The organism is Phytohabitans flavus, from assembly GCF_011764545.1.
Classification (GTDB): Bacteria; Actinomycetota; Actinomycetes; order Mycobacteriales; family Micromonosporaceae; genus Phytohabitans; species Phytohabitans flavus.
Genome location: NZ_AP022870.1, coordinates 7,707,665 through 7,823,007 on the forward strand (window position 1 = coordinate 7,707,665; position 115,343 = coordinate 7,823,007).

The following is a 115,343-nucleotide window of genomic DNA, read 5'->3' on the forward strand; positions in this document are numbered from 1 at the left end:
GTGGACGTTGCCGTGCGCCGATTGCCCGACCGGCTTACGTTTCCGGCGGCCGGTGGCGCGCTGATCCTGTTTGGACTGTCCGCAGTGGTCGACGGTGAGTACGGCCGTCTGACTTCCGCCGTGGCATGCGCGCTGGCGTTGGCGGCTTTCTATCTCGTGCTGGTGCTCATCTCACCCAACGGGATGGGTCTCGGGGATGCCAAGGCCGCGCTCTCCGTGGGCCTGGTCGCCGGCTGGTTCGGCTGGGGAGTGGCGGTTGCGGCGGCGGTGGCTGGCTTCCTGCTCGCCGGCCTGTACGCCACCGCGCTGCTCCTGCTGCGCCGGGCCGGCCGCAAAGACCACCTCGCCCACGGCCCGTTCCTGCTGCTCGGCGCCTTGGCGGCGATCGCCGCACTGGTATAGGGAAGGGCGCCCCGGACCATCCCGGGGCGCCCCAGAAATCACTTACGGGCGGGCGCCCCACCGCGGGTTGGCGGTGACGGCGGCGTACGCGTCCACGACGCCGTACCCGTAGAAGCCGTTGAAGTTCGTGCCGCCCTCGCAGGTGGCGTTGAACTCGGCCGGCCGACCTTCGTTCGTGTACGTCTGTAGGCGCGGCTCCGGGCAAGCGTGCTCGGCGGCCGTACGCAGCAGCTGGTTCTCGACCTTCCACGGCTCCAGCGTGAGGCCGCCGCGGTGGCGGTCCCGGGCGCCGAACTCACTGACGATCAGCGAGGCGACACCAGCCGCGTGCGGGGAGGCCATCGAGGTGCCCTGGAGGTACGTGTAGTAGGCGCACTTGCCGGCCTTGCACTCCTTGAAGACGGCACCCTCGCCGGCCGGCGTGATGTTGCCGGCCTCGTCGACCAGTCCCTCCTCCTGAAGCACGTGCAGCGGGTAGGTGGACAGGATCATGTTCGCGTCGGTCTGGAACGACGGCGTGCCGAACCCGTCGCGGAACCAGCCGCCCGGCGCGGACACCGAGATCTGCTCGGTGCCGTAGTTGGAGAAGTCCGACTTCTTGCCGGACGGCCCCAGCGACGACACGCCGATCACGAACGGACCCTCGGACGGCATGCTCCAGCAGGCGTCGTTGTCGATCTGCCGGGTGTACGCCGGGGCACCGTAGTCGGGGCTGCTCGCATCCGGCAGGGGGTTGCCCAGGTCGGTGTGTTCGTTGCCCAGGGCACCGACGAGCGTGACGCCGCGCAGATGGGCGTACGTCAGGGCGCGCGTCATGGCCCGGAGGATGGCCCGTTGCTCAGCCTTCGCGGCCGCGTTGTCGGCGGAGTTGTCGAGGCAGTTGTACAGCCACGGGTCGACGTAGAACGACATGTTCACCACGTCGATGCCGGCGTCGCCGGCGTACGTGAGAGCGTTGACGACCGGCTCGAGGAAGAAGTAGCCGGAGTCCTGGCCACCCTTGAGCTCGACGAGCGTCACGTTCGGCGCGACACCGGAGACACCGAAGCCGTTCACGGCGGCGCCGATCGTGCCGGCCACGTGGGTGCCGTGGCCACCGTCGTCGGTGCCGACCGGGTCGAGGCAGCTGGCCACCTCGCACGGGCCGTCGATGTCGGTGAGGTCGGGCGCGAAGTTGCGGGAAAGGCGGGTGCTGAAGTTGGGCGCCAGGTCGGGGTGGCTGGCGTCCACGCCGGTGTCCAGGATGCCCACCGTGACACCCTTGTCGCCGGGCTGCTTGCGGCGCGACTCGTCGGAGCGCACCATCTCCAGGCCCCAGAGCTTGTCGTCCAGCGGGTCAAGCCCGGTCCGCGAGTGGCCCTTGCCCTTGGCCTTGCCGGTCGCGTTGACCAGGCGGTTCTCCTGCTCGACCACGTCGACCTTCGGCGCGTGGCCGATCGCGCGTCGCTGTGCCGCGCCGACCAGGGCGGTGTCCGCGGCGGCGCGGCTGGCGAAGTCGGTCCGGGCGGACTTCACCTGGAACACTCCGACGCCGTCGTTGCGCGCGACGACAGTGCCGCCGGCGGCCGTGATGGCGGCGACCGCCGCGTCGGCCGCGACACCGTCCTCGGCTACCACGGTGTACTCCGTGGTGGCCGCGGGTGCCGCGTTCGACGGTCCGGTCGGGGCGATCGCCACGAGGGCCAGCGATGTCGCGGTGGCGACCGCACCGGCCATGAGTCTTCTGCTCACATCCATTCCTCTCGTTGAGGCTTCAGTTGAGCATCCAAGCGAAGTCATGTTTCGATTCGATCAAGGTAGAGCCTTGGTCAAGGCCGCCGGCCGAAGAGTTTGCCCTTTCGGACCGCCGTGTGAGTTAACGTCGGATCATGGATCCGCGGGCCCGGCGCTTGTTCGGCGGCACCGCGATCGCGCCCGGCGATCTCGCGGCTAGTCCGTTCCGGGTCGATCGCGACCGCATCGTCAGCTCGCCGTTCTTCAGCCGGCTAGGCGGCGTCACGCAGGTGATCAGCCCGGGTGGCTCGGGGTTGCTGGTGCACAACCGGCTCACCCACAGCCTCAAGGTCGCGCAGGTGGCGCGGGCTATCGCGGAGCGGCTGATCGCGGACGAGCGGTACACCGGGCTCCTCGACGAACTGGGCGGCTGCGACCCCGACGTGGTGGAGGCGGCCGCACTCGCCCACGACCTCGGTCACCCGCCGTTCGGGCACCTCGGTGAGCAGGTGCTCGACCGGCTCGCCCGCCAGCGGCTCGGGCTGACGGACGGGTTCGAGGGCAACGCACAGTCGTACCGGATCGTGACAAGTACCGAGATCCGCCGCGCGACCACGATCGGGCTCGACCTCACGGCGGCGGTGCGGGCGGCGATGCTGAAGTACCCGTGGACCCGCCACGCGTACCCCCACCCCCACCCCCGCCACCTCGTCCCGGCGCCGCGCGGGGCCAGCCCGCCACCCGGTGACCCGGACAGCGGCTCGGCGAAGTTCGGGTCGTACACGACCGAGGTGGCCGACCTGCGCCAGGCGCGCGAACCGTTCGCCGGGCGGATCGCCGACTGGCAGCAGACGGTCGAGGCGTCGGTAATGGACACGGCTGACGACATCACGTACGCCATCCACGACGTCGAGGACTTCCACCGGGTGGGCGTGCTCCAGCAGGGTTCGGTGGCGACCGAGCTGATCGCGTGGCAGAACGAGCGGCGCGAACTACAGAAGCTCCCCGACGCCGAGCTGGAGGCCGCGCTGCGGCGGCCCGGCCGGTCGGTGGAGCGGCTGCGCCGCCACCTGCACCGCAAGGACGGGTGGATCAGCGACGACGAGGCGTTCGCGGCGGCGGTCGAGCAGGTACGGCACGAGTTGGTCGACGGTCTGCTGTCCGCGCCGTTCGACGGCTCGGTGGAGGCCGAGCAGTACGTGGCCCGCTTCTCCGCCCGATGGACCCGCCGCTTGATCGGCGCGATCACCGTGGTGCCGGATCCACCGGTGCGGTCCGGGCACGTGATGCTGGCACCCGCGCAGTGGCACGAGGTACAAGTGCTGAAGTTCGTCCACCAGGGCTTCGTGCTCGCGCGACCTGACCTCGCGCTGCACCAGCGCGGCCAGGCCAGCCTGCTCACGACGCTAGTGGAGGCGCTGCACGCGTGGCTCCTCGACCCTGACGAGCAGGCCCGCCTCCCAAGGCGGCTGCACGACCTTGTCGAGCTGGCCGACGCCGAGCTGGCGGCCGCCGACGGGAGCACCCCCGGCCCGGAGCGGGCGGTGCAGGCGCGCGGCCGTGCTGTGATCGACTTCGTCGCGGCGCTCACCGACAGCCAGGCGGTCGCCCTGCTTGACGCGCTCTCCGGCCGCTCCCGGCAGCTGTGGACGGACGCGTTCGTCCTGTAATTCCCAAGGCTTGATGCACCTGTACCAGCGCAATACCGCCTGGACTCGCTTGTAGTACATGTACTACAGTCCGGAGGAGTCTTTAGACGAGCCGGGGGATATGTATGACCGTCGTGAGGCAACTGAGAGCACCTGAGGCGGTCACAGAGCCGCCCGACGACCTCGCCGCGATCGAGGTCCGCGACCTCCGTATGCGGTATGGGACCAACGATGTACTCAAGGGCGTCTCCTTCACCGCCAAGCGCGGTGAGGTGCTGGCGCTGCTAGGGCCAAACGGGGCAGGAAAGACCACCACGATCGAGATCCTGGAAGGCTTCCGGATGCGGTCGGCGGGTGACGTGCGGGTGCTCGGCGTCGACCCTGCTCAGGGCGACGAGCGGTGGCGGGCCCGGCTCGGCGTGGTGCTCCAGTCCTGGCGCGACCACGGCAAGTGGCAGGTGCGCGAGCTGCTCGCCCATTTCGGGCTCTACTACACGGCGTACTCCACTCCCCAGATCAGCCGCCCGTGGGATGTCGACGACCTGATCGACGCGGTCGGCCTGACCCCACACGCGGCCAAGCGGGTCGGCCAGCTCTCCGGTGGCCAGCGACGCCGCCTCGACGTGGCGATCGGCATCGTCGGCCGCCCCGAGCTGCTCTTCCTCGACGAGCCGACGGCCGGCTTCGACCCGGAGGCCCGCCGCGAGTTTCACGATCTCGTGCACCGGCTCTCGGACATCGACGACACCACGATCCTGCTGACCACGCACGACCTGGACGAGGCGGAAAAGCTCGCCAGCCGCATCCTCATCCTGGCCGGCGGCGAGATCGTCGCGGACGGCTCGCCTGACCAGCTCTCCCGCCGTGTCGCCGCCGACGCCGAGGTGCGGTGGAGCCGCGACGGCGACAGGTTCGTCCACTCCACCAGCGACGCCACCGCGTTCGTGCGGCAGCTCTTCCAGCAGTACGGCGAGGAAATCGCCGATCTCGAGGTCCGCCGCGCCAGCCTGGAGGACACCTACATGGCCTTCGTCCGGGAGTACGAGTCGGGGCGCGGCGCGTCGGCCCTGCGCGCATTCGAGGAGGTCACGAAATGAGCGTCGTCCCCACGGCCCTCTCGCTCGGCCGGCCGGCGATGCGCGCGGCGCGCGCCGGCCTGGCCCGAGGCCGCATCGAGCTGCGGCAGACGTTCACCAACGCGCAGGACCTGTGGAACTATCTCCTTCCCGCGGTCCTGCTGCTGGTGGTCCTCTTCTTCATGCGCAACGCGACGGTGCCGGGCACGAGCTTCTCGCTCGGCTCGCGCACGATGCCGAGTGCGTTGGGTATGAACATCGCGTTCGGCGGCCTGGTCACGATGGCCATGGCACTGAGCGTCGACCGCGAGGACGGCACGCTGCTGCGCGCCAAGGCGATCCCGAACGGGATGGTCGGCTACCTGATCGGCAAGATCACGCTGGTCGCCGGGATGGGCCTGTTCAGCTTCGCCATGCAGCTCATCCCGGGTCTGCTCCTCCTGGACGGCCTCTCTCTGAGCGGTACGTCAAACTGGCTCACCCTGATCTGGGTGGTGCTCCTCGGCATGGTCGCCACGATGCCGATCGGCGCGATCTTCGGCTCGCTGGTCACCAACCCCCGCAACATGGGCATGGTCATGCTGCCGCTGATGGCCCTGATCGCTACGTCGGGCATCTTCTATCCGATCACAAACTTCCCGGTGTGGCTCCAGTGGATCGCCCAGGTCTTCCCCATCTACTGGCTGGGGCTGGGTATGCGATCCGCGATGTTGCCCGACGACTTGGCCGCCGTCGAGATCGGCGAGTCGTGGCGTCACCTGGAGACCGTCGGTGTGTTGGGCGTCTGGGCCATCATCGGGCTCGTTATAGCGCCGATAGTGTTGCGCCGCATGGCCCGCCGCGAGTCCGGTTCCCGAATGGCGGAGCGCCGGGAGAAGGCAATGCAGCGGATCAACTGAGGGACGACGCGGATGAGTGAGGTTATCTACAACCGCATCGCCATGCTGCGCGTCGAGCGGGGCATCTCCCGCCGTGAGCTGGCGGAGGCGCTGGGCGTGCACTACCAGACGGTCGGCTATCTCGAACGCGGCGAGTTCAGCCCCAGCCTGCATCTGGCGCTGCGCCTGTCCCGCTACTTCGAGGTACCGGTGGAGGTGCTCTTTTCCATCGATCCGTTCCCCCGGATCGGCGCCTCGACCTCGGACGCTCAACGCTCGGCGTAGCCTGCGGGCCTTGAAAGGTTGAGCGCCGGACACGGTGTCGGTCGTGGGACGCGGGCGGAACACCTAGGATCGCTCCGTGACTTCAGATCTGTCCTCGGCGCCTGCGCGGGTCTCGACGACCCAGCGGATCGCCGACGAGCTCGGTGTGCGGGAGCGGCAGGTGGCGGCGGCGGTCGACCTGCTCGACGGTGGGGCGACGGTGCCATTCGTCGCCCGCTACCGCAAGGAGGCCACAGGCGCGCTCGACGACGCGCAGCTCCGCACGCTTGAGGAGCGGCTGCGCTACTTGCGCGAGATGGACGAGCGGCGGGCCGCGATCCTGGAGTCGATCCGCAGCCAGGGCAAGCTGGACGAGGCGCTTGAGGCGCAGATCATGGCCGCCGATTCCAAGGCGCGGCTGGAGGACATCTACCTGCCGTACAAGCCGAAGCGGCGGACGAAGGCGATGATCGCGCGCGAGGCCGGGCTGGAGCCGCTGGCCGAGCTGCTGCTCGGCGACCCGACGCAGGAGCCGCTCGGCGTGGCGGCCGGATACGCCGACCCGGAAAAGGGTGTGGCGGACGCGGCGGCGGCTCTCGAAGGGGCACGCCACATCCTGGTGGAGAAGTTCGCCGAGGACGCCGACCTCATCGGCGGGCTCCGCGAGCAGATGTGGTCGCGTGGCCGGCTGGTCGCCAAGGTGCGAGACGGAAAGCAGGACGACGGAGCGAAGTTCGCCGACTACTTCGACTTCGCCGAGCCGTTCGCGAAGCTGCCGTCGCATCGGATCCTGGCCATGTTCCGCGGTGAGAAGGAGGAGGTCCTCGACCTCACGCCCGAGCCCGAGGACCAGGACGAGCCCAACTCGTACGAGCCGCGGATCGCCGGGCACTTCGGCATCTCCGACAAGGGGCGGCCGGCCGACCGGTGGCTGCTCGACACCGTGCGTTCCGCGTGGCGTACCCGGATCCTGATCCACCTGGATGCCAATATCCGCAGCCGGCTGTGGCAGGCGGCGGAGGAGGAGGCCGTCCGGGTCTTCGCCGCCAACCTGCGTGACCTGCTGCTGGCCGCGCCCGCCGGCACCCGCCCGACGATGGGGCTCGACCCCGGCTTCCGTACCGGTGTGAAGGTCGCCGTGGTGGACGCGACGGGCAAGGTGGTCGCCACCGAGACGATCCACCCGCACGTGCCGGCGCACCGCTGGGACGAGTCGATCGCCACGCTGGCCAAGCTGGCCGCCGCGCACAAGGTCGAGCTTGTCGCGATCGGCAACGGCACGGCGTCGCGGGAGACCGACAAGCTGGCCGGCGATCTGATGACGCGCCACCCCGAGCTGAAGCTGACGAAGGTCATGGTCTCCGAGGCGGGGGCGTCGGTCTACTCCGCGTCCGCGTTCGCGTCGCAGGAGCTGCCCGAACTCAACGTCTCGCTGCGTGGCGCGGTCTCGATCGCCCGGCGACTCCAGGACCCGCTGGCCGAGCTCGTGAAGATCGATCCGAAGTCGATCGGCGTGGGGCAGTACCAGCACGACCTCTCCGAGGTGAAGCTCTCCCGCTCGCTCGACGCGGTGGTGGAAGACTGCGTCAACGCGGTGGGAGTCGATGTCAACACCGCCTCCGCACCGCTGCTGACCAGGGTCTCCGGCATCGGCGAGGGGCTGGCCGCGAGCATCGTGATGCACCGCGACGGCAACGGGCCGTTCCGCAGCCGGAAGGCGCTCAAGGACGTGCCACGGCTCGGGCCGAAGGCCTTCGAGCAGTGCGCCGGCTTCCTGCGCATCCCCGGTGGCGAGGATCCGCTCGACACGTCCAGCGTGCACCCGGAGGCGTACCCGGTGGTCCGGCGCATCCTGTCCGCGACGGGGAGTGACCTGCCTACGCTGATCGGTAACGGCTCGGTGCTCCGCACCCTCAAGCCGGTCGAGTTCGTGGACGACATGTTCGGTCTGCCCACCGTGACCGACATCCTCAAGGAGCTGGAGAAGCCGGGCCGTGACCCGCGGCCGGCGTTCAAGACGGCCTCCTTCGCCGACGGGGTGGAGAAGCTCGCCGACCTCCAGCCGGGGATGGTGCTGGAGGGCGTGGTGACAAACGTGGCGGCGTTCGGGGCGTTCGTCGACGTGGGCGTGCACCAGGACGGGCTGGTACACGTGTCGGCGATGTCCAAGACGTTCGTCAAAGACCCGCGTGACGTGGTGAAGCCGGGCGACATCGTCCGGGTGAAGGTGCTCGACGTCGACGTGCCACGGAAGCGGATCTCACTGACGCTCCGCCTGGACGACGAGGGCGGCTCGGACAAGGGGAAGGCCGCGGGCAATGCCGCCGACAGCGGCCAGGGGCGCCGCGAGCGGCCGGCCAGGCAGGGCGGCAAACGCCCAGCTCAGCCGGCCCGGCAGCCGGAGGGTGCGATGGCCGACGCGCTGCGCCGCGCCGGGCTCGGCAAGGGATTAGGTGGCCCCCGCAAAACCGGCCAGTAGACACGAGATAGTTTCTGTTATCGCAAAGCGCGCACCGCATCTCCTAGACGCAGGGGGCGGGCGTGCCGGCCCGGTCGTGCCGATGACCGTGAGGTGAGGGTTTCAGTGACCGTGTTCGCGTCGGGCGGCCGCGCATGACGTCGGGGCTGACCGCGGGACGTCACCGGGGCGAGGGCAACGAGGACGCCCTGGTCCGCGAGCTGTACGAGGAGCACGCCGCACCCTTGCTGAGGTTCGTCCTCCAGCTTGTCGCGGGAGACCGTCAGCGCGCGGAGGACATCGTGCAGGAGACGCTCCTGCGCGGCTGGCGTAACGCGCACCGGCTCGGTGCCCAGGGGCAGGTCTCCCTGCGCCCATGGCTGGTGACAGTGGCCCGGCGGATCGCGATCGACGAGCACCGCAGCCAGAGCGCGCGGCCCGCCGAGGCGTACGGCGTGGACCTGGAAAACGTCTCCGAGCCGGACGAGAGCGACCAGGTGCTACGCCGGATGACCGTCGCCGATGCGCTGCGTACGCTCAGCCCACCGCACCAGGAGATGCTGCTGGAGACGTACTTCAAGGGGCGCACGGTGGCCGAGGCGGCGGAGGCGCTCGGCCTGCCGCTCGGCACCGCGAAGTCCCGCGTCTACTACGCGCTGCGCGGCCTCCGCAGCGCACTCGAAAAGCGCGGCGTCACCGGGTAGCAGCACCCTCGAAAAGCGCGGCGTGACCGGCTAGCAGGGCCCGAGTGGGGCCAAGTCGATCGATTCGGTTGAGTCGGCGACGTGCAGGCCGGGCTTCGGGCCGCCGGCGAAGGTGTACAGCGTCGTGCCCATCGCGACCACGCCGAGTCCGTGGCGGGGCGTGAGCATCGGCGGGAGCGAGGACCAGGTGCCGGCCTTCACATCGAAGGCTTCCGCCTCCTCGAACGTCGCGTCCGCCTCACCGCCGACCGCGACCACCTGCCCGGAGCAGGTCGCCGCCGCGGCCAGCCCACCCCGCCGGGTGGGCAGGTCGGGCAGCACGGTCCACTGGTTGGTGGTGGGGTCGAAGGACTCGAACGCGGTGAAGTTGCCCTGGCCACCGGCCCGTCCGCCGACTGTGTAGATCTTCCCGCCGAAGCCGGCGCCGCCGAGGTGCTCGCGGGGGTGGGTGGGCCGGGAGCGTTGGTCCAGATGTCGCTCGCCGGGTCGTACACGAGCATCTGGCGGGCCAGGCCACCCGCGTTGAGGCCACCCGCCACGTACACCTTGCCGCTCTGCGCCACGGCCGTGCCCGCCGCCCGCTCCTGGGGCAGTTGCGCGATCGGTCGCCACGCGCCGCCCTCCAGCTTGAACGCGTCCTTGCCCGGGTCGCCGTTCGCCAGGAAGCCGCCGAAGACATACACCTCGTTGTCGACGGTCGCCGCCATCGGGTGGTTGACCGCCACCGGCAGGTCCGGACCCGACTCCCACCTACTGGTCGCCGTATCGAAGATCTCCACGGTCGCGACCGTCCCGCCGTCGGCCCGGAAGCCACCCACCACGTACACCCGGGACCCGGTGGTCGCGGCCGCGACCTCGGTGCGGGCCGAGGGGCCGGCGGCGAGGCGCTGCCAGGTCACGGCCTCGGTCACGCTCGGCGCCGGGGTCCCCGGGCCTGATTCCTCGGTACGCGGCTCGTCCGTCGAACCAGTGCACGACGAGGCCGCGAGGAGGGTGGCGAGGAGCAGACTGGGGTACCGCAGTCGCATCGCCCAAGGGTGTGCGATCGTGCACCTCATGCGCAAGTACGTCGTGATGGGTGTGCAGGGCAGCGGCAAGGGCACCCAGGCCACGCTGCTCTGCAAGGAGTACGACCTCGTGCACATCAACGTCGGCGACATCTTCAGGTGGCATGTGCAAAACCACACCAAGCTCGGTGCCCAGGTCCGGCGCACGATGGCGACCGGGGAGCTGATCGGCGACGACCAGGTCGAGAGCGTGGTGAAGGAGCGCCTTCACCAGCACGACTGGAATTACGGCTTCGTCATCGACGGCTTCCCGCGCAACGGGCGGCAGGCGGAGTTCTTCCTGGAGAGCTTCGACATCGACGGCGTCATCCACCTCGATCTGCCCGACGAGGAGGTACACCGCCGCGTGCTGAACCGGCGGCTCTGCTCCCGCTGCGGCATGGACTACAACCTCATCGCCGACCGGCCCGAGGTTGAGGGCAAGTGCGACGTGTGCGGTGGCGAGCTCGTCACCCGCGCGGACGACACGCCCGAGGCGCTGTCGGCGCGGCTGCGGGAGTACCACACCAAGACCAAGCCGGTGCTCGACATCTTCCGCCGGAAGGAGTACGTGGTGTCGGTCGACGCCCGTCCCGACGTGGACACCGTCCAGCACGACATCCGCCAGAAGCTCGGCCTCTGATGCGCGTCGCGAGGCTGCACGGCGTCGGGGACATCCGCGTATCCGAGGAGCCCACACCGGCGCCCGGTCCGGACGAGAGCCTGGTCCGGGTGACCGCGGTCGGGCTCTGCGGCTCGGACCTGCACTGGTACACCGAGGCCGGCATCGGCGACGCCCGCCTCGACAAGCCACTGGCGGTCGGGCACGAGATGGCCGGCGTGATCGAGGGCGGGCCGCGGCACGGCGAGCGGGTGGCGATCGACCCGGCCATCCCGTGCGAGCGTTGCGACATGTGCCTGCGCGGCCACCCCAACCTCTGCCCCTCGGTGCGCTTTGCCGGCCACGGCGCGCTCGACGGCGGCCTGCGCGAGTACATGGCCTGGCCGACCGCGCGCCTGCACCCGTTGCCGGACGCGCTTTCCGACGCCGACGGCGCGATGCTGGAGCCGCTCGGCGTCGCCCTGCACTCGCTCGACCTCGGCCACCTGCGGCTGGGCATGACCGTCGGGGTCTTCGGCTGCGGGCCGATCGGCCTGCTGCTGGTGCAGCTCGTCCAGCTGATGGGCGCGCGGGCCGTGTACGCCACCGAGCCGCTGGCGCACCGCCAGCGGGCGGCCGAGGCGTATGGCGCGTTGATTGTGGACGATCCGGCTGGGCTCGACGTCGACGTGGCATTCGAGGTGGCCGGCACCGACCCGGCGGTCGAAACGGCAATGGTGGCCGCCGCCCCGGGTGCCCGGGTCGTGCTGGTCGGGATCCCGGACGGCGACAGCACGACGTTTCCCGCCTCGGTGGCGCGCCGCAAGGGACTCACCATCGCGATGGTGCGGCGGATGAAGGACACGTACCCGCGCGCGATCGACCTCGTGCACCGGGGCTTCGTGGATGTCTCCACTGTGGTCAGTGACCGCTATCCGCTGGACGCGGCGGCGGACGCCTTCGAGAGCGCGGTCGCCCGCAAGGGGCTCAAGGTCGTGGTCGAGCCGTGAGCACCTCGCCGGCGCTACAGGCGCTCGACAACTCCGGTGTCGCCTATCGGATCATCGAGCACGGTCCGGTGCGCAGCCTGAGCGAGGCCGCCGAGGCCAGGGGCGTCGAGGTCCCCGACGTGGTGAAGACCATCGTGGTGCGCCGGGCAATGACGACTTCCTCTTCGTACTCGTGCCCGGCGACCGGGTCATCTCCTGGCCCAAGCTGCGCACACTGCTCGGCGTGAGCCGACTGTCCATGCCGGACGCCGCGTCGGCCAAGGCGGCGACCGGGTACGAGCGGGGCACCATCACCCCCTTTGGCTCGACCACGAGCTGGCCGGTCATCGCGGACGAGCGGGTGCGCGGCCGCGAGATCACGCTCGGCGCGGGCGAGCACGGCGTGGCGGTCGCCGTGGACGCGGATGCCGCTCTCGCCGCGCTGGACGGCACGTACGCCGACGTCACCGACCCCGAGGCGCCGTAACGCCGATTCTGTACGCTTGTACATGTACGGGCGTACCAGATGGAGGCGATGATGGCGTTTGTCTTTCTCGGGCTGGCCATCGCGGCCGAGGTCTTGGGGACCAGCCTGATCAAGAGCACCGAAGGATTCACCAAGCTGTGGCCGACCCTGGCGAGCCTGAGCGCCTACGCGGTCTCGTTCCTCACGCTGTCGATGGCTATCCAGCGGGGCTTGCAGGTCGGCGTCGGGTACGCGATCTGGTCCGGCCTCGGTACGACGCTGATCGTCATCATCGGCGCGCTCTTCCTCAGCGAGCCGATCACGCTCGCCAAGGTGGTCGGGGTGGCGCTGGTGGTCGCCGGTGTCGTCGTCCTCAACCTGGGCGGCGTCCATTGACCAAGCGTGACCCCGAAGGCCGGCGGCGAAAGATCGTCGAGGCGGCTGGGCAGCTCATCGCCGAGGTGGGCGTGGCCGGGCTGACCCATCGGCTGGTGGCCGCGCGGGCCGGTGTGCCGCTGGGCGCGACCACGTACTACTTCACCAGCCTCGACGACCTGTCCGCCGCGGCCCTCCGGCACCTGACCGAGCAGACCACGGCGGAGCTGGACGCCTGGGCTGCCGCCCTGGACACCAGCGCCGACGTGCCGGCGACGCTGGCCGGGCTGATGGCGGACTACCTGACCGACCGGGGGCAGGCGCTGCTGGACACCGAGCTGTACGTCGCCGCCGCGCGCCGGCCGGAGCTGCGCCCGCTGGCAAAGGAGTGGGGTGACAGGCTGACGGGCATCATCGCCGCGCGCGCCGACCCGGCTGCCGCGCGAGCCGCGGTCGTCTTTCTCGACGGGGTGCTCGTGCACGCGCTGGCCCGGGACGAGCCGCTCGACCTGCCCGAACTCACCGCTTCGCTCAGCAAGCTGCTGTCAGGCTAGGGCGCGTAGCCGGGGTAGGAGGTCCTCGGCGAACTGGGTCAGGAAGCGTTCCTGGTCGTGTCCGGGGCTGTGGAAGACGAGGTGGTTGAGGCCGGCGTCCACGTACGGCTTGATCTGGGCGAGCGCCTCGTCCGGGTCGGACGCCACGATCCACCGCTTGGCGACCTGCTCGATTGGGAGTTCGTCGGCGAGGCGTTCCATCTCGGCGGCACTGTCCACGGTGTGCTTCTGCTCGGCAGTCAGTGACAGCGGCGCCCAGAAACGGGTGTTTTCCAGCGCGGCCTGGTGGTCACGGTCGTACGACAGCTTGATCTCGATCATCTTGTCGATCCGGCCCGGGTCCCGGCCGGCCGCCGTCGCGCCTTCGGCCAGCGCGGGATGAGCTTTTCCGTGTACAGGTCCATGCCCTTGCCGGACGTGCAGATGAGCCCGTCGCCGGACCGGCCCGCGTACTTCGCGACCTGTGGGCCGCCGGCCGCGATGTAGATCGGTACCGGCTGCTCGGGACGGTCGTAGATCATGGCGTTGACCAGCTTGTAGTACTCGCCGTCGAAGCTGACCTCGTCCCTAGTCCACAGTGCGCGGATCAGCCGCACCGCCTCGCGCAGCCGCCCGTAACGCTCCTTGAACTCCGGCCACGAAAGCCCCGAAACCGCGATCTCGTTGAGCGCCTCGCCGGTACCCACACCGAGCATCACCCGGTTGTCGTACAGCAACGCCATCGTGGCGAAGGCCTGGGCGATCACCGCCGGGTTGTACCGGAACGTGGGCGTGAGCACGCTCGTGCCGATCCGCACCCGCCGCGTCCGCTCACCCACCGCCGCCATCCAGGCCAGCGCGAACGGCGCGTGTCCGCCCTCGTGCCGCCAGGGCAGGAAATGGTCCGACACAAGCACACTGTCCAGACCGACCTCTTCCGCACGCACCGCGTACTCGACAAGCTGCCGGGGCCCGAACTGCTCCGCCGACGCCTTGTAGCCGATCGTCAGGCCCATCGCTGTCCCTTCCATCGCACTCGTGCCTTCTTCACCAAGGTCACCACCCTGAACCGTACGGCGCTGCCGTCGGCAACGCCCACGAAGGGATATACGCCGAGGGTATATACGCGAGGTATACGCTCAGGGTATGGTCCTTCCATGAGCGTCCCGTTGACCCTCCTCGGCCTGCTTGAGCGCGAGCCCAGCCACGGCTACGACCTCAAGCGCGACTACGACACTTACTTCGGTCGCGGCCGCCCGCTGCCGTTCGGCCAGGTGTACGCGACGCTCGGGCGGCTGGCCCGGGACGGCAAGGTGGTGATCAGCGAGGTGCAGCCGGGGGTCGGGCCGGAGCGCAAGCGCTACGTCATCACCGAGGCGGGCGCGACCGAGTTCGACGCGTGGCTGACCGAGCCGATCGAGGCCGAGCCGCACCTCCAGTCGGTGCTGTTCACCAAGGTCGTGCTCGCGCTCATGCTCGGGCGCCCCGCCCAGGAGTACCTGGACATCCAGCGCGGCGCCCACCTCGAGCGGATGCACCAGCTCACCGAGATCCGCCGCCGCGGCAGCCTTGTCGACGGCCTGCTCGCCGACCACGGCCTCTTCCATCTGGAGGCCGACCTCCGGTGGATCGACACCACCGTGGCCCGGCTCGACGCCCTTCGCGCCGAGGTGGTAAAGCCATGACCGACACGATGATCGAGGCGCGCGATGTCGTGCGTTCGTTCGGCCAGACGCCGGCGCTGCGCGGCGCGACCGTCGCGGTCGCGCCGGGCGAGATCCTCGCGATCATGGGCCCGAGCGGGTCGGGCAAGTCGACGCTGCTGCACTGCCTCGCCGGCATCCTCGTGCCCGACTCCGGAGAGATTCACTTCGACGGTCGCCGGGTCGACACGCTGGACGAGGCCCGGCGCAGTGCGCTACGCCGCGACAGCTTCGGCTTCGTCTTCCAGTTCGGCCAGCTCGTGCCCGAGCTCACCGCCGAGGAAAACGTCGCGCTGCCGCTGCTGCTCGGCGGGACCCGGCGCGAGGCGGCGCTGCGCCAGGCCCGTCCGTGGTTCGCCCGGCTGGGGCTCGACGGACTTGAGCGCCGCCGCTCCGGCGAGCTGTCCGGCGGCCAGGCGCAGCGGGTGGCACTCGCCCGTGGCCTCGTCACGAGTCCGAAGGTGCTCTTCGCCGACGAGCCCACCGGCTCGCTCGACTCGCTCACTGGCGAGCAGGTGTTGGACCAGCTGATCGTCGCCGCGCGCGAGCACGGCACGACGGTCGTGCTGGTCACGCACGAGGCGCGGGTCGCGGCGTACGCGGACCGCCACGTCATGGTCCGCGACGGCAAGGTGGCCGCGCTGGCACCTGAGCGGGTGCTGTCATGATCCGGTTCGGTTTGCGCCTCGCGCTGGCCACCGGGCGGGAAGCGATCGTCCGGCTGGTCATCATCTCGGCCGCGATGGCGGTCGGGGTGGGCCTGTTGCTGGCCACCATCGCCGGCATCCACGCGGTCGGCTCGCAAAACCAGCGGTACGCCTGGCTCAACAGCGGGCTCGTGGGAGAGACCGCTGGGCCGAAGGCGGCCGATCCAATGTGGTGGCTGCTCCGCGACGACTACACGCGGGGCGCTCGGATGGCCCGGCTGGACGTCGCCTCGACCGGTCCGGACGCGCCGGTGCCGCCCGGCATCCCACGGCTGCCCGGACCGGGTGAGTTCTACGCCTCGCCGGCACTGAGCGAGCGCTTGCGCACGACGACGGCGGCCGAGCTGGGCGACAGGTTTCCCGGTCGGGAGATCGGCACGATCGGCGGCGCCGCGCTCCCCTCGCCGGACTCCCTAATGATCATCATCGGCCACTCGCCCGACGAGCTGTCCCAGCAGCCCGACGCGGTACAGGTATCGAGCATCCTGACCACCGATCCGGCCGATTGCAGCCGGTGCGTGATCGGCATCGGCGCAAACGGCATCAGCCTCGTGCTGTCCGTGGTGGCCGGCGCCCTGCTCGTCCCCCTGCTCATCCTCATGGGCACGGCCACCCGCCTCGCCGCCGCCCGACGCGAGCAGCGGTTCGCCGCAATGCGCCTGGTGGGCGCGACGCCCCGGCAGATCTCGGTGATCTCCGCGGTGGAGTCGACGGTCAGCGCCGTGGCCGGCACGATCGCCGGCATCGGCGTGTTCTTCGCGCTCCGGCCGGCGCTCGCCGCGATCCCGTTCACCGGTGAGCGCTTCTTCGCCGGCGACCTTTCGCTCGGCCTTGTCGACGTCGTGCTTGTCGTGCTCGGCGTGCCGCTGGGTGCGGCGGTGGTCGCCCGGTTGGCGCTGCGCCGGGTGCAGATCTCCCCGCTGGGCGTGACCCGCCGGGTGACGCCGCGCCCGCCGCGGGCCTGGCGCCTGGTCGTGCTCGCGGCGGGCATCGTCGAGATGGGCTACTTCGTCGGCCACCGTCCGGAGACGACCAACGGCCAGATCATGGCGTACATGTGCGGGTTCGTGTTGATCATGATTGGGCTCGTGGCGGCCGGGCCTTGGCTCACGCTCGTCGGCTCGCGGGTGCTGGCTGGCCGGGCCCGCCATGCCGCGGCGCTCATCGCGGGGCGGCGGCTCGCGGACAACCCGCAGGCCGGGTTTCGCGCGGTCAGCGGCGTGATGCTGGCGCTCTTCGTCACCAGCGTGGCCACGGGCGTGATCACCACGATCGTCGCCGAGCGGGGCAGCCCCCGGAGCGGCTCGGTGATGAGCAGCGCGCTGACGCAGACCTTCTGGTCAGAGGAGGGCGAAGGGCCGCCCGCGTCGGCGATCCCGCCCGGGCTGGCCTCGGTACCGGGCGTCCAAAGTGTGCATCCGATCTACGCCAACCCGAAGCACGAGCCGAGCGACCCCAACTGGTACCCAGGGATGATCGTCTGTGCCGACCTCGTCCGCACGCCGGAGTTCGGTCGGTGCCCAGATGGTGTCGAGGTGGCCGCGACCTGGCCAAACCTGATGGGGCCGCGCCGCGACTCCGACGAGGCGCCGGTCTTGCCGGCCGCACCGATGGCCGCCGCGGCGGCCCGCCAGCAGCCGCTGCTGTCCGTGATCGTGGCGACCGACGGTTCCAGCGCGGCGATCGACCAGGCGCGCACGGTGCTGGAGGCCGCCTTCCCCGACCGGCGATTCCCCGCCACGGTCAGCGAGTTCGAGAGCGACTTCCGGCAGACGCTCGTGCAGTGGCAGCGGCTGGCCGATGTGGTGATCATCGGCAGCCTCGCGATCGCGGGGTGCAGCCTGGCGGTCAGCGTGGCCGGCGGGCTCACCGAGCGGAAGCGGCCGTTCAGCATGTTGCGGCTCACCGGTGTGCCGCTCGGGCTGCTGCGCCGGGTGGTCGCGCTGGAGAGCGCGGTACCGCTGCTCTTCGTGGCGGTGCTCGCGATCGGCATGGGGTTCGTCGCCGCGCAGCTCTTCCTCACGTCGCAGATGGACTACACGCTGCACGCGCCGGGGGCGGCCTACTACGTGGCGGTCGCGGCCGGCCTGATCGCCTCGCTCGCGATCATCGCTTCCACCCTCCCGCTGCTGCGCCGGATCACCGGTCCGGAGACGGCGCGGAACGAGTAGCAGGGGCAGGGGTCGAGGTCTTTCGTCAAACCGCTGGAAAGTTGCAAAGATTAATCTAGATATTGCGCTGCTGTGTCGGGACGATTACGGTCCCGAGTAGCCCGGCACCCACTTTCTACCGCCCCCGACGAAAGTGAGCAGCGCATGCTTCCCCGCCCACGAACGCTCGCCGGCGCCGCCGCCACAGGTGTGCTTGTCGCCGCCGCCGCGAGCGCCATCCTCGCCACTCCCGCAGCGGCCGCCGGCGGTGCCGGTGCGCCCCTGCCATACGTGCACGTCGAGGCCGAGACCTCGGCGACCAACGGCACGGTGATCGGCCCCAACTACACGTACAACACGCTCGAGGCCGAGGCATCCGGCCGCCGCGCGGTCACGCTCGACGGCACCGGTGAGTTCGTCGAGTTCACCGTCCCGTCGACGGCGAACTCGATGGTGGTGCGGGTCAGCATCCCGGACACCGCGACCGGCTCGGTCTACACCGCGCCGCTCTCGCTCTACGTCGACGGTGCGCGCCAGGCCGACATCACGACGACGAACAAGTACAGCCACCTCTACGGCGGCTACCAGTTCTCCAACACGCCTCAGGGCAACCACCACTGGTTCTACGACGAGTACCAGCGGCTGCTGCCGCAGCTGAACCCCGGCGCCAAGGTACGCATCCAGAAGGACGCGAACAGTTCGGCGTCGTCGTACACGGTGGACTTCATGGAGTTCGAGCAGGTCGCGGGGCCGCTGTCGCAGCCGGCCGGCTCGGTCTCGGTGACCAGCCACGGCGCGGACCCGACCGGCGCGGCCAACTCCACCAACGCGTTCAACGCGGCGATCGCGGCTGCCGGACCGGGCGGCACGGTGTGGATCCCGGCCGGCCGCTTCCTCGTCACCGGCCACCTGGTGCTCAACAACATCAACATCCGTGGCGCCGGCATGTGGCACTCCATCGTGGGCGGCGAGGGCATCGGCTTCTACGGCCGGTGGATCGACCAGGGCGGCAGCACGGCCGTCAACCTGTCGAACTTCCAGATCCGCGGTGAGGTCATCGAGCGCTGCGACTCCTGCCAGGTCAACGGCATCGGTGGTGCGATCTCCAACTCCAACATCAACAACATCTGGATCGAGCACACCAAGGTCGGCATGTGGATGGACGGTCCGATGACCAACCTGACCTTCGACCGCATGCGGGTGCGCAACCAGACCGCCGACGGCATGAACTTCCACAAGGGAGTCACCAACTCCGTCGTCTCGAACAGCCACTTCCGCAACACCGGCGACGACGCGATGGCGATGTGGTCCGACCAGGTGGAGAACGCCGGCAACACGTTCCACCACAACACGGTCGAGCAGACCCAGTGGGCGAACGGCATGGTGATCTACGGCGGCCGCAACAACAGCATGACCGACAACGTGGTGATCGACTCCGGCATCTCGCAGGGCGGCGGCATGCACGTGGCCAACCGCTTCGCCTCCACCCCGCTCGCCGGCACCACCAACGTGCTGCGGAACACGATCATCCGGTCCGGCAGCCTCGACCCCAACTGGCAGTTCGGCGTCGGCGCACTCTGGTTCGACGCCCGCGACGGCGCGATGACCGGCGCGGTCGTGGTCGACGACCTGGTGATCCGCAACTCGCCGTACGAGGCCATCCACTTCGTCTCCGGCTCCAGCATCAGCAACGTGAGCATCCGCAATACGTCGATCGACGGCGTCGGCACGTTCGTGCTTCAGGCCCAGGTCGGTGGCTCGGTGTCCTTCACCAACGTCCAGGCGACCCGGATCGGGCAGGCCAACGCCCCGATCTACAACTGCATGGGCGGCGGCTTCCAGATCGTCAACGGCGGCGGCAACGGCTCGTGGATCAACGGACCGACCTACGCCCAGTGTGGCCAGTGGCCGCAGCCGGTCATCTGGCCGGACTCGGCCGGGCTGACGGTGGCGCCGAGCGCGCTCGACTTCGGCTCCCAGGGCACCGGTACCACCAGCGCGGCCCGCGCTGTCTCGGTCAGCAACAACGGCTCGGCCGCGGTATCGCTCAGCGGCGTCTCGGTGACCGGCGACTTCGCGCAGACCAACAATTGCGGTACCTCGCTCGCGGCCGGCGCGTCCTGCACGGTCAACGTGACGTTCCGGCCGACCGCTGCGGGCAACCGTACCGGCACGCTCACGATCGCCAACTCGGCCGCACCGGCCACCGCCAGCCTCTCCGGGGTCGGCGTGGCGCCTGGTCCGGTCCTGAACGCCAACCCGGGCTCGCTCTCGTTCGGCGCGACGACGGTCGGCTCGACCACGGCCGCGCAGAGCGTGACGGTCACCAACAGCGGTACGTCGAGCGCTACCGTCTCGGGCGTCTCGGCCTCCGGTGACTTCGCGCAGACCAACAACTGCGGCACGCTCGCCGTCGGTGCGTCCTGCGCGGTCAACGTGACCTTCAGCCCGACCGCCGAGGGGACGCGCACCGGCTCGGTCACGATCAACAGCAACGCCAACAACAGCCCGACCACGGTCGGTCTCTCCGGCAGCGGCATCGGCTCGAACACCAACATCGCCGCCGGCAAGCCGGCGTCCGCGAGCAGCCAGGCGAACGGGTCGCTGGTACCCGGCAACGTGACGGACGGCAACGCCGCCACGTACTGGGAGAGCACCAACGGCTCGTTCCCGCAGTGGGTGCAGGTGGACCTCGGCGCGGCGACGAACGTCGGGCGGATCGCGCTGAAGCTCCCGCCGGACGCGGCGTGGGCCACCCGTACCCAGACGCTGTCGGTGCAGACCAGCACCAACGGCTCGTCGTTCACCACGGTTGTGCCGTCGGCGGGGTACACGTTCAACCCGGCGACCGCCAACACGGTGAGCATCGGCCTGCCGGCGGGTACCAGCGCCCGGTACGTCCGCGTCAACATCACCGGCAACACCGGCTGGAGCGCGGGCCAGGCCTCGGAGTTCGAGATCTACCCGGGCAGTGGCAGCCCGGGCGGTGCCACGCTCTCGGCGGGTACGTCGTCGCTGAGCTTCGGCTCGGTGCCGGTCGGTGGCGCCAGCGGTGCGCAGGCGGTGACGGTCTCCAACACCGGCAGCGCGGCCGCCACGATCACCGGCGTCTCGGTCACGGGTGACTTCACGCAGACCAACACCTGCGGTAGCTCGCTCGCGGCCGGCGCGTCCTGCACGGTCAACGTGACCTTCCGGCCGACCGCCACGGGCGCCCGCACCGGCACGCTGACGGTCAACAGCAGCGCCACCAACAGCCCGACCACGGTGGCGCTCTCCGGCACGGGTGGCGGCACCACGAGCGTCAACCTGGCGGCGGGCCGGCCGGCGAGCGCGTCGAGCCAGCAGCAGAACTACGGTGCGGGCAACGTCACCGACGCCGACCAGAACACGTACTGGGAGAGCGCCAACAACGCGTTCCCGCAGTGGGTGCAGGTCGACCTCGGTTCGGCGCAGAGCGCCAGCCGCGTGGTGCTCCAGCTCCCCGCCTCGTGGGGCGCCCGTAACCAGACGCTCTCCATCCAGGGCAGCACCAACGGCAGTACGTGGACGACGGTGGCCGCCTCGGCGACGTACAACTTCGCGCCTACGGTCACGATCAACTTCCCGGCGACCACCCAGCGCTACTTCCGGGTGAACATCACCGCGAACACCGGCTGGCCGGCTGGCCAGATCTCGTCGTTCCAGGTCTGGAACACCTGACTGTAAATATTGTGGAGCGATGACGTGGGAGGCAGGCGCGCCGGGAGTGGTGCGCCTGCCTTCCGGTCGTCTCCTCCGCGGCCGTGGGCTGCGCCGCCGGCCGCCGCTCGGACCCGAGCCGGACTTCGGCCTGTACCTGCTCGGCGGCCCGCCGCCACCGATGGAGTGGGCGAGCCGGTGGGTCCGGTGGCCGGACTTCTGGCTGCCCAAAGACCGTGACGACGCCCGTGCCGCCCTGCGCGAGACGTGGGAGCGGGCGGCCGGCGAGCGGGTCGAGATCGCGTGCGTCTTCGGCCGGGGCCGCACCGGTACCGCTCTGGCCTGCCTCGCCGTGCTTGACGGCGTGCCGCCGGGCGAGGCGGTCGGCTGGGTCCGCGCGCGGTACGACAAGCGCGCGGTCGAGACGCCGTGGCAGAAGCGCTACGTACGGCGGGCGTGGACGTGACGGTGGTAGCCCTCCTCAACCCGCCGGTGCGGCTGGGCTGACCCGGAGGCCGGCGCAGACGATCTCCACGATGCGGTCGAGCGCGGCCTCGTCCGTGCTGCCGCCCGGGTGGGCCTGGCAGCCGACCATCAGCGCCTTGACGTCCGCGAACTCCACATCGGACCGGACCGAGCCGGCCTCCTGGGCCATGGCGAGCAGCGTGCGGAGCCGGCCCGAGATGTCGTAGCCCGCCTCGACGCCGGCCGCGTCCAGGTCGTAGCCAGCGCCGGCCAGTGCCTCGGCGAGCCCCCGGTTTGTCGCGCCCTCGTGCACCAGCGTGGCGAAGAGCCGGAAGAACGCCTCGCCCGGCTCCTCGCTGGCGGCGAGCGCGTCGGCCTCGGCGGTGAGCCGCTCCATCCGCTCCAGCAGGATCGCCGCGTACAGCGACTCCTTGGTGGGGAAGTGCCGGCTCACCGTGCCGGTGCCCACGCCTGCCCGGCGGGCGATCTCGTGGATCGGCACCCCGAGCCCTTCGGCGGCGAAGACCTCGGCGGCGACCGCCAGCACCCGGGCGCGGTTACGCCGGGCATCGGCACGGAGCTCTCTGGCCACGCACACTCCTCCATTGCTAAGCGGGACGACCGTCCCGTATGGTGCAGGAGAAGCGGGACGCCCATCCCGGATTTTATCTCAGGAGGTGCGTGATGGCACTGCGCTGGACCGAGGCAGAAGTGTCGGATCAAAGCGGTCGGGTGGCCCCAGTTCGCCGGGCATCCGGCCAAGATCAGCTCATCACCCCAGTCGTGCGAGGTCGCGGCCCAGCGTCGCCTCTGGGAGCTGTCGGAGGGATCGACCGGCGTGAGGATCGATGTGCGCGAACTGTTGACGAACCAGTGACATATCTGAAACCTTAGACATCTGCGTCCGCAAGAATTCGATCCACGGGCGCAAGAAGCTAGCAGAAGTACGCGTTAAACACCACCGCCATGCCGCACGGCTGTCCCGGACCAGCGGCGCTCCACCTCTGTCGTTCACCAGCACTAGGGGACACCATGAGACGGAAACAGCTCAGCTGGCGGCTGATCAGCGGCTTCCTCGCCGCGGGTCTTGTCTTCGCCGGGCTCGCACCCACCCCAGCGACCGCAGCCGGCGGGCCTAACCTGGCCGCCGGCCGCACCGCGTCGGCCAGCGGGTCCACCGGGCCGTACACCGCGGGCAACGTCAACGACGGCAACCCGGCCTCCTACTGGGAGAGCCCCAACAACGCGCTGCCCCAATGGGTGCAGATCGACCTCGGCAGCAGCGTGAGCATCGACCAGGTCGTGCTCAAGCTGCCGGCCAACTGGGAGACCCGTACGCAGACGCTGAGCGTGCAGGGAAGCACCAACGGCACCAACTTCAGCACCCTCTCCGCGTCGGCCGGCCGGGTGTTCAACCCGGCGAGCGGCAACGCGGTCACCATCAACTTCACCGCGGCGAGCGCCCGGTACGTGCGGGTGAACGTCACCGCCAACACCGGCTGGCCGGCCGGGCAGGTCTCCGAGTTCGAGATCTACGGGGCCAGCGGCGGTAGCGGCAACCTCGCCACCGGCAAGGTGCTCACCGCGAGCAGCGCGCAGGGCGGCCAGGGCGCCAACCTCGCGAACGACGGCAACCAGGGCAGCTACTGGGAGAGCGCCAACAACGCGTTCCCGCAGTGGATCCAGGTCGACCTCGGCGCGGCGGCGAACGTGAGCCGGGTCGTGCTGAAGCTGCCGACCGGCTGGGGCGCGCGGACGCAGACGCTGGCCGTACAGGGCAGCACGAACGGGAGCACCTTCAGCACGCTCTCCGCGTCGGCGGGCCGGGCGTTCGACCCGGCGTCGGCCAACACCGTCACGATCGACTTCACCGCCGCGTCCACCCGGTACGTGCGGGTGAACATCACCGCGAACTCCGCCTGGCCGGCCGCGCAGATCAGCGAGTTCGAGGTGTACGGGACGACAAGCGGTGACACCCAGGCGCCCTCCGCGCCCGGCAACCTCACCCTGACCCAGCCGGCCGCCGGGCAGATCCGGCTGGCCTGGACCGCGTCCACCGACAACGTCGGCGTGACCGGCTACATCGTGTACCGCGACACCACGCCGGTCGCGACGCTGGCCGGCAACGTCCTTTCGTACACGGAGAACCAGCCGGACACCGCGACGGTGGAGTACTTCGTGCGGGCCCGGGACGCGGCCGGCAACCAGTCCGCGGACAGCAACCACGTCACCCGGACGGGTACCGGTCCCGGCGACACCCAGCCGCCGAGCGCGCCGGGGAGCCTCGCGTTCACCCAGCCAGCCAGCGGGCAGATCCGCCTGACCTGGAGCGCGTCCACGGACAACGTGGGCGTCACCGGGTACACGATCTTCGCGAACGGCGCGGAGCGGGCGAGCGTGGCGGGCAACGTGCTCACGTACACGGACACCCAGCCGACGACCGCGACGGTGGAGTACTTCGTGCGGGCGCGCGATGCGGCCGGCAACGTCTCGGCCGACAGCAACCACGTCACCCGGGTCGGGGAGAACCCGCCGGGCGGCACCAACGTGGCCGCGGGCAAGCCGATGGAGGAGTCCTCGCACGTCCACTCGTTCGTGGCAGCCAACGCCAACGACGGAAACCTCGCCACCTACTGGGAGTCGGCCGGCTTCCCGGCGACGCTGACCGTGAAGCTCGGCGCCAACGCGGACATCACCTCGGTGACGGTCAAGCTCAACCCCGACTCGGCGTGGGGGCGCGTACCCAGAACATCGAGGTCCTCGGCCGCGACCAGGGCGCGACCGCGTACACCTCGCTGAAGGCCGCCGCGACGTACAGCTTCAGCCCGTCCGGCAACCAGAACTCGGTGACGATCCCGGTCACCGGCCGTACGGCGGACGTGCAGCTGCGCTTCACCGCCAACAGCGGTGCGCCCGGTGGGCAGGTCGCCGAGGTGCAGGTCATCGGCACCATGGCGCCCAACCCCGACCTTGTCGTGAGTGCGGCCAGCTGGACCCCGGCCGCGCCGAACGAGACGAGTGCGATCACCCTCACGGCCACCGTCCGCAACGACGGCTCGGCGGCCTCCGGGCGACCTCGGTCAACTTCAACCTCGGCGGCGCGCTGGTCGGCAGCGCTCCGGTCGCAGGCCTCGCCGCGGGCGCCTCGGCGACCGTCACCTTCAACGCCGGCACCCGGCCGATGGGCAGCTACAGCTACACCGCCACGGTCGACCCGGCCAACCAGATCGTCGAGCAGAACAACGCCAACAACAGCTTCACCGCACCGTCGCCGCTGGTGGTGGCCCAGGCACCCGGTCCGGACCTCCAGGTCACCAACATCACCTCCAACCCGCCGAACCCGGCGGTCGGCGCCTCCGTCACGTTCACCGTGGCGGTCAACAACCGCGGCACCACCGCGAGTGGCGCGACCACGGTGACCCGGGTGGTGGTGGGCGGCACGACGCTCAACACCAACACCGCCTCGATCGCCGCCGGCGCGACGGTCAACGTGGCGATCACCGGCAGCTGGACCGCGACAAGCGGCGGCGCCACCATCACGGCCACCGCCGACGCGACGAACGTGGTCACCGAGACGAACGAGACCAACAACTCGCTCGCCCGGTCGATCGTGGTCGGGCGGGGCGCCGCGGTGCCGTACACCGAGTACGAGGCCGAGGCCGCCGACTACCAGGGCACGCTGCTGGTGGCCGACCCGCTGCGCACGTTCGGGCACACCAACTTCGCGACCGAGTCCTCGGGCGGCAGTCGGTGCGGCTGAACAGCACCGGGCAGTTCGTCGAGTTCACCTCGACGAACCAGGCGAACTCGATCGTGGTCCGCAACTCCATCCCGGACTCGCCGAGTGGCGGCGGCCAGGACGCCACGATCAGCCTCTACGTCAACGGCACCTTCGCCCAGAAGATCACGCTGTCGTCCCGCAACAGCTGGCTCTACGGCACGACGGACGACACCGAGTCGCTCTCGAACTCGCCGCAGGCCAACGCCCGCCGGCTCTTCGACGAGTCGAACCTGCTGCTCGGCCAGAGCTACCCGCCGGGTACCAAGTTCAAGCTCCAGCGGGACGCGAACGACGGCGCGCAGTTCTACATCATCGACCTGATCGACCTGGAGCAGGTGGCGCCGGCGCTGTCCCAGCCCGCTGGCTGCACGTCGATCACGCAGTACGGCGCGGTGGCGAATGACAACGTCGACGACAGCGCGGCGATCCAGCGGGCTGTGACCGACGACGAGAACGGTGTCATCAGCTGCGTGTGGATCCCGGCCGGCCAGTGGCGCCAGGAGCAGAAGATCCTCTCGCCGGACCCGACCCGGGGCCAGTACAACCAGAAGGGCATCCGGAACGCCGTCATCCGCGGCGCGGGCATGTGGCACACCAAGCTCTACACGAACACCGAGCCGCAGAACGTGCAGGGCAACATCAACCACCCGCACGAGGGCAACGTCGGGTTCGACATCGACGACAACACCCAGATCTCGGACCTGGCCATCTTCGGTATGACCACCAACCGGGCCAACCGCGGCCACGGGATCAACGGGCGGCTCGGCAAGAACACGCGGATCAGCAACGTGTGGATCGAGCACGTCAACGTCGGCGCCTGGGTCGGCCGCGACTACTCGGACACCCCCGCGTACTGGAACCCCGGCGACGGCATCGACTTCTCCGGGGTCCGGATCCGCAACACGTACGCCGACGGCGTCAACTTCGCCAACAGCACCCGGAACTCGCGGGTGTTCAACTCCTCGTTCCGCACCACCGGTGACGACTCGCTGGCGGTCTGGTCGAGCACCTATGTCCGCGACCAGGCGACGGACATCGGGCACGACAACCACTTCACCAACAACACGATCCAGCTTCCGTGGCGGGCGAACGGTATCGCCATCTACGGCGGCTACGGCAACACGGCCGAAAACAATCTGATCTACGACACGATGAACTACCCGGGCATCATGCTGGCTACCGACCACAGCCCGCAGCCGTTCTCCGGTACGACGCTGCTCGCCAACAACGGGCTCTACCGGTGCGGCGGCGTCTTCTGGGGCGAGCAGCAGGAGTTCGGCGCCATTACGATCTTCGCTCCGGGTCGGGACATTCCCGGGGTCGTCATCCGCGACAGCGACATCATTGATTCCACGTACGACGGCATCCAGTTCAAGGCGGGTGGCGGCAACGTACCCGGCGTGGTGATCACGAATGTGCGGATCGACAAGTCCAACAACGGCGCCGGCATCCTGGCGATGGGCAGCGCCCGCGGCAGCGCGACGCTGACCAACGTCACCATCACCAACTCGGGGACCGGAAACATCGTCATCGAGCCTGGTTCGCAGTTCCAGATCACCGGCGGCTAGCCGGCACGCGACGGTGGTGGCCCGGTCGGTTGACGGCCGGGCCACCGCTTATTCGTCTTCCTTCGGTTTCTTCTGATTCTTGGGCGCGTCGTCGTCCTCGTCGCCATTGTCGGAATCGCCCCCGCCCGACAGTGCGGGCGAGGGCTGATTGGCGGAAGGACCTGTGTGCGGAGGTGGTGAGGCCGGCCCCTTGCCGGGTGGGTGGAGCCTTGGCGCGCAGTAGGCCGGGATCCGATCCTCGCCGCCAGCCGCCGCGGAGAGCTCGCGCAGGTCCTGGGGCTTCATCGGCTTGTCCTTCCGGCGCCGGTCGTCCCAGGTACGGCAAAGCCTGTCCAACTTCGAGTTGCCCGGCTGCTCGGTCTGGGCACCGCGGGTCGGGTCAGCCGTACGGGTCGAGGTCGGGCCACTCGTGGCGCTGGGCCCCGCCTGAGCTGTCGTGGAGGGCGCCTCGCGGGGCCCAAGGCCCTCCTGCGCCGCTGGCCGCTCGACGCCCGGCAGGTAGCCGACCTCGGCCGCCACGGCCACACCGCCGACGAGTACCACCGCTGTGGCGGCCGCCGCCGCGAGCGGGCGGAGCACCCGCCAGCGCTGCTTCGCCGGTGCGGGTCGCCTGGCCCGGCCGGCCTCCTGGAAGGCGGCGAGGGCCTCCTCCAACCCGGCCAGCTCGTGTGGCCGCGGTGGCGCGGTGGCCGCGGCGAGCAGGCGGTCGAGCTCCGGGCGCGAGGGGTCGCGGCCGGTGGCGAGCAGCTGCTCCGCCTCGTCCGGCCTGATCTGGCGCCTGTGTGTCCCACGCATGGCGTTGGAAAATGCGTCCCAGAGCGGCACGGCGTTACACCCCCTCCGTGCGCGGTGACTGGAAGTCCAGCGACGGCCTCGACTCGGCCCGGCGGGCCTGGACGTCCGCGTTTTCGGCGAGCCGGCGCAGGCCACGCATCGCCGCGATCCGCACCGCGCCGGGACGCTTGCCCAGCACCTGGGCGGTCTGCGCGACGTCGAGCCCGGCCACCACCCGGAGCGTCACGGCCTCGGCCTGGTCCTTGGGCAGTGTGGCGATCACGGTGAGTGCCCAGTCGGTCTCGGACCGGTGGATCACCTCGTTCGCCACGTCCGGGTGGGCGCCGGGCAGCTCGCGCTCGGTCAGGTCGCGGGGCTCCTCCGGCCGGCGCCGGGCGCGTCGCCGCTCGTCGATCGCCCGGTTGCGGGCGATTGTGAAAAGCCACACCCGGAAACCCGCTGGCGTACCGGAGAAGTCACGTAGCGCCCGAGCCGTCTGTAGCCAGGTTTCGGATGCCACATCCTCGGCTGCGTCGCCTACGATCACCCGCAGGTAGCGCAGCAACGCCGGCTGCTGCGCCCGCCACAGGCTGGCGAAGGCCGCGGAGTCTCCCCGCACCGCGTCGGCGAGGGCGCCTGCGAGTTCCTCGTCGTCCAAAGCCTCGATTCCTGTCGCGCCGGTCCGGTCCGTCTTCATACCCCGTCGTCGAACCCCGCCGAGCCAGCACGTTACACCCGTCTTCCAGGGCGGTGAGCACCGTGTAGGAGGCGATCTTGAGTCGGGTACGCGCAAGGTGGCCGCCACGTCGTTACCCAAATCGGAGCCCTCAACGGGAAATGTGTACAGACGTCGGTACTCGCTACCGCTTCGCCCGCCGCCTCGGCCCGTTCGACCGGTCGCGCCGCCTGTACCGGGTCTGTTGGCATCGTCTTTTGGAAGCGCCTGGTGGGCACGTGGGAGGAATCCACAATGGGGGCACATTGGCCGGGGCGGCTATCGGCCGTGGTCGGAGCGGTGGCGCCCGCCCGACCGGCACGACGGCCGGCACCAACCCCGGCAGCGTGCCCACCATGGCGTTCGACCTTGCTCCCCGGCTGTCCGGCCGGGGGCGGTGGCGCGCCCCCCAACGCCCACCGTCTTCGGCTTGCACGCGCCGGGTACGCCCGTTTCGCCCCGCACGCCGGTCTCCGGTATGGCCGGCAGGGGCTAGATGGGCGAGGTCGCTCCTCTCGTGGCCCGCTCGCGGCGGGAGCCCCCTCTTCCGCCGCCGGCTCCTCCTCCCGGGAACAGCGACCAGGGTGACCGGTGGCGGGGCGTGCAGCCACGCCCCGCCACCGGCACCCGTCCGCGTTCAGTGCGGAAAAGTTCGATGAGTTTGTCCGTGCCAGTCGTCATAGTTCTCGGAAGGGTGTACACACCACACGGGGGCTGACGATGAGCGAGGGCACCGCCACGAGCGGGTCGCGATGGCTGCGAGGGCCGCTGCGCCCGTTCCGCCAGGGGCAGTACCGGTTGCTGGCCGGTTGGGTCACGATGTCGCTCTTCGCCGGCGGTATCTGGTTGATCGCACTGGTCTGGCAGGTCATCGCGCTCGGCGGCGGACCCACCGAGCTCTCGCTGGTCTCGGCCGCCGCGGCCGGTGGCATGGTGGCCACCACGCTGCTCGGCGGCGTACTGGCCGACCGGGTGCCGCAGCGCAGCATCCTGCTGGCGGTCGCCGTCGTACGCACGGTCATGGTCGCCGTGGTCGCCACGCTCGCGGTCGGTGACCTGCTCCAGCTCTGGCACCTGGCCGTGGTCGCCGGCGCTGTCGGCCTCGCCAACGGGTTCACCTACCCCGCGTACTCGGCGCTGCTGCCGTCGGTCCTGCCGCCGGAAGACCTGATGGCCGCCAACGGCGTCGAGGGCATGCTGCGGCCGACCATCATGCAGGCCGCCGGGCCGGCGCTGGCCAGCGCGCTGATCGCGGCCTCCTCGCCCGGTGCGGCGATCGTCGCGGTCGCGGTCGTGGAGGCGATCGGCGTGGCCTTCCTGCTGCTCGTCCGCCCGGTGCCGTTGCGTCGCGAAAAGTCGGCCGAGTCGGCCCACCCGGTCCGCGCCGCGGTGGTCGACCTCAAGGACGGCTTCGTGTACATGGTGCGCACCCCGTGGCTGCTGGCCACGCTGCTCTTCGCCTCGGTGCTGATCCTCCTGACCATGGGTCCGGTCGAGGTGCTGATCCCGTTCGTCATCAAGGACCGGGCCGGCGGCGGCCCTGGCGACCACGCGATCGTCATGGCGGCGTACGGCATCGGCGGTGCGATCGGGTCGCTCGGCATGGCGACGTTCAAGATGCCCCGCCGCTACCTCACGGTCATGAACCTCTTCTGGGGCATCGGCTGCCTGCCGCTCGTCCTGATCGGCCTGATCGCCAACGTGTGGGTGATCGCCGCGGCCGTCTTCGTGGTCGGCCTCTGCTTCTCGGCGCCGATGGTCATCTGGGGTACGTTGCTCCAGCGCCGAGTGCCGTCGCACATGCTGGGCCGGGTCTCCAGCCTCGACTTCTTCGTCTCGCTCGTCTTCATGCCGGTGTCGATGGCGGTCGCCGGCCCGGTGAGCGCCGGCATCGGACTGGGCGTGACGTTCGCGGTCGCCGGCTTGGTGCCCACGGCCTTCGCGGTCCTGGCGATCGTGCTGGCCCGGATGCCCAAGGACGAGCTGGCCAACCCGCTCGACGTCCCGCCCGCGGACACCGAGGCCGAGTCGGCCAAGGACCTGGCTGCGGTCGCGCCTTAGCGCCGCCTACTCAGGCGTCCTCGACGACGAGCGCGTCTAGCCGTGCCACCTCGCCGGGCGAGAGCCGCAGCGCGCCGGCCGCGATGTTTTCGACGAGGTGGTCGGGGTCGCCGGTGCCGGGGATGGCCAGCACGTGCGGGCCCTGGTGCAGCGTCCAGGCCAGTCGCACCTGGTGCGGGGTCACGCCGTGGGCGCGGGCGACCTCCCGTACCGCCTCGTCGTGGTCGGTGCCGGCACCGCCCTCGCGCCGCGCGCCGGCGATCGCGAAGTACGGTACGAACGCGATGCCCCGCTCACCGCACGCCTCTAGCAGCGCGTCGTTCGCACGGCCGTTGTCGAGGGCGTAGCTGTTTTGCACGCACGCCACGGGCGCGATCGCCGCCGCCTCGTCGACGTGGTCGAGGCGCACGTTGGACAGGCCCAAGTGGCGGATCAGGCCGGCGTCGCGCAGCTCGGCGAGCGCGCCGAAGCGCTCCGCCACCGAGTCGCTGCCGGGCCGCTTCAGGATCCGCAGGTTGACCACGTCGAGGTGGTCGCGGCCGAGCCGGCGCAGATTCTCCTCGACCTGTGCGCGCAGCGCGGCCGGTGTCTTGGCCTGCAGGAAGGCGCCGGTCACCGGGTCGTAGCCGGGCCCGACCTTCGTCGCGATGACGAGATCATTCGGGTACGGCGACAGCGCCTCCCGGATCAGCTCCGTGGCGTACCTGGTGGGGCCGCTGCCCACGTCGAGTGGGCCGCCGGGAGAGAAATAGAAAGCGGCGGTGTCGATGTGGTTGACGCCGAGCTCGACCGCCCGCCGCAGCACAGTGATGGCGAGGTCGCGGTCAGGGCTGGCGGTGATGTGCATCGATCCGAAGCCCATCCGGTGGATGGTGCGACCGGCGAGCGTCCAGGTCCCGGCAGCGGCGGCGGTTACGGGCGGAGGGGGCACGCGGCGAAGGTACTCCACAGATTGAGCGGTGTCAGGGCCGCGGCGCGACGGCCCTGACACCTCGCCGTCGTGAGGGCTCGGCGGCGGGTGAGGGCGGTTCAGTCGGTGCGGCGTCCGTTGCCTGGTGAGGTCAGCGGCCGCACGGTGCTGTCACGTCCGTGGCTGAGCAGATAGCCTTCCACGAACCCGGCGTTGTGATCGTTGGTACGGTCGTCGATTTCCGACAGCCGGCTTACGAGGAAGTCGGTCAGCGCACTCAGCCGTTCCTGGGTGCGGCAGTGGAATTCGGCCTGTACCGCGACGATGATCGACACCGCCGCCATCGCGAGGGTGAACAGGTTGACGATGGCCGGGACCTGGCCGCCGGTCAGGACTCCGACCAGGATGTTGACGGTTAGGCACTGGGTGATCGCGATGGCCGCCGACACCAGCGCCGCGCGTTTCAGGGTCATAGGCAGGACCCCTCCCTTTGTCCCGCAGGGCCGCGTCCGGCGCCTCGCCGCCGACTACAGGTCCCACGCAGTACGAGAGAGGACGATAACCCAGGAAGTCGCGTCTCCTGTAGAGAGCCATTGACATCAACAGATCATTCTTTCGTCATCTGCAAAAGCGACACTCAACTCAGGAAAGTGTAATGTCGTCGGCATGGTAATTGGCTTGGCCGTACCAACCGTGCAAATAGACGGCAACCGAAGTAGTCGACGGCCCGGTAGTGAACGTCACGGCCAATGGCGAGTAGGCGCCACCCGTGTTCGGCGTCCATGCGCTGACGTCAGAAGTGCCTGTACCAATGGTGCCGAGGTACACATAGGATCCCCGGACGTACGCTTGCAAACGGTATGTCGTGTTCGGCCGTACGGCCACCACCTGCTGGCAGCGGGCGTTGTCGGAGGAGGTGACGGCGCCGGCGAGTGCCCGCGAGCCGGTGCGCACGGGTGCGGTGACGATCGAGCAGCCCGTGCCGGTCCACGGGGCCAGTGAGCCGCTTTCGAAACCGCCGTTTACCAGCCCGCTAGCTGGCGGCACGGTCGTGGGTGGCGCGCTTGTCGGCGGCGTACTTGTCGGAGGCGCGGTCGTGGCCGGAGTGGTCGGGGGAATTGTCGCCCACGGCACCTGAGGCGAGCGGTAGAAATCGATTCCCAATGCGGTCCACCGTGGGCCCTGTGCGCCAAGCCGCAGACGGAAGCTGTCCCAGTTGTGAGTGGACCATGGCGACCAGCCGAGCTCGGCGATCGCCGGCAGCCGCGGGAATGCCATGAACTCGATGTGATCCGCCGTGACGATGGTCTCGGTCCACATTGGCGCCTCCACGCCGAGCACCGCCGACGCGGGTACGCCCGAGAGGTAGGCGCCGGGATCCCAGCCGTACGCGGTCTGTACCTCCACGAAGCCGGCCCAGGAAAGGCCGATCGGCGTCGACGAGTTGTACTTCATGTCGAGGTACGCGCGGTTGGCCGGTGACATGACCACCTTGGCGCCCCGGGATACGGCGGTGTTGACCAAGGCGTCCGAGGTGCTGAGGCCCCAGTACTGCACGATCCGGTTGGCCGAGTGCTGTACCGCGCTCGCACCGATCTGGTGCCACCCCATGACAGCCTTGCCGCGAGACGTGACCATCGGCTGTACCCGGTTGACGAACGTGGCGTACTGGTCGGCCGGCGTCGCGCTCGCCTCGTCGCCGCCGATGTGCAGGAACGGTCCCGGCGTCAGCGCGGCGAGCTCGCCGAGCACCTGGTTCACGAAGGTGTACGTGACCTCCTTGGTCGTGCACAGCGAGCTGAAGCCGACGTTGGTGCCGGTGTAGAGCGGCGGGGCGACGCCGTTGCAGTTCAGCTCCGCGTACGAGGAGAGCGCCGCGTTTGTGTGTCCCGGCATGTCGATCTCCGGCACGACCGTGATGTACCGGCTCGCCGCGTGCGCCACGATCTCCTGGAACTGCGCCTTCGTGTAGTACCCACCGGGCCCGCCGCCCACCTGCGTGCTGCCGCCGTGCGTGGCCAGCCGCGGCCAGCTGTCGATGGCGATCCGCCAGCCCTGGTCGTCGGAGAGGTGTAGATGCAGGTAGTTGATTTTGTAGAGCGCGATCTGGTCGAGGTACTGCTTCACCGTGGCGACCGGGTGGAAGTGGCGGGCCACGTCGAGCATCGCGCCCCGGTATCCGAAGCGGGGGTGGTCGACGATGCGGCCGCCGGGCAGCGTCCACGGGCCGGGCTGCACGGTCGCGCTCTCCACCGATGCCGGCAGGAGCTGGCGCAGCGTCTGTACACCGTGGAAGAGGCCGGCCGCGCTCTGCGCGCGGATCACGACGGCGGCCGCGGTGACGTCGAGCTGGTAGCCCTCCGTGCCCACGGCGGCGTCGGCGCCGGACAGCAGAAGCGAGATGCCGCTGCCCGGCGGGCTTGTACCGGCGGTCGCGACCGGCAGCGCGTACCCGGTGGACCGGCGCAGCAGCGTGGCCAGGTAACCCGCGACGTCGGTGGCGCCGGACGCGGCGTGGATGGTGGCCGAGGAGGGGAGCGTGTACGTCACGCCGGAGGCCGGCTGGACGGTGGCCGGCGCGGGCACGACGTCCGACAGGGTGGCCGCGGCGGCGGGGGTGGCGGAGGTGACGGCGACGACGAGGGCGGCTGAGGCGCCCACGAGCGTCGCGGCGATGGCCGTTGCGAAACGAGATCTCATGCTGGCCTCCGGGGGCGAGGGCCGAATTAGATAACTTTATTAACTGTGGGCACGTTCATCAATAGAGTCGTCCTTAAGTACGGTCCGCCGGTCGGCCCTTGGATCGGTGCGGCCGCGGCCCATGTACCGATGAAGTCGCGCCCGGCGTTCGCCACCATCGATGTCATGAAGGCGATCGTGCAGGACAAGTACGGCTCTCCCGACGACCTCGCGCTGCGTGAGGTGGACAAACCGGCACCCGCTGACGGCGAGGTACTGGTCCGTGTACACGCGGCGTCGATCAACGCGCGCGACTGGCACATCATGCGCGGCGACCCCTACCTCGCCCGGCTGGCGATGCGCTCGGTATTCGGCCCCAGTGGACCCAAGCGACAGATCCGGGGCAGCGATGTCGCGGGTCGGGTGGAGGCGGTCGGCCGGGGGTGACCAGGTTCCGCCCCGGCGACGAGGTGTACGGCGACGTGTGCGACATGGACGGTGCGTTCGCGGAGTACGTCTGCGTGCCGGACCGCCAGATGGAGCACAAGCCGACCAATCTGACATTCGAGCAGGCGGCCGCGGTACCGATGGCCGGCTGCACCGCGCTCCTCGGGCTCCGCGAGGTCGGGCGGGTCACGGCGGGCCAGCAGGTGCTGATCAACGGCGCTTCCGGCGGTGTGGGTACGTTCGCGGTGCAGATCGCCAAGGCGTTCGGCGCGAAGGTGACCGCCGTGTGCAGCACGCGCAACATCGAGCTCGTACGGTCGCTCGGTGCCGACCGCGTGCTCGACTACACGCGGGAGGACTTCGCCCGCGACGGGCAGCGGTACGACATGGTCTTCGACCTTGTCGCCAACCGCTCGCTGGCCGACCTCCGGCGGGCGCTGACCCCGTCTGGCGTGGTGGTGCTGTCTGGTGGCGGGGTGTCGCGCAACGGCCGGCCGCACGTGACCGGCCCGATGGGCCTGACGATCAAGGCGCAGGTCGCATCGCGTTTCGTCCGCCACAGGCTTGTCACGCTGAGCGGCATGTCGCCAACCGCGGAACTGCTCGCCGACCTGCGCGAGCTCATCGAGTCGGGCCAGGTCCTCCCGGCCATCGACCGGACTTTTCCGCTCGCCCAAGTCCCCGAGGCGATCCGGTATCTCGAGGTCGAGCACGCCCGAGCGAAGGTCGTCATTACCGTCTGAGCTGGCCTTACGGTTTTCTGTCGCCGGCCCGTACGAAAATCGGCACCCGTACGGGCATGGCGCTCCGTCGATTCAAGCGGTAGAAACATCAGCGTCCCCTTCTTCCACGACGTGAATGAAGTGGGGCATAGCGGGAGAGCGCTCTCCTCGTGTGGGGAGCCTGTGCCCAAAATGCCCCAGTCCACCGGACGCTGCCCACGCAGCGGAGAGGACGCACCGCATGGCAAGGCTTTTGAAACGAGCGGCGACGCTCGGCCTCGTACTGGCGACGGTCACCGCCGCGAGCGGTACCGCCGCCGTCGCCGCACCGCACTCAGCCACCCCAGCGTCGATCCTCGGGCCGAACGTCACGATCTTCGACCCGAGCACTCCGGTAAGCGAGATCCAGGCGAAGCTCGACGCCACGCACGCCGCCCAGGTCAACGCCGAGATGGGCACGAACAGGTACACGTTCCTGTTCAAGCCCGGCACGTACGGCACGGCCGAGCAGCCCCTGCAAATCAAGGTCGGCTACTACACCGAGATCGCTGGCCTCGGCGCCTCGCCCACCGACGTCGTGATCAACGGCAAGGTCGAGGTCTACAACCGCTGCCTGGAGAACGGCGGCACGAGCAACTGCCTCGCGCTGGTCAACTTCTGGCGGACTCTCTCCAACCTCTCGCTCAACATCAACGCGCTGGGCCAGGACGGCTGCCGGGCGTCGGCGAACTTCTGGGCCGTATCCCAGGCGGTTTCGCTGCGCCGCATGAACATCGGCGGCGGCAACCTGTCCCTGATGGACTACTGCACGGCTGGCCCGCAGTACGCCAGCGGCGGCTTCATCGCGGACTCCCGCCTGCCAGCCACCACGAACGGCTCGCAGCAGCAGTGGCTGACCCGCAACAGCGAGATCGCCGGCTGGTCCAACGGCGTGTGGAACCAGGTCTTCGCGGGCGTCACCGGCGCACCGGACGACTCGGCGTTCCCGACCCCGCCGTACACCACGATCGAGACCACGCCGTTGAGCCGGGAGAAGCCGTTCCTCTTCGTCGACTCGAAGGGCAAGTACCAGGTCCGGGTGCCGTCCGCGCACCGGAACACCAGCGGCGTGACGTGGGCGAACGGGCTCACGCCGGGCCGTACGATCCCGCTCTCCGACTTCTACGTCGCGAAGCCGGGTGACTCGGTACTGAAGATCAACCTGGCGCTGGCGCTCGGCAAGCACCTGCTGCTCACCCCGGGCGTGTACGACATCGCGCGGAGCATCGAGGTCTGGCGCCCCAACACCGTCGTCCTCGGCCTCGGCCACGCCACGCTGACCGCGGTCAACGGCTCGATCCCGCTGGACGTCGCCGACGTGCCCGGTGTGATCGTCGCCGGTGTCACGATCGACGCGGGGCTCAAGGAGTCGCCGGTGCTGCTGCGGGTCGGCCAGAAGCACGGCTTCGGGCTCAGCTCGCCGAGCAACCCGACCACGCTCAACGACGTGTACTTCCGGGTCGGTGGCCCGCACGTCGGCAAGACGAACATCGCGCTGGAGGTCAACAGCGACAACGTGCTCATCGACCACACCTGGGTGTGGCGTGGTGACCACGGCGTCGAGGGCTTTACCGACACCGAGCGGTGGAACACCAACACCGGCCGGTACGGCGCGATCATCAACGGCGACAACGTCACCGCCACGGGCCTCTTCGTCGAGCACTTCCAGCGGTACAACACCGTGTGGAACGGCGAGCGCGGCACCGTGATCCTGTACCAGAACGAGCTGCCGTACGACCCGCCGACGCAGGCCGATTGGATGAACGGCGATGTCGAGGGGTACGCCGGTTACAAGGTCGGCGACAAGGTGAAGACCCACACGCTGTACGGCGCGGGTGTCTACGTCTTCAACCAGAACAACCCGTCCATCCACACCGAGAACGGCTTCGAGGTGCCGGAGCGGCCGGGCGTCAAGCTGCACAACATCATGACCGTCAACCTGAGCGCCGGCACGATCGACCACGTCGTCAACGGCGTGGGCGCGGCGGCCGACACCACAAGGATCGGCGCACCCGTGTACATCGCGGAGTACCCGATCCCGTAACAGCGCCACCAGAGCGGGCCGGAGCCATCGGGGCTCCGGCCCGCTCACCGTTCGGGGCGGATGGTGACCTCACTGCCGAGCGGGACGAAGCCGACGGCGAGGAACGCGCGCAGTGAGCGGGCGTTGCCCGGTGCCACCCCAGCGAACACAGGCTCGCCCTCCGGCACCAGGCCGAGAGCGTCGCGGAGGAGGCTCCGGCCCCAGCCGCGGCCCTGGCCCGCCGGCGCCGCCTCGATGCCAAGCTCGGTACGGCCGGCCAGCCCCGCCGCGAGCGTGACGAGCCCGCGCTCGTCCCCGTACACCCGGACGTCGCGGCGCAGGCTCTTGGCGTGCTGGACGCGCGGATGGCTCTCGGCGTCCAAGCGTGCTGGCAGGCCGGGACCGCCGGTACCGCGCCCGACGAGCGTGACGTCGATGGCGTCGATCCAGCCGGTCGGGCCGGCCAGCCAGCGGAGGAAGTCTGGGGCGACCGAGCCGCCGAATCCGTCCGCCCCTCGGGTAAGTACCTCCTGCGCCGGGTGCGCGGTGGCCACCAGCGCGTGGCCGGTGAACGCGACCGAGCAGGCCAGCCCGCCGGGGAGCGGCGGGAGCACGGTGCAGCCGCCATCGACGAGTGGGAACCGGCCCTCGGCTGCCGCGAGAAGGTAGGTCAACAGCGGATGTACGGTTCTTGCGTCATCGGCACGACTTTTTTCGTCATCCAATCGGCTCTTGTCTCCCTCCGCGTCGGGATTTAACGTCATCGCAACACTCCCGAACTCAGAAGAATCGAGCCCGTGCTGATGACCTACAGACGCAAGCGCAGTGCCTTGGTCGGTTCGCTGGTGTTGACATTGTCCGCGGCAGCGACCGCAGGCGGGGCCGCTCCCGCCTCGGCAGGCGGCCGCTCCGCCCCGGCCCCGGTCGTGACCCGGGCCGCCCTTGCCCCAGCCCTCGTCGCCGGCCGTGGCGCCAGCGTCGACTTTCTGGAGCAGGAGGCCGAGAACGCCACGACCAACGGTGCGATCATCGGCCCCGACCGTGCCGCGTACTCACTGCCGGCCGAGGCGTCCGGCCGCAAGGCGGTGAAGCTGGCCCCCGGCCAGTACGTGGAGTTCACGTTGCCCGCCACGGCAAACGCCATCAACGTGCGCTACAGCATCCCCGACGCGCCCAACGGGGGTGGCATCACCGCGCCGCTCGACGTCACGGTCAACGGCAAGAGCAAGAAGACCATGACGCTCACGTCGCAGTACGCGTGGCTGTACAACCAGTACCAGTTCACGAACGACCCCAACGCGGACCTGCTGCACCCGGACTGGTGGATCACCGAGTGCGCCTGCGTGCCGGCGGAGACCACGCCCCGGCCCACGATCAGCAAGCCGTTCCGCCCGATGCACTTCTACGACGAGCAGCGGCTGCTGCTCGGCAAGACGTACCGGGCCGGCGACCGGGTGCGGCTGACCGCGCCGGCCGGCACCAACGCCGCCTGGACCGTCATCGACCTGCTCGACTCGCAGCTCGTCGGCCCGCCGCACGTCCGGCTCATCGCGGCGAACGTGCTGGCCTTCGGCGCTGACCCGACCGGCCGCCGCGAGTCGTCCGACGCCTTCGACCGGGCGATCGCGTTCGCCAAGCGGGCCAAGCTCAAGGTCTACATCCCGCCGGGCACGTACCAGGTCAACCGCCACATCATCGTCGACGACGTGACGATCGAGGGCGCGGGCAGCTGGCACACGATCATCAAGGGCAAGGAGGTCGCGCTCCCCGAGCCGGCGCCGGACCTCTCGGTGCACACGGGCGTGGGCTTCTACGGCAAGTACGCCAAGGACGGTGGCAGCAGCAACGTGCACCTGTCCGGCTTCACGATCGAGGGTGACGTCCGCGAGCGGATCGACACCGACCAGGTCAACGGCATCGGCGGCGCGTTGAGCAACTCCACGATCGACGGTCTCTACATCCGCCACACCAAGGTCGGCATGTGGTTCGACGGGCCGATGACGAACACGCGGATCACCAACAACGTGATCGTCGACCAGATCGCCGACGCGCTCAACTTCCACACCGGCGTCACCAACTCGGTGGTGTCCAACAACTTCATCCGCAACACCGGCGACGACGGCCTGGCGATGTGGGCCGAGAAGACGACGAACGCGAACAACACGTTCGACCACAACACCGTGCAGACGCCCACACTGGCGAACGGCATTGCCATCTACGGCGGTACGGACATCACGGTATCGAACAACCTCGTCGCCGACCCGATCCGCGAGGGCAGCGGCATCCACGTCGGCTCGCGCTTCGGCGCCGAGCCGTTTGCCGGGAAGCTCTCGATCACCAACAACACGGTGGTACGGGCCGGCACGTTCGAGCTGAACTGGAACATCGGCCTCGGCGCGATCTGGTTCTACGCGCTGGACAAGAGCATCGCGGCCGACATCCAGGTGACCGGCGACCACTACCTCGACAGCACGTACAACGCGGTCATGCTGGTGAGCGACTGGCCCGTGAAGGACCTGTACTCGATCACGGGCGTGAAGTTCAAGAACATCAGGGTCGACGGCACGGGTACATCCGTGGTGAGCGCCCGGGTCGCGGGCGGCGCCTCCTTCGAGAACGTGGACGCCCGCAACGTCGGCGCGGTCGGCATCAACAACTGCGGCTCGTTCCACTTCACCCCGGCCGGCTCCGAGTTCGGGGTTACCGACCTCGGCGGCAACGACGGCGGCGGCGTCACCGGGCCGTGGTTCGCCCCGTGGATGCTGCCCAACACCATCACCTGCGACGACCGCCCACCGGTCGTGCCGCCGGCACCACCGTCCCCCTGGTGACGCGCGGCTAGCGCGAAGGGGGCCGTGCTCATGGCACCGCACGGCCCCTTCGTACGTCAGGCTCCCGGAACCCATCAGTGCTCGGGCGGTACCGTGTTCCGCACCACCCCGCCAGTTCATCGGAGCCCCCATGTCCGAGCTGCCGCCGTATCCCCGTGAGCCCATGCCGCCCGGGCCTGAGGGACAGCCGCACCCGGAGCCGTACACCGGGCCCTGGGTCGCGCCGCAGCAGCCGTGGGACCGCCGCCCGGGGGTCCGCCGTGGGGACCGCCACCTGGGGGTCTGCCGTGGGGGCTGCCGCCCGGCGGCCCGCCTGATCCGCTGATCAGCCCGGACTTCGGCGGCTGGTGGCAGCGTGGCTTCTCGATCGCCAAACGGGCCTGGCGGCAGATCCTCGTGCTTCAGGCGATCGTGGGTGTGCTCACCTTCACGGTCGAGACCTTGGCGGCGGCGTGGCAGTCGTTCGCCACCCGGGACATGGACCGCGCCGTCGCGACGGGCCGCGATCCGGACTTCGCCGTGTTCTTCGCCGGGACCGGCCTAGTGCTCGTCGCTGCGGTGGTCACCATGATCGTGACGATGGTCGCCACCCTCGCCGCCGTGCGTATCGTCATCGAGGCCGCGTGCGGCCTTCAGCCGGACCTCCGCGCGGCGCTGAGCGGCTCGATCGGCCGGCTGTTGCCGTTGTTCGGCTGGGGGATCCTCTCCGGCATCCTCATCTTGGCCGGCATCTGCGCCTGCCTCGTACCCGGGTTCTATTTCCTCGCGGTCACGCTCGTGCTGGCACCTGTGGTAGCGCTGGAGCGCGGAAACGCCATCGGCCGCTGCTTCAAGCTCTTCCACGGCAACTTCGGCGCATCGCTCGCCCGTACCGCCACGATCCTCGGGATCGTCCTCGGCGCGGGGCTCGTGGGTGGCTCCATCGGGGCGATCGCCAGCCTCGCCGCCCCGGCGGAGACCGCCTCCACCGGCGCCCTCATCGCGGCGGCGGCGGTGAGCTCCGCGGTCGGGGTCGTGATCAGTGGCGGGTTGCGGATCTTCCTCGACCCGCTGACCGTCGCGGCGTACGCGGATATGCGCGCCCGGGTCGAGCCACTCTCCACGGCCGTGCTGGCGCACGAGGCCGGCATCCGATAGGGCCCGCGTTGGGTGCGGCTAAGCGTGCGGGCCCGGCCAGAGCCGGACCCGCACATCACCTATGCCGTCAGACCATCGCCCGCTGCGGGGCCTTCGCGAACTGGTCCACCATCGTGGCGCAGAACGCCGGCACGTCGGCCGGGTTCCGGCTCGTGATGAACTGCTCGTCCACCACGACCTGTTCGTCCATCACGACCGCCCCGGCCCGCCGCAGGTCACTGCGGAGGCTAGGAAACGAGGTCATCCGGCGGCCGCTCACGACGTCTGCCTCCAGCAGCGTCCACGGGCCGTGGCAGATAGCCGCGACCGGCCGGTCGGTGGCTACGAACGCCCGGACGAAGCTCACCGCGTCCTGGTTCGTACGTAGCCGGTCGGGGTTGACGGCGCCACCCGGCAGCAGCAGTCCGTCGTAATCCTCGACCGCGGCGTCGCGGACCTCCTTGTCCACCGGGAACGTGCCCGCGGGGACCAGGTCAGACTGCCGGGCCTGGATCTCCCCAGGGTGGATGGAGAGCAGCTCGGTCTGCGCACCGGCGCCATGCAGGGCCCCGCGCGGCTGCTCCAGCTCTATCCGCTCCACACCGTCGGTGGCGAGGATGGCGATCTTCTTGCCTTGCAGGTCGGACACGAAAACCTCCAATTCTCCGCTCATACGTGGCTTCCCGCAGGCGTTCGACGGAAACCGCCGGCTCCCGAGTCGTCGGCGATTCACCCATCCCGGGCGAGCCGGCGTGCCTCAGTAGGCCAGTAGGTCCACGGTGGCGGCGTGCAGGCGGTCTTGCGTCGCCGGCTCGGTGGCCTCTGGGTTGGGTGGGGCCGGACGGCGCTCGTCGTAGTAGGTGCCGTTGTCGTCGCGGAGCGAGGCGACGTGCGCGATGTTCGCCGCCGCATGCTCGGGTCGGTCGCCGCCGACCGCGAACATCGCGTGCAGCAGGCGGGTCGCGATGATGCCGGGGTGCTGGCTGACGACGTCGATGGCCGGGTTTGGGCGGTGCGTGGCAAGCCAGCAGGAGTACGTGACGAGCGCGAGCTTCGAGTGCGCGTACGCGGTCGACGGCGAGTACCCATGGCGGGCCAGCGTGAGGTCGTCGAGGTGCAGCGTCGCGGAGAGGTGCGTGGCCGAGGCGATGTTGAGGATGCGGCCGTCGGTGATCAGATCGAGCAGCCCGCTCGTGAGGACGACCGGCGCCAGGTAGTTGGTCTGGAACGTGATCTCGTAGCCGGTGTCGGTGACCGTACGCGTGGGCGGACCCGGCCGCGCGGCGTTGTTGATGAGCAGGTCGACCCGGTCGGTCACGCCGCGGATGTCCGAGACAAGCCGCTCCGCCTCGACAAGCTCGCTGAAGTCGGCCGCGAAGTACGACAGCGTGGCCTCGGACGGCAGCGCGGCACGCACCGCCCCCAGCAGCTCGCCGACCTGCGCCTCCGGCTCGAGGCCGTGCAGGATGAGGTGGCTGGCGCGGCCGGTGAGCGCGAGCGCGGTGGCCCGGCCGATGCCGGTCGTAGCGCCGGTCAAGATGATCGTGCTGGGCACGCCCAAGTCTCGCACCCGACCGGGAGGCTGCGTAGCTTTTCGGGGGCGCGGCCTGCCCTCCTGCGCCCTCCCGATAATCGCCAAGCATTTACCGTGCCTTCGCCTTGGCGCGCTGTCCGCCGAGGTTGACTGCTGTCTATGCTCTCGTCATAAACGTACGTGAATCCGTCTCATGTATGGAGTGGCGATGCGAATCCACTGGAAGGCACCGCTTGTACCAGGGCCTGCCTCCTGGATCATCGACGGGCTGCGGCGGGCCCAGACGACGACCGGCGGCACCGGACGAAAGGCCACATACAACACCGGTATGCGACCTTCCGCCCGGCACCCCCGGACGCCGTCTGGACCTCGCCTCGCTCCACCGAGATCCAGGAGGCAGGCCCTGGGTCCGCTGCTGGCCGGCGTCCTGCTGGTCGGCACGCCCGCCTCGGCCGCGGCGGACAACTGGGTAAACGTCGGCTCCGACCGAGCCGACCCGCTCACTGAGAGCCAGGGACTCACCTCCGTCGAGGTTCCGGCAGGGCAGCCCAACCGGTACACCGGAATCGGCACCATCCCGAGCAGCGTCTCCCGTCGCGGCTGGAACCACGTCGGCGACCCGGATGCGCTCAACGGCTACTACATCGAGCCGTACCAGCGCGACTCCGGCGGCGCCAAGATGTTCCGGGTACAGGCGCCGGGCGGGGCGTGGTCGGAGTACGTGCACACGCTTGACTCGGGCGAGGCACTCAACAACTCGTTCGTCGCCATCTCGCCGGACGGCCAGTGGATGGTCTCCGGTGAGTGGGGCACGATGAGCCGGCTGCTGGTCTTCCCCGCACCGGGGCTCAACCCGGCCACGTCGCCCTCGGCAAACCTGCCGTACGCGTTCGCGATCCGCCTCGACCGCCCGGTGCGCGACGTACAGGGGTGCGACTTCACCGGCGCCACCCGCCTGCTGTGCTCCTCGGACGACCCGGCCGGCACCCTCTTCGGCATCACCAAGCCGCTGCTCCAGGTCGACCTCGCCGCCGCGCTGTCCGGTGTGGACGTTACCGGCACGGTCACCGCGCTGCGCCAGCTCCCGTTGCAAAGCGGGTGCGGCGGCACCTTCGAGGTACAGGGCATCGACTACGACCGCCGCGACGGCACGCTCCGGGTGATCGTCATGTCGCCGAGCATCTGCATTCTCTTCGACAGCAAGACCTGGCGCTTCCGGATCGGCCAGCAACTCTGACCCCTCTAGCGACCTTCGGAATCGGCGCCATTGTGTCTATCCACAATGGTGGCTTGCAGGATCCAGATTTGAGCGTTGTGCGAGGCTGCGCGGAGCGTCGGTTTGGGTGCTTTAGCTGGTTTGTCCGCACGCCGGTCGGGGCGCGCCAGCGATCGTGGTATTTAGCTGTCGCTATAGACGCAGCTAAATACCACGATCTGCTGGATAGTGTCCGGGTGCGGCACCGGTCGTGCAGCTACCGGAAGGGCAGGCCTTGATCGGTGGGTGCGCTGGCCGTCCGTGGCGAATAATTGCCCCTCCAGGGGCAATTCCTCGCCACAATCGCAACCCAACACAACGCCGCACGCGTCGATCAAGGAAATCCGCCGCCATAGGCCATGATCGGCGCCTTTGTGCGGAGGTCCGATCCCGTCAGCACGCCCCAGGCCGACCGCGACCTCAGTCCCCCATGGACGGTCGACCGCGCGGGCAGGGCCGTGCCGCCATTTGCGGCCGTAGGCCGAATGGGGTGGGCTTGTGGGCGCGGAGGGTGAGGCTGCGGGAGCAGCGGTCTGGACCACCGCGGACGTCGCGGTAGCCCAATTCTTCGTCTAAAGGCTTTGCTAAAGCATGCCGGGCGGAGTCGAGCCGCGTTGGACGATTTCTGTGGGGAGGATGACGCGGCGGGTGGGTAGCGGCTCGCCGCTGATCATTGCGAAGAGCATCTTTGCCGCGGAGTGGCCGGTGTCGTGTAGTGGCATGCGTACGGTCGTCAGCGGTGGCGTCGTGTGCGTGGCGAACGAGCGGTCGTCGAAGCCGCTGACCGCCAGGTCATCGGGCACCTTGAGGCCGGCGCGGCGGGCGGCGTCGAGCACGCCGGCCGCGATCGTGTCCGACGCGCAGACGATTCCGGTGGGCGAGGGGTCGCCGGCCAGCACCTCGTCCGCTGCCGCCGCTGCGGCGATCGTGTCGAATGCGACGGACACCTCGCGGGCCGAACTTACCTGGTCGCCCGCCTCCTTGACCGCGGCCCAGAAGCCGGCCGAGCGGAGCTTGCACGCCGACACGCGGGGTGGGCCGTTGAGCAGCACCAGGTCCGTACGCCCGGCGGCCAGCATGCCGCGGGTCAGCTCGCGCGCGGCGGCGTCGTGCGTGCAGTCCACCCAGCCGACCCCGCTGACCGAGCTGCGGTGTCCTATCAGGACGGTCGGTGCGCCGATACCGGTGAGCCGCTTGATGAGCGGGTCCTGCGGGCCGGCGGCGGGCAGCACGACGCCGTCCACGCGGCGGCGCTTGACCGTGTCGAGTACGTGCCCGACCTTCGCCGTCGAGCTCGTGAGCAGCAGGAGGTCGAAGCCGGAGTGCTCGGCCGCGTCCCCGAGCGCGCCGAGCAGCGCCGGGTAGACGGGGTGCATGACGACCTCTGACGCGTGCAGCGGGAAGACCACCGCGATCGTGTCGCTGCGCCCGGTCGAGAGCTGCCGCGCGGTTGGGTCGACCTTGAAGCCCTGCTCGTCGATGATGCGGGCGATCCGCTGCCGGGTCTCCTCGCCAACGCCAGCCTGACCGTTCATCGCACGGGACACCGTGCCCGCCGAGACGCCGGCGATCGCGGCGATGTCGCGGATCGTCAGCTTCCTGGGGGCGTTCACGTCTGTCCTCCTCCGTCCGTTACGCAACCGGTTGTCCCTTCCGTGCGGTGACGCTATCAGTCTCGGGTCGGAAACTTCCGCGAAACCTCTTGTGCTCCGGCCGCGGCAGGGATCATGCTAACGCAACCGGTTTACGCAACCGGTTGCGTACGGACCTCCGAGAGGGAACGAAAGCATGGCTGACCTGGGCATCGGCATCGTGGGGCTGCATAACCACTACCACGCCTACCCGTTCGCGGACTACCTCCGTAGGGGATGGATGGGCTGCGGTTGGTTGGCGTCGCCGACGAGCGGACCGACCTGGCGAAGGAGTTCGCGGCCGCGTACTGCGACGGCTCATGGACCTCCGACTATGGCGAGCTGATCCGCCGCGACGACGTTGACGCGGTAATCATCACCTCGTACACCTCGGCGCACGCCGACCACGTGGAGATGGCCGCCGAGGCCGGCAAGCCGGTGCTGCTGGACAAGCCGATCGCGACCACGATGGCCGACGCCCGGCGGATCGCGGCGGCCGGCGAGCGGGTGAAGGTGATGATGGCCTACCTGCTGCGCTACCTGCCGGTCTACCGCCAGGCCCAGGAGGCCGTACGTGCAGGCGCGGTCGGCGACCTGACCTCCGGCTTCTACTCGATCCGCTTCCCAGTCGGCGCGATCACCGACTCCCCGCACACCTCCGAGCAGGGCTGGTACGCCGACCCGGTGCGCGGCGGTGGCGGTGGCTTCCTCGACCACGGCGTGCACTTCACCGACTTCTTCCGCTGGTTCTTCGGCGCCGAGGCGGTCGACGTGAGCGCGCGCATCGGGTCGCTCACGTACAAGGACCTGGGTGTCGAGGACTACGGCATCGCCACCTACACGCTGGACAGCGGCGCGATCGTCACGGTGGAGAGCACCTGGCACGCCGCCGACTACTTCGGCCCGCTCTCCAGCCCCGACCACGCCTCGCTCAGCGGTACGCGCGGTGAGATCGAGCTGCACTACCAGAAGAGCCCGCAGACCGAGATCCAGGGCATCGACGCGCCGTGGACCGGCCGGCGCTACATCGACCTCGTGGGCGAGGAGCGGTACGAGGCCTGCTACCGCGACCTGCTGCTCGCGTTCCGGGACTGGGTCGGCGGCGCCGAGCCGGACGGCCTGCCGACCGCCGAGGACGGGCTCAAGGCGCTGGAGATGATCCTGGCCGCGTACGAGGCGGACCGCACCGGCACCCGGGTCACCTTCCCCTTCCAGGAGGGCGTGCGATGAGCGCGGTCAACGTGGCGCTCGTCGGCGCCGGCCGGATAGCCCGGGTGCACGCGAACGCGTACCGGCACGTGAGCCGGGGCGGGCTGGTCGCCTGCATCGATCCCAACGAGGAGGCGGCCGCCGCGCTCGCCCGCGACTTCGACCTCAAGGTGGCGCCCGACTTCGACGCGCTGCTGTCCGACGACAGCGTGCACGCGCTGCTTATCGCGTCGCCCAACGCCCTGCACGCGGACCAGACGGTCGCCGCGCTCGCCGCCGGCAAGCACGTCTTTTGCCAGAAGCCCATCGCGCTCACGCTCGCCGACGCGGACCGGGTTGTCGCCGCGGCGGGCAAGACCGACCGGGTACTCCAGCACGGGTTCATGCTGCGCTTCACCCCGCCGCTGTCCCAGCTGCGGGACCGTGTGGCGGGCGGTGAGCTCGGCGAGATGATCGCTTCGCGGGCCGCGGTCTTCGGGTGGGAGCCGACCAACGACTGGTTCTACGACCCGGCGCAGGGCGGCGGCGTCATCCTCGACACGCTGGTCCACTTCGCCGACCTCGTGCTGTGGCTCTTCGGCCCGGCGCAGAGCGTGCACACCGAGGGCGGGGCGTACGTCCTGGAAGGCGCCAAGCGGCACAACAGCCCGGACAACGCGACCGTCACCGTCCGGCACGCCTCCGGCGTGGTGACCAGCATGTACGTCACCTGGACCGCCGGGCACGGCAACTTCACGTTCGAGGTGTACGGCAGCGGCGGCAGCGCGGCGGTCGACCTTGTGCAGGCCCAGGCGATGCGCACCTTCGACCGGGGCGGCGCCGGCTGGGGCTACCCGGACCTGGTGTGGGACTACGGGTACCGGGGCGAGCAGCAGTACTTCGTGGACCGGGTCGCCGGCCGGGAGACGGGCGAGCGGGCAGCCACCGCGGCACAGGCCCGGGACGCGCTCGCGCTTGTACTCGCCGCCCAGCGCGCGCTGGACGAGCGCCGGGCGGTGGAGCTGTGACTGGCGTATGCGTCGTCGGCGCCGGCTTCTGGGCGCGGGAGATGCACCTCCCCGCGCTCGCCAAGATCCCCGGTGTCAAGATCGTTAGCGTGGTCGCGACCAGCGAGGAGTCGGCCAAGGTGGCGGCCGGCCCGTACGGCGCCCGCGCGTTCACCGACCTGGAAGCGGCCGTGGCCGACCCCGAGGTGGACGTGGTCGACGTCGTGGCCCCACCCGACGTGCACCTCCCCGCGGTCCTCGCCGCCGCCCGGCACGGCCGGCACGCGATCTGCATCAAGCCGCTCGGCCGTACCGTCGCCGAGGCCGACGAGATGCTCGCCGCGGTCGCCGCCGCCGGCACCCGCCTCTTCTACGCCGAGAACGTGCCGTTCATCCCGGCCCTCCAGGAAGCGCGCAAGCTCGTCGACAGTGGACAGATCGGTGACGTCTTCCGGGTGAAGGCGTGCGAGGGCATCGGTGAGCCGCACTCGCCGTGGTTCTTCGACCCGGTGCGCAGCGGGGGCGGCGCGATCCTCGACATGGCGGTACACAGCATCGAGTTCTGCCGCTTCTTCGCCGGCGCGCCGGTCGCCTCGGTGTACGCCGACGCCGGCACGTTCCGCTGGGCCGACCGCACGACCGCCGAGGACACTGCCGTGCTCACGCTCCGCTTCGCCAATGGCGTCATCGGCCAGTGCGAGGACAGCTGGAGCCTCGCCGGCGCGATGGATTCCCGCTTCGAGGTGTACGGCACGCAGGGCCGCGTCCTCGTGGACAACCTGCACCGCCAGCCACTACAGGCGGTGAGCGAGAGCGCCGGCTGGTCGTACCCGCTGCCCGTACCCGGGCTGCTGGCCGACGGCCACCTGGACATGCTGACCCACTTCATCGACCGGATCCGCGACGGCGCGCCCTCGAAGTCCGACGGGCACGTCGGGCGGGACGTGCTCGCCGTCGTCGAAGCCGCACTCCGCTCGGTGGCGAGCGGTCGCAGAGAGGAAGTAGCGCGATGAGCGAGCGTGCGTCGGCAGCGCCTTCGGGCGCCGCGAGCACCGTGAACGAGGTTCGCGTCGGAATGATCAGCTGGGCGCACGTGCACGCCGAGTTCCGGGCGAAGGCGCTCGGCGAGATCCCGGGCGCACGCGTGGTCGCGATCGCCGACGACGACGCGGCGCGGGGCCGGGCCGCGGCCGAACGCTTCGGGGTGACCGACTTCGTACCCGACTGGCGGCACCTGGTCACCCGCGACGACGTCGACGTGGTGATGGTGCACTCGGAGAACTCGCGCCACGCGGAGCAGGTCATCGCCGCCGCCGAGGCAGGCAAGCACGTGTTCTGCGAAAAGCCGGTCGCCACGACGGTCGCCGACGCGCGCGCGATGGTGGACGCGGTACGCGCGGCCGGCGTGGACGGCACCGCGGCGTTCGTGAGCCGGTTCAGCAAGGAAGCCGACCGGGTCAAGCGGATCGTCGACACCGGAGTGCTCGGCCAGGTGCTGATGACCCGCAGCTTCATCGGCCTCGCCGGCATCGCCGAGATCGGCTGCCCGCCGGACATGACCGAGTGGATGCAGGACCCGGTGCTGGGCGGCGGGGGCGCCTGGATCGACGAGGGCTCGCACGGCATCGACCTGCTGCGGTGGCTGGTCGGCGACATCACCGAGGTATCCGCCTTCACGGCCAACCGGGCCAAGCCCGACCTCGACGGCGAGGACCTCGCGGTCGCTGTCCTGCGCTACGCGGGCGGCGGACTGGGCGAGATCGGCACGGTCTGGAGCATGAACGCCGACATCGGCATGCGAAACCTGCTGGAGATCTACGGCACCGACGGAACCCTATCGATGCGGGCCACTGACCCGTTCCCCCGCGTCGAGGTCTACCGCGGCGGCGACGACCCGCTGTACCGCGGGTGGACCACACCACATATCGAACCCGATGCGGCCGAGCCCCACGACTACGGGTCCTGGCCGCCGCACACGCATCACTACAAGCGCGAGGTCGCCTCGTACGTGCACCGGGTGCTGACCGGCCAGCGGCCGTTCGGCCCGACGCTCGAGGACGGCCTGGCTTGTCTCTCGGTCATCGCGGCGGGCTATGCCTCGGCCGCGGCCGGCGGCGGCGCGGTAGCCGTCGACCGGGACCCTTTGCCGGCCGGCGCGTGAAAGCACCGGTTCGGCCGATCTTCGCGTTCTCATTCCTGGAAGGAGATGCGCAATGGCTGTATATAGGCGATGGTCCATAGCGGCGGTCGCACTTCTGGCCGCGACGACACTTGTCGCGTGCGGCTCCGACGACGGTGGCGGCAGCGGGTCCGGCGACCCGAACGCCGCACCGGCCACCGCGGGTGGCCCGATGGGTCGCTTCCCCGGAGCCAAGCTCGTGCTCTCCCGGTGGGCCGGTGACCCGTGGACCAGCGGCCAGAAAACGGCCGCCGGCGAGTGGGGCACCGCCACCGGCGGCACCCTGGACCTCGACGCAGTGCCCTACGAGAACCTGCACGACAAGCAGGCGCTCACGCTCACCGGCGCGGGCGGCTACGACATCATCTACGTGCACCCGAGCTGGTTCGGCGAGTTCGCCAAGGCCGGGTACCTGGCGCCGATCGACCAGTACCTCGCCGACGCCAACCGCAACCCGTCCGGCTTCTCCGCCGACTCCTACCTGCCGAACGTGCTGGCCCAGGGCAAGTACGACGGCAAGCAGTACTGCCTCCCGGACTTCGTCTCGACGACCGTGCTGGCGTACCGCAAGGACGTGTTCGAGGCCAACGGCATCGCCGAGCCGAAGACGCTCGACGATGTCGCGGCGGCCGCGGCCCAGCTGAACGGCAAGGACGGCCTCGCCGGCATGTCGATCCCCGGCAAGCGGGGCGGCGCGGTCGCGGACATCATGGGCTCGCTGATCACCGCGCAGGGCAACTGGTGGTACGACGACCAGGCCAAGTCAACACTGGACAAGGCAGCGGCGGCCAAGGCGGTCGACTTCTACGTCAAGGTGGCGAAGACCGCGCCGAGCGGCGTGCTCAACTTCCACGTCGACGAGGCCGCGACCGCGGCGGCGCAGGGCAAGGCCGCCATGATCATCAGTACCACGCCGTCGCTACAGGCGCTCGAGGACCCGGCCAAGTCCACGACCGCGGGCAAGTGGGGCTACCTGCCGCTCGCGTTCACCGCCGGCAAGCCGGCCGGCGAGCTCATCTACTGGAACTGGTGCATCGCCGAGAAGTCCACCAACAAGGACGCGGCGTACTCCTTCCTCCAGTGGTACACGAACGGCCCGCAGCAGGCGAAGGTGGCCGTCGCGGCCGCTACCGCCGGCGCCACCAAGGACTTCTACACGAACGCCGAGGTGGCGGCGAAGCTGCCGTTCCTGTCCGCGATGAACGATGCGCTCACCACCTCCAACCCGCAGCCCAGCCTGGCCGCCTGGCCCAAGGCACAGGACCAGATCGAGCTGGCGGTTCAGGAGGCCATCGAGGGCAAGAAGACGCCGGACCAGGCGGCGGACGCCATGGGACAGGCCGTTGCAGATGCCCTTGGCTGAACCGACCACCACTGACCCGGGTCGGCGCGCGGCACCCGCGCCGGCCCGGGGCCACAAACGCGGAGGATCGATGACCGGCAGGCGAGCGTCGGGCGGGCGCGGACTCGGGTACGGCATGCTCGCGCCGGCCTTGGCCGTACTCGCGGGGCTCATCCTCGGCCCGCTGGTCTACTCCGCCGTCCTGTCCGCGTACGAGTGGAAGCTCACCGACATCGGGCTGCCCAAGCCGTTCGTCGGGCTCGACAACTACACGCGGCTGTTCGACGACCCGATGGTGGGGGTCGCGCTGCGCAACACCGTCCTGTACGTCGTCGGCTCGGTCGGCGCCGAGCTCGTACTCGGCTTCGTGGTCGCCGCCGCGCTCTTCGAGATGACGAAGGGCAGGAAGCTGGCCAACGCGCTGATCCTGCTCCCGATGATCATCGCGCCGGTCATCACCGCACTGCTGTGGCGGTACCTGCTGGACCCGCAGTTCGGGCTGGTTTCGCAGTTGAGCGGCGCGGTGGGGCTGCCCAGCGGGATCGGCTGGTTCGGCGAATCCAACTTGGCTCTGCCCGCGCTGATGGTGGTGGACATCTGGCAGTGGACGCCGTTCGTCGTGCTGATCCTGCACGCCGGGATGCTCTCGATCGGCGAGGAGCAGTTCGAGGCTGCCCGGGTCGACGGCGCCGGGCACCTGCGCATCCTCCAGCGCATCGTGCTGCCGGCGATCGTGCCGCAGATCCTGCTCGTGCTGCTGTTCCGCACGATGGACACGTACCGCATCTTCGACACGGTCTTCGTGCTCACCAAGGGTGGTCCGGGCACGGCCACCGAGACGATCGGCCTGTACACGTACCGGACCGGCTTCTCGTACTTCGACATGGGCTACGCGATGGCGTTGAGCATCTTCATCCTCGTGACCGTCGTGGTCATCTCCACCGTGTACGTCCGCCTGCTGCGCCGCCGGGAGGTGCTGTGAAGACAAATCGGGGCTGGACCGTCGCCAGCTACGCGATCGTCGCCGCCTTCCTGGTCGGCGTGCTCGTGCCGATCGCGGCGGTGGTGCTCAACTCGTTCAAGCAGCCAAACGACATCTTCTCGTCCACCCTGAAGCTGGCCTTCAGCCCGACCCTTGACAACTACAGCAAGGTACTGGGGCAGTTGCAGTTTCAGGACTTCCTCGTCAACAGCACGGTGGTGGCGGCCGGCAGCACCGTACTGTCCATCGTGGTTGGTGTGCCGGCGGCGTACGCGCTGGCCCGCCTGCCGCTGCGCGGGCGCGAGCTGTGGGCCGGCGCGATCCTCTTCACCCGCATGGTGCCGGCGGTCGCGCTCGTCGTGCCGATGTACGTCATCTTCCAGCGGCTCGAGCTGCTCGGCTCGTACACCGCGCTCATCGCCGCGCACACGACGTTCAACCTGCCGATCGTCGTGTGGATGATGCGCTCGTTCTTCGAGGAGCTGCCGCCCGACCTGGAGGAGGCGGCGCTTGTCGACGGGGCGAACCGGCTCGGCGCGTTCATCCGGGTGGCGGTGCCGTTGACCGCACCAGGGCTGGCCGCGACATCCGTGCTGTGCCTGCTCTTCTCCTGGAACGAGTTCCTCTTCGCGCTCGTGCTCTCCGGGCGCGGCACCCAGACCGTACCGATCGGCGTGGCCTCGTTCATCGGGACCGTCTCGGTCGACTGGGGCGGCAGCTCCGCCGCGGCCGTGCTCGCCATGTTGCCGGTCTTCGTGCTGGGCCTTGCCGCGCAGCGCTTCCTCGTCCGTGGCCTTACATTCGGCGCAGTGAAGGGATAGTCGTGTTCGTCATCGGGGCGCAGTACTACCGTCCGCCCAACCCACCGCGCGAAGACTGGGACCGGGACCTCGGTCGCATGCGAGCGGCCGGGCTCGACACCGTCAAGCTGTGGGCGTGCTGGAGCTGGATGCAGCCGACACCGGACACCGTGGACTTCGCCGACCTCGACGAGCTGATGGACCTGGCCGCGAAGCACGGGCTCGGTGTGGTCGTCAACACGATCCTGGAAAACGCGCCGTACTGGCTGGCGCAGTGGCGGCCGGACGCGCACTACCTCGACCAGGAGGACCGGCCGGTGCGGCTGACCGCCGCGATGAACACGCCCGGCGGCGGCTGGCCCGGACTGTGCAACGACGACCCCGAAGTGTGGGCGGCCGCGGCTGCGTTCCTCGGCACGGTCGTGGGTCGCTACCGTGACCATCCCGCGCTGCGGGTGTGGGACGTGTGGAACGAGCCGCACCTTGAGCCGGCGTCGTACTTCCCGGACCGTATCTACTGCTACTGCCCAGCCTCGCTGGCGCGCTTCCGCGAGTGGCTCGTGGCTCGCTACTCTACAGTGGACGTGCTGAATGCGGCCTGGCGCCGCCGCTACTCCGACTGGGCGCAGGTCGATCCGCCACGCCTCTTCGAGGCGGTGCCGGACATGCTGGATTGGCGGGAGTTCTGGTTTGACAACCTCGCCCACTGGCTGGAGCGGCGGGTGGCGGTGACGCGGGAGGCCGATCCGGGCCACCAGGTGATGACGCACGTCGCGCTGAGCGGGTTTACCGGGCAGCTCGCCACCCACACGCTCGACGAGTACACGCTCACCGGCCCGGTCGACGCGTTCGGCACGTCCAGCTTCCCCACCTGGCTGATGGCCGACGACCCGGTCGAGCACCTGTTCAACCTGGACACCGCCCGCGGTGCGGCGGCCGGCAAGCCCTTCTGGCAGGCCGAGATCCAGGGCGGCCGGGGCCGCCGCGACGCGGCGAAGAGCACGCCGCACCCCACGCCGGACACGGTGGGCCTCTGGATGTGGAACTCGCTGGCGGCCGGCGCCACCGGCGTCGTCTTCTGGCAGTGGCGGCCCGAACTGCTCGGCCCGGAGAGCCCGGGGTACGGCCTGTGCGCACCGGACGGCACCCCGACGGCAAGGGTCGACGCGGTGACCGCGCTGGCCGCCGTCGCGCACGATCCCGCGGTGGCGGAGAGCGCGCCGTCGCCCGGCAATGTCGGCCTGCTTGTATCGCGGCGCAGTGCGCTGCACGCTTTCGCCACCGATCGCGACATGGGTCTCTACCGGGAGGCGGTGCTGGGCGCGTACCGGGCGCTCGTCGACACCGACGCGGCGGTCGAGGTGCTGCACGACGAGCGGGTCGCCGCCGATGGTGTGCCCGAGCACATCGAGGCGCTGTACTGGCCGATGCCCGCGACCGCCACCTCCGCGCTCGCGGGTGCCCTGGAAGCGTTCGTGGCGCGCGGCGGGAGGCTCGTCGCGGAGGCCGCACCGGGCGAGTACGACGAGCACGGTGCCCGCCGCCCGTCTGTGCCGGGTGCGGGGCTGGGCGCGCTCTTCGGAGTACGCCAGGTCGACGCCGACATCATCGACGCGGTGACGCTGCCGTCCGGGCTCTCCGGTCGCTGGCAGCGCGAGGTGCTCGCCCTCCACGGGGCCGAGTGCGTGGAGGCCTTCGCCGACGGGACACCGGCGGTTGCCCGCCACGGCACAGCGGTCCTGATCGCCACGTACCCGTCGCTGGCCTACGCCGCCGAGCCGGACGCGGGCACCCGGGCGGCGCTCGCCGACCTGCTCGCGGCGCCGTCGCGGGAGCTGGCGAGGCCTTCGCGGGAACTCGTGTGGGCTGAGCAGGTGCCCGGGCTCTTCAGCCGGGCTCGGGTGCGGCCGGACGGGCGGCGCGTGGTCGTCGCGGTCAACTGGACCGGCGCGCCGCAGAAGGCGACCCTCGCGCGAGAGCTCGTACCGCTGGGCGGGAGCGGGCCGGTCACGAGCGTTGTAGTGCCGGCTCGCTCGGGGCTGGCTCTCGTAGAGCCCTGAGCGCCGGGGAGCAGAGCCCGGCGATACCGGTAACCGCCGTGACCGCGGCGCAGCCGGCGAGTACGGGAGGCGCGGCCGTGGCGTCCACGGCCGCGCCGAGGAGGTTGTTTGTCGCCAGCAGCGGCAGGCTTTGCGCCAGCAGGACCACGGACTGGATCCGGGCCAGGTGCGTGTCCGGCGCCTGCTGGAGTAGCAGCGGTCCGACGTGGGTGGCGAAGAGTCCGTTTCCCGCGCCGACGGTGACGGCCCCCGCCACGGCCCAGGCCGGCGACCCGGACAGCGCGAGGCCGAGCACACCGGCCGCCGCGACGAGCAGCCCGGCCGCCGCGGCCACGCCGGGCCGGCGCGCGGCCCCACGGGTGAGCACGGCCGCCGCCACGCACGTGGTGGCCAGCCCGACCGCGCCGGCCACGACCCCGGTCCACCCACCGGACCAGGAGCGCTCGCGGGCGAGCAGCGGCAGCAGTAGCCCGATGACCGGCAGCAGGAACCCAGCCGCCACGACGACCATCAGCAGCGCCGCGCGCAGGACCCGGTCGCGGGCGGCGAGGCGCAGCCCGTCCACGGTGTGCCGCCAGACCCCGCCGGTCGCCTTCGCCGCTTCCGCCGCGGGCTCCCGAGGTCGCAGGAGCACGAGGATCCACAACATGACCGCGAACGTGAGGGCGTCGGCGAGCGCGGCCACGGCGAGGCCCAGCCCGGCCACGACGAGCCCGCCCAGCGGCGGGCCGGCGACGGTGGTGGCCTGGCCGGCGAGCTGCCGGGCCGACATCGCCCGCGCCAGGCCGTCGCCCGGCACGAGGCGGCGGGGCATCGACCCGGACGAGGGCAGGTAGAACGCGTCCACGGTGCCGATCACCAGCGCGGTGGCGAGCAGCAGCCAGGCCGGCTCGCCCACGAGCGACAGCAGCAGGGCGAGGGACAACGTCGCGGCGGTCATCACCGCGTCGCCGGCCAGCATCGTCCGCCACGCGCCGAACCGGTCGCCGACCGCGCCGCCCACGAGCATCAGCAGCGTGCGCGGCAGGTTGATCATCGTGAGTACCAGGCCGGCCAGCACCCCGCCCTGGCCCGCCGCCGTCCAGGTCATCGCGAACCCCAGCACCTGGGTGCCGAGCAGGGAGAGCGTGACGCCGGCGAGCCAAACCCAGTACCGCCCCGGGATCATCGGGCGAACCTATCGGCGACCCCTGACATAGCCTCGTTTCCGTGGTCGATCTATGGCAGGGCGGGGTGCGGCTGCACTGCCGGGAGTACGGCGGGTCCGGGCGTCCGGTGCTGCTGCTGCACGGACTGGCCGGCCACAGTGGAGAGTGGCGGCGCACCGCCGAGGCGCTTGCCGGCGAGTACCGGGTGCTCGCCCTCGACCTGCGCGGCCACGGCCAGAGCACCCGCCGCCCGGCGGACGTCTCCCGGGCCGCGTACGTCGCGGATGTCGCCACCGTGATCCGCGAGCTGGGCGGCGGCCCGGTGGCGCTGGTCGGGCAGTCGTTCGGGGCGCACACCGCGATGTTGACCGCCGCGGCGCACCCGGACCTGGTGGACCGCCTGGTGCTGGTCGAGGGTGGTGTTGGTGGCGCGGGCGGGGCCAGCGTCGAGGCCGTCGAGGGATGGCTCCGGTCGTGGCCGGCACCCTTCGCGACACGGGCGGATGCCGAGCGTTTCTTCGGCGGGCCGCCGTCGGCCGGCGCGTGGGTGGATGGCCTCGAGGAGCGGGCGGACGGGCTGTGGCCGCGCTTCGACGTGGACATCCTGGTCGACGCGCTGCGGCCGGTGGCGGCGGCCGAGCACTGGCCCGACTGGGAGCGGCTGACCTGCCCAACGCTGCTCGTGCTCGGCGAGCGCGGCATCATCGGCGCCGCGGAGATCGCCGAAATGATCGCCCGACGGCCTGAGACGCGGCAGGTCACGATCCCGGCCGCTGGGCATGACCTGCACCTGGAGCGCCCCGACGAGTGGGCTCGGGTGCTCGCGAGGTACCTGGGCACTGGCACGGCTTGACCGGTGTGGGCGACCACACAAACTTGCCGACTGCCAGCAACTTTGCCGACTCTCGGCAAGTTTGCTAGCTTCTCAAGGGTGAGCGATCCGGGACTGCGTGAGCGGAAGAAGGCGGCGACCCGTGCGGCGCTGACCGACGCTGCGATCCAGCTGGCCCAGGAGCGCGGCGTTGAGCACGTGACCGCGGAGGCGATCGCCGATGCGGCCGGGGTGTCGCCGCGCACCTTCCACAACTACTTCGCCAACAAGGACGAGGCCATCCTCGCGGCGATGTGGGACTTCGTCCGCGAGGTGGTGGCCGCGCTGCGCGCCCGGCCGGCTGAAGAGTCGGCGATGGAAGCCATCCGGCACGTCGCCGACGAGCTGATCGCCACGAGCGCCGACAGCGTCGACAAGATCGCCACCCGGATGCGGCTGATGGACACAAGCCCGACGCTGTCCAGCCGCCACGACGCACTGAAGGAGGAGCTCGGGCGCAGTGTCGTCGAGGCACTCGCCGAGCGCTCCGGCACCGATCCCGACCAGGACCTGTATCCGCACCTGCTCGCCACGGGTCTGCACGCGGGACTGCTCGCCGCGATCGACGTCTCGCGTACGGACAAGACCGGCCGCAGGCTCGCCGACCTGCTGACCGAGGCATTCGACCAGCTCGCCGCGGGGCTGCGCGAGCCGCTCCGCTAAGTCCACCAGGCCCACAACCCCCGCCGGATACCGGCGGCGGGGGTCGAGCACGCACGCCTCATTACAGGGGAGAGATGTCCCATGGCTACCTATCTGTACCGGCTAGCGCGGTTCTCGTACCGGCGCCGGCGGCTCGTGCTGGTCTTGTGGCTGGCGGTGCTGGCCGCGTTCGGCGTCGGCGCCCTCACGCTGTCCGGGTCGACCTCCACCGCCTTCACGGTCCCCGGTACCGAGTCGCAGAAGGCCATCGACCTGCTGGGCGAGCGGTTTCCGCAGGCGGGAGCGGGCGGTGCGACCGCGCGGGTGGTGTTCGCCGCGCCGCCCGGTAAGACGCTCGCCGACCCGGAGAGCCGCGCCGCGATCGAGGAGACGGTCGCCGCGCTGAAGGTGGCGCCACAGGTGGGTGCGGCGACCGACCCGTTCCAGGTGGGCGGCGTCAACCCCGCCGGCACGGTCGCGTACAGCCAGGTGACCTACCCCGTGCAGGGCATGGACATCACCGACGAGTCGCGGGAGGCGTTGACGGCCGCCGCGGACCCGGCCCGCACGGCTGGGCTGACCGTCGAGATGGGCGGCGACGCACTCCAGCCGCCGGTCGAGACCTCGGCCACCGAGGTGCTCGGCATCGTGATCGCGGCGCTGGTGCTGGTGATCACGTTCGGGTCGCTTGTCGCGGCCGGCCTGCCGCTGCTCACCGCGATCATCGGGATCGGCATCGGGATCTCCGGCATCATGATCGTCAGCGGTTTCGTCGACATGGCGTCGACCACCTCGATCCTCGCGCTGATGCTTGGCTTGGCGGTCGCCATCGACTACGCGCTGTTCATCGTCTCCCGGTACCGGCATGAGCTGGCCACCGGCCACGAGGGCGAGGAGGCCGCGGGCCGCGCGGGCGGCACCGCCGGTTCCGCGGTGGTCTTCGCCGGCCTGACCGTGGTGATCGCGTTGGCCGCGCTCGCCGTGGTGAACATCCCGCTGCTCACCGAGATGGGGCTCGCCGCGGCGTCCACAGTGGTCGTTGCCGTGCTGATCGCGCTGACCTTGCTGCCGGCAATGCTCGGGTTCGCCGGGCAGCGGATCATGGGCCGGCGCGGGCGCGACCCGGAGAGCACCGGCAACGGCAAGCCCACCGCCGGTACCCGATGGGCCCGCTTCGTCACCCGCCGGCCGGCCGCGGTGCTGGCCACTGCGGTGCTCGCCCTCGGCGTGATCGCTATTCCCGCGCTGAGCCTGCGCCTCGGCCTGCCGGACGACGGCACCGCCGCGCCCGACACCACCCAGCGCAAGGCGTACGACCTGCTCAGCGCGGGCTTCGGCCCTGGATTCAACGGGCCGCTGACGGTCGTCGTCGACTCGCCGGACGCACAGGGCGCCGCCGCCGAGGCCAGCCAGGCGATCATGGCCCTGCCCGACGTGGCCGCGGTCGCGCCACCGGTGCTGAACCCGGCCGGCGACACCGCGCTACTCACCGTGATACCCGCCAGCGCGCCGAGCAGCGCCGCCACGGAAGACCTCGTCGCGGCCATCCGGGACGCGGACGGCTCGCTGAGCGGCGACCTGTCGGTGACCGGGCAAACCGCTATGAACATCGACGTTTCCGACCGGATGGGCAGCGCGCTGGTGCCGTACCTCGCGGTGGTGGTCGGCCTCGCGTTCGTGCTGCTGGCGCTCGTGTTCCGGTCGGTCGTCGTGCCGCTCAAGGCCACGCTGGGCTTCCTGCTCTCGGTGGTGGCGACGTTCGGCGCGGTGGTGGCGGTCTTCCAATGGGGCTGGTTGGCCGCGCTCTTCGGCGTGGAGGAGACCGCGCCGATCATGTCGCTGCTGCCCGTGCTGCTGGTCGGCATCGTCTTCGGGCTCGCGATGGACTACCAGGTCTTCCTGGTCACCCGGATGCGCGAGGAGTACGTGCACGGCGCCCAGCCCACCGAGGCGGTGGTCATCGGCTTCGGCCACGGCGCGCGCGTGGTCACCGCGGCCGCGATCATCATGATCAGCGTCTTCGCCGGCTTCATCCTGTCCCACGAGGCGCTGATCAAGTCGATCGGCTTCGCGCTCGCGGTGGCGATCCTCTTCGACGCGTTCGTGGTACGGATGACGATCGTCCCCGCGGTGATGACCCTGCTCGGCCGCTCGGCGTGGTGGCTGCCCCGCTGGCTCGACCGCATTCTGCCCAACGTGGACGTCGAGGGCGAAAAGCTTCGCCACCAGCTGGTCGAGACCGGCGAGCGGGCGCCAGACGACGATCTGACAGCGGCTGCCGGCGGGCGGAGGTAACACCGGGCGCGGGATTGACGTCGCGCGGTCACCGGGATTGGGGTTATGGTGGGTGCGACGCCGGACGGCGTCGCACCGGTCGAGAGGCGCTGCAACGGGCCATTGGAGCCCGCCACGCTCGACACGGCTGCCGGGTTTGAAGGGCGCCTCCTACAGAGGAGGTGTCCTCTTCCTATGTCGTTGTCCATTCAGAAGCTGAACGGTGTCGAGTTCGCCGTTCGCGACCTGTCTCTGGCCGACTTCGGTCGCCACCAGATGCGGCTCGCCGAGCAGGAGATGCCGGGCCTGATGGCGATCCGGCAGGAGTTCGCCGAGCAGCAGCCGCTGCGTGGGGCACGTGTCGCCGGCTCGCTGCACATGACGATCCAGACGGCCGTGCTGATCGAGACGCTTGTCGCGCTCGGTGCCCAGGTGCGTTGGGTCTCCTGCAACATCTTCTCCACGCAGGACGAGGCGGCCGCCGCGGTCGTCGTCGGGCCGGAGGGTACGACCGAGGCCCCGTCCGGCACTCCGGTGTTCGCCTGGAAGGGCGAGACGCTGGAGGAGTACTGGTGGTGCACGATGCAGCTGTTCGACTTCGGCGACGGCCAGGGGCCGAACATGATCGTCGATGACGGCGGTGACGTCACGCTGCTGGTACACAAGGGCGTCGAGTTCGAGACGGCCGGCGCGGTGCCGGAGGCGCAGGCGGAGGATCACGAGGAGTACCAGCTGATCCTGGAGTCGCTGCGGGTCAGCTTCGCCGACGACGCCAAGCGGTTCACCCGGCTCGCGGCGGGTATCCGGGGTGTCTCGGAGGAGACCACCAACGGCGTGGGCCGGCTCTACCGGCTGGCCCGCGAGGGCGGCTGCTCTTCCCGGCGATCAACGTGAACGACTCGGTGACGAAGTCGAAGTTCGACAACAAGTACGGCATCCGCCACTCCCTGGTCGACGGCCTCAACCGCGCCACCGACGTGATGCTCGGCGGCAAGCTCGCGGTGGTCTGCGGCTTCGGCGACGTCGGCAAGGGCGCGGTCGAGTCGCTGCGCGGCCAGGGCGCCCGGGTCGTGGTCACCGAGATCGACCCGATCTGCGCGCTCCAGGCCGCGATGGAGGGCCTCCAGGTCGTCCAGCTCGAAGACGTGGTGGAGCAGGCTGACATCTTCATCACCACGACCGGCGGCACCGACATCATCATGGCCGAGCAGATGGCCCGGATGAAGCACAACGCGATCGTCGCCAACGTCGGCCACTTCGACACCGAGATCGACATGGCCGGGCTGGGGCGCGTGCCGGGCATCGTCAAGACCGAGGTGAAGCCGCAGGTACACGAGTGGCTCTTCCCGGACGGGCACGCGATCCTGGTGCTCTCCGAGGGCCGCCTGATGAACCTGGGCAACGCGACCGGTCACCCGAGCTTCGTTATGTCCAACTCGTTCACCAACCAGACGATGGCCCAGATCGAGCTGTTCACGAAGCCGGGCGAGTACGAGACCAAGGTGTACACGCTGCCGAAGCACCTCGACGAGAAGGTGGCCCGGCTGCACCTCGACGCGCTCGGCGTGCGGCTGACCACGCTCACCAAGAAGCAGGCGGAGTACCTCGGTGTCGACATCGAGGGCCCTACAAGGCCGAGCACTACCGCTACTGATCCAACCCTGAGCCGCCCGGGTCCACATCGGACCCGGGCGGCTTCGCGCAACCGGCTCCCTGGAGAGGCATTCGCCGCGCCGTCACAGCGGCGGGGAGACGTCCCGGCGCTGTTCCACCCGCCGGTACTCCACCGGCTCTTCGGCGACCACGGTCCGGCGGCGGTTGCCCCAGATCATCGTCGTCATGATCAGGCCGAGCACACCGGCGCCCATCAGGATCCAGCCGACGACGTCGATGTCGATGCCGCCAAGGCTCGCGTCGACCGCGAAGGTGAGGATCGCGCCGACCGCGATCAGGAACACGCAGGCTCCGATACCCATGAGGGCCTCCTTGATTGGGGGACGCCCTTGACTTACCCAACCTGGCCATACGTCGAACCTGGCCGGATTGCCAACCATGTCCTTTTTGGAGGCAATCCTGCGACTATTCCAGCGAGTCGATGATCGGATCGATGACGTCGAGCGCGGCGAAGCCGGCGCGGCTCAGGTCGTCGTCCTCGCGCAGCTCTCTCAGCCGCTTGTCCAGATCGTGGAGCCGCTCCACGGCGGATTCGTGCCGCCCGTTCTGTATCGACACGGCGATTCCGGCGGCTCTCCGCTGCAAATCCCGGCCTGCTTTCCGATCCAGATCACCGCTCTGAACGAGCTGGTCAGCAGTTGTCACGAAGGCGGCGAGGCGATCGATCGGGCCGTTGGACGGCCTGCGGGAGGTGGGCGAAGGGGCCGGGGTAGTCGGTGCGGCGCTCGTTGGGGCGGGTGTCGGGTCCACCAGGTCGGGACTGGGGTCGAGCGTCGGGCTGGTTGGGTCTGCGCCTGCCTGTGCGGCGGCCGCCGGCTGCTCCGGATCCCGGCCCGTGACCACGACCGCGACGGTGATCGCCGTGACAAGTATCACCGCGGCTGAGACGACGCTGATCCACCACCGCCGCAGCCATGCTTCTGCGGTCGCCCGGTCCGGCAGCCAGTCGGGCACCCAGTCGGCCAGGGGGTCGCCATCCGATGCCGACCGGTAAGGCGGGGGAGCATCACGGTGACCGGTGCGATGGCGGCGACCGCGCCGCGGGACGCGGTCAGCCGTTCGCGTACCTGGTCAGCCGTTGCCGGCCGGTCCGCTGGGCGCTTGGCCAGGAGGCGGCCGACGAGGTCGTCAAGCTCCGGCGGCACGTCGGGGCGGACGGTACGCACGGGCACGGGCGCATTGTTCAGGTGCTGGTGCAGCACGGCCACCGCGGTCTCGCCGACGAAGGGCGGCCGGCCGGTCAGCATCGCGTACAGCACGCAGCCGAGCGCGTACAGGTCGGTGCGCGCGTCGACCGGCTCGCCGGTGGCCTGCTCGGGCGCCATGTACTCACACGTGCCGATCACCTGGCTGTGCGCCGTGAGCGCGGCGCTACCGTCGCGATCCTGAAGCCGCGCGATGCCGAAGTCGCACACCTTCACCTGGCCGGAGCGGCTTACGATCAGGTTGCCGGGCTTGATGTCGCGGTGGATGACCCCGGCCTGGTGCGCAGCCGCGAGCGCGGCGCAGACCTGCTCGGCGACTGCCACGGCCTGCTCGACCGGCAGCCACCCCCCGTTCAACAGCAGGTCCGCCACGTTCGGGCCGTCGACGAGCTCCATGGCCAGAAACCCGGCCTCGCCGTCGATCGCGAGTTCGTGGCTCGCGACGATGTTCGGGTGCTCCAGCCGGGCCACCGCCTCGGCCTCCCGGCGCAGCCGCTCCAGGGCGACCGGCCGCGTCGCGTGCTCGCGGTCCAGGACCTTGACCGCCACAGGTGTGCCGGTGACCAGGTCGACGCCGCGCCACACCGTCGCGGTTCCGCCGCGGCCGAGCTGCTCCTCCAGCCGGTACCGGTCGCCGATGATGTGGTCCGCCATGTGCCCTGATCCCCTCCCACACGGGGCGCCACCGGCGCCTATGTATAAGCGCACGGCGGCGCGGCGGCGTTACTTCGGGATCGACAGCGCGTCGCGAAGCGCCGCCCGGGAGCCGATGCCCAGCTTGGGAAAGACCCGGTACAGGTGGGCGCCGACCGTGCGGTGCGATAGGTGCAGCCGCTGCCCGATCTCCTTGTTGGTCAGGCCGGTCGCGGCGAGCAGCGCGATTTCACGTTCCTGCGGGGTCAGCACGGCCGGGCCGGCCGCGGGTGTCGCACCGGCGGCGCGCAGCTCGGCCTCGGCCCGCGCCGTCCATGGCACCGCGCCGAGCTGCTCGAAGGCGTACTGTGCCGCGGCCAGCTGCTCCCGCGCGGCGGACGTGGAGTGGTGGCGGCGCAGCCACTCGCCGTACGCCAGGCGCACCCGGGCCAGGTCGAAAGGCCACCGCTCGCCACCCGGTACCGCCAGAGCCGCCCCGAACCGTTCGTTCGACGGCTCCACCGTCGCCGCCGCGGCCCGCGCGACGAGGGCAAGCCGCGGGGAGAGCGCCGCCACCTGCCCCAGCGCGGCGGCGTGCGCGGCTGCCTCGACCTCCCGGCCGGTACGCACAGCCGCTTCCACGAGGTCGATGGCGGACCAGAGCGCCAGCGGTGCGTTGGCGGCGAGCCTGCCGGGCGGGCTCACCTCGACCGCGTGCCGGTACGCCTCCTCGGCGTCACCCCGACCGAGTGCCGAGACGGCGAGTGTGTGGTGTGCGGCTTGCGCGACCGAGCATGCCCCGCGCGCCGCCGACCAGCGGAGCATCTGGGCAGTGAGGTCCTGGGTCGTGGCCTCGTCGCCCTGTCCGGCCGCGACCAGCGCCGCGCCGAACCGCAGCGGCCACCGCAGCGTCTGGTAACCGTGGGCCTCGCACAGCGCCTGCCCCTCGGCGGCCAGCCGCGTCGCCTCCGCCCAGCGGCCGGTACGCACGGCGTCCAGGCACAGGTTGACCAGCGCGCGGGCCACGGCGACGACAACACCGCCGCGCCGCCCGTCGCGTACGACCCGCCGGTGCGCCTCCCGGCAGGCAGGCATCCGGTCGACGAAAAGGGCGGCCCGGCCCACCGCCACGATGCGGGCCGGGTCGACCTCGTCGTGCAGCCGCCCGATCAGGTCGTCAAGGAGCGCGAGGTCGCTCGGCGTCGCGCGGGCCGGGTCGGCGACGAGCGACGCGCCCAGCGCCAGCAACGTCGGCGGCCCGGGGCGCAACCGAGCGACTGCGGCGTGGAACGGCACCCACAGCTCGTCCCGGCCGCCGAACGCGCAGACGGTCAGCAACGCGTGCAACGCGTCGACGTGCGCAGGGTCGCGATCGTCGAGCGCGGCGACGAGCACGCGATGGGCGGTATCGACATCGCCGTCGCCGTTGAGCACGAGGTGCGCGGAGGCCACCGCCGCCGGTACCGAGCCGTGCCGGCCAGGGTCCGCGTGCCGGGCGTCGCCGAGCAGCCGGGACACGCCACGCAGGTCGACGTCGGTCCGTACCGAGGCGGCCTCGGCCAGCCGCCGGCTCCGGTCGGCGCCGCGCGGGCTGAGGTCGGCGGCCCGGACCATCGCCGCGAACGCGCCGGCCGCGTCGCCCCGCCGCCGGTGGCTGTGCGCGGCCCGCATGAGCAGCCCGGCCACCCGCTCGTCCGGGCCGAGCGTCGCTCTGGCCAGGTGCCAGGCCCGGCGTTCCGGGCGGTCGGTGCTCTCGGCCAGTACGCGGTGTGCCGCCCGGCGCTCGCCTGGCGGGGCGAGCGCGACCACGGCGGAACGGGCGAGCGGTTCGCGGAACCGGACCCGGCAGGCGTCGACGGCGACGAGGTCGGCGCGCTCGGCCGGCAGCAGGTCAGCGAGGTCACCGGCGGTAGCCAGCGCGGCCGAGCCGTCGGGACCGTCGAGCGCGACGAGCAGCAGCAGGCGGCGGGTCGGCGCGGGCAGCGGGGCGAGGCGGGCGCCGTACAGCGCGGTCAGGCGAGGGCCGAGCGGCAGCGGATCGGGCAGGTCATGGGTGCCGGTGCGCTGGGCCGCGGTCAGCGCGGCCGGCAGCTCGTGCAGGGCCAGCGGGCTGCCCTGCGCGGCGGCGAGCAGCTGCCGGCGCACCGTACCGGCCAAATTTGGGAAAGAGGCCGTGAGCAGCGCCGTTGCCGCGCTCTCGTCGAGCGGTCCGACGGCCAGCGTGCGGATCCCGGCCAGGTCGTCGCCGGCGTCGGTCGCGGCGAGCAGGGCGGCACCGCTGCCGTCGAGCCGGCGGGCCAGGAAGCCCACCACGGTCGCGCTGGCCGCGTCGATCCGGTGCAGGTCGTCGACGAGCAGCAGTACCGGCGCCGCGCGGGTCAGCAGCGTGAGCGTCGCGGTGGCGACGACAAGCCGGTCCGGGGCGGGTCCGGCGTCCAAGCCCATCGCGGACCGCAAGGCCTCGCGGTGCGCCTCGCCGAGCCCGTCGACGTCGGCGTGCAGTGGCCAGAGCAGCTGGTTGAGCCCGGCGTACGGGAGGTCGGCCTCGAACGCGCTGCCGGCACCGCGCAGCACCCGGATCCCGGACACGGTCGCCCGCTCGGCCGCCTCCTCGAGCAGTGCCGATCGTCCGCTGCCGGCCGGGCCGGTCAGTAGGAGAGCGCCGACGTCGAGCACGGTCGCGATGGTTTCGAGCTCCTCATCGCGCCCTGTCAACGCGGCACCCACCTGGGTCCCCCGTGTCACCGCATGACAATTTAAGTCACGGCGGAGGTCATCTGACCGAAGTCGGCAGAAGCGTACCCGTTTGACACTCTGGCGATGGATCTGGAGATCTCTGTCGCCGTCACAGGGGATACCCGCGCGGAGGCCCGCGGGCCGGGAAGCGCGCCCGCCGCGCTCACCGTCAACGGCACGACATACCTCGTCGGCGTCGAGCCACGGGTGAGCCTGCTCGACACGCTCCGCGAACACCTCGACCTCACCGGTACCAAGAAGGGCTGCGACCAGGGCACCTGCGGGGCCTGCACGGTGTGGGTGGACGGGAAGCGGGTGCTGTCCTGCCTCACGCTGGCACTGGCCTGCGAGGGGCGCGAGATCACCACCATCGAGGGGCTGGCCGAGGGCGACGAGCTGCACCCGATGCAGAAGGCGTTCATCAAGCACGACGCGTTCCAGTGCGGGTACTGCACGTCCGGACAGATCATGTCGGCGGTCGCGCTGATCGGCGAAGGGAACGCCAGCACGGACGCCGACATCGCCGAGTACATGAGCGGCAACCTCTGCCGGTGCGCGGCGTACCCGAACATCCGCGCGGCGATCAGGGAGGTCCGGGATGCGACCGCTTAGCTACGCGCGCCCACACGACGCGGCCACGGCGGTCGCGATGGTGGGGCGTAACCCGGGCGCGGCGTTCCTGGCCGGCGGCACCACCGAGGTGGACCTGCTGCGGATCGGCGTACACCGGCACGACCTGCTTGTCGACATCAACGAGCTGCCGTACCGCGAGGTCGAGGAGCTGCCCGGCGGCGGCCTGCGGCTGGGCGCCCTGTCCCGGATGAGCGACGTCGCCCGCGACCAGCGCGTGATGGCCCGCTACCCAGCCGTGTCGCAGGCGCTGCTGCTCGGGCGTCGGAGCAGCTGCGCAACATGGCCTCGATCGGCGGCAACCTCTGCCAGCGGGTGCGGTGCGGCTACTTCCGGGACGGCATCTCCGCCTGCAACAAGCGGGATCCGGGTACCGGCTGCGCCGCGCTGGAGGGGATCAACCGCGGCCACGCCGTGCTAGGTACAAGCCCGCACTGCATCGCGACCCATCCGTCCGACCTGGCTGTGGCGCTTGTCGCGTTCGACGCGGTCGTGCACGTGATCGGTCCCGGCGGCTCGCGGTCGATCGCGATCAACGACTTCTACATGCTCCCCGGCGACGCGCCGGAGCGCGAGCACCCGCTGGGCCGGGGAGAGCTGATCGTCGCGGTGGACCTGCCGGGGATGTGATCGCGGCCCGATCCACCTACGTCAAGATCCGCGACCGCCAATCGTACGAGTTCGCGCTGGTCTCGGTCGCGGCGGCGCTGGAGGTCTCGGAGGGCGTCGTGCGGGACGTACGGCTGGCGCTCGGTGGCGTCGGCACCAAGCCGTGGCGGGCCACGATCGCGGAGGAGCAGCTGATGGACGGGCCGGCGACCCAGGAGGCGTTCGAGCGGGCGGCCGCCGCCGAGCTGAGCGCCGCCGAGGTGCGCGAGCACAACGCGTTCAAGGTCCCACTCGCCCAGCGGGCGATCGTGCGGGTGCTGGCGGGTGCCGCATGAGCGTGGTCGGAACGCCTGTGGATCGGGTCGACGGGCAGGCCAAGGTCACCGGCGGGGCCCGGTACACGGCCGAGGTCGTGCTGCCGGACCTCGCGTACGCGACCATCGTCGGCGCGACGATCCCGAGTGGACGAATCCGTCGGATCGACACGGATCGGGCGCTCGTCGCCGGCGGCGTCCTCGCCGTGCTGACCCACGAAAACCTGCCCAAGATCGCCGAGCCGCCACACCTGCTGCCGTCGCTGGTCGGGGCCGCCGCACCCGGCGAGAGCTTCTTCCCGATGCAGGACGACGTGGTGCACTACGCCGGCCAGCCGGTCGCGCTCGTCGTGGCAGACAGTCACGAGCGCGCCCAGTGGGCCGCGTCCCTGGTCGAGGTGGAATACGAGCGGACGCCGTCGATCACGACGCTCGACGAGGGCCGCGGCTCCGCCTACGAGCCACAGATGCTCTTCGGTGGGCTCCTGCCGGCCCGGATGGCATTCGGCGACGTCGACGCCGGGCTCGCCGACGCCGAGGTACGGGTGGACGTGTCGTACCACTTCGCGGCCAACCACCACAACGCGCTGGAGACCTCCGCGACCACCGCCGCATGGGAAGGCGATCGGCTCACGCTGTACGACTCCACGATGGGCATCCGGGCCACCCAGCTCACCGTCGCCCACCTGCTCGGCCTCCAGGTCTCGGATGTACGCGTGATCACGCACTTCGTCGGCGGCGGGTTCGGCGGCAAGGCGATGACCTGGCCGCACGTGACGCTGGCGGCGATGGCTGCCCGGCAGGTCGACCGCCCGGTACGGCTGATGCTGACCCGCACCGAGGCGTTCACGTCGACCGGCCACCGGGAGGAGCAGGAGCAGGCGCTGTCGCTCGGCGCCAAGCGGGACGGCACGCTGACCGCGGTGCGGCACCACAAGCTGGCGCTCACCTCGCAGTTCGACGACTGGGCCGAGCCGGCGACGAACGCGACCCTTCAGCTGTACACGTCCCCGAACGTCGAGGGCGTCCACCGCCTGGTCAAGGGCAACACGATGACGGCCACGTTCACCCGCGGGCCGGGCGAGACGGTGGGCGTGTTCGTGCTGGAGACCGCGATGGACGAGCTGGCGTACACGCTCGGCGTGGACCCGGTCGAGCTGCGGCTGCGCTGCCACGGCGACACCGACCCGCGGGCCACCCGTGGTCGAGCGACGGACTGGCGGAGTGCCTGCGGGTAGCGGCGGAGTCGTTCGGCTGGGCTGGGCGCGACCCGCGGCCCCGCATGCGCCGGGAAGGGGACTGGCTGATCGGCACCGGGATGGCCGCCGCCGCGTACCCGGTCGCGTTCATGATGCCGACCCAGCGCGCTCGCGCCCGTATCTACGCCGGCGGCGACGCGGTGGTCCAGACCGGTACCCAGGAGATCGGCACCGGCGTCACGACCGTGATGACCCAGGTCGCCGCCGACGGGCTCGGGCTGCCGATGGACTCGGTCCGCTTCGAGGCCGGCGACACCGACCTGCCGAACACGTCGGCCGCGGTCGGCTCGTCCGGGGCGATGATGGTCAGCGCCGCGGTACACAACGCCGCCACCACCCTGCGCGACCAGCTCATCGCGATGGCGATCGCGGACAGCGCCTCCCCGCTGCACGGCGCCAATCCGTCCGATGTGGACGTACAGGATGGACGGATGCGGCTGCGCTCGCGGCCGGACGTGGGCGAGACGTACGGCGAGGTCATGGGCCGCCACCACCTCGAGGACGCCGAGGCGCTGGGCAGCTGGACCCCACCGCCGCCGGACACGCCGCACGGCCTGCTGACCTTCGGGGCGCAGTTCGCCGAGGTCGCCGTCGACCCCGAGTTCGGGCTGGTCCGGGTACGGCGGATGAACGCGGCGTTCGCGCCCGGCCGGGTGCTCAATCCGAAGACGGCCCGCAGCCAGCTCATGGGCGGGATGCTGTGGGGACTGGGCCAGGCCCTGCTGGAGGGCAACCCGATGGACCCGCGGACAGGGCGGTGGAGCGCGACAAGCCTGGGCGACTACCTGGTACCCGTCAACGCCGACGCCCCCGACGTCACCATCGACCTGGTCGAGGTGCGCGACGAGGTTGTCGGCCCGCTCGGCGCCAAGGGCGTCGGGGAGATCGGCCAGGTCGGCGCCGCCGCGGCGATTTCGAACGCGGTCTTCCACGCGACGGGCCGGCGGATCCGGAAGCTGCCGATGACCGCCGAGCTCGTGATGGACCCGCCCTAGTCGAGGGCGTGTACGCGAGAGATCGTGGTATCGAACTGCCCCTCTGGGGCCGTTGGGTACCACGATCTGCCGAGCTAGGCGGAGCGGACCCGGCGGCGAAGGTCGTGGTCGGCCGACCACGACCCCGGGGTGAGCTGACCAATCGCGGAGGGTGAGGCTGCGGGAGCGGCGGTCTGGAGCCCGGCGGACATCGCGGTAGCTCAACTTCCTTGGTTTTGGATCTTTATTCGCGACATGACACCGAGGCCAACCTGACCCCAAGGATTTTAGACCTCGATGTGTGAGCCCATGATGACCGTGCGCTCGCGGGCAGCGCGAAGTGTTCGGCGGCGTCGGCGGTGAGGTGGGACGTGGCGATGAAGAGCCGTTTGCGCCACACCGCCATCGTCGGCGCCGGTCCGCGCCGTAGCTCGATCTTGGAAAGGAAGTACGACACCTCGTCCATCCGCAGTTGACGCTCGGCAACCGCTGGATCGATCATCGCGAGCGCGGCTGGTACGTCCGGGGTCTCGAGGTAGCCGAACCGGACCCGTACGTGGATGATCCCGTCGTCGGAGTAGCCGAGGTCGTCCACCATGATCCGCCGCTCGGCCGGCACGCGCGGCACCGGCTCGGTCTCGATCGACATGATCACGACCTCCTCGTGGCGGACGTGGTTGTGCTCGACGTTTGCCCGCATGGCCAGTGGCGCGGTCTGCTTGCCGCGGTTGAGGAAGACCGCGGTGCCCGGGACGGTGATCGGCGGGTTGTCGCGCAGGGCTTCGACGAAGTCGTGCAGTGAACCCTCTCGCTCTACGCGCTCGGCGCTGACGATCTGGCGGCCGCGTTGCCAGGTGGTCATGATCGTGAACGCGGTGACGCCGATCAGCAGCGGCAGCCACGCGCCGTGCATGAGCTTGGTCAGGTTGGCCCCGACGAACAGCAGGTCGACCAGCAGCAGGGGCACCGCGCCGACGGCGACCAGCCACAGTGGCGCGTTCCACCGCCAGCGGGCGACGAAGAAGAACATCAGCGTGGTGATAGTGATGGTCCCGGTCACCGCCATGCCGTACGCGTACGCCAGGGCCGTCGAGCTGCGGAACGCGAAGATCAGCGTGAGCACCGAGACAAGCAGCAGCCAGTTGATCCACGGGACGTAGATCTGGCCGACCGTGGACTCCGACGTGTGCGTGATCCGCAGCCGGGGCAGGTAGCCGAGCTGGGCGGCCTGCGACGCGACGGAGTACGCCCCGGTGATCACCGCCTGCGAGGCGATCACCGTCGCGGCGGTGGCCAGCAGCACGAGCGGCACCCGTCCCCACCCGGGCGCGAGGAGGAAGAACGGGCTGCTGATGTTGGCCGGGTCGGCGAGGATCAGCGCGCCCTGGCCGAAGTGGCTGAGCAGGCAGGCGGGAAACACAAGCCCCAGCCAGCCGCGGCTGATCGCCCGGCGGCCGAAGTGGCCCATGTCGGCGTAGAGTGCCTCGGCGCCGGTGACCGCCAGCACGATCGCGGCCAGGGCATAGAACGCGATGCCGAAGTGGCCGGCCAAGAATCCCAGGGCGTACGTGGGTGAGAGCGCCTTGAGGATGTCCGGGTGCTGGGCGATGCCCGCGGCACCGAAGCTGCCGATGACCACGAACCACAGGATCATTACCGGCCCGAACAGCCGGCCCACCGCTGCGGTGCCTCGGCGCTGCACCAGGAACAGCAGCAGGATGATCACCGCGGCGATCGGCACGATGAAGGGGTCCAGCGCCGGCTCGACCACCCTTATGCCCTCGACTGCGGAGAGCACCGAGATCGCCGGCGTGATCATGCTGTCGCCGAAGAACAGCGCGGCGCCGAAGATGCCCAGCCCGGCCAGCACGCCGGCGATCCGCCGACCGCGCCGGGCGCCGGAGCGGCGCAGCAGCGTGATCAACGCCATGATGCCGCCCTCGCCGTCGTTGTGGGCGCGCATAGCCAGCAGCACGTACGTGACCGTGACGATGATCGTCACGGACCAGAAGATCAGCGAGACGACCCCGAACACGTTTTCGTCGCTGACCGGGACGGGATGCGGATCCGCCGGGTTGAACACGGTCTGGATCGTGTAGATCGGGCTTGTCCCGATGTCACCGAACACCACACCCAGCGCGCCGACCACCACTGCCAGCCGCGCGGTGTCGCGCACGGTCGGCTGCATGGCTGGGGAGGGTGGGGTGCTCGGCTCCGGAACGCTCATCGCGCGCCTTCCTCACTGTCCGTGGCTGAGGCGCCCGATTCGCCCGCACCCCCTGCCCGGACAGTACCGACCGCCGCGCTTGCCTACACCGGGTCCGCGCAGGTCAGCGGTGCTTCTCCGCGATGGTGAACGGTGCGGACTCGGCGGCCGCCCGGTAGCCGTCATCGAGGAGTAGGCGAGCCACGTACCGGCCCGGGGCAGCGGCCAGCTCTCGTTTCCTTCCAGCGCCTGCGGCCCGAGCGTGAGCCCACCCTCGATGGCTCCGCCGGTGTAGTCGTAGACCAGGTAGTTAGCGGTGTCGTCGCACGCGCCACGGTCCGGGCAGCGGAACAGGGATATCCAGTCCAGGCCCATGCCCGGCGCGTTCGTCCAGTCGATGCCGATCCGCTCGCCCACCCGGTACGTGCGCTGGTCGGTGAAGACCTTCGCCGGCTCGCCCGCCGGGTAGAGCCACACAGCTGTACGGGACAGCACCCGGCCGCCCGACTCCAGCGCCACCTCGTACCGGCCGCGGGCCAGGCCGCGCGTGCCGAACCGGACCTCGCCGTCACGGGTACCGGTCATGCGGGCACCCACCAGCCGGCCTCGCTCGTCACGCAGCGTCACCCGCTCACCGGGCCAGCCGGGCGCGTGGAACGCGACGTCCAGCGCCGAGCCGATGGTTGCGCTGCGGCTCGCCGGCGCCACGAGCACCGGCGGCACGGCCGGCGTGACGTCCACCGTCGAGACCACGCCGCGGTGGTCGGACGGGTACGGCGAGAGCCCCACCCCGACGTCCGGTCCGCCCACCTCGCCGACCACCTTGCTGTCGACAGTGCGCGACGGGCCGGCCCGCAGCACCCAGTCGATGCGGTCGTGCACCTCGGCCGGGTCCGACTCCGGGCCGCCGGGCGTCCAGGTGAAGCCGGGTACGGCCACGGGGTCCGGATGCGCCTCGCGGTAGGTGTCCACCAGACCGGCGTCCGCCAGTGCCGCGCTGGCCGGCCAGCGGACGGCGTAGGGCACCTCGGGCCGGGCGGCCGCGACCGCCGGTGTCCAGTCCAGGTGGGAAGGGCTGTTGAAGTCGCCGGTCAGCAGCACCGGTATCCCGCGAGCGGCCAGCCCTGGCAGCACCCGCACGAGGTCGCGTATCGCCGGCAGCCGGGTCTGGCGCTCCAGCGCGAGGACCTCGGCCCGGGTCCCGCCGTCCCGGACCAGGTACGGGCCGTACGGGTCGGAGGGCAGGTGTGTGTTGGCGACCGCGACGACCCGGCCGGGCGCCACCACCACGAAGACGTACCGGCCGTCGGCGCCGGGCGGGTCGATGATCGGGAACCGGGACATCACGTGCGCGTGGTTGCTGCCGTACCAGCCGATGGCGGCGGCGATGCGCTCGGTGTTCCGCTCCGTCTCCTGCACGCCGACGATGTCCGCCCCGGACCGGCGGATGAGCCGCTCGACCTGGCGCAGCGTCTCCACACACCCGTCCGGCTCCGCGCAGAAGTCGCCGGTCTCCAGGTCGAGCTCGTCACCGCCGTAGAAGACGTTGAGGCTCATCACCCGTACCCGCTGCGTCGCCTCGTGCCCCGCCGCAGCTCCCGGCGCGGTCAGTAGCGATGCCACCACCAACGCCGCGGCAAGGGCCGCAAACCGCCCGCGCATGACCACCTCCGGACGCGTTCCAGAAAGATCGCGTCCTGATGCAATCCCGGCGCGGTCGCCGGCACGGTACGGCCACCGAAACGCGCCGTGAACATCGGGGAGTGCGCGATCGTGCAAACAGCCTGACGGTGGTAGACGCTTCGTACCTCCGTCGATATGTTCTGGGCCTCCATCACAAGTGGACAACTTCCTGGAGGTTGCCGTGCCTCAAGTTCGACATCTGCTTCTCGCCAGCGCCGCCGTGACCAGCGGGCTGGTGCTCGCCGCGCCCGCCACTGTGGCGGCCGCGCCGGCCGACCCGCCGCCGACCATCGTTGTCGAGGACGGGATGACCCAGCCGGTCTTCTCGTTCGCCGACGCCATCGAGGAGCGCGTCTACGTGGAGACGCCGCTCGACACCAACCACGACGGCGAGCGCGACCGCGTGGCGATCGACATCTCCCGGCCTCGGGAGACGGCCACGGCCGGGTTCAAGGTGCCAGTGATCTTCGAGCACAGCCCGTACCGCAAGGGTGTCTGGAACGACGCGCCCTACCACAGCGTGCTCGTGGACGAGCTGCCCCAGAACGGGCTCGGCGCGCGCGCCGCCGCGGGCCCGGCCGCCGCCGGGATCCAGAGCGCCGAGGCCAAGGGCAACCTGCCCGGCTCGCTCGACGACTACTACGTGCCCCGGGGCTACGCGGTGGTGCTCGGCCAGAGCGTCGGTACCGCCGACTCCGACGGCTGCTCCACCAGCGGCGACGCGGCCGAGACGCTCGGTACCAAGGCGGTCATCGACTGGCTCAACGGGCGCGCGAAGGGGTACGACGGCAGCGGTGCCCGGGTCACCGCCGACTGGACCACCGGCGCGGTGGGCATGACCGGCGGCTCGTACAACGGCACGCTGCCCAACCAGGTGGCCACCACCGGAGTCGAGGGGCTCAAGACGATCGTCCCGATCGCCGCGATCAGCAGTTGGTACGACTACTACCGCGCCAACGGGCTTGTCGTCGCGCCCGGCACGTTCCAGGGCGAAGACCTCGACGTGCTGGCGAAGTACACCACCGGGCAGGCCCGGGCCGAGGGGGACTGCGCGGACGAGATGGCCACCATCACGACCGAGCAGGACCGGGTGACCGGGGACTACTCGCGGTTCTGGGCCGAGCGTGACTACCTCGACGCGCGCAAGGTCAAGGCCAGCGTCTTCGTCGTGCACGGGCTCAACGACTGGAACGTCAAGACCGAGCAGTTCGCCGGCTGGTGGGACGAGCTCGCCAAGCGGCACGTGCCGCGCAAGATCTGGCTGCACCAGGGCGGGCACAGCAACCCCAGCAGCGGGCCGGTCACCCTGCCGAACGGACGGACCTGGACGTACAAGCAGACCGAGAACCGCTGGTTCGACTACTGGCTGTGGGGCGTCCGCAACGGCATCATGAGCGAGCCGACCGCCGTTGTGCAGCGCGAAAGCAGGGCGTACACCACGTACCAGGACTGGCCGTCTCCCGGCGCCCGCGATGTGGCGCTGCGGCTCTCCGCTACCGGCTCGCTGTCTACCGGCAAGACCCGGGGTAACGCCGAGCAGTCCTTTGTGGACGAGGGCCGTACGGTCCACCCCGACGTCCTGGTCGCCAACCCGGACGTGACGAGCCCCAACCGCCTCGCCTACACCTCACCGCCGCTCACCCAGGACGTACGGATTTCCGGGCGGCCGGAGATGCGGCTGCGGATGGCGATCGACAACCGGTCGGGCGCCAACCTGACCGCCTACCTTGTCGACTACGGACCGGCAGGCTCGGCAGCCGAGCCGTTCGTGGTCACGCGCGGCTGGATGGACCCGCAAAACCGCAGGTCAGCCGAGCGGAGCGAGCCGGTCCGCACCGGCAAGCCGTACGACTACCGCTGGACGATGCAGCCCAAGGACTACGTCTTCCAGGCCGGGCACCGGATCGGCGTGGTGGTCTTCTCGACCGACCAGGAGTACACGCTGCTCCCGCTCGGCGGCACCCGCCTGCGTGTCGTACCCGGCGACAGCGAGCTGCACGTACCGGTGGTCGGCGGCCGGTCGGCACTCGGCTTCTGAAACGAGAAAGGCACCGTGCGAGCCCGGCTCGCACGGTGCCTACTCTCAACGTCGGGTCACTTGTGCAGGTCGAAGCGGTCCAGCTCCATGACCTTGACCCACGCGGCGACGAAGTCGGCCACGAACTTCTCCTTGGCGTCGTCGCTGGCGTAGACCTCGGCCAGCGCGCGGAGGATCGAGTTCGAGCCGAAGATGAGGTCGGCCCGGGTACCGGTCCACTTCACCTCGCCCGTCGCGTCGTCCCGGCCCTCGAACGTCTCCTCGGCCTCCGAGGTCGGGGTCCACGTGGTGCCGAAGTCGACCAGGTTGACGAAGAAGTCGTTGGTCAGGACCTCCGGCTGCTTCGTGAACACGCCGTGCTGCGACTGCTGGAAGTTCGCGTTCAGCACCCGCAGGCCGCCCAGCAGCACGGTCATCTCGGGTGCGTTCAGCGTCAGCATCTGGGCCCGCTCGACGAGCAGCTGCTCGGTGGGACGGACGTGCCCCTTGCCCAGGTAGTTGCGGAAGCCGTCGTGGGTCGGCTCCAGCACCGCGAAGGACTCCACGTCGGTCTGCTCCTGCGCCGCGTCGGTGCGACCCGGGGTGAAGGGGACCTCGATGTCGAACCCGGCGTTCTTGGCGGCGCGCTCGATGGCCGCACCGCCCGCCAGCACGATCAGGTCGGCGAGCGAGACCTGCTTGCCCCCGCCGGCGTTGAACTGCTGCTGTACGCCCTCGAGCGTGCCCAGGACCCGGCTCAGGGCGGCGGGGTCGTTGACCTCCCACGCGTTCTGCGGGGCGAGGCGGATGCGCGCCCCGTTGGCCCCACCGCGCTTGTCAGTGCCGCGGAACGTCGAAGCCGACGCCCAGGCGGTCGAGACAAGCTCGGCGACGGACAGCCCCGAGGCGAGGATCGCGTCCTTGAGCGTGGCGACGTCCTCAGCACCGATCAGCTCGTGCGTGACCGCGGGCACCGGGTCCTGCCAGATCAGCGGCTCGGCCGGGACCAGCGGGCCGAGGTACCGCGCGATCGGTCCCATGTCGCGGTGCGTGAGCTTGAACCACGCCTTGGCGAAGGCGTCGGCGAACTCCTGCGGGTTTTCGTAGTACCGCCGCGCGATCGGCTCGTAGATCGGGTCCACCCGCAGCGCGAGGTCCGTCGTGAGCATCATCGGCGCGTGGCGCTTCGCCGAGTCGTGGGCGTCCGGCACCAGCTCAGCGGCCGCCGGGTCGGTCGGCGTCCACTGCTTGGCACCGGCCGGGCTCGTGGTCTGCTGCCACTCGAAGCTGAACAGCGTCTCGAAGAAGCTGTTGTCCCAGGTGGTCGGGGTGGGCGTCCAGGCACCCTCGAGACCACTGGTGATGGTGTCGCCGCCCTTGCCGGAGCCGTGGGCGTTCTTCCAGCCGAGGCCCATCTCCTCGATCGGAGCGGCCTCGGGCTCGGGGCCGACGTTCCGGTCGGGGTTGGCCGCACCGTGGGCCTTGCCGAACGTGTGGCCGCCCGCGATGAGCGCGACGGTCTCCTCGTCGTTCATGGCCATGCGCCCGAAGGTCTCCCGGATGTCCCGGGCGGCGGCGAGCGCGTCCGGGTTGCCGTTCGGGCCCTCCGGGTTGACGTAGATCAGGCCCATCTGGACCGCGCCGTACGGCTTGGCGAGGTCACGGTCGCCGCTGTAGCGCTTGTCACCCAGCCAGGTGTCCTCGGTGCCCCAGTTGACCTCCTCGGGCTCCCAGACGTCCTCGCGCCCGCCGGCGAAGCCGAACGTGTTGAGCCCCATCGACTCCAGAGCGCAGTTGCCGGCAAGGATCATCAGGTCGGCCCACGAGATCTTCTTGCCGTACTTCTTCTTGACCGGCCACAGCAGCCGGCGCGCCTTGTCCAGGCTGGCGTTGTCCGGCCAGCTGTTCAGGGGGCGAAGCGCTGGTCGCCGGAGCCACCGCCGCCGCGGCCGTCGCTGGTGCGGTACGTGCCGGCGCTGTGCCAGGCCATCCGGATGAACAGCGGCCCGTAGTGCCCGTAGTCGGCCGGCCACCAGTCCTGCGACGTCGTCATCACCGCGTGGATGTCCGCCTTGAGCGCGTCAAGGTCGAGGGTCTTGAACTCCTCGGCGTAGTCGAACTCGGCGCCCATCGGGTTGCCCGCCGGCGGGTTCTGGTGGAGGGGGCCCAGATCCAGCTGGTTCGGCCACCAGTCCCGGTTCGACCGCGCCTTCGGCGGGCGAACGGGAGCCTCACCGGAGATGAGGCCGTTGTTCTCGGTTCCCACGTTGCTCTCCTTGCGCTCGGAAAACAGTGCCGGTCACAGACGTCTCTGGACCGGATTAGATCAGTCGTAGGTCAGGTGGAGTCCGCCGGCTCGATGTGCCGCAACAAGGCCGGCGACCCGCGTACGGGTGACACGCACCGTAAGATTCTGGATCACTTTTCTGGAGTCGGTCAAGAATATCGGGTGACGGCCCGATGGACGACTCGAGCGAACCGGTTCAGGTGCACGTGATGCTGGTCACAGCCCTGATCTGCGGGCATTGTCGGCCCGTGATCTCTTTTCGATGTCTCGTTGCATCGAGACGGTCACTGAAAGTCGTTGTGGTGTAACGGATTCTTTGTGCGTCTGGCCAGCGGCGCAGTTGGGTAAGCTGGCCGCCGGCCACCCACGCACGGATGGAAGGGACGGAATGACCGCGCCTCTCCGACGATGGTGCATCCTCGCCCTCACGGCGGTTGCTGCCGCGACCCTGTTCATCACCGCGCCGACGGGTGCGATGGCCGCGCCGGGCGACCCGGCCGTGCCGAAAGAGAGTGGTCCCGACCTGCTCGGCGACGTGCTCACCGCCACCGGCAAGCGGTACGCCCAGGCCAAGGCGGCGCTGAACAAGTCGCGCGCCAAGCAGCTCCAGCTCAACCTGGAGCTGAAGAAGGCGAACGAGCGGTTGGCCGAGCTGGCCCCGCAGATCGGTGAGATGGCCGCGACCTCGTACCGCACGGGCAAGCTCACCGCGGTAACGGCACTGCTGGACACCACCTCCCGAGACCAGTTCGTGGAGCGGGCGTCCATGCTGACCGAGCTCAACATGGTCAACGACCGGAAGCTCGCCGAGCTCAACGCCGCCCGTCAGCAGGCGGAGCAGGCCAAGAAGGCGCTGGACGTCGAGGTCGCGGAGGAGCAGCGGCAGCTGGCGGTCATCGACCGGCAGAAGACCGAGGCCGAAAAGGCCCTCGCCCTCGTCGGCGGCACCAAGCTGACCGGCGGATTTGTCTCCGCCACCTCGCCGGTGGCCAAGGCCGCGCCGCGCAGCTCCGACGGGTCGTGGCCGGACGAGTCGTGCAGCGTCAACGACCCGACCACCTCCGGCTGCATCACACCGCGGACGCTCAACGCGTACAACGAGGTCCGCAAGGCCGGCTTCCGCCGGTTCGTCGGGTGCTTCCGCAGCGGCGGCCCATTCGAGCATCCCAAGGGCCGGGCGTGTGACTGGTCGTTGCAGAGCAGCGGCTTCTCCAACGCGCACAACGACGACATGCGGCTCTACGGCAACAACCTGACCGCGTTCCTGGTCCGCAACGCCGACCGGCTCGGCATCCTCTACGTCATCTGGTACCGGCAGATCTGGTTCCCAGCGACGGGGTGGAAGACATACTCGGGGGCGTCGGAACACAAGGACCACGTGCACATGTCCATGCTTTGACCTGCTCGTCGCTGATTTCCAGCGAACTCCCAGAAAGCACCCTTATCCTATCCGCGAGGGGAGTACCTCGCCAAGATCGTTCCGGTCAGTACGGGCCAGTCACACCCGCCCTCGGGACGAGCACCCACCACCATCTCGGTGGGTGAGGGAGACCTCGGACGTTCACACATGTCCGAGGAAGGGATTTGGCGGGTGTTGGAGTCGATCGGGTCGCCCCTGCTCTGGGCGCTGACCATCGCGGTCCTGCTCGCGCTGCTGGCGCTTGACTTCGCGGTCACACGGCGGCCGCACGACGTGCCGATGCGGGAGGCCGTCGCCTGGACGGTGTTCTACCTCGCGCTGCCGGTCATCTTCGGCGTGGTCGTCTGGTGGGTGTACGGCGGCACACCCGCCGTCGAGTTCTTCACCGGGTACGTGGTGGAGAAGTCCCTGTCGGTCGACAACCTCTTCGTGTTCATGCTGCTGCTGACGGCCTTCGCGGTGCCGTCGGCACTGGCCCAGCGCGTGTTGCTGTACGGCATCGTCGGTGCTCTTGTGCTGCGCGGCATCTTCATCGCCGCCGGCGCCGCGGTGATCGCCAGCGGGGCCTGGGCCTTCTTGCTCTTCGGCGCTTTGCTACTGATCACCGCCGTCAAGGTGATCCGGGACGCGTTCCGCGGCGACGCCCACCACGTCGACATCGACCGCATGCGAGGGGTGCGCCTACTGCGCCGGCTCATGCCGGTCACCGCCGATTACCACGGCTCCCGGCTGACCACCCGCATCGACGGCCGTCGAGCCTTGACGCCGATGGCGCTCGTCGTCGCGGCGGTGTTCATGACCGACGTGGTCTTCGCGGTCGACTCCGTCCCCGCGGTGTACGGGGTGACCGAGGACCCGTACCTGGTGTTCGTGACCAACGCGTTCGCACTGCTGGGCCTGCGCGCCCTGTACTTCGTCCTGCGCAACGTCCTCGCCCGCCTGCGGCACCTCAACTACGGCCTCGGGCTGATCCTCGCGTTCATCGGGGTCAAGCTTGTGCTGCACTGGGCGCACGGCGTCTGGGACCAGGTCCCGGAGGTGCCGACGCCGCTGTCGCTGGGCGTCATCCTGATCACGCTGGCCACGGTGACGCTGACGAGCGTGGCCGCCAACCGCCGCGAGCGCATGGCGACCACCGAGGCCTAGCCGCCCATTGGGCATGCGCGCGGTGGCGGCGTCTGGTCGCGGGGTGGCGGCATTTGGTCGCGGGGTGGCGGCATTGGTCGCCACCCCGCTCCCGCGCGTGCTGCGGCTGGGTCCGCAGTGGCGGGCGGGTTGAACAATATCGGGAGCTGCCGATGACTTGTGGGAGGCTCTCGTGTTCAGATCCCGTCGCAAGAGGAGTAATGACGGCGAGCCGTTTGACGGCGGGGCGTCCACGGAGGTGGAGTTCCAGGACGGCGGGTACGCGGTCGACCTGGTGCTCTGCATCGACGTGACGGCCAGCATGACCTCGATCATCGAGACCGTGAAGCGCGGCGCGCTGACCTTCCACGCCCGGCTGGCCGAGGCGATGGCGCAGAAGGAGAAGCCGGTCGGCAGCCTGCGGATCAAGGTCGTCGCATTCCGCGACTTCGCGGCCGACCGGGTCAACCCGGTCCAGGTCGGCGGCTTCTGGCAACTGCCCGCCGAGGTGGCCGCCTTCCGGCAGTTCGTCTCCGGCCTGCGCGCTGCGGGCGGCGGCGACGAGCCGGAATCCGGCCTTGAAGCGCTGGCCATGGCCATCGACTCGGACTGGGACCGGCAGGCGGAGCACCGGCGGCACGTCATCGTCCTCTTCACCGACGCGCCCGCCCACCCGCTGGGTGTGGGCCGGGCGGCCTCCGACTATCCGGCGAACATGCCCGAAGACCTGGACGCGCTGGCGGCCCGCTGGGGACAGGGCCGGGACCCGTCCGCGCTCATGGACGCGAACGCCAAGCGCCTGCTCATCTTCGCGCCGGAGCGCGACCCATGGACCGGCATCGCGAACGGCTGGAGCAACACCCTGCACTCGCCGTCGAAGGCCGGCACAGGGCTGAGCGCGGTACAGCTGGACGACGTGATCGGCATAATCGCCGGCAGCGTCTGACGCGCCCGGCCGCCGCTCGTGCTGGTCCGCGGTGGTCAATCACCAGCGGGTACGGATGTTCCAGCGGGTGCGGTACACCGGTTGCCCGTAGTGCGGGATGAACGCGATCACCATCATCCCGACGGTCATGACCGCGGCGACCGCGATCGATGGCATTCCTCGGGTTGCCAGCGCCGACAGTGACAGGACGACCACGCCGATGGGTAGTCGCCACAGCAACGCCCGGAACACCACCAGCGCGTACAGGGTGCGGCCGGCGAGGAAAACCACCGGTCCGGCGACCACGACGGCCAGTTCCGCGGGGACGGCCTGGCCGCTGGGATTTCTTGCGACGAGGTCACCGCCGGCGGCGACGAGCACCACGCCGGCCACCATGACCAGATGCGCGTACGACGCCACCAGCGCGATCCGGCCGGGATTGGTGGCCTTGTCGATCCCGGTGGCGAGATGGCCAGCGACGTAGACGATGTAGGTCCGCCACATCGTCACCGTCATGACGAACAGGAGGATCACCCCCGCCGTCCGCAGCGACAGGAACGGGCTGTCTCCGTACCCCCTCACCCCGACCAGGAGGATCTCGCCCAGGGTGACGATGAACATCTGCCGGTAGCGTTCCGACAAATGCTCGCCCCCTACCCGGAGCTCCTCGGCGCTCGAACGACCGAGCCGGGGCAACGGATAACCGAAGAGGCCGACCGTGTAGTCCGTCGTGATCGCCACCGCCCAGAGCGCGAGCCGGGCCGGACCGGGTACGAACGCGCCGACCAGCCACAGGACGCTGGTCAGGGAAAACCAGATGAGCACTCGCATTGGCCGCAGCCGCAGGGCGTGACCGCGCAGGGCGGTGATGAGGGCGAACCCGCGATAGAGGTGCAGACCCACGTACGCCACGGCGAAGGCGATCCCGTTGACACCCTCCAAGGCTCTGCCGACGGCCAGCGACATCAGCAGTCCGCCGAGCATGACGCCGAGGACGATCAGCTGGACCAGCGGCAGGTCCGGGTCGTACCAGTTGGTGGTGTACGCCGTTACCGTCCAGACCCACCAGATTGCGGCAAGCAGGACCAGGGTTTGCAGCGCCTGCATCCAGCCGAGGTCGCTGGCCAGCCGGGTGGACAACCGGCTGAGTGCCACGATGAGGCCTAAGTCGAAGAGGAGCTCCAGGTAGGAGATCCGGCGGGGATCGTCCCGACCACGCAGAACCCATCCCGACCGTGCCTGTGCCACTGCCCCGCTTCTCCGGAAAATCCCCCCAAACTTTGTATCACGACCAGATCGGTCAAGGTGGGGCCTTCCCGCACAACCCAGCCGTGAGCCCATCTCGGTCTGCAATGACCGGCGAACTCGCATGGGGTGCAGGAGAAGGTCCGGGCTTGCCACGAACCAACGTTCTCACATACGATAATGCTCTCGGATATGAGAACGTTCCCAGCGACTGAGAATAATGAGAGGTTCGGACATGCGGGATGTCGAGATGACGGCCATCGCGGACGACGGGTTGCCCCTGGTCGGCACGCTGGCCCTGCCCTCCGGCCCTGGATCGAAGTCCTGGTCCAACCACGGAAGGAAAGGCGTGACTACCGCAACCCCTGCTCGCCAGCACAACGGCCTCACCACCTTCTGGGTCGTCGCGTTCACGTGGACCCTGGTTTTCTGGCTTCTCGCGATCGCACTCGGTGGATCGGCGATGACTTCACCCACCGTCGTTCCCTTCCTGCTCGGTGGCTTCGGCCCGGTGGTCGGCGCGGTCGTGGTCCGGGTGCGGCGCTCCCGCCGCCATCAACCCATCCCGCTCACACGGTGCGAACCCGACTGAGCGCGCGACTGCTCTGGGCGCTGCCCATGCTGGTGATGGCATCGGCAACCGTGCTGGCAGCCGCGCTGCTCTCGGAGGGCCTGGGCGGCCCCGCGGTGAGCCTGACCGAGGGACGGGAGCTGATCGCGACGGCCGGCGGAGCCGTACCGTTCCTGATCAGCATGCTGATCGGTGGTCCGTTGGCCGAGGAACCCGGCTGGCGAGGCACGGCGTACCCACGCCTGCGCGCGTCCATGAGCCGCCTGCGGGCCGGGTTGCTGCTGGGTGCCGCCTGGGCGGTGTGGCACCTGCCGCTGTTCTTCATCAACGGGACGGTCCAGGCCGAGTTCGGCCTGATGAGCTGGGGTGGCCTGCTGTTCACGCTCAGCGTCTTCCCGATGGCACTACTCACCGGCTACGCCTACGAACTTGCCGGGGTCGCGGCGTCGATCGCGGTTCATTTCGGCGTGAACACGACCATCGCACTGCTGACCGTCAAGTCTCCCGTCACCCAGGCATTCGTCCTGGCGGTGCAGATCATCGTGGCGGCCGCGCTGCTCGCCTCGCGGCGCGACCGCCGGCCGGGCCTGCCGGTGCACGCGGACTCGCACCGACAGCGGGTTGTCTCCGGATATGGGTCGGAACGTTAGGGGCCGTGGTTGCCCGCCGGTGCCCCGTTCCGCTGGCGCGACATCCTCGATGGCGCCGGTACCTGGAAGTGTGGCGCCGCCGCTGACGACACCGACACGTGGAACCGTATCGACGCCGCCCGGACTGCCGCCGGACTCTGGCTGCGGGGCGCGGACGCCGCGCCGGAGTACCTGTGGACACCGGCCCGCGAGCTGGTCGGCCAAGCGTTGACCTTCCTGCGGACGCTACCCGTGAAGGCGCAGGTGGCCCGGGTGGCCGCCATGCGGGACGCCGCCCTCGACTGCAGGCCGGACCTGTACGACATCCTCACCAGTCCTTGATGGCGGCGGCCCGGGCCCACCGCCCGGACCCGTCCGTCGGTGCTCCGACGCGGCGTGCGTTGTGCACGTGCTCGCGCGGTGAGCACCGTCGCGGCGGCCATCTTTTGATCCCCGACCGACAGGTATGGGGCGATACCAACCTAGGAGTACGACATGTTCGAGATGAAGACGTGGGCTACCGGCGCGGCGATGCTGGCCTGCACCGGCGCGCTGGTCGCGTGCGGGAGCGGCAATACAGCACCAGGTGCCGCGGCCGGCACCGGTACACCGTCGACTGCCACGACGGTTACCGGGACAACCGCAGGCACCGTGGCCGGCACGGCACCCGCGACGCCGGCATTGACCTCGCCGCCCAAGGCGCGACCGACCCCGGCGGGTGCGGCCACCCCCGTGCTGTCCGGCACACGCGAGGTCACCATCGTGCGGGTACAGGCATCCGAGGGCGGGCTCGCGCTGGACGGCCGACTCGTCGAAGCCGACGACGACAGCGGTCGGCAACTGTTCGTCCCGACACCCCTCGGCGGAGACACCTACCTGATCAAGGCATACAGCAGGGTTAACAACCACCCCGCCGCCGACGAACCGGTCTGCTGGCAGGTGCACAACCCGAACAACACACAGTCACTCACCATCGAGGGAGCCCTCTGCGACCTCAACAACCCGGCCCAGCGATTCACCATCGTCCCCAACGGCGAGGAGTCGTACGCGATCAGCAACAACTCGGCGTACCTACAGCACTTCCCCCAGCAGCGGCCTGATCCTCGAAGAACTCGGCGATGCACCCCTGCGAAGCACGTACCGGCTCATCGACAACGGCCCCGCGCGCCGCCCCGCTGGCGGCTGACCACACCCAACCAATGGCAGCCCTTGTTCAGCGCCCAGAAGATTCGGCGTGGCTGAGCGGTGCGGGTTCAGCCGGTCGGGGCCGGGTGGCTGTGGCTGGCCCAGGTGGGGTCAATGGCGTGTCCGGTACGACGACGAGGCTGACGACGCGGCGGGTACGGCCGCCATCGCGCGTGTTGCCGATCCGGCTGACGACGGCGTGTTCGATCTCGGCGACCATCGCGGTGAACTCGTCGTCGGTGAGCCAGACCGCGGCCTGCCGGTAGACCAGGCCGTCGCGGTGGGGGTCGGCGTCGGGGTGGGCGAGGTAGCGGTCGAAGTCGCCCATGAGTGACGCCGCGAACGTGGTGTACGCCCGCCGGTGATCGTCACGGGTCATCGCTTCCCGGGCGGCGGGGTCGATTGCGCCCTGGTCCTGGTGTACCCGGTAGCTGCGCTCCACCGTGCCGCGTACTCGCCGCTCGTCGACCACCTCCAGCACGCCCGCGTCGACCAGCACGGCGATGTGCCGGTACATGGTGGCCGGCGGGATGTCTGGTAAGCGTTCCCGTAGCTGTCCCGTGGTCAGCGGGTCGGCGTCGAACAGTGCTTGCAGGATGCGCATTCGGACCGGGTGCAGGAGTACGTCCGCAGTTGCCATCCCCCATGTTCCCACATACGATAATGCTTCCAGATCCGATAATGTTCCTAAAAGTGATAACGATGAGAGGCGGGTCATGCCAGAAGTCGAGATGGCGGCCGTGGCGGACGACGGACTGCTCCTGGCCGGCACCCTGACCCTGCCCGACGGGCCCGGCCCGCACCCGGCCGTCCTGCTCCTGCACGCCTCCGGCCCGCTGGACCGTGACGCCAATACCCGCCGGCACCGCATGCAACTCGGCCCGCCCCTGGCCGCCGCGCTCGCCGCCAACGGGATCGCCACCCTGCGGTACGACCGGCGCGGTGTGGGTGCCACCCCCGGCATCTGGCGGGCCACCGGCTTCACCACCACCCGCCACGACGCCGCCGCCGCCCTGCGTGCCCTGGCCGACCGGCCGGACATCCGCGCGGACGCCATCGGCGTGATCGGGCACAGCGAAGGCGCCATCCACGCGATGACGCTCGCCGCGCAGCCCTCCACCGCGGCGGCCTTCGGCACGCCGGCCTCCGGTGCACGGCCGGCGGTTGCGGCGGTGGTGCTGCTGGCCGGGTTCGCCCGGCTGGGTGAGGACGCGCTGCGCCGGCAGGCCCAGATGATCGCCGGTGGCCTCCCCGCACCCGTACGACCACTGCTGCCCGCCCTGGCCAACCGCTACCTCGCCCGGATCGCAGCGACCAGCACCGACGTGGCGCGCGTGGCCGGGATACCGGTCAACGCCCGATGGATCCGCGAGCTCCTCACCCACGACCCACGGGCGGACCTGGCGAACATCCATGTCCCCGTCCTGGCCATCACCGGCGGCAACGACATCCAAGTCGACCCCGCCGACCTCGACGAAATCCACCGGCTGACGCCGGGAAAGGCCGAGATCCACCGCATCCCCGACCTTACCCACCTGCTGCGCCGCCACCCCGGCCGGCCATCGCTGCGCACCTACCCCAGACAGCTACGCGAACCGGTCGACCCCGACCTGCTCACCCAGATCACCGACTGGCTCACCACCCGACTGCAAGTACCCGTGCAGGGGACAGCCACGTGACCACCACATCCGCTGTTCGCCAGCCCCCGACCAGGCCGGCCAGGAGGGATCCCGACGCTGAGCCGCCTAGTTGGTGTGCGCTGGCGGTTAGCCGCTGTGGTCGATCAGGCGGGGTCGGCGGGTTCGACGGCGATGATTCGTTTGAGGTTGAACCAGCGTTCGTCTTCGCGGAGTCGGCACCACGCCAGTAGGGAGCCGTCGGTGAGTTCGATGTTGTCGATGGTCCGGTTGCTGGGGTTGCCGTCCCGGTTGACGTAGCTGATCGTCACTGGTTGGCGGTGGTCGATCGCGTAGGCCAGGATTCGCGCTTCGCTCGTCGTGAGATTGGTCGCGGACCGGCGTACCGCCTCCAGCGACGGTGTGAGCGGTATCAGCGTCTCGTCGGGAGCGGCGAGCAGCTTCCGTACGAGGTCGGCAGCCTCAGGGCGCGCGGCTGCCTGGCGCGGCTTGGCTGTCCGGCGCTTCGCAGGGCTCTTGGCGCGTGCCTGGTGGGGCGGGCTAGCGGATGCGCGGTGGTCGATCGCCCGTTCCACGATCGGGGTGCCGTCGTCGGCTTCGGCAACCGGTGCGTAGCCGGCGTTGCGGAGCGCGGAAAGGACATCCTGTAGCGGGGCAGCGGCGGCGAGCACCGTCGGGGCGAGCTGGCGCAGTCCGAGGGCTCGCAGCCGGCGGTCCGCGACGATTTCGTTCAGCAGGGCGGTGTCTTCACTGCGCAGGCAGCAGGCTACGGTGCTGGCCCGCACGGAGCCGTGTCGGCGGGCGACGTCGGCGACCAGGTAGCGCAGCGGTTGCGGCAGCTCACCGACCGCGATGTCGGCGAGTGCGTCGAGCAGGCTGCTGGCTGTGTGTCCGGCGTCGAGCGCGCGCCGCACGGTGGCCGGACTGAACCGCCACGTGCGCGCGACCCCGCGGGTTTCCGGATCGGCGGCCAGGTCGAGCAGCGCGCTCAACGTGGTGTCAGGGCTGCCGGTGACGACGGCGGTGAGGTCGGCCTGTAGCCGGGCGTGGTGCTGGGTGGTGCCGATGTCGCCGAGCACAGCGGTCAGGTCGTCGGCACCGCCGAGCAGTGCATGGCCAGCCGCAGTGACCACGCCCGCGCCGGTCACGCCCAGCAGAGCGGCTTCCTGCCAGCAGGCGACGGCCTGGTCTGGCGCGGTATCGGGATCGCCGAACGCGAGCGGCTGCCGCCAGATGACCAGGTCCGCCAAGGCTCGAGGGTCCTTGATGGTGGCGGCTTCCGGCTCCGACGCGGCGGCGATGACGGCGGCACGCAGTTCGACGGTGCCGGCATGAACCTCGCCGGGCGTGACCGCACCAGAGGCAGCCAGCGGCGCGGACGGCGATCGCCACCACGCACGCAGCAGCGTGGAAAGCTGATCGGCCGGCTCGTACCCTCGCCATCCGTCGTAGCCGGCCGTCGGCGCTGCATGCCCGTCCCCGAGCGACAGCAACCCGGCGTGCGCGGCGACCGACAACCCCAGCCGCAGGTCCGGCTCGGTGCAGCCGAGCACTTTCGCCAGCCGCTTCAGCTCGCGCAAGCCGACCCCGCCCGTGCGAAGCGTCGGCACGGGCTTCTTGCCCGCCGCCTCCAGAAGATCAGTGACCAGCCGGACCATCGCGGCGCCAGCGGCGGCCGCCGCGCGCGCCGTCGTTGCCGGATCAGCCGCCGACCGTTCGACCGATGGCGGCGCGGAGTCGAACGGTGCCGCGTACCCCGAGCCGCGTAGCGCCAGGGCGACCTCGGCCGGCATGGTCAGCTCGCCGCCCCACTCAGAGGTGCGCGCCAGCAGGCCGCGCGCGATCGCCCACGCTTGCGGTGTTTGCGACCGGCTGCCGTACGAGCTGTAGTAGAAGGGATCTGGCTCGACCTCGCCGCCGGCCGCGGCCTTCTCCAGCAGGTCGCGAGCGTCGGCCGGAGCACCAGCCACGAGGGCGAGTACCCGCTCGCCGTCACGGAGGCAGGCGAGCACCTGATCAAGGATGTCGGCCTTGCGCCCAGCCGGCCTGATACCCAAATGCCGGGCCATGGTGCGGAGCTGATCGGCGGTCCGGTACACCAGGCCGGCCGCGACCGGATCGCCCAGCCCGAGCGGACGCGGCCAAGCCGCCGCGGCGGCGGGCACGAGTCGCGGTGCGGCGTCATCCAGTACGAGCGCGTTGGCCCGGAGCGTGTCCAAAGCACGCGTCACGTCCGCCCGCCCGCTGGCCGTCCCGGCGCCGAGCAGCTGGTCCAAGACCGGCCGCTCAGCCCGGCCGCCGAGTGCCGCCAACGCCTCAGCGACCTGCAACGTCGGACGATCCAACCGGCGCAACGCGGCGACCGTCGCCGCCGGCGTCGCCAACCGCTCAGCCAGCTCGCTCAACGACACCGGCTGCGGTACCGCCAACCCCTCCGGCCGCCGACGCAGCAGATCCGTCAAGCCGTCCTCACCGAGGCGCCTCAACCAAGCCGCAGTGACCACGCCACCTCCGTCCGTTCTGGCACGGATGCACCCTAGCGGTCAGTTGCGGCTTTCCCTGACATGGCCGCATCGGCCTACCAGCACACCATCTCGTCGAGGCGGTAGGCGAGGGTCGACGCCCAAGACCGAAGGCTCCTAGCCAGTCATCGATGTACACGGCGGCACCGCTGTTGCGCTGACCTACCCGCACTTGGTTGTCGCCCATCCGCTTGCGGCCGCAAGGTCACAACGTACAAGCCAGCCTGGACGCCGTCGATGGACGTAGCGGTGGTGTTCGGTGTTCGGTATTGACCGAACACCGAACGATGTAGCAGGGCTTAGCCGAGTAGCCCAGCTCGGTCGAGTTCGTACGCGAGATCAAAGCCCGGACGCGGCAGAATACGAAACCCACTCTGACCGCCGCTGGTTACCCGCTGCCGGTACAGATGTCCAGATCTCGCCTCACACCGAGGGGCCGATGAGGCTCGGACGGAACGGTAGGACTCGTGCCCGGACCGGCCGTTCAACGTCGTCGGCTGTGGAACTTATGATCCCGTCGCACCAGCGCGACGATCTCCTGACATTTTTGTGGGTCGAGCGGGTAGGCGTACCGCTCGATCGCTTCCAACAGGTGCGCGGGGTGTGTCCCGACCGCACTCACGGTTAGGTTCTCGCATCTGCCAAGCACCGCTTGTTCGTGCATGATCATCACTGCGGTGCGGACCGAGATGTCGCCGCTTGTCACGGCTTGACACCACAGCGGATCACTCGTTTGCGACCGCTTGCCGCCCGTGTAGCGCGGCCCGGTCGGCCGCCGCCCGGCCCGAGGCCCAGCCCGCCCGATTGTTTGCGGCTGTCGCTTGCTGTGTCAGGTTAGGGAACTGCTTCTCGAAGGCGACCTGCACCGCGTCGTCGCGCGCAGCGAGCACGGGCAACAGATTGGCGGCGCCCGCCGACGCGGTCATCTCCCGGTCCACCTCCTCGGTGGCGGAGCTGAGCCGTTCACCGATCCGCGACGCGTACGCGGTCAGGAATGATTGTCGGAACGAGCGGGTCGTGTTGCGCCCGTTCTTGTCAACGTCCGGCTTGGCCTGCGTCATCGCCCTTGTCGCCTGAACGAGCAGCGAGGTGAATAGCAGTTCGGTCGACTCCAGGTCGGCCGGGAAGCCGACGATGCTGGTAAAGCCGAACCGCTTCATCCACACCGCCCGACAGCTGTTGGCCTCCGCGACGACCTGGAGCAGCAGTGTCTTCGGCGCCTCGTACGGATTGTCGATGCTCACCCGGCGGGTCGCTGGCTGGTCGCGTGCGCCCGTCCTCGCGACGAGCAGGGTGTGATCGATGCGGTGCCGCGCCATCAACTCCTGCGCCTTCGCTGTGAAGGCGTCGGCCTCTTCCGGGAAATCGGTCGACTCCGCCTTGGCCAGCAATGCCCGGACCCGAGTGATCAACCGCTGATCGAGGTCCGCGGGCGCTGTCACTGTGGTGGAGGAGGCAGCGCCTGGCATCGGGCCAACCTGCTCGATCGGCGGCAGCGTCGCGAGCAGATGAAGCACCTCGATCGCGGTGGCGATCATCCCGACCCGGTCGACGCTCTCGCGCTCGCCCCAGGCGGTCACATAGTGGTCGTCGTGCTCCCACCACACCTGCGCGTCAAGGGCAGTCAACTGCGACTGCCACCGCTGATCGACGGCCGCCCTGGAATAACTCCGCATCTGCGCCGCGATGGCGTCGACCACGATCTGGCTGTGCTGTGTGGTGTACTCGCGGCGGGCCACCCGTACCAGCTCGGCCGGCTGCCAGCCGCGCCGCCACGCGTGCTCGACCTCGCGAAGCAGACAGGCCAGCAAGGCACGGTTGACCACCTGGATGCCGACAGCACCACCAGGGCCAGCGGTCAGCAGAGCACGGCAGCGATCGAGCTCGGCAGTCTCTTTGCGGTCATGAGCGTGGATCGCCTGGTTGATGATCTGCTCGACGCTCTGACGCTGCGACGGAACGTGCGGCACGCCGAACAGACCCAATGGATCGTCAGGGCCCAACTTCCCGGTGGCCCGTCGACGCTGAGTCGCCTCTGCGGCCTTTCGCTTTGCTTTGTGCCGCTCACGGCTGTTCTTGCCCATCGGCCTCTGTCCCGACTCGACGACACAAACCCACAAGACGCTACCAACCAGGCCGTCAGCTCAGGCTCCCAGACGGGGGAACGTCTAACCCCAGCCGCGGAAGAGCAACGATGAGGGCGACCCGGCCGCGCTACTCGATCGCCTACCTCGCGTACAGGGCGCGTCTGGCACGCGTTTCTGGTGGGCCGGAGGCATCACCATGCGAACCAAGCCGCGACCATCGCCGGTGACCCGCTTCCCCTACGTTTGACCAGGTCACGGGACGAGGTGGTGCCCGATGACATCGACGCCGGACCGGCGGTCCTCCGCGCTGGCCGCACTCGGCAAGGACGACTCATTCGCCTACGCCATTCGCGAGGCACTCAGTGGCGGCGCGCGGCAGGCGGTTCGCCAGCGCCTCGTGATCGAGATGGTCGCGCAGCTCCACGACACGCTTAGCGACTACATGGTGTCCGAGAGGGAGGCGTACGAAACCTTCGTACGAACCGTCGCGCTGCTCACCGTCTTCCTCCCCGATGGGAGGAGCCGATGAACCCGCCCCAACACGACTGGGCGGTCCAAAAACGGACCTGCCTCACGGCGTCTGACGTCCATGTCCGCACCGGGGACGACGGACATCCAATTGCGGCGGGCAAAGTCCGGACGTCTTCGAGACCGCTGGAGGCCGGGGGATGAACATGACCCGGATCACCCGCAATGTAAGCACCGCAGCGGTGGCAACGATCGCAGCCTGGTCGTCCTGGAGCCACATGGTCCACGTCGCACTTCGGTTCGGCGAGCGGCCCGAGGTCGCCTATGTATTACCGCTATCTGTGGACGGCATGCTGATCGTGGCATCCACAGCGATGGTTGAGGACCGACGGCAGGGGCGGGCCGTGCGTTGGTCGGCCCGCGTCGCGTTCGCCGCTGGTGTCGCGGCCAGCGTGGCGGCCAACATAGCCGCTGCGCATCCATCGGCCGGCGCGCGGATCGTGGCCGCCTGGCCAGCCATCGCGCTACTGCTAGTCGTGGAGATCTTGTCCCGGGCACGCCGGCCGGATACGGCACACCAGGCGGACGCGGGCCTCGCGGACGCCGATCGCCCGGACACTCACCTCACCCCGCCAGCAGAGTCTGGTGCGCTGTTGGGCGAGGCAGCACATCTGGCCCCGGGCCAACGGCAGCAAGGGTTGCCCGCCCAAGGAAGTGCTCGTGTCCGGCCTGGCGTGACGCGGACGGCGGAGGTGGTGGCCCGGATACGCGCCGAACGTCCGAACGCGACATTCGCGGACATCGCCGCTGAGGCACGGGTGTCCGAACGACATGTCCGACGCTTGCTGAGATCCGATTCGAGCTGACGATCCTCCATAGCGCGAAGTCGAAGGTAGGTTACGGCCTACTCGCTGTGCTGCCGACCGACCAGCCAGCTCTCGAAGCCGCTAACCATCTCGCCCATAGAGCCGAGCCGGCCGGGGTCCTCGTTATACAGGTCAACGAGGCATCGCTCCCACAGGGAGTAGGCGGAGTCCAGTTCAGCTGGCACCTGCCGGAGTTGGCGCACGGCATCTTCGGCCCGCTTGACCTGCCCCGATCGCGCGGCCTCGCCCGCCTCGTCCCATAGCTGCTCGACGGAACCGAAAAGCTTGCGGATGTGGTCGGCGCAGCGACTCTCGCGGTCGCGAAGCAAGTCGATGAACTCGTCGTAGTCATCCTCGGCGGGCTTGGGAATGGCCGGTAGATCGTCTGGCGTCAGTCGAGGAATCTCGACTCCAACCGCTGGCGGGATCTCGGCGGACGCTCGGACGGCGTCAGCAGCGTCCGCGCAGAGGCTGGCAAGCTTCGAAAGGTCATCTACCTCGCCGCCAGCGATGAGCCCTGACAACGACTCGATGGCCTGCTTGACCTCGTCGTAACGGTAGTCGGCGAGGTAGCCATCAACCTCAAAGGCCAAGTCCGTAATCTGCCCGTACACGCCGCTGAGTTCGTCCTCGAGCGACTCAACCAGCTGCTCCCGCTCCTCGCCATCGTCTGCCCTGTCCGTGACGTCCACCATCTTCGCCCTCCACAGCGTTATATCGCCCCGTGCACGATAGGCGACTGGGCCGGCATATGCCGGCCCAGTCGTGACCTGCTACTGAGTCGGAATTCCGACGACTTCGACGTCGATACCGTCGCCTCGTAGACGCCGAGCAGCTCGATACAGGGCGACCTGCGAGAACGTGAAAAGCGTGTCGGCACTCAGGGTCTTTCCCGAGCCGAGCGCGATCGCGTATACGACCTTGCGGGGCTTGAACGTCGCGTCGATCTTGGCCTTGGGTTCGCGGGCGCGTACCACCGCGAGCAACCGTTCGCGTGCCTCGGGTTCGTGGAGAAGCGCGTCGACGGCCACTTCGCCTTGCATGAACAGGTGGCTGAGTGGAGCGGAGCGGTCACCACGCTTGACGTGAATCAGCTCGTTGTCCGGGCCGAGGAGGTCGCATGCCTCGATCCCAGGGCCGCGGTTGTGTTGGCGGGTCTTGAGGAACTGCTTGTCGAGCAGCACCAAGCCGCTCCCGGGACGACCAGCCCACCGGTTGTACGCGTCCTCATCGGCGAGATCACGGGTCCACGGTGGCAACGCAACAGTCGACGGTCCGGCGAGGATCTTCTCAATCTCCGACCGCAGGAGGTCGAGGTGACGCTCGCCGATCTCGTACCAGCGGCCCTCGTGGTAGATCATCCGGGCCGAACCGAATCCGATCTCAGCGGTGATCCACTTGTATGCCGCGACAGGCGGGCTGAGCAACTCGCGGCCGTCGGGATCGGCGCACATGCCGATGGTCCCCAGCTTCAACGCCTCCAGCCGCCGACCTGGCGGTCGGCTCAGTGCACACTCCAGAATCCTGTCGAGGTCGAGTTCCGGACGGTACATCCGCCGGTACGGCACCTTGATCACATAGGCCTGCGCCGCGGATTCGTGCTCGACTAGGGAGATCGGCACCGCAAGCCCGAGATTATCGGTGGCCTCCTCGCCCAGCATCTCGTCGAGGCGTTTGTCTAGTTCGTCGGTGCGGTCGCCCTTGCGCAACGGGCGGACCTGAGCGATGAAATCCAACTCGGGTGCGGGCGTATCGAGCGAGCAGACGCGGCTGATCTCCCGCAGGTCGTCGAGCAACCCGACTGGATCAGTGCTTACAGCTATCTGTAGGGAGTCCGCTGCGGCGACAGACACAGCCCTGGAGGTGCCGCGGGTGACGGTGAGCTGCTCATTGTTGAGCTTTCCGCAGAGCTGGCCGACGATCTCCCCCCAACCCTCGATGCCGTAGCGGCGAATGTGCTGGCCGCCGGGCACTAGGTTGCGGTCGACCCGTCCGGTGGAGGCGAGGACTCGACGGGTTACCCGCTTGATCCGATCTGGTTCGATCGCCCGGGTCGCGAACGTGATGCCGAATCCGGGGTCGACGCGATCCAGGTTGATCATGAAGCGGCCGAGGGTGCCGTAGGTCAGGGCGTACACCTCGCCGTCGACCACGACCAGCAACGCGCAGCCGGCACTGCTGTACCCAACGGTCACGGCGTCTCCGGTAAGCCCCGCGATGACAGGACACCAGTCGGCCGCAGGCTGGGGCACATCCCCGAGAACGATGAGCGCCGGCGCACCGGCGACCTCCGTCGAGATGACCGAGAAGTCGTGCTGCCGTAGATACCGCTGGTTCAGGCAGGCACGGAGATCCGTGAGGCCAAGGGCCTCGAGGTCCATCCGGTAGAGCGTGGTGCGGTATGTGGACGGAGGACGGGACGCCCTCGCGGTGTACCGCTGGCGAGGGGCGCGGTTTGAACGAGAGTTGAGTCGGTCTGGTGTGGTGTGAGTCGCAGCATCATTCATGGACTTGCCTTTCGCGGAGTGATCACTGGTCCGTCATGCGAAGGACCAGCGTCAAACGGTTCAGAAGAGGCCGGGGCAGGTCCCGCGTTCGCGGCGTGGTCCTTCCGGTGCCCGCTTTGGGCGCGTGCGCTGCCCGGTCTGGGCGGTAGTTGACCTGCTGGGCGGTTCTACGACAACAGACGAGGTGCAAATCCTGAAGCAAATCTCCGATAAGTCCCCTTATCAGTTTCATGCTCGGCTGAAAGACTTTGCGAAGGTTTACCGTTCTGAGGACCGTGCGGCCGAAGGGAGGAAGGGCGACCGTGGCTGAACCCACACTCACGCTTCGTGACATCGCTGCCCTAGCAGGCGTGCAGCGCGCCGTGGTGAGCATGTGGCGCCGGCGTCCGCGGGTCCGCGGGCAGCACATGCCGTTCCCTGATGCCGTGTCTACGACCGGCGCTGTGGAGCGCTTCCAGCGGGACGACGTCGTCGAGTGGCTTTCGCGTACGGGTAGGGGCAACAACGCCCAGCAACAGCTCGACGCCCCGGCATTGAGCGTCCCGGTAGGCGTGTCGCTGGAGGACCTAGTGACGCTGCTCTGCCTGTATGCGTACGGCGACACCGACCTCGGCGACCTGACCACGGCCGATCGGGAGAGCCTGGCGGAGCGCGGCGACCGCAGCGACAGATTCCTTCTGACCGAGGTCAGGCAGTTACGCGTTGACGACGAGGGCCTGCGCTTCATTGACGACTTGGTTGAGGCGTCCCGCGGTCTTCCCGAGGCGCTCGCGCGGCTGGAGGGCGGCCCGGCTGGTCGAGCCCTCGGCCGCCGGGAATTCACGGTGGAGGCCACGGCCCTGCTCAACGCCGTCATCCGAGCCGGCACCCTGTATCTCGATCCGGACGGCGTGCCGATCGTGTTGACAGGTGGTCCGCTGGGTCTCCCGCTGGCCGTAGGCTCCGATGCGCGCGAACTGGTTGTCGTCGGCAACGGACCGGCCGAGCGTGCGCTACGCCGTCGCGTGGCGATTCACGGCCTCGATGTTTCGGACGACGCGGTCCCGCCGCTGGTACGCGTACTGTCCGTGCTGGGCCAAGAGCTCGGCGCGGCCCTCGACAAGGTCGATGATTTGCTACTCGGCCTGGGCAAAAACGAGGTTGGAGTCGTGATCGGACCGGCGAGCGCGTTGTGTGAGCCGCTGCGTGGCGATGACGAGCGGTTCAGGGCAAAGATGCTCCGACCGGGACGACTCGTCGCCGCCGTACGCCTGCCGCGCGGGATGTGGCGGGAGGCGCACCGTCAGGCGCTCGGCATGTGGATCTGCACTGGCGACCGGACTACGGACCGACCGATGGTGGCCGACCTCGGGGCGTTCCCGCCTACAGACATGGCCGTGGAGGACGTGTCCGCGGACATTTCTGGGGCACTGTCCGGAGACAGTCGTCGCGCGTTCCGCTATCTCCGCGTCGCTGACCTGCCCGACATCCTGACCGGCTCACCAATCGTGCCGCAGGGGGCACGGGCACCCCACTTGAAAGCGTCCTCCGACGATCACTTGGACCGAGTGCAAGCCGCAGCGTTGGTCACGGTGGAATCCCAGCCCCCCTTGGACGTGCTGGTGACCGCGGCACCCGGAACGATGGTGCTGCGGCAAAGGTCGCTGGGCGAGCTGCGCGACGCCGGTCTGATGGAAGTCCATCGGGGCAGCCGGATCGACTCCGATGCCGGCGTAGCCGACGGCTCGGTTCTGGTCCTCAGCGCGGACGGCACGATGGATGGTGTAGTACTGGACCCGTTCGACGCCGCGCGCCTCTACCCACGGGCCAGCCGGACAGAGCCCGGCGACGTGGTTTTCGTCGGAGGCACGAGTCCGTGTGCCCGCGTTGACGAACGTGGTGGCGCTCTGGTGGCATCTCCATCTCGGATTTTGCGGTTGAGATCAGGAGCCGGTGTCGGCCCGCACACGATGGCTGCCATCATCAACTATCAATCGTCGACCAGGGAGTGGCCGACGTGGAGTGTCCCCCGTCTTGACTCTGACGCTGCCGAGGCGCTCGAAGCAGCGCTGGCTGATGCGTCCACCTACGGCGCGGCGCTGCGGGATCGGCAGGCCGCCCTGCATGATCTCATCACCGCCCTGATCGACGGCGTAGCCGCCGGCGCGGTGAGTGTTGTGCCCCGAAGCAGGCCCTAGGAAGGACGATAGATAATGCCACCGCGCAAGAGGCAGGAGCCGTCGGCGCCGTCGACAATGAAGGAGTTGAAGGACACTCTCTGGAAGGCCGCCGATCGCCTGCGTGGGTCCCTATCAGCCAGCCAGTACAAGGACGTCATCCTCGGTCTCGTCTTCCTCAAGTACGTCTCGGACGCGTACGACGAGCGCCGCGAGCATATCCGCGCGGAGCTTACCGCTGAAGGTATGGACGATAGCCAGATCGAAGAGCTGATCGACGACCCGGAGGAGTACCAGGGGTACGGAGTGTTCGTCGTCCCGCCTGCAGCACGCTGGGTGTTCCTGGCGGAGAATGCCAAGGGCAGGCCGGCGATCGGCGACGAGCCGGCCAAGACCATCGGGCAGCTCATCGACGAGGCGATGAGTGCCGTCATGGGCGCCAACCCAGCGTTGGTTGGCACGTTGCCCAGGCTGTACAACAAGGACAACATCGACCAGCGCCGCCTCGGCGAGCTGATCGACCTGTTCAACAGCGCCAAGTTCAGCCGCCAAGGCGAGCACCGGGCCCGGGACCTCATGGGCGAGGTGTACGAATACTTCCTCGGCAACTTCGCTCGGGCCGAAGGCAAGCGAGGCGGCGAGTTCTTCACTCCGCCAAGCGTGGTCAAGGTGATCGTCGAGGTCCTGGAACCGTCCCGCGGGCGCGTATACGACCCGTGCTGCGGGTCGGGTGGGATGTTTGTCCAGACCGAGAAGTTCATCTACGAGCACGACGGCGACCCAAAGGATGTCGCCATCTACGGTCAGGAGAGCATCGAGGAGACGTGGCGGATGGCGAAGATGAACCTCGCCATCCACGGCATCGATAACTCCGGCCTCGGGGCGCGGTGGGGTGACACCTTTGCTCGGGACCAGCACGCAGACATCCAGATGGACTACGTGATGGCAAACCCGCCCTTCAACATCAAGCACTGGACTCGCCGGGAAGACGACCCGCGCTGGCAGTTCGGAGTCCCACCGGCCAACAACGCCAACTATGCCTGGCTCCAGCACATCATCTCCAAGCTGAAGCCTGGCGGGAGCGCCGGTGTGGTCTTGGCGAACGGCTCTATGTCGTCAAATTCCAACGGCGAGGGCCAGATCCGCGCGCGAATCGTCGAGGCCGACTTAGTCTCGTGCATGGTGTCACTTCCCACGCAACTGTTTCGCAGTACGGGAATCCCGGTGTGCCTTTGGTTCTTCTCCAAAGACAAGAAAGCCGGCAAGAACGGCGGAGTGGACCGACGGGGTCAGGTGCTGTTCGTCGACGCACGCGAGCTCGGCTACATGGTTGACCGCGCCGAACGATCATTTTCGGACGAGGACATTGCGAAAATCGCCGACACTTACCACGCTTGGCGCGGCACCGACTCTGCCGCCCGCAAGCGCCTGACGTACCAAGACATCCCTGGCTTCTGCATGTCCGCCACACTGGCCGACGTCAAGGACGCTCAATATGCGCTTACCCCAGGTCGGTATGTTGGCGCAGTCCAAGCCACCGATGACGGCGAGCCAATCGACGAGAAGGTCGCGCGTCTGTCGAAGGAACTTCTCGGAGCATTCGACGAGTCAGCCCGCCTAGAGAAGGTCGTACGGGAGCAGCTGGAGCGCTTGTCATGACAAGGTTGATCCTCGACAATTTGTGCTCCGTGATCGTAGATTGCGCCCACAAAACCGCGCCATTGGACGAGTTCGGTGGATACTTCGCCGTTGGCACTCCGGCTATGCGCGGCAACGTCATTGACTATTCTGAGGCTAGGCGGATTAGTAAGTCGACATTCGACGACTGGACCGCGCGACTCCGTCCTCGGGTCGGCGATCTGTTGCTGGCCCGCGAGGCTCCGGTAGGTCCAGTTGTGCGGATTCCTCCTGCGGAGAACGTCGCTCCAGGTCAACGGACCGTGCTACTGCGCCCCAATCCTTCGGTCGTCGACTCTCGATTCCTCTATTACTATTTAATCTCTCCTGAGCGCCAGAGGGAACTACTCGCAAAAGCGTCTGGATCAACGGTTCCTCATCTCAACGTAGCTGACGTGAGGATCTTTCCCATGTCGGGTGTTCCTCATCTGTCAAAGCAGCACGCAATTGCCGACGTTCTCGGTGCGTTTGACGACAAGATCGCCGCCAATAAGCACGCCATAGCCTCCGCCCGAGAACTATCCGACGTTCGCTTTAGGCGCGCGCTGCAAAGTTATCCAGCGAGACGCACTACTCTGGGCGAACTGGTGGATCATGGAGTACTCGGACTGGGAGACGGATATCGCACCAAGCGATCGGAACATGGGACTCCCGGGCCTCGAATCCTCCGAGCGGCGGACGTTCGTGACTTCCGGATATTTCCGGACGGTGCAGAATACGTCTCCAACGACTACCGCACTCGAATCGGCGCAAAGGTCTCCAGGAGTGGCGACATCGTACTGACTACAAAAGGGACCGTGGGTAGAGTCGCAATCGTCCCGGCACGCATGGAAGAAGTTGTCTATAGCCCTCAGACATGCTACTTCCGAATCTTTAAGGAAGACGTTGTTGACTTCGGCTACCTGGCGGCGTGGTTCAACTCTCGCGATTTGGCAGATCAGCTTGCCATAGTCATGCACAAGAGCGACATGGCACCGTATGTCAATCTTCAAGATATTCGATCGCTTCGTGCCCCACTTCCCGAGATTTCGGTCCAGCGAGACGAGGGATCCTTCCAACGGTCTGCGATCGAAAGTATTCATGCTTTGTCCAGTGAGAACGATGCATTGGCAGGTGCCCGGGATGAGCTGTTGCCGTTGCTGCTGGCGGGCCGGATTGGTGTGCGGGACGCCGAGAAGGTTGTGGAGGAGGTGGTCTGAGTGGTGACGCAGTCGGGGGTCAGTGAGGCCCAGTGGGAGGCGATTGCGTTGGAGGCGCTGGCCGAGCAGGAGTGGCAGCCGCTGTCTGGCAGCGCGATCGCTCCCGGCGTCGACGGCGGCCGCACAGCCTGGTCGGACATTGTGCTGCCCAGCCGTATCTTGGCGAAGATGCGCGAGCTAAACCCGCATGTCCCGGGCGACTACCTGGCGCAGGCCCTGGCCGAGATCATTGAGCCGACGTCGCAGGACGCGGTCGCTGAGAACTACCGACTGCATCAGATCCTGACCAAGGGTTACCGGGGCATCAGCTACACAGACTCCGACGGTGTGGAGCAGAACCCGACCATTCGGCTGGTCAGTCATCTGCCGTGGGAGAATGAGTTTCTGGCTGTAAACCAGGTGACCGTGCGCTCGGTTGAAGTGGACCGCCGGTTCGACATGGTGCTGTACCTCAACGGGATGCCCGTAGCGATCGTCGAGCTAAAGCGGGCAGCCTCCGCGAAGGCCGACCTGGCTGCGGCTCATGCCCAGCTGGCCACGTACCTGCGAGAGTTTCCGATGGCGTTCCGGTTCGCGGTGGTGACGGTGATCAGCGACGGGATCACCGCGCGCTACGGCACCCCGTTCACCCCGCTGAACCACTACTCGCCCTGGAACGTCGACGACGACGGAAAGCCAGTACGGTTCGGCGAGGTGGTCGCCGGCGTACATCTGGGCACCGAGATTGAGTTCCTCATCGAAGGTGTCTTCAATCTGGAGCGGTTCCTCCAGCTTCAGCGTAACTTCACTGCCTTCGACGGCGGCGCTGAAGGGTATGCAAAGCGGATCGCCAAGCCTCATCAGTACTTCGCAGTCACCAAGGCTGTCGGGACGACTGTTTCGGCGGTGAACAGCGACGGCCGGGCGGGCGTGGTGTGGCATACGCAGGGATCCGGCAAGTCCATGGAGATGGAGCTGTACGTCCATCTCGCTGGCCAGCGCCCTGAGTTGCGGAACCCTACCTTCGTCGTGGTCACTGACCGCAAGGAGCTCGACGGGCAGTTGTTCGAGGGCTTCGCGCGTTCGCTGCTGCTGGCGGAGGATCCGGTCGCGGCAACAACTCGTGCCCAACTGCGCGGTGAGCTGACGGACCGAACCACCGGCGGCATCCTGTTCACGACGTTGCAGAAGTTCGGTCGTACCAAAGAGGAGCGTGAGGCCGGCGCGGACCATCCATTGTTGTCGGAGCGGCGCAACATCATCGTCATCGCCGACGAGGCGCACCGCAGCCACTACGACGACCTGGACGGGTACGCCCGGCATATTCGCGACGCCTTGCCGAACGCCTCGTTCATCGCCTTTACCGGCACGCCGATCTCGTTCGAGGACCGCAACACGCAGGAGGTCTTCGGGCCGGTCATCGACACGTACGACCTGACCCGGGCGGTGAAGGACGGCGCAACGGTGCCGGTGTACTTCGAGCCACGCCTGATCAGGGTTGAGCTGACGCGGGGCGTCAGCGAAGCGGACCTGGATCGCGCTGCCGACGAGGCCACCATCGGGCTCGACGAGGTGGAGCGCGCCCGGATCGAGAAGTCCGTCGCCGTCATCAACGCGATGTACGGCGCCCCGGACCGACTTCGGGCCCTCGCGGAAGATGTCGTGGAACACTGGGAAAACCGGGCAGGGCAGCTAGTCAAGTTCATCAATACTCCGGGTAAGGCCCTCGTCGTCTGTGGCACCCGCGAGATCTGCGCCAACCTGTACGAGGAGATCGTCAGGCTGCGGCACGACTGGCACAGCGCTGCCCTCGATCGGGGAAAGATAAAGGTGGTCTACTCAGGCACGGCGCAGGACGAGCCGCCGATCTCCAACCACGTGCGCCGGTCTGCGGAGAACAAGGTGATCCAGCAGCGGCTGCGCGATCCCGATGACGAGCTTGAGCTCGTCATCGTCAAGGACATGATGCTGACCGGTTTCGACGCCCCGCCACTGCACACGCTCTACCTCGACCGGCCACTCAAAGGCGCCTTGCTAATGCAGACCCTCGCCCGGGTCAACCGAACCTTCCGCGGCAAGCCCGACGGCCTCCTGGTGGCGTACGCACCACTCATCGACAATCTAACCAGGGCGTTGGCCGAGTACACCGCTGACGACCAGGCCGCCAAGCCCGTCGGCAAGGACATCGATGAGGCCGTGGCGCTGGCCTCCACGCTGATGGCCGGACTCGATGAGGTATGTGCCGGCTTCGACTGGCGTTCTCGCCTCGACGGCGGGCCGAGGAGCTGGATCCAAGCTGCGGTGGGCCTCACCAACTACCTGCGTTCCCCGCAGACCCCCGGCAACCAGGTCGGAGAAGGCGAGGAGAGCCTCGGCGACAGATTTCGCAAGCTGTCCAACCAACTCGCCCGTGCCTGGGCGCTCTCCTCCGGCAGCGAAACCTTCGGCGACCTGCGGCGCCGAGACGCGAAGTTCTACGAAGAGGTTCGGGTGTGGATGGGCAAGTTCGACGCCCAGGAACGCCAAGCCGCAGGCAAGCCCGTACCCGAGGAGATCCAGCGGATGCTTTCGGCGCTGGTGGCGTCGTCGACGGCCTCCGGCGAGATCATCGACATCTACGAGGCAGCCGGCATTCCTAGGCCAAGCCTCGGCGACCTCAGCATCGAGTTCCAGGCCAAGGCGCAAGCAGCGACGAACCCGCACCTGGCGATCGAAGCGTTACGTGCACTCCTCGTCGAGGAGTCCACCAGGGTGACCCGACACAACCTGGTACGACAGCGCGCGTTCTCAGAGCGGATCGCCGAGCTGATGCGCAAATACACCAACCAACAGCTCACCTCAGCCGAGGTCATCGCCGAACTGATCTCACTCGCCAAGGAGGTAGCCGCCGAAGGTAACCGCGGCGCCCAGTTCACTCCACCGCTATCCGACGACGAGCTGGCGTTCTATGACGCGGTCAGCGCCAACGAGTCTGCGGTTCGGTTGCAGGGGGAGGACGTGCTCGCGCAGATAGCTCGCGACCTGGTCGGGATCATGCAGCGCGACGTGAAGACTGACTGGACGGTGCGCGACGACGTGCGCGCCAAGCTGCGATCGTCGATCAAACGGCTCTTGGTACGGCACAAGTACCCGCCGGACAAGCAACCTGAGGCGATCCGGCTGGTAATCGAGCAGATGGAGGCGATGGCGCCGCACTACGTCGCCCGGCGAGCTTCGGCCTAAGCAACCTGCAAGTCGCGCGGGCGCACGGCACGGCGAGGTCGCCGAAGGCGGTCAAACCTTGCTGAGGGATCCACTCGCTGTCGCGGCGATGAAGCCGGCCCACTGCCCACTGGTGAAGATTAGCGCCGGTCCGGCGGGGTCTTTGGAGTCGCGTACTGCGACGCCGTCCGGCAGGTTGGCGACCTCGACGCAGCCACCGTTGTCCTGCGATCTTGTGCTCTTGCGCCAGATGGCGTGGGACAGGTCGGAGGTCACCGTTCGCTCCTTCCCGACTACTCGTATCGGCGGGCCACCGCAGCGATCCGGTCGTGCGACTCCTGCCTGCTGAGCGCGGACGCGGACATGTGGTTGTAAGCCACGCTACACCGGCGGAGGTCGTCCTCCCTTTCCAGATAGAGGTTGCCGGCTTGGCCCTCGACGTAGACGACAGGCGTGTGCATGTGCTCTTCGAACTCGAAGATGGTCATCGCGCCGAGCGTGCCTGGGTAGCCGCCGCTCTCGAACGGGACCACCTGGACGGTGACCGACGGCGGCGGTTCCAGGAGGTGCTTGAGCTGCGTGCACATCACCTGAGGTCCGCCGATCTGCCGGTGTAGGACGGCCTCGTCGAGGATGACCGATATCTCGGGTGGGTCCTCAGCGAAGACCATCTCCTGCCGTTGCATGCGGATGCGTACCTGGCGCTCGCGCTGCTCCTGGTCGGAGGTGAGGGAGACGGTGCCGGCGATGGCTCGCGCGTAGTCCTCAGTCTGGAGGAGGCCGTGTACGACCATCGGCTCGAAGACCTTGATCCTGGTGGCCGCGCTCTCTAGGCCGAGAAAGGTCGCGAACGGGGTCGGCACGGCTCCGAACCTCGACCACCAGCCACGCTGCTTGCCGAGCCTTTGTAGCTCGAACAGTTCCTCGCGCATCTGTTCATCGGTCAGGTTGTACGCGCTCAGCATGGCCTCCAGTTCGGCCTTGACCACGCCAACCTCGCCGGCCTCGACCTTCTGGATCTTGCTGACGGAGCAGCCGAGGCGTTCGGCTATCTGACGCTGCGATACCCGAGCCCGGTCGCGGAGGCGGCTCAACTGCTCGCCGAGCTGCCACCTGGGGATGGTTGGACCGATCGGCCTTGGCATGCCGCCCTCCCATGACGCCGCCTACGCCGCTCGCTCGCCGCGTCCTCGCCTGCGCGCGGCGTACCCGGACGGGTCGCTCGCCAGCTGGGGCTGCGAACTTACGGCAGAACATTGACACCCCGATCCTAGAATGCGATCGTGAATCGAAGAATATATTCGCAAGCCTACTGAGGGCCTGGGGATAGACCCAGGCGCCGCCGGACGAGGGGGTGCCGTGATCCTCACGAGTCAGCTGCCGATATGGCCTGTCATAACCGCGAAGGCCGCGAGCTTGCGAGGCCTGATCTTCTGCGCGGCATGCGGGCTGCCGCTCCACCCGATGCGGCTCCCAGAGGGCCGCCGGGCGTACCGGGGTGTCTGCGGCTGCCGGCTGGGACCGGTGGATGCCGACACCGTCGAGCGGCTTGTTGCTGACGCAGCCGAGAGGGAGGTCCCAGCGGTGTTCGGCGGAGTTCCCGCTGGGCAGCGGGCCGTCATTGTCCGCCGCTCTGTCGCTGCAATCCGGCTCGGCGGGACTGTCGACGACCTCTCGATCGTCTGGCGGACCTGAAGACTCTGGCCGCCGTCGCTGCCGGAGGGCGCGGCGGCGGGCAGACAGGCATCCGATCCCCCTGCGAAGGAGTGCCCTGGTGTCCACCACACAGCCCCTCGGCGCCGACCGGCTCGTGTCAGCGCAGTCTCGAACGGCGGCCTGGGCTGGGCGCACGAGCGGCAACCGCTGCGGAGGTGGACGTGGCCACGAAAGCTAACGGCTCAAAAGGCTCGCTGCGGGCACGGTGGCTGGGCGAACAGATGCGCCAGCTTCGGCAGGCGCGCGGCCTGAGCTTGCAGCACGCAGCCGCCATAGCAGGCGTCCACTACGCCGACGCGAGGGACTATGAGAACGGCGGGCAGGTCCTCGACCACCGCCATACGGCCCGGCTCCTGCACCTGTATCAGGTACAGGAGCCCCACCAGTACGGGCGACTGCTCCAGCTTGCTCGGCACGCGGGGAAGTCGGCTGGCAACCCAGGCGGGCCGCGCCACGATCCAGCCATGTTGGACTGGCTTTGGCTTGAGACGCAGGCGAGCCGGATCCGCTGCCACGACGCCGTCCTGGTGCCGGGCCTGCTGCAGACACCGCAGTACGCAGTAGCAGCCAAGCAACCTGAACGCCCCGTGTCCGCCACGCAATCGCTCCTGGAGAACCTCACCGGCGGCCTGCACGCCGTCGTTGACGAGTCGGTGCTGCGCCGGCTGGTGGGCGGCGCCGACGTACTGCGGCATCAGCTACTGCGCTTGGCCGAGGCCATCCGCGCCCCGAACGTCCACATCCAGGTACGCGTCACGCCGACGCCGAGCCGCGAGCTGAACGGCACGGACTGCTCGTTCGCTGTGTTCGACGTGCCCGGTCCGTACACCGCCGTCGCGGCGGTGACGCACAGCGCCTCTGGGCCTGTGGTCCATGAGGGACGCCCTGCCCGCCAGTATGCCGCCGCGTTCGACCAACTCGCCGCTGCTGCCCTGGACACCCGTGCGTCCGCCCAGTTGATCACCAGCCTAGCCAGACAAACTCCGTAACCAGCCGAAAGGAACTGCACCCCGATGCCCAGCAAGCGAGAACAGTTCGCGCAGACGATTCGCGCCCAGTATCTGGGCGAACGGATGCGCCAGCTGCGGGAGGAACGTGGCCTGGTCCTCAAGTACATCGCCGGGTACCTCGGCGTGGAGTTCAGCACGCTCGCCCGCTACGAGAGGGCGGAGTGGCCGTTCCGCAAGGAGCATGTGAGCGCCCTACTCGACGTGTACGGCGTGCACGACGAGGACGAGCGGGACGAGCTGATCTCGATGGCGCGCGATGCGTGGCGGTTGGACCAGTGGGAGAAGGACGACGCGCCCCGCAACGCGCAGGACGCCGCGCGGCAGGTGATCGACCCCTGGTGGGTGCAGTCCCGGGCCGAGGAGCTGTGCGTATACGCCACCGTCCTCATCCCCGAGCTGCTGCGAGGCCGCGACTACGCCGAGGCTGTCATCCAGCACAGCCTCGGCGGCCAGCCGTCCATGGCGAAGGTCGACATGCTGATACGCCAGCACCTGCACCGGCAGCAGATTCTGGACAACAAGCCGCCCACTCGACTGACCGCGATCATCGACGAGGCCGTCCTGTACCGACCCGCCGGCAGTAGGGCCATCCTCCAAGCCCAGCTAGAACACCTGACCAGAGCCGTCGAACGACCTCACGTCAACCTGCGAGTCCTTCCGACGAACGGCGGTCTGCACGACGGCGTCGACGGTGCCTTCACGGTGTGCCGCATGCGGGCCCCCTACCCGACGGTCGCCGTACTCACCCACCTGGGCGGCCGGATGGTGATCGAAGGCGCCACCGCCGACCGGTACGAGACCGCATTCGGCGAACTCGGCAAGGCTGCCCTCAGCCCCACCGACTCCATAGACCTCATCGAACAGACTGCCTGCCAACTCGGCGCTGGCGCCGAACTTCCCGCCACCAAACCGGAGGTGTCGGAGTGACGATCAGCCCCAACGCCGAGGTCTCCCGCAGCCTCACGGTCGCCGCGCATCGCATCGCGGCCTACGCCGACGAGCACGACATCCCCATCGCTAGGCCCAACGCCGCCCGGCCAGTCAGCGGATAGCCGAACAACGCTCGCGCCCGTCCAGCCTGACATCGCACCCAATTTGCCGGACGGCTGGATATCGCCGCGCTAAATCTGGAGCCGCCATGCTGTACGCCGATCCAGCCGCACTGTTCGCTGGTACCGCCCACACCTACCTGCGGTACCGGATCGCGCATCCACCGTCCTTCATGGACCATCTCGCCCGCCTCACGCCAGCCGGCACGGTCCTGGATCTGGGTTGCGGCCCCGGCTCGGTCGCTCTGGCGCTCGCCGAGCGGGGCCGTGATGTCATCGCAGTCGACGCCAGCCCGGACATGATCGAGGCCGCGCGCTCCACCGCCGCAGACCGGCTACTCAGCGCCCCTGTGGACTGGCGGGTTGGCGACGTGCACGCCCTGTCCGGCCTACCCACCGTGGCCGGTGTGAGCATCGGCGACGCGTTCCACTGGTTCGACCGCGAGGCCGTCCTGCACCAACTCGACCGGCTCGTCGTCGCCGGCGGGTTCGTCGCCGTGGTCATGTCCTTCACCACCGGCACGCCAAAGCCGTGGTGGTATCCCCTCGTCGACCGAGTCATCCATCGCCATCTCGGCCCGGCCCGGTTCGCAGGTCCTGGCGCGCTCTACCGGGAACCGGCTGGTGGAGACCACGAAACCGTGCTGCGTGCCTCCGCCTTTAACCACCTCACCGTTACCCGCGCCGACCAACGCGTCCGCCTGGACCTGGAACAGGTAATCGGCAACCAGTACACCCAGGCGTACACGTCGCCGCCCGTGCTCGGCGACCGGTTCGACGCCTTCGACCAAGACCTGCGGGCGCTACTGGCGGCCGCGGAGCCATCCGGCGTCTTCATCACCACGACCCAGCCCGGCTTGATCATCGCCCGTCGCGGGGAGGACCTATGAACATCACCGTCATCGGCACCGGACGCCTCGGCGCTCCGTACGCCGCCGGCATGGCCAGCCTCGGCCACCACGTGCTCGGTGTCGACGCCAACCCGGACACCGTCGCCGCACTCCAGACAGGCAAGGCACCCTTCGCCGAGCCAGGACTGGCCGAGGCGATCACCAACGGTGCGGCTACCGGCCACCTCACCTTCACCGGCTCCTACGCAGAGGCGGCCAGACACGCCACCGTGCACTTCATCGCCGTCCCGACGCCGCAGCGCACTGGCAGCAACCACCACGACCTATCCGACGTGTACGCCGCCGCCGACACGCTCGCCGGCGTCATCGACAAGAACAGCCTCATCGTGGTCAAGTCCTCCGTCCCCGCCGGCACCTGCGATCAGATCGCCACACGCATCGCACAGCGGGCGCCGTCCGGAGTGCGGATCGAGGTAGCGGCATCACCCGACTTCATGCGCGAAGGCTGCTCCATCGCCGACGTACGCCGGCCCAGCCGCATCGTCCTCGGCGTCCAGCCCGGCGGCGCTGCCGAACCGATCCTTCGTGACCTATGGGCACCATGTCTGGCCGACGGGGTGCCGCTGGTCGTCACCGACCTGAAAACGGCTGAACTGTGCAAGCTGGCCGCCAACGCCTTCCTGGCCACCCGCATCTCCTTCGTCAACGCCCTGGCCATGTTCAGCGACGCCGCCGGTGCGAACATCGATGACCTCGCCGAAGTCATCGGCCGCGACACCCGCATCGGCCGGCACTACCTCGCGCCCGGCCTCGGCTTCGGCGGCTCCTGCCTCAGTAAGGACATCCGCGGGTTCGTCGCCCTCGCCACCGACCTCGGCGTTGGCCACTCGCTCGAGTTCCTCACCGCCGTCGACGACATCAACCAGGCCCGCCGCGGCCAAGCCGTCGACCTGGCGGTCAAAGCCCTCGGCGGTGACCCCGACGGCCAGCCCATCGCCGTGTGGGGAGCAGCGTTCAAGCCCGGCATCGACGACATTCGCGACTCGCCCGCCCTCGACGTCGCCGCCTGCCTACATGAGGCTGGCGCCCACGTCACCGTCTACGACCCGCTGGCCATCTCGCACGCCCGCGTCGAGCATCCCGAGCTGACCTACGCCACAGACGCCGTCGCAGCGGTCGATGGCGCTCGAGTGCTGCTCCATCTCACCGCGTGGTCAGAGTTCGCGGCCATCGACCCAGCCACCCTCACACCTGGCCCGATCCCCACCCTCGTCGACGCCCGCCCGGGCCTCGACCGCGACCTCTGGCGCGCCGCCGGCTGGACCGTCTCGGTCCTCTGACGAACGCCGCCACTGCCTTCTCGACGTTCGACCCGAACCAAACTCCACTCACACGAAGGACACTCGTTGAAGATCACCGTTATTGGCTCCGGGCACCTCGGCGCCACCCACGCAGCCGGCATGGCCGAGATCGGGCACGACGTCATCGGCGTCGACATCGACCCAACCAAGGTCGACACCCTGAACACCGGCCGGAGCTGGTTCCACGAGCCCGAACTCGATGCGCTCCTGGCCCGCAACATCGGCGCCGGACGGCTCCGGTTCACCACCGACTTCGCCCACGCCGGCGAGCACGGCGATGTGCACTTCCTCGCTGTCGGCACTCCATCCGGCGACGATGGCGCCTACGACCTGTCCCAACTCTCCACAGCCGTTGAGAAGCTCAGCCCGCACCTGCACCGGCCTTGCCTTATCGTCGGCAAGTCCACTGTGTCACCAGGCACCGCCCGCACCATCGAAGACCTAGCCCGCCGCCTGGCACCTGCCGCCGAAGCCGTGGAATTGGCCTGGAACCCCGAGTTCCTGCGCGAGGGTACGGCCGTCGCCGACACCTTGACCCCGGACCGGATCGTCATCGGCGTCAGCTCCACCGAAGCCGAGAAGACCCTGCGGATGCTGTATGCGCCAATCACCGCCAACCATGGCTGCCCACTCGTCGTCACCGACCTGTCCACCGCCGAGATGGTCAAGGCCACCGCGAACGCCTACCTCGCCACCCGCATTTCATTCGTCAACGCCATCGCCGAGATGTGCAACGCCGTCGGTGCGAACGTCGCCGACCTCGCCGAAGCCATCGGCCACGACACCCGCATCGGACACCACTACTTCCACCCCGGCCTCGGCTTCGGCGGCGGCTGCCTCCCCAAAGACCTGCACGCCTTCACTCACCAAGCCGACACCAACGGCATCAACGCGGCAGCCAACCTCCTACGCGCCGTGGATGGCATCAACCAGCACATGCGCGAACGAGCGGTCGAACTCGCGCGCGTCGCAGCCGGTGGAGAACTGTCCGGCCGCTGCATAGCGGTGTGGGGTGCCGCGTTCAAGCCGGGCATCGACGACGTACGCGACTCACCCGCTCTGGATGTCGCCCAACGACTGCACGACCTTGATGCGCACGTCACCGTCTACGACCCGCAAGCCATGGCCCAAGCCCGTGAGGCGGCTCCAGCCCTCCGCTACGCGCCCAGTGCAGCTGAAGCCGCCCAGGACGCCGACCTCATCCTCATCGCCACCGGGTGGCCTGAGTTCGGCACCCTCGACCCGTACGTCATCGGCGACCGGGTGGTGAGGCGGGTCCTGGTAGACACCCAAGGCGTCACCTCCGGAACACGCTGGCGCTCCGCTGGCTGGATGGTTACCGGCCTCGGCCACCAGCCGTAGAGGCATCTGGGGCGGGGATACTGCGCGCAGTAGTATCCCCGCTGACGACGCTATAGCGAATACGCTAAGGGCGTGAAGCAATTGTCCAGCAAGTTGGAGAGTTAGACGAATCGACGGAATGTGACGCATTTAAACCGAATGCGGCTACGCTCGGCTCGTCCAGGTGCCTCAAATACGCGTGCTGATAATTAAAAGGCCACGTGCTGCTTCTCCAAGTGTTCTTGATCGTCTTCGGTCCATGACATCACAACCTCGATCGCACGGCTGGTTCCCGCCATGACCAGCAGCGGCCAGCCGAACTCGCCTGACGGAATGATGTCTGGCCTCTCCTTCCCGTGCAAGATCGGCGCTGAATCTTCGGGTTGAAGCGCTCGGATCTCAACGTGGACCTGCTCGGCTGTGCGGACCCCGATGTTACGCACGATTAGACGCTCTGCGCGTGTGCGGTACTTAGTTCGTCCCTTCGAATCGACATACGGCTCCCGCTCGTATGTATAGGACGCGCGCAAGACGGCGTGGTCCGCTGCAGCGCTGCCCCGCACTACAGCTCCAAGGTTAAGATGACCTAGGTCACTTTCGATGGCTTGTCGCACCTTGTAGCCGAGATCGTCCGGTGACACGTAGGTTCCCAGTAGCCCCAGAGGCATCAGAGTCCGCTTGAAGTCTTCCAACGCTTTAACCTGCTCAAGGTCAGCTTCACGGGGAATTGGCTCCTCGGAAAAGTAGACATGCACCGGCCTGCCGGAATCGTGGGAGCGTTGGATCTCTTCAGCCGTGCCGGATACAGCCGCCTCGGTCGCCATGCCTAGGCGGCTGTCGAACAGGGCCACGACGATGTCCGACGTGTCGACCAATTGTTCGTTAATGACACTTTGGCCGCGCGAACCCAAGCGAGGTACCGCATTGGTTTCCCATCGACGAGGGAGCAAGACCACTTGCTCGCGTTCCGCTCTGTCGGCATTCCAAGCGTGAAGTGCACGCTCCACGGCATCGCGTTCGTCTCTGGTGTCGCCGGGGGATGCGATAAGTACCTTAAGTACGTGAGCGTCGAAGGCCACGGCCACACCTTAGCGTAAGCCGCTGCAGGGCCGGTCCAGATGTGTCCACGCGCCGTTCGAGCCGCCGGGCCAGGTCGTAGCGGTAGCCTCCGGTGAGTCGATCACTCTGATCTCCGTGCCTGTCCGAGTTCGCCGTTAGCCACGCCGCCGCACCGGCCAAAGCGCCGATTGCAGCGACGCTGCGAGGTTGACTCGGAGACGTGACAAATGCCAGGCCCGTGCTGGAACTACGCACCAAAACGTTGTGCCGTGCCGGTTCGGTACCGCTCAGCCTGTAGTGCAATTGCTACTGGACGCGCGGCGTCAGCGGAACGGTTGCCACGGGCATGCGCACCGGCTGGCGGCCATTGAACCTAAAGCGAAGCAGTTCAGCTTCCTCAATGAGGACCTCGCCCAGGTCGACGTGTCGGCGTGCGGTAACCCAGTCCACCAGTTCCGTCGGGTCGTCGAACGGCCCCGTGAAGTGGACCAGGGTGGCGTACCAGATGTCCCGATGGAAGTCCCTTTCGAACCAGCCGTCTTCGCCCAACTCCTCGCCAAGCCGCCCCGCGAACTCGTCGGCCGCCGAGTCGCCGGGGTAGGCGCACGCCATGACGCCGGACGGCGTGAGCGTCAGCCCGCCCAGCCGTATCCGAACTGGCCGCGACCTAATCGCCGCCCGTTCCAACGCCGCCGTGCATCGAACGACTAACGGATCGTCGTCGGGGACGGCCGCTCGGTGCGCCTGGATCGCCCGTACCGTGAAGTGCGCGGCTTCAGGCGCGCCCGTCGGCCAGTGGCCGGCGCCGGCGATGGCCAGCGCCTCGGCGGTCACTGCGGCCAGTCGAGCCGCGCACGCCGGGTCCGGCTGGAAGACCACGGACAGGCCCCACCGGCCGCCCTCCACGGGCGGCGTGTCGCAGTAGTGCGTACCCGCGAGGACAGCCTCGCGGCCGCGCTCGAACAGCCGGTCGAACGCGGCGGCGTACTCGATTTTTGAGCCAATCACGTGCCCGGCTGCCGTCTCACTCGCCTCCATTCGACGCACCTTATGCGGTGATCGTCGCTCGCTGGCGTCGCTCCGTCAGGTGAGCCGCGTCGAATGTCGAAGAATATTGCGCATACTGGGCTGACGTGTGAGCATGATCTGAGGAAGGCGGAATACCCGCAGCGTGATGGGAGGATCCATGCGACTGGAGTTCATCCGGAAGTGGGACAGCAGCGGGACCGGCAACTGCCCGGCGCTGTACCGGGCCGAGAACGGTAACTACGTCGTCCAGGGCTGGAAGATCGACGACGAGACCCGGGCCAATCTGCGCGACCTGGCCGACAACGAGACCGCGGTCGAGGTGCCCGCCGACGTGATCGCCGGGATCATCGCGGGAAGCCGCTGAGCATGGGCGAGCAGCTCACCGGCGAGGACTTCAACAGCCTCTTCCGGTACTTCACCGACACCGCGTTCCGGTTGGAGGTCCAGCCCGTCTATGCGGTGACTGACGAACGCGAGTCCATTGAGGAGTTCCTGGCCGGTGAGCCTCGACCTGTGACCGAGTTCCCGTTCTACGCCGCCTGGCTCGATCAGATCCGAGCGGTCACCTCGCAGGGCCGGCGGGTCGAACGCGTCCGCGTCTTGGAGGAGCCGCCCACCGATTACCAGCGCTGGGAGATGTGGAGCGGACAGTACAACATCGACGCCGGCGAGACCATCCGCTACATCAGCCGCAGCCGCGCCATCGAGGCCGGCCTGCCGGTCCGGGACGACTGGTGGCTGTTCGACTCGCAGCGGCTGGCACTGATGCGGTTCGCCCCAGACGGTGAGCCGCTCGGCGGTGAGATCATCTCCGACTCCGAGACCGTCGCGCGGCACCAGGCGTGGTGGGATCTCGCCGTCCAGCACAGCGTTTCCGCCGTGGAGTACCGCACAGCGCCGTGAACTCGATCGAAGACTGGCTCAATCGGCCCGGCGGTCTCACCGAGCGGCTACGTGCCACCCGGCGTGCCGCCGGGTTGACTGGCACGCAGCTGGCGCGTGACCTTGGCTGGCCTCAGTCCAAGGTGTCGAAGATCGAGACCGGCAAGCAAATGCCGGCCGACGAAGACATCGGCGGTTGGGCTGAAGCCTGCCGGGCATCTGAAGCGGTCGCGGCGGAGCTGGTGACCCTTCTGGCGGAAGCCCAGGCGCTGCACCAGGAGTGGAGGCAGCAGGTCCGGCTCGGCCAGGTCGGGATACAGCGGAACTATGACGAGCTCGCCCGCCGTGCCGCCGTGATCCGCAATGCCGAGGTTGTCTACGTCCCCGGCCTGCTCCAGACTGCGGCGTACGCCCGCTGCCGCATCGCCGAGGGGACGCGCCTGCACGGCGCGAACCCCGAGGAGATCGACGACGCCACGGCGGAACGGATGCGTCGCCAGCAGGTGCTGTACGACACCAGCAAGCGATTTGAGTTCGTCATCACCGAGGCCGCCCTGCGCTTGCTGCTCTGTCCCAGAGACGTCATGCTCGCCCAGCTCGACCGGCTCCTCAGCGTGACAGGCCTGACCCACATCTCCTTCGGGATCATTCCGTTCGGCGTCGAGTTGACCACAACGCCGCAGAACGGGTTCATTCTCTTCGACGACGATCTGGCGGTCGTGGAGACCTTTACTGGCGAGACGATGCACCACGGCGACGAGGCCGCCGCCTACGCCCGCGCCATGGCCAGCCTCGCGGACGAGGCGGTCACGGGCGAGGAGGCCCGCCGACTCATCACGGCGACGATCGAAGATCTCCGGGAGGCGACACCGAACCCGTAGCACGACCGTGCCGACGCGAGTTGGACGGCAGCTACGACCTTTGGGAGCCGAAGGTTGGCACGTCGTCGCGTCTGGACTCAGCAGCACTAGTCAGCGTTA

General features: G+C 69.2%; 92 protein-coding genes and 8 pseudogenes (1 of these 100 cut by a window edge). 65 read left to right on the top strand and 35 right to left on the bottom strand.

The window, feature by feature from the left end; genetic code table 11:
* A protein-coding gene (locus tag Pflav_RS34115) for a prepilin peptidase (protein WP_173040855.1) crosses the window boundary here: on the top strand, positions 1-402 show its 3' portion. 315 nt of this gene lie to the left of the window's left edge; only the last 402 of its 717 coding nucleotides appear in the window; its start codon lies beyond the left edge, outside the window; it ends in the stop codon at positions 400-402.
* Positions 403-444: 42 nt separating this feature from the next.
* Here Pflav_RS34115 and Pflav_RS34120 read toward each other — a convergent pair whose 3' ends face one another.
* Positions 445-2,133, bottom strand: coding sequence for a S8 family serine peptidase (locus Pflav_RS34120; protein WP_173040856.1), 1,689 nt, complete (start codon positions 2,131-2,133; stop codon positions 445-447).
* A 137-nt stretch (positions 2,134-2,270) separates the two neighbouring features.
* On the opposite strand from Pflav_RS34120, the gene Pflav_RS34125 reads away from it, so the two are divergent.
* From Pflav_RS34125 to Pflav_RS34150, 6 genes are all read left to right on the top strand, one after another.
* Positions 2,271-3,785 (top strand): deoxyguanosinetriphosphate triphosphohydrolase family protein, encoded by a 1,515-nt coding sequence (locus Pflav_RS34125; RefSeq protein WP_173040857.1) that lies wholly within the window; start codon positions 2,271-2,273, stop codon positions 3,783-3,785.
* A 104-nt stretch (positions 3,786-3,889) separates the two neighbouring features.
* The gene (locus Pflav_RS34130; protein WP_173040858.1) at positions 3,890-4,861 is read left to right on the top strand and encodes an ABC transporter ATP-binding protein; all 972 of its coding nucleotides are present in this window, start codon (positions 3,890-3,892) and stop codon (positions 4,859-4,861) included.
* Entirely contained in the window at positions 4,858-5,739 is an 882-nt protein-coding gene (locus tag Pflav_RS34135) for an ABC transporter permease (protein ID WP_377307627.1), read from the top strand. The genes Pflav_RS34130 and Pflav_RS34135 overlap by 4 nt, the downstream gene beginning before the upstream one ends.
* A 12-nt stretch (positions 5,740-5,751) precedes the next feature.
* Positions 5,752-6,003 (top strand): helix-turn-helix transcriptional regulator, encoded by a 252-nt coding sequence (locus tag Pflav_RS34140; protein ID WP_173040859.1) that lies wholly within the window; start codon positions 5,752-5,754, stop codon positions 6,001-6,003.
* A gap of 76 nt (positions 6,004-6,079) precedes the next feature.
* A complete protein-coding gene (locus Pflav_RS34145) occupies positions 6,080-8,461 on the top strand; it encodes a Tex family protein (RefSeq protein WP_180201290.1) in 2,382 nt (793 codons plus the stop codon).
* Positions 8,462-8,595: 134 nt separating this feature from the next.
* The gene (locus Pflav_RS34150) at positions 8,596-9,144 is read left to right on the top strand and encodes a sigma-70 family RNA polymerase sigma factor (protein WP_173040860.1); all 549 of its coding nucleotides are present in this window, start codon (positions 8,596-8,598) and stop codon (positions 9,142-9,144) included.
* Between the two features lie 30 nt (positions 9,145-9,174).
* Here Pflav_RS34150 and Pflav_RS34155 read toward each other — a convergent pair whose 3' ends face one another.
* The 3 genes and pseudogenes from Pflav_RS34155 to Pflav_RS34160 all read right to left on the bottom strand — a co-directional run.
* Positions 9,175-9,345 carry a hypothetical protein gene (locus Pflav_RS34155; protein ID WP_173032658.1) on the bottom strand — a complete coding sequence of 57 codons (171 nt, stop codon included), beginning with the start codon at positions 9,343-9,345 and terminating at the stop codon, positions 9,175-9,177.
* A gap of 21 nt (positions 9,346-9,366) precedes the next feature.
* Positions 9,367-9,615 (bottom strand): annotated as a pseudogene (locus tag Pflav_RS49145) (hypothetical protein); the annotation flags it as partial.
* Positions 9,606-10,304, bottom strand: a pseudogene (locus Pflav_RS34160) (Kelch repeat-containing protein); the annotation flags it as partial. The pseudogenes Pflav_RS34160 and Pflav_RS49145, both read right to left, overlap by 10 nt.
* Here Pflav_RS34160 and Pflav_RS34165 point away from each other — a divergent pair.
* From Pflav_RS34165 to Pflav_RS34185, 5 genes and pseudogenes are all read left to right on the top strand, one after another.
* Entirely contained in the window at positions 10,201-10,833 is a 633-nt protein-coding gene (locus Pflav_RS34165; RefSeq protein ID WP_173040862.1) for an adenylate kinase family protein, read from the top strand. The pseudogene Pflav_RS34160 and the gene Pflav_RS34165 overlap by 104 nt on opposite strands.
* Positions 10,833-11,801: a zinc-dependent alcohol dehydrogenase gene (locus Pflav_RS34170; protein ID WP_173040863.1), complete on the top strand. Its 969-nt coding sequence runs from the start codon at positions 10,833-10,835 to the stop codon at positions 11,799-11,801. Before Pflav_RS34165 ends, Pflav_RS34170 begins: the two co-directional genes overlap by 1 nt.
* Positions 11,798-12,267 (top strand): annotated as a pseudogene (locus Pflav_RS34175) (aminoacyl-tRNA deacylase). Before Pflav_RS34170 ends, Pflav_RS34175 begins: the two are co-directional and overlap by 4 nt.
* Before the next feature lie 51 nt (positions 12,268-12,318).
* Positions 12,319-12,642 carry a DMT family transporter gene (locus Pflav_RS34180; protein ID WP_173040864.1) on the top strand — a complete coding sequence of 108 codons (324 nt, stop codon included), beginning with the start codon at positions 12,319-12,321 and terminating at the stop codon, positions 12,640-12,642.
* Entirely contained in the window at positions 12,639-13,175 is a 537-nt protein-coding gene (locus tag Pflav_RS34185; protein ID WP_173040865.1) for a TetR/AcrR family transcriptional regulator, read from the top strand. Before Pflav_RS34180 ends, Pflav_RS34185 begins: the two co-directional genes overlap by 4 nt.
* On the opposite strand, the gene Pflav_RS46565 is transcribed toward Pflav_RS34185, so the two are convergent.
* Together Pflav_RS46565 and Pflav_RS34190 are read right to left on the bottom strand one after the other, a co-directional pair.
* Positions 13,167-13,496: an LLM class oxidoreductase gene (locus tag Pflav_RS46565; RefSeq protein ID WP_232072225.1), complete on the bottom strand. Its 330-nt coding sequence runs from the start codon at positions 13,494-13,496 to the stop codon at positions 13,167-13,169. The two genes, Pflav_RS34185 and Pflav_RS46565, sit on opposite strands and share 9 nt — an antisense overlap.
* Positions 13,493-14,185, bottom strand: a complete 693-nt coding sequence (locus Pflav_RS34190) for a TIGR03557 family F420-dependent LLM class oxidoreductase (RefSeq protein WP_232072227.1) — start codon at positions 14,183-14,185, stop codon at positions 13,493-13,495. The genes Pflav_RS46565 and Pflav_RS34190 overlap by 4 nt, the downstream gene beginning before the upstream one ends.
* 126 nt (positions 14,186-14,311) lie before the next feature.
* On the opposite strand from Pflav_RS34190, the gene Pflav_RS34195 reads away from it, so the two are divergent.
* The 5 genes from Pflav_RS34195 (at position 14,312) to Pflav_RS34215 (ending at position 21,861) form a co-directional block, all read left to right on the top strand.
* On the top strand, positions 14,312-14,839 hold the full coding sequence (locus Pflav_RS34195; protein WP_173040866.1) for a PadR family transcriptional regulator: 528 nt from the start codon (positions 14,312-14,314) through the stop codon (positions 14,837-14,839).
* Positions 14,836-15,525, top strand: a complete 690-nt coding sequence (locus Pflav_RS34200) for an ABC transporter ATP-binding protein (RefSeq protein ID WP_173040867.1) — start codon at positions 14,836-14,838, stop codon at positions 15,523-15,525. Before Pflav_RS34195 ends, Pflav_RS34200 begins: the two co-directional genes overlap by 4 nt.
* The gene (locus tag Pflav_RS34205) at positions 15,522-17,735 is read left to right on the top strand and encodes an FtsX-like permease family protein (protein WP_173040868.1); all 2,214 of its coding nucleotides are present in this window, start codon (positions 15,522-15,524) and stop codon (positions 17,733-17,735) included. The genes Pflav_RS34200 and Pflav_RS34205 overlap by 4 nt, the downstream gene beginning before the upstream one ends.
* 144 nt (positions 17,736-17,879) lie before the next feature.
* Entirely contained in the window at positions 17,880-21,416 is a 3,537-nt protein-coding gene (locus tag Pflav_RS34210; protein WP_173040869.1) for a choice-of-anchor D domain-containing protein, read from the top strand.
* A gap of 19 nt (positions 21,417-21,435) precedes the next feature.
* Positions 21,436-21,861, top strand: a complete 426-nt coding sequence (locus Pflav_RS34215; protein WP_173040870.1) for a protein-tyrosine phosphatase family protein — start codon at positions 21,436-21,438, stop codon at positions 21,859-21,861.
* A gap of 15 nt (positions 21,862-21,876) precedes the next feature.
* Here Pflav_RS34215 and Pflav_RS34220 read toward each other — a convergent pair whose 3' ends face one another.
* Positions 21,877-22,452, bottom strand: coding sequence for a TetR/AcrR family transcriptional regulator (locus Pflav_RS34220; protein ID WP_173040871.1), 576 nt, complete (start codon positions 22,450-22,452; stop codon positions 21,877-21,879).
* 440 nt (positions 22,453-22,892) lie between these two features.
* Here Pflav_RS34220 and Pflav_RS49150 point away from each other — a divergent pair.
* Positions 22,893-27,209 (top strand): annotated as a pseudogene (locus Pflav_RS49150) (galactose-binding domain-containing protein).
* 48 nt (positions 27,210-27,257) lie between these two features.
* On the opposite strand, the gene Pflav_RS34230 reads toward Pflav_RS49150, so the two are convergent.
* Both Pflav_RS34230 and Pflav_RS34235 read right to left on the bottom strand, forming a co-directional pair.
* Complete coding sequence (locus Pflav_RS34230; protein WP_173040872.1) at positions 27,258-28,034, bottom strand: hypothetical protein; 777 nt, start codon at positions 28,032-28,034, stop codon at positions 27,258-27,260.
* Between the two features lie 4 nt (positions 28,035-28,038).
* A complete protein-coding gene (locus Pflav_RS34235) occupies positions 28,039-28,680 on the bottom strand; it encodes an RNA polymerase sigma factor (protein WP_173040873.1) in 642 nt (213 codons plus the stop codon).
* 738 nt (positions 28,681-29,418) lie between these two features.
* On the opposite strand from Pflav_RS34235, the gene Pflav_RS34240 reads away from it, so the two are divergent.
* Positions 29,419-30,759 (top strand): MFS transporter, encoded by a 1,341-nt coding sequence (locus Pflav_RS34240; RefSeq protein WP_173040874.1) that lies wholly within the window; start codon positions 29,419-29,421, stop codon positions 30,757-30,759.
* A 10-nt stretch (positions 30,760-30,769) separates the two neighbouring features.
* Here the strand turns inward: Pflav_RS34240 and Pflav_RS34245 are convergent, their stop codons facing one another.
* The 3 genes from Pflav_RS34245 to Pflav_RS34255 form a co-directional block, all read right to left on the bottom strand.
* Complete coding sequence (locus Pflav_RS34245) at positions 30,770-31,690, bottom strand: aldo/keto reductase (RefSeq protein WP_232072235.1); 921 nt, start codon at positions 31,688-31,690, stop codon at positions 30,770-30,772.
* 98 nt (positions 31,691-31,788) lie between these two features.
* Positions 31,789-32,142: a hypothetical protein gene (locus Pflav_RS34250; protein ID WP_173040875.1), complete on the bottom strand. Its 354-nt coding sequence runs from the start codon at positions 32,140-32,142 to the stop codon at positions 31,789-31,791.
* 169 nt (positions 32,143-32,311) lie between these two features.
* The gene (locus Pflav_RS34255) at positions 32,312-34,369 is read right to left on the bottom strand and encodes a family 20 glycosylhydrolase (RefSeq protein ID WP_173040876.1); all 2,058 of its coding nucleotides are present in this window, start codon (positions 34,367-34,369) and stop codon (positions 32,312-32,314) included.
* A 165-nt stretch (positions 34,370-34,534) separates the two neighbouring features.
* On the opposite strand from Pflav_RS34255, the pseudogene Pflav_RS34260 reads away from it, so the two are divergent.
* Positions 34,535-35,538: pseudogene (locus tag Pflav_RS34260) on the top strand (NAD(P)-dependent alcohol dehydrogenase).
* A gap of 220 nt (positions 35,539-35,758) precedes the next feature.
* Entirely contained in the window at positions 35,759-37,600 is a 1,842-nt protein-coding gene (locus Pflav_RS34265; RefSeq protein WP_173040877.1) for an adenylyl cyclase, read from the top strand.
* A gap of 44 nt (positions 37,601-37,644) precedes the next feature.
* On the opposite strand, the gene Pflav_RS34270 is transcribed toward Pflav_RS34265, so the two are convergent.
* Entirely contained in the window at positions 37,645-38,253 is a 609-nt protein-coding gene (locus tag Pflav_RS34270; RefSeq protein WP_232072237.1) for a GNAT family N-acetyltransferase, read from the bottom strand.
* Between the two features lie 129 nt (positions 38,254-38,382).
* On the opposite strand from Pflav_RS34270, the gene Pflav_RS34275 reads away from it, so the two are divergent.
* Together Pflav_RS34275 and Pflav_RS34280 are read left to right on the top strand one after the other, a co-directional pair.
* Entirely contained in the window at positions 38,383-40,410 is a 2,028-nt protein-coding gene (locus Pflav_RS34275; protein ID WP_173040879.1) for a glycosyl hydrolase family 28-related protein, read from the top strand.
* Positions 40,411-40,644: 234 nt separating this feature from the next.
* On the top strand, positions 40,645-41,547 hold the full coding sequence (locus tag Pflav_RS34280; RefSeq protein WP_173040880.1) for a hypothetical protein: 903 nt from the start codon (positions 40,645-40,647) through the stop codon (positions 41,545-41,547).
* A 67-nt stretch (positions 41,548-41,614) separates the two neighbouring features.
* On the opposite strand, the gene Pflav_RS34285 is transcribed toward Pflav_RS34280, so the two are convergent.
* Both Pflav_RS34285 and Pflav_RS34290 read right to left on the bottom strand, forming a co-directional pair.
* Entirely contained in the window at positions 41,615-42,175 is a 561-nt protein-coding gene (locus Pflav_RS34285) for a type 1 glutamine amidotransferase domain-containing protein (protein WP_377307617.1), read from the bottom strand.
* A gap of 108 nt (positions 42,176-42,283) precedes the next feature.
* Positions 42,284-43,096: an SDR family NAD(P)-dependent oxidoreductase gene (locus tag Pflav_RS34290; protein ID WP_173040882.1), complete on the bottom strand. Its 813-nt coding sequence runs from the start codon at positions 43,094-43,096 to the stop codon at positions 42,284-42,286.
* Between the two features lie 172 nt (positions 43,097-43,268).
* On the opposite strand from Pflav_RS34290, the gene Pflav_RS34295 reads away from it, so the two are divergent.
* Positions 43,269-44,297, top strand: a complete 1,029-nt coding sequence (locus tag Pflav_RS34295; protein ID WP_197938803.1) for a hypothetical protein — start codon at positions 43,269-43,271, stop codon at positions 44,295-44,297.
* 602 nt (positions 44,298-44,899) lie between these two features.
* Here the strand turns inward: Pflav_RS34295 and Pflav_RS34300 are convergent.
* Entirely contained in the window at positions 44,900-45,928 is a 1,029-nt protein-coding gene (locus tag Pflav_RS34300) for a LacI family DNA-binding transcriptional regulator (RefSeq protein ID WP_173040883.1), read from the bottom strand.
* 255 nt (positions 45,929-46,183) lie between these two features.
* Between Pflav_RS34300 and Pflav_RS34305 the strand changes: the two genes are divergently transcribed.
* From Pflav_RS34305 to Pflav_RS34340, 8 genes are all read left to right on the top strand, one after another.
* Positions 46,184-47,176, top strand: a complete 993-nt coding sequence (locus Pflav_RS34305) for a Gfo/Idh/MocA family protein (protein WP_173040884.1) — start codon at positions 46,184-46,186, stop codon at positions 47,174-47,176.
* Positions 47,173-48,162 carry a Gfo/Idh/MocA family protein gene (locus Pflav_RS34310; RefSeq protein ID WP_173040885.1) on the top strand — a complete coding sequence of 330 codons (990 nt, stop codon included), beginning with the start codon at positions 47,173-47,175 and terminating at the stop codon, positions 48,160-48,162. Before Pflav_RS34305 ends, Pflav_RS34310 begins: the two co-directional genes overlap by 4 nt.
* Complete coding sequence (locus Pflav_RS34315) at positions 48,159-49,154, top strand: Gfo/Idh/MocA family protein (RefSeq protein WP_173040886.1); 996 nt, start codon at positions 48,159-48,161, stop codon at positions 49,152-49,154. The genes Pflav_RS34310 and Pflav_RS34315 overlap by 4 nt, the downstream gene beginning before the upstream one ends.
* Positions 49,151-50,302, top strand: coding sequence for a Gfo/Idh/MocA family protein (locus Pflav_RS34320; protein WP_173040887.1), 1,152 nt, complete (start codon positions 49,151-49,153; stop codon positions 50,300-50,302). The genes Pflav_RS34315 and Pflav_RS34320 overlap by 4 nt, the downstream gene beginning before the upstream one ends.
* A gap of 52 nt (positions 50,303-50,354) precedes the next feature.
* Positions 50,355-51,683 carry an extracellular solute-binding protein gene (locus Pflav_RS34325; RefSeq protein ID WP_173040888.1) on the top strand — a complete coding sequence of 443 codons (1,329 nt, stop codon included), beginning with the start codon at positions 50,355-50,357 and terminating at the stop codon, positions 51,681-51,683.
* A 70-nt stretch (positions 51,684-51,753) separates the two neighbouring features.
* A complete protein-coding gene (locus Pflav_RS34330; protein WP_173040889.1) occupies positions 51,754-52,644 on the top strand; it encodes a carbohydrate ABC transporter permease in 891 nt (296 codons plus the stop codon).
* A complete protein-coding gene (locus Pflav_RS34335) occupies positions 52,641-53,465 on the top strand; it encodes a carbohydrate ABC transporter permease (RefSeq protein WP_173040890.1) in 825 nt (274 codons plus the stop codon). Before Pflav_RS34330 ends, Pflav_RS34335 begins: the two co-directional genes overlap by 4 nt.
* A 2-nt stretch (positions 53,466-53,467) precedes the next feature.
* On the top strand, positions 53,468-55,504 hold the full coding sequence (locus tag Pflav_RS34340) for a beta-galactosidase (protein WP_173040891.1): 2,037 nt from the start codon (positions 53,468-53,470) through the stop codon (positions 55,502-55,504).
* Here Pflav_RS34340 and Pflav_RS34345 read toward each other — a convergent pair.
* Positions 55,452-56,672, bottom strand: a complete 1,221-nt coding sequence (locus Pflav_RS34345) for an MFS transporter (RefSeq protein WP_232072239.1) — start codon at positions 56,670-56,672, stop codon at positions 55,452-55,454. The two genes, Pflav_RS34340 and Pflav_RS34345, sit on opposite strands and share 53 nt — an antisense overlap.
* Positions 56,673-56,713: 41 nt before the next feature.
* On the opposite strand from Pflav_RS34345, the gene Pflav_RS34350 reads away from it, so the two are divergent.
* The 4 genes and pseudogenes from Pflav_RS34350 (at position 56,714) to ahcY (ending at position 62,093) form a co-directional block, all read left to right on the top strand.
* Complete coding sequence (locus Pflav_RS34350) at positions 56,714-57,505, top strand: alpha/beta fold hydrolase (protein ID WP_173040892.1); 792 nt, start codon at positions 56,714-56,716, stop codon at positions 57,503-57,505.
* A 78-nt stretch (positions 57,506-57,583) separates the two neighbouring features.
* Complete coding sequence (locus Pflav_RS34355) at positions 57,584-58,186, top strand: TetR/AcrR family transcriptional regulator (RefSeq protein ID WP_173040893.1); 603 nt, start codon at positions 57,584-57,586, stop codon at positions 58,184-58,186.
* A gap of 81 nt (positions 58,187-58,267) precedes the next feature.
* Positions 58,268-60,460 carry an MMPL family transporter gene (locus tag Pflav_RS34360; protein ID WP_173040894.1) on the top strand — a complete coding sequence of 731 codons (2,193 nt, stop codon included), beginning with the start codon at positions 58,268-58,270 and terminating at the stop codon, positions 60,458-60,460.
* A gap of 174 nt (positions 60,461-60,634) precedes the next feature.
* Positions 60,635-62,093: pseudogene (ahcY, locus tag Pflav_RS34365) on the top strand (adenosylhomocysteinase).
* Positions 62,094-62,175: 82 nt separating this feature from the next.
* Here the strand turns inward: ahcY and Pflav_RS34370 are convergent.
* From Pflav_RS34370 to Pflav_RS34385, 4 genes are all read right to left on the bottom strand, one after another.
* Positions 62,176-62,415, bottom strand: a complete 240-nt coding sequence (locus tag Pflav_RS34370) for a DUF6458 family protein (protein WP_173040895.1) — start codon at positions 62,413-62,415, stop codon at positions 62,176-62,178.
* A gap of 103 nt (positions 62,416-62,518) precedes the next feature.
* The gene (locus Pflav_RS34375; protein WP_173040896.1) at positions 62,519-62,956 is read right to left on the bottom strand and encodes an FIMAH domain-containing protein; all 438 of its coding nucleotides are present in this window, start codon (positions 62,954-62,956) and stop codon (positions 62,519-62,521) included.
* 29 nt (positions 62,957-62,985) lie between these two features.
* The gene (locus tag Pflav_RS34380; RefSeq protein ID WP_173040897.1) at positions 62,986-63,972 is read right to left on the bottom strand and encodes a protein kinase domain-containing protein; all 987 of its coding nucleotides are present in this window, start codon (positions 63,970-63,972) and stop codon (positions 62,986-62,988) included.
* A gap of 69 nt (positions 63,973-64,041) precedes the next feature.
* On the bottom strand, positions 64,042-66,696 hold the full coding sequence (locus Pflav_RS34385) for an ATP-binding protein (protein ID WP_173040898.1): 2,655 nt from the start codon (positions 66,694-66,696) through the stop codon (positions 64,042-64,044).
* Between the two features lie 75 nt (positions 66,697-66,771).
* Here Pflav_RS34385 and Pflav_RS34390 point away from each other — a divergent pair, with 75 nt between their 5' ends.
* The 5 genes and pseudogenes from Pflav_RS34390 to Pflav_RS47680 all read left to right on the top strand — a co-directional run bounded on the left by Pflav_RS34390 (position 66,772) and on the right by Pflav_RS47680 (position 70,494).
* A complete protein-coding gene (locus Pflav_RS34390) occupies positions 66,772-67,299 on the top strand; it encodes a (2Fe-2S)-binding protein (protein ID WP_173040899.1) in 528 nt (175 codons plus the stop codon).
* Positions 67,300-67,336: 37 nt separating this feature from the next.
* Positions 67,337-67,947 (top strand): annotated as a pseudogene (locus Pflav_RS46590) (FAD binding domain-containing protein).
* Entirely contained in the window at positions 67,944-68,261 is a 318-nt protein-coding gene (locus Pflav_RS46595) for an FAD binding domain-containing protein (RefSeq protein ID WP_232072241.1), read from the top strand. The pseudogene Pflav_RS46590 and the gene Pflav_RS46595 overlap by 4 nt, the downstream one beginning before the upstream one ends.
* Positions 68,258-69,478 (top strand): xanthine dehydrogenase family protein molybdopterin-binding subunit, encoded by a 1,221-nt coding sequence (locus Pflav_RS47675; RefSeq protein ID WP_197938804.1) that lies wholly within the window; start codon positions 68,258-68,260, stop codon positions 69,476-69,478. The genes Pflav_RS46595 and Pflav_RS47675 overlap by 4 nt, the downstream gene beginning before the upstream one ends.
* Entirely contained in the window at positions 69,469-70,494 is a 1,026-nt protein-coding gene (locus Pflav_RS47680) for a xanthine dehydrogenase family protein molybdopterin-binding subunit (RefSeq protein ID WP_269474647.1), read from the top strand. Before Pflav_RS47675 ends, Pflav_RS47680 begins: the two co-directional genes overlap by 10 nt.
* 223 nt (positions 70,495-70,717) lie before the next feature.
* Here Pflav_RS47680 and Pflav_RS34405 read toward each other — a convergent pair whose 3' ends face one another.
* The gene (locus tag Pflav_RS34405) at positions 70,718-72,700 is read right to left on the bottom strand and encodes a potassium transporter Kup (RefSeq protein ID WP_232072242.1); all 1,983 of its coding nucleotides are present in this window, start codon (positions 72,698-72,700) and stop codon (positions 70,718-70,720) included.
* A 12-nt stretch (positions 72,701-72,712) separates the two neighbouring features.
* Positions 72,713-74,341: an endonuclease/exonuclease/phosphatase family protein gene (locus Pflav_RS34410; RefSeq protein WP_173040900.1), complete on the bottom strand. Its 1,629-nt coding sequence runs from the start codon at positions 74,339-74,341 to the stop codon at positions 72,713-72,715.
* 202 nt (positions 74,342-74,543) lie between these two features.
* Between Pflav_RS34410 and Pflav_RS34415 the strand changes: the two genes are divergently transcribed.
* The gene (locus Pflav_RS34415) at positions 74,544-76,400 is read left to right on the top strand and encodes a Xaa-Pro dipeptidyl-peptidase (RefSeq protein ID WP_173040901.1); all 1,857 of its coding nucleotides are present in this window, start codon (positions 74,544-74,546) and stop codon (positions 76,398-76,400) included.
* 56 nt (positions 76,401-76,456) lie between these two features.
* Here the strand turns inward: Pflav_RS34415 and katG are convergent.
* Positions 76,457-78,645 (bottom strand): annotated as a pseudogene (gene katG / locus Pflav_RS34420) (catalase/peroxidase HPI).
* Between the two features lie 409 nt (positions 78,646-79,054).
* Between katG and Pflav_RS34425 the strand changes: the two are divergent.
* The 3 genes from Pflav_RS34425 (at position 79,055) to Pflav_RS34435 (ending at position 82,157) form a co-directional block, all read left to right on the top strand.
* Positions 79,055-80,065, top strand: a complete 1,011-nt coding sequence (locus Pflav_RS34425) for a coiled-coil domain-containing protein (protein ID WP_173040902.1) — start codon at positions 79,055-79,057, stop codon at positions 80,063-80,065.
* A gap of 168 nt (positions 80,066-80,233) precedes the next feature.
* Positions 80,234-81,232 (top strand): TerC/Alx family metal homeostasis membrane protein, encoded by a 999-nt coding sequence (locus tag Pflav_RS34430; protein ID WP_173040903.1) that lies wholly within the window; start codon positions 80,234-80,236, stop codon positions 81,230-81,232.
* A 172-nt stretch (positions 81,233-81,404) separates the two neighbouring features.
* A complete protein-coding gene (locus tag Pflav_RS34435) occupies positions 81,405-82,157 on the top strand; it encodes a vWA domain-containing protein (RefSeq protein ID WP_232072244.1) in 753 nt (250 codons plus the stop codon).
* Between the two features lie 39 nt (positions 82,158-82,196).
* Here the strand turns inward: Pflav_RS34435 and Pflav_RS34440 are convergent, their stop codons facing one another.
* Positions 82,197-83,384, bottom strand: coding sequence for a low temperature requirement protein A (locus Pflav_RS34440; protein ID WP_173040904.1), 1,188 nt, complete (start codon positions 83,382-83,384; stop codon positions 82,197-82,199).
* Positions 83,385-83,616: 232 nt separating this feature from the next.
* Between Pflav_RS34440 and Pflav_RS44235 the strand changes: the two genes are divergently transcribed.
* The 4 genes from Pflav_RS44235 (at position 83,617) to Pflav_RS34455 (ending at position 85,823) form a co-directional block, all read left to right on the top strand.
* Positions 83,617-83,973: a hypothetical protein gene (locus Pflav_RS44235; protein ID WP_197938805.1), complete on the top strand. Its 357-nt coding sequence runs from the start codon at positions 83,617-83,619 to the stop codon at positions 83,971-83,973.
* Positions 83,958-84,602: a CPBP family intramembrane glutamic endopeptidase gene (locus tag Pflav_RS34445; protein ID WP_197938806.1), complete on the top strand. Its 645-nt coding sequence runs from the start codon at positions 83,958-83,960 to the stop codon at positions 84,600-84,602. The genes Pflav_RS44235 and Pflav_RS34445 overlap by 16 nt, the downstream gene beginning before the upstream one ends.
* Before the next feature lie 9 nt (positions 84,603-84,611).
* Positions 84,612-84,923, top strand: coding sequence for a hypothetical protein (locus Pflav_RS34450; RefSeq protein WP_173040905.1), 312 nt, complete (start codon positions 84,612-84,614; stop codon positions 84,921-84,923).
* Positions 84,924-85,076: 153 nt separating this feature from the next.
* Positions 85,077-85,823 carry an RICIN domain-containing protein gene (locus Pflav_RS34455; protein ID WP_173040906.1) on the top strand — a complete coding sequence of 249 codons (747 nt, stop codon included), beginning with the start codon at positions 85,077-85,079 and terminating at the stop codon, positions 85,821-85,823.
* Here the strand turns inward: Pflav_RS34455 and Pflav_RS34460 are convergent.
* The gene (locus Pflav_RS34460) at positions 85,795-86,406 is read right to left on the bottom strand and encodes a helix-turn-helix domain-containing protein (RefSeq protein ID WP_173040907.1); all 612 of its coding nucleotides are present in this window, start codon (positions 86,404-86,406) and stop codon (positions 85,795-85,797) included. The two genes, Pflav_RS34455 and Pflav_RS34460, sit on opposite strands and share 29 nt — an antisense overlap.
* A 76-nt stretch (positions 86,407-86,482) precedes the next feature.
* Here Pflav_RS34460 and Pflav_RS34465 point away from each other — a divergent pair, with 76 nt between their 5' ends.
* Positions 86,483-87,445 carry an alpha/beta fold hydrolase gene (locus Pflav_RS34465; protein WP_173040908.1) on the top strand — a complete coding sequence of 321 codons (963 nt, stop codon included), beginning with the start codon at positions 86,483-86,485 and terminating at the stop codon, positions 87,443-87,445.
* A gap of 104 nt (positions 87,446-87,549) precedes the next feature.
* Here the strand turns inward: Pflav_RS34465 and Pflav_RS34470 are convergent, their stop codons facing one another.
* The 3 genes from Pflav_RS34470 to Pflav_RS34480 form a co-directional block, all read right to left on the bottom strand.
* Entirely contained in the window at positions 87,550-89,865 is a 2,316-nt protein-coding gene (locus tag Pflav_RS34470) for a helicase-associated domain-containing protein (protein WP_173040909.1), read from the bottom strand.
* Positions 89,866-90,409: 544 nt separating this feature from the next.
* On the bottom strand, positions 90,410-90,631 hold the full coding sequence (locus Pflav_RS34475; protein ID WP_173040910.1) for a hypothetical protein: 222 nt from the start codon (positions 90,629-90,631) through the stop codon (positions 90,410-90,412).
* A gap of 19 nt (positions 90,632-90,650) precedes the next feature.
* On the bottom strand, positions 90,651-92,009 hold the full coding sequence (locus Pflav_RS34480) for a DUF2786 domain-containing protein (protein WP_173040911.1): 1,359 nt from the start codon (positions 92,007-92,009) through the stop codon (positions 90,651-90,653).
* Between the two features lie 277 nt (positions 92,010-92,286).
* Here Pflav_RS34480 and Pflav_RS34485 point away from each other — a divergent pair, with 277 nt between their 5' ends.
* Positions 92,287-92,541 (top strand): hypothetical protein, encoded by a 255-nt coding sequence (locus Pflav_RS34485; protein ID WP_173040912.1) that lies wholly within the window; start codon positions 92,287-92,289, stop codon positions 92,539-92,541.
* A 139-nt stretch (positions 92,542-92,680) separates the two neighbouring features.
* Positions 92,681-93,346 (top strand): DUF2637 domain-containing protein, encoded by a 666-nt coding sequence (locus tag Pflav_RS34490; RefSeq protein WP_173040913.1) that lies wholly within the window; start codon positions 92,681-92,683, stop codon positions 93,344-93,346.
* A gap of 38 nt (positions 93,347-93,384) precedes the next feature.
* On the opposite strand, the gene Pflav_RS34495 is transcribed toward Pflav_RS34490, so the two are convergent.
* Both Pflav_RS34495 and Pflav_RS34500 read right to left on the bottom strand, forming a co-directional pair.
* Positions 93,385-94,041: a hypothetical protein gene (locus Pflav_RS34495; protein ID WP_173040914.1), complete on the bottom strand. Its 657-nt coding sequence runs from the start codon at positions 94,039-94,041 to the stop codon at positions 93,385-93,387.
* A gap of 78 nt (positions 94,042-94,119) precedes the next feature.
* Positions 94,120-95,727, bottom strand: a complete 1,608-nt coding sequence (locus Pflav_RS34500) for a DUF6119 family protein (RefSeq protein WP_173040915.1) — start codon at positions 95,725-95,727, stop codon at positions 94,120-94,122.
* 569 nt (positions 95,728-96,296) lie between these two features.
* Here Pflav_RS34500 and Pflav_RS34505 point away from each other — a divergent pair.
* From Pflav_RS34505 to Pflav_RS34520, 4 genes are read left to right on the top strand one after another with little or no spacing between them, the layout of a single operon-like run.
* The gene (locus tag Pflav_RS34505; protein ID WP_197938807.1) at positions 96,297-98,030 is read left to right on the top strand and encodes a hypothetical protein; all 1,734 of its coding nucleotides are present in this window, start codon (positions 96,297-96,299) and stop codon (positions 98,028-98,030) included.
* 57 nt (positions 98,031-98,087) lie between these two features.
* Entirely contained in the window at positions 98,088-99,668 is a 1,581-nt protein-coding gene (locus Pflav_RS34510) for a class I SAM-dependent DNA methyltransferase (protein WP_232072245.1), read from the top strand.
* A complete protein-coding gene (locus Pflav_RS34515) occupies positions 99,665-100,885 on the top strand; it encodes a restriction endonuclease subunit S (RefSeq protein ID WP_173040917.1) in 1,221 nt (406 codons plus the stop codon). The genes Pflav_RS34510 and Pflav_RS34515 overlap by 4 nt, the downstream gene beginning before the upstream one ends.
* Positions 100,886-104,086 (top strand): type I restriction endonuclease subunit R, encoded by a 3,201-nt coding sequence (locus Pflav_RS34520; protein ID WP_173040918.1) that lies wholly within the window; start codon positions 100,886-100,888, stop codon positions 104,084-104,086.
* 51 nt (positions 104,087-104,137) lie between these two features.
* On the opposite strand, the gene Pflav_RS34525 is transcribed toward Pflav_RS34520, so the two are convergent.
* On the bottom strand, positions 104,138-104,341 hold the full coding sequence (locus tag Pflav_RS34525) for a DUF397 domain-containing protein (RefSeq protein WP_173040919.1): 204 nt from the start codon (positions 104,339-104,341) through the stop codon (positions 104,138-104,140).
* Between the two features lie 17 nt (positions 104,342-104,358).
* On the bottom strand, positions 104,359-105,210 hold the full coding sequence (locus Pflav_RS34530) for a helix-turn-helix domain-containing protein (protein ID WP_173040920.1): 852 nt from the start codon (positions 105,208-105,210) through the stop codon (positions 104,359-104,361).
* A 732-nt stretch (positions 105,211-105,942) separates the two neighbouring features.
* On the opposite strand from Pflav_RS34530, the gene Pflav_RS34535 reads away from it, so the two are divergent.
* From Pflav_RS34535 to Pflav_RS34555, 6 genes are all read left to right on the top strand, one after another.
* On the top strand, positions 105,943-106,770 hold the full coding sequence (locus Pflav_RS34535) for a helix-turn-helix domain-containing protein (RefSeq protein WP_173040921.1): 828 nt from the start codon (positions 105,943-105,945) through the stop codon (positions 106,768-106,770).
* A 24-nt stretch (positions 106,771-106,794) separates the two neighbouring features.
* Complete coding sequence (locus Pflav_RS34540; protein WP_173040922.1) at positions 106,795-107,718, top strand: helix-turn-helix domain-containing protein; 924 nt, start codon at positions 106,795-106,797, stop codon at positions 107,716-107,718.
* On the top strand, positions 107,715-107,843 hold the full coding sequence (locus tag Pflav_RS47685; RefSeq protein ID WP_269474565.1) for a hypothetical protein: 129 nt from the start codon (positions 107,715-107,717) through the stop codon (positions 107,841-107,843). Before Pflav_RS34540 ends, Pflav_RS47685 begins: the two co-directional genes overlap by 4 nt.
* A gap of 86 nt (positions 107,844-107,929) precedes the next feature.
* Complete coding sequence (locus Pflav_RS34545; RefSeq protein WP_173040923.1) at positions 107,930-108,730, top strand: class I SAM-dependent methyltransferase; 801 nt, start codon at positions 107,930-107,932, stop codon at positions 108,728-108,730.
* A complete protein-coding gene (locus tag Pflav_RS34550; RefSeq protein ID WP_173040924.1) occupies positions 108,727-110,031 on the top strand; it encodes a UDP-glucose dehydrogenase family protein in 1,305 nt (434 codons plus the stop codon). Before Pflav_RS34545 ends, Pflav_RS34550 begins: the two co-directional genes overlap by 4 nt.
* A 66-nt stretch (positions 110,032-110,097) precedes the next feature.
* Positions 110,098-111,414, top strand: a complete 1,317-nt coding sequence (locus tag Pflav_RS34555) for a UDP-glucose dehydrogenase family protein (RefSeq protein WP_173040925.1) — start codon at positions 110,098-110,100, stop codon at positions 111,412-111,414.
* A 188-nt stretch (positions 111,415-111,602) separates the two neighbouring features.
* Here the strand turns inward: Pflav_RS34555 and Pflav_RS34560 are convergent, their stop codons facing one another.
* Together Pflav_RS34560 and Pflav_RS34565 are read right to left on the bottom strand one after the other, a co-directional pair.
* The gene (locus tag Pflav_RS34560; RefSeq protein WP_173040926.1) at positions 111,603-112,472 is read right to left on the bottom strand and encodes a hypothetical protein; all 870 of its coding nucleotides are present in this window, start codon (positions 112,470-112,472) and stop codon (positions 111,603-111,605) included.
* 286 nt (positions 112,473-112,758) lie between these two features.
* Positions 112,759-113,490 carry a hypothetical protein gene (locus tag Pflav_RS34565; protein ID WP_197938808.1) on the bottom strand — a complete coding sequence of 244 codons (732 nt, stop codon included), beginning with the start codon at positions 113,488-113,490 and terminating at the stop codon, positions 112,759-112,761.
* Between the two features lie 148 nt (positions 113,491-113,638).
* Here Pflav_RS34565 and Pflav_RS34570 point away from each other — a divergent pair, with 148 nt between their 5' ends.
* The 3 genes from Pflav_RS34570 to Pflav_RS34580 are packed head-to-tail and all read left to right on the top strand — an operon-like array spanning position 113,639 to position 115,244.
* Positions 113,639-113,845 carry a hypothetical protein gene (locus Pflav_RS34570; protein WP_173040927.1) on the top strand — a complete coding sequence of 69 codons (207 nt, stop codon included), beginning with the start codon at positions 113,639-113,641 and terminating at the stop codon, positions 113,843-113,845.
* A gap of 2 nt (positions 113,846-113,847) precedes the next feature.
* On the top strand, positions 113,848-114,384 hold the full coding sequence (locus tag Pflav_RS34575) for a DUF6879 family protein (RefSeq protein ID WP_173040928.1): 537 nt from the start codon (positions 113,848-113,850) through the stop codon (positions 114,382-114,384).
* Positions 114,381-115,244: a helix-turn-helix domain-containing protein gene (locus tag Pflav_RS34580; RefSeq protein WP_173040929.1), complete on the top strand. Its 864-nt coding sequence runs from the start codon at positions 114,381-114,383 to the stop codon at positions 115,242-115,244. Before Pflav_RS34575 ends, Pflav_RS34580 begins: the two co-directional genes overlap by 4 nt.
* Positions 115,245-115,343 lie beyond the last annotated feature (99 nt).

Bases quoted from the DNA above. Each gene is read 5' to 3' on its own strand.
- Pflav_RS34190 (WP_232072227.1), bottom strand. From the start codon at position 14,185: ATGGAAGGGACAGCGATGGGCCTGACGATCGGCTACAAGGCGTCGGCG.
- Pflav_RS34275 (WP_173040879.1), top strand. From the start codon at position 38,383: ATGACCTACAGACGCAAGCGCAGTGCCTTGGTCGGTTCGCTGGTGTTG.
- Pflav_RS34550 (WP_173040924.1), top strand. From the start codon at position 108,727: ATGAACATCACCGTCATCGGCACCGGACGCCTCGGCGCTCCGTACGCC.
- Pflav_RS34135 (WP_377307627.1), top strand. From the start codon at position 4,858: ATGAGCGTCGTCCCCACGGCCCTCTCGCTCGGCCGGCCGGCGATGCGC.
- Pflav_RS34330 (WP_173040889.1), top strand. From the start codon at position 51,754: ATGACCGGCAGGCGAGCGTCGGGCGGGCGCGGACTCGGGTACGGCATG.
- Pflav_RS34495 (WP_173040914.1), bottom strand. From the start codon at position 94,041: ATGGTGGACGTCACGGACAGGGCAGACGATGGCGAGGAGCGGGAGCAG.
- Pflav_RS34310 (WP_173040885.1), top strand. From the start codon at position 47,173: ATGAGCGCGGTCAACGTGGCGCTCGTCGGCGCCGGCCGGATAGCCCGG.
- Pflav_RS34125 (WP_173040857.1), top strand. From the start codon at position 2,271: ATGGATCCGCGGGCCCGGCGCTTGTTCGGCGGCACCGCGATCGCGCCC.
- Pflav_RS34200 (WP_173040867.1), top strand. From the start codon at position 14,836: ATGACCGACACGATGATCGAGGCGCGCGATGTCGTGCGTTCGTTCGGC.
- Pflav_RS34370 (WP_173040895.1), bottom strand. From the start codon at position 62,415: ATGGGTATCGGAGCCTGCGTGTTCCTGATCGCGGTCGGCGCGATCCTC.
- Pflav_RS34410 (WP_173040900.1), bottom strand. From the start codon at position 74,341: ATGCGCGGGCGGTTTGCGGCCCTTGCCGCGGCGTTGGTGGTGGCATCG.
- Pflav_RS34255 (WP_173040876.1), bottom strand. From the start codon at position 34,369: ATGAGATCTCGTTTCGCAACGGCCATCGCCGCGACGCTCGTGGGCGCC.
- Pflav_RS34150 (WP_173040860.1), top strand. From the start codon at position 8,596: ATGACGTCGGGGCTGACCGCGGGACGTCACCGGGGCGAGGGCAACGAG.
- Pflav_RS34565 (WP_197938808.1), bottom strand. From the start codon at position 113,490: ATGGAGGCGAGTGAGACGGCAGCCGGGCACGTGATTGGCTCAAAAATC.
- Pflav_RS34205 (WP_173040868.1), top strand. From the start codon at position 15,522: ATGATCCGGTTCGGTTTGCGCCTCGCGCTGGCCACCGGGCGGGAAGCG.
- Pflav_RS34235 (WP_173040873.1), bottom strand. From the start codon at position 28,680: ATGAAGACGGACCGGACCGGCGCGACAGGAATCGAGGCTTTGGACGAC.
- Pflav_RS34240 (WP_173040874.1), top strand. From the start codon at position 29,419: ATGAGCGAGGGCACCGCCACGAGCGGGTCGCGATGGCTGCGAGGGCCG.
- Pflav_RS34530 (WP_173040920.1), bottom strand. From the start codon at position 105,210: ATGCCAAGGCCGATCGGTCCAACCATCCCCAGGTGGCAGCTCGGCGAG.
- Pflav_RS34575 (WP_173040928.1), top strand. From the start codon at position 113,848: ATGGGCGAGCAGCTCACCGGCGAGGACTTCAACAGCCTCTTCCGGTAC.
- Pflav_RS34360 (WP_173040894.1), top strand. From the start codon at position 58,268: ATGGCTACCTATCTGTACCGGCTAGCGCGGTTCTCGTACCGGCGCCGG.
- Pflav_RS34305 (WP_173040884.1), top strand. From the start codon at position 46,184: ATGGATGGGCTGCGGTTGGTTGGCGTCGCCGACGAGCGGACCGACCTG.
- Pflav_RS34380 (WP_173040897.1), bottom strand. From the start codon at position 63,972: ATGGCGGACCACATCATCGGCGACCGGTACCGGCTGGAGGAGCAGCTC.
- Pflav_RS34540 (WP_173040922.1), top strand. From the start codon at position 106,795: ATGCCCAGCAAGCGAGAACAGTTCGCGCAGACGATTCGCGCCCAGTAT.
- Pflav_RS46565 (WP_232072225.1), bottom strand. From the start codon at position 13,496: ATGATCGAGATCAAGCTGTCGTACGACCGTGACCACCAGGCCGCGCTG.
- Pflav_RS34545 (WP_173040923.1), top strand. From the start codon at position 107,930: ATGCTGTACGCCGATCCAGCCGCACTGTTCGCTGGTACCGCCCACACC.
- Pflav_RS34460 (WP_173040907.1), bottom strand. From the start codon at position 86,406: ATGGCAACTGCGGACGTACTCCTGCACCCGGTCCGAATGCGCATCCTG.
- Pflav_RS34465 (WP_173040908.1), top strand. From the start codon at position 86,483: ATGCCAGAAGTCGAGATGGCGGCCGTGGCGGACGACGGACTGCTCCTG.
- Pflav_RS47675 (WP_197938804.1), top strand. From the start codon at position 68,258: ATGAGCGTGGTCGGAACGCCTGTGGATCGGGTCGACGGGCAGGCCAAG.
- Pflav_RS34130 (WP_173040858.1), top strand. From the start codon at position 3,890: ATGACCGTCGTGAGGCAACTGAGAGCACCTGAGGCGGTCACAGAGCCG.
- Pflav_RS44235 (WP_197938805.1), top strand. From the start codon at position 83,617: ATGCGGGATGTCGAGATGACGGCCATCGCGGACGACGGGTTGCCCCTG.
- Pflav_RS34265 (WP_173040877.1), top strand. From the start codon at position 35,759: ATGGCAAGGCTTTTGAAACGAGCGGCGACGCTCGGCCTCGTACTGGCG.
- Pflav_RS34480 (WP_173040911.1), bottom strand. From the start codon at position 92,009: ATGGGCAAGAACAGCCGTGAGCGGCACAAAGCAAAGCGAAAGGCCGCA.
- Pflav_RS34425 (WP_173040902.1), top strand. From the start codon at position 79,055: ATGACCGCGCCTCTCCGACGATGGTGCATCCTCGCCCTCACGGCGGTT.
- Pflav_RS34500 (WP_173040915.1), bottom strand. From the start codon at position 95,727: ATGGACCTCGAGGCCCTTGGCCTCACGGATCTCCGTGCCTGCCTGAAC.
- Pflav_RS34485 (WP_173040912.1), top strand. From the start codon at position 92,287: ATGACATCGACGCCGGACCGGCGGTCCTCCGCGCTGGCCGCACTCGGC.
- Pflav_RS34295 (WP_197938803.1), top strand. From the start codon at position 43,269: ATGCGAATCCACTGGAAGGCACCGCTTGTACCAGGGCCTGCCTCCTGG.
- Pflav_RS34210 (WP_173040869.1), top strand. From the start codon at position 17,880: ATGCTTCCCCGCCCACGAACGCTCGCCGGCGCCGCCGCCACAGGTGTG.
- Pflav_RS34345 (WP_232072239.1), bottom strand. From the start codon at position 56,672: ATGATCCCGGGGCGGTACTGGGTTTGGCTCGCCGGCGTCACGCTCTCC.
- Pflav_RS34250 (WP_173040875.1), bottom strand. From the start codon at position 32,142: ATGACCCTGAAACGCGCGGCGCTGGTGTCGGCGGCCATCGCGATCACC.
- Pflav_RS34325 (WP_173040888.1), top strand. From the start codon at position 50,355: ATGGCTGTATATAGGCGATGGTCCATAGCGGCGGTCGCACTTCTGGCC.
- Pflav_RS34165 (WP_173040862.1), top strand. From the start codon at position 10,201: ATGCGCAAGTACGTCGTGATGGGTGTGCAGGGCAGCGGCAAGGGCACC.
- Pflav_RS34455 (WP_173040906.1), top strand. From the start codon at position 85,077: ATGTTCGAGATGAAGACGTGGGCTACCGGCGCGGCGATGCTGGCCTGC.
- Pflav_RS34490 (WP_173040913.1), top strand. From the start codon at position 92,681: ATGAACATGACCCGGATCACCCGCAATGTAAGCACCGCAGCGGTGGCA.
- Pflav_RS34215 (WP_173040870.1), top strand. From the start codon at position 21,436: ATGACGTGGGAGGCAGGCGCGCCGGGAGTGGTGCGCCTGCCTTCCGGT.
- Pflav_RS34180 (WP_173040864.1), top strand. From the start codon at position 12,319: ATGGCGTTTGTCTTTCTCGGGCTGGCCATCGCGGCCGAGGTCTTGGGG.
- Pflav_RS34320 (WP_173040887.1), top strand. From the start codon at position 49,151: ATGAGCGAGCGTGCGTCGGCAGCGCCTTCGGGCGCCGCGAGCACCGTG.
- Pflav_RS34570 (WP_173040927.1), top strand. From the start codon at position 113,639: ATGCGACTGGAGTTCATCCGGAAGTGGGACAGCAGCGGGACCGGCAAC.
- Pflav_RS34405 (WP_232072242.1), bottom strand. From the start codon at position 72,700: ATGAGCGTTCCGGAGCCGAGCACCCCACCCTCCCCAGCCATGCAGCCG.
- Pflav_RS34390 (WP_173040899.1), top strand. From the start codon at position 66,772: ATGGATCTGGAGATCTCTGTCGCCGTCACAGGGGATACCCGCGCGGAG.
- Pflav_RS34140 (WP_173040859.1), top strand. From the start codon at position 5,752: ATGAGTGAGGTTATCTACAACCGCATCGCCATGCTGCGCGTCGAGCGG.
- Pflav_RS34195 (WP_173040866.1), top strand. From the start codon at position 14,312: ATGAGCGTCCCGTTGACCCTCCTCGGCCTGCTTGAGCGCGAGCCCAGC.
- Pflav_RS34510 (WP_232072245.1), top strand. From the start codon at position 98,088: ATGAAGGAGTTGAAGGACACTCTCTGGAAGGCCGCCGATCGCCTGCGT.
- Pflav_RS34515 (WP_173040917.1), top strand. From the start codon at position 99,665: ATGACAAGGTTGATCCTCGACAATTTGTGCTCCGTGATCGTAGATTGC.
- Pflav_RS34430 (WP_173040903.1), top strand. From the start codon at position 80,234: ATGTCCGAGGAAGGGATTTGGCGGGTGTTGGAGTCGATCGGGTCGCCC.
- Pflav_RS34170 (WP_173040863.1), top strand. From the start codon at position 10,833: ATGCGCGTCGCGAGGCTGCACGGCGTCGGGGACATCCGCGTATCCGAG.